Here is a 115,343-nt window from a genome sequence, read left to right as displayed (position 1 = left end):
AGCGCGCGGGCGGCATCAACCATCTGCCGGAAACCGAGTTCGACGCATTCGCCGCGCGTTTCGAGGCGGCGTTCCGGCTCGATTGACGAAGCGATCGGCGACGCGCGCCGTGCAGCCGTTGCGCGGCGCGCGTCGTGGCCAAGGTCAGCCGAATCAGCCGGTCGCACCCGCGAGCACGGCCGGCACGTGCCGCGCATCGCGGTGCACATGCACCCGACATCGAGCGTAGGCCGGCGGACGCGGCGAAGAATCGTCGGAATGGACCAAGGCGTTTCACCGGGCGCGCGACGCGGTGCGATGGCCGTGGCCGTCATCGGCACGTTGGCACGTCGAGCGTCGACACCGTGTGGCGCAGCCGCGACAATACGCATCCTGTTCCGCTTTCCGCATCGAGGTGCCCGTGCCCGCCAAGTCGTCCGTTGCTCCCGCGATCGTCTGGTTTCGCGACGATCTGCGCGTGACCGACCAGCCCGCGCTGACGCGCGCGGTCGAGTCAGGCCGGCCGCTCGTGTGCGTGTTCGTCGACGATACGGGTGCCGGTTCGGGGCGCCCGCCGGGCGGCGCAGCGCGCTGGTGGCTGCACGGGTCGCTGGCCGGGCTCGACGCCGCGCTCGCGCGTCACGGCGGGCGCTTGCTGCTGTTGCGCGGTGACGCGCAGCGCGAGATCGAGCGCGTCGTACGCGACACGGGCGCGGCGGCTGTGTACTGGAACCGCCGCTACGCGCAGCCGCAGCGCGACGCCGACGCGGCGCTGAAGGCGTCGCTCAAGGCGCGCGGCGTCAAGGTCGAGAGCAGCAACGGCAGCCTGCTGAACGAGCCATGGGAGGTGCTGACGGGCAGCGGTGCGCCATACCAGGTGTTCACCGCGTACTGGCGCGCCGCGCGCCGCGACCGCACGGTCGCCGCGCCACTGCCGGAACCGGAACGGATCGTGTTTCAACCGTGGCCGGAAACCGTGCGTGACCGTGCGCTGGCGCTCGACACGCTCGCGTTGCGTTCGCCCGTGCCGGACTGGGCCGGCGGCCTGCGCGACGCGTGGCCCGCACCCGACGAAGTCGGTGCGCACGAACGGCTCGACGCGTTCCTGTCGGCGTCGCTTGCCGGTTATGCGGATGCGCGCGATCGTCCCGACCGGCCCGCGACGAGCCGGCTGTCGCCGTTCCTGCGCTTCGGCAACGTATCGCCGCGACAGGTGTGGCACGCGGTGCAGGGCGCCGCGAATGCAGGCGGCGCGGCGTACGTTGCGGGCGCCGACAAGTTCCTGAGCGAGCTCGGCTGGCGCGAATTCAGCTACGCGCTGCTGTATCACTTCCCGGCGCTCGCGACCGACAACTTCCGCGCGCAGTTCGATGCGATGCCGTGGCGTGACGATGCCGCGGCGCTGCGCGCATGGCAGCGCGGCCGGACCGGCTATCCGCTCGTCGATGCGGGCCTGCGCGAGCTGTGGACCACCGGCTGGATGCACAACCGTGTGCGGATGGTCGTCGCGTCGTTCCTCGTCAAGCATCTGCTGATCGACTGGCGCGCGGGCGAAGCGTGGTTCTGGGACACGCTGGTCGACGCCGATCCCGCGAACAACGCGGCGAGCTGGCAGTGGGTGGCCGGCTGCGGCGCCGACGCCGCGCCGTATTTCCGCATCTTCAATCCGGTCGCGCAGGGCGAGAAGTTCGACCCGGACGGCGCATACGTGCGGCGCTGGGTGCCCGAACTCGCGAGCCTCGACACCGCGTCGATCCACGCGCCGTGGGAAGCGTCGCCGCTGCAGCTCGACGCGGCCGGTGTGCGGCTCGGCGTCGACTATCCGGCACCGCTCGTCGATCACGCCGCCGCGCGCGCTCGAGGCGCTGGCCGCATTGCCGAAACGTCGCTGACCGTCTGCCCGCGCGGCACGGTTCGCCGCGTCAGTTGCAGAACGCGACGTGTTCGAGCAGCGCGTACGCGACGCCCGAATCGAAGTAGGCCGCGCCGCACCACACGACGAACGCGAGCGTGCCGGCCGCCAGCGCCGCGCGGATCATCCCCATGCCGCGTTGCCCGATGCCGGGCGCGCGACGCGCGCGTCGTCGATCGGCAGGTGCAGGAGCGCCGCGAGCACGCCGAGCGCGATCGAACCGATCCATAGCGGCAGGTACGAATGCGTCGCGTCGTACACGATCGCACCGAGCCAGACGCCGAAGAAGCTGCCGAGCTGGTGCCCGAAGAACACGAGGCCGAACAGCGTCGCGATGTAGCGCACGCCGAACACCTGCGAGATCACGCCGTTCGTCAGCGGCACCGTGCCGAGCCACGTGAACCCCATCACGGCCGCGAACACATAGACGCTCGCGGGCGACAGCGGCACGGCGACGAACGCGGTCATCGCGAGCGCGCGCACGAGGTACAGCACCGACAGCACGTACTTGCGCCGCAGCAGCCCGCCGAGATGCCCGCACGCATAGGTGCCGGCCACGTTGGTCAGCGCGATCAGCGCGAGCGCGACGCTTGCGTGGCGCGCCGGCAGCCCGTGGTCGAGCAGGTAAGCGGGCAGGTGCGTCGCGATGAACGCGAGCTGGAAGCCGCACGCGAAGAAGCCCGCGTTCAGCAGCCAGAAGCCGCGATGCGCGAACGCCTCGCGCACCGCTTCGCCGATCGACTGGTCGGGGCCGGCGGCGGCGCCGGACGCTTGCGCGGGCCGGTCGCGCAGCAGCACGGCGAGCGGTGCTAGCAGCGCCGCGACGAGCGCCAGCGCGACGAACGCGTGCCGCCAGCCGATGCCGCCGATCAGTTCCTGCGCGACGGGCACCATGCAGAACTGGCCGAGCCCGCCGATCGCGCCGGCGACGCCGAGCGCCCAGCCGCGCCGGTCGGGCGGAAACAGGCGGCTCAGCGCGCCGTAGATCGATGCGAATGCCGAGCCCGACAGTGCGATGCCGATGACGAGCCCGGCGCCGACCGTGAACATGCCGGTCGACGCCGCGTGCGCCATCGTGACGAGCCCGGCCGCATACAGCAGCATCCCGGCGACGATCACGCGCACCGAGCCGAAGCGGTCGGCGATCATCCCCGTGAACGGCTGCGCGACGCCCCAGATCAGGTTCTGCAGCGCCAGTGCGAGCCCGAACGCTTCGCGCGACCAGCCATGGTCGAGCGATACGGGCGCGAGGAACAGGCCCTGCACATGGCGGATGCCGAGCGCGGCGCCCATGATCAGGCCGCCCGCCAGCACGGGCAGCCAGCGGCGTCGGACTTCCTGCTCGATCGGGGTCATGCGTGTCTCCGGATGCAGGCGCGCGGCGAAACGGCCGCGCTCGATTCGATTAGACGATCGGGCCCGGCGTCGCTCAAGCGATCATTCGGTCAGGTTGGCATGCGTGCGGGGAATGTGACGGGGGCGGCCGGGTGGGCGGCAGCGGCCGGCCGTGCGTGGTCGGGGTAGCCGAAAAGCCTGCGCCGGCTTACGTCGACGCCATGTCGTGCGCGCGCATCGCGGTATCGCATTCGGCCGCTTCGGCGAGCATCCAGTCGCGCACGTCGGCGACTTCGCGGCGCGGTGCCGGATCGTGCTGGAACAGCCAGTAGCCGTACGCATCCGACAGCGCCTGCGTGTGCGGCCCGAGCACCGCGAGCCGCCCGTCCGCAAGCATCGGCGAGACCAGCGCGAGCCGGCCGAGCGCGACGCCCTGGCCCGCGATCGCGGCCTGGATCACCTGGTCGTACTGGTTGAAGCGCAGCACGCCTTTGGGGCGCGCGTCGCCGAGCCCGGCCGCGTGCAGGTGCGTGCGCCACTGCAATTGCGGTTGCGGCGGCCCGTCGAATTCGAGCAGCACGTGGTCGGCGATCGCGGCCGCGCTCGTGACCGGCCGCGCGGCGAGTGCGGGATGCGCGACCGGCACGACGATCTCGTCGAACAGGCGCAGCGCGCCGGCCGGCGCGCGATCGCGCGGGCAATAGCGGATGCCGAGGTCGATGCCCTCGGCGCGCAAATCGAGTACCTTGTCGTTCGCGGCGACGCGCAGGTCGATCTCCGGCAGGCGCGCCTGCAGCCGCCCGAGCCGCGGCAGCAGCCACAGCGCGGTGACGCCGATGCTCGCGGTGATCGTGACGGGCTGGCGTTCGCGTGCGGCGGCGAGCGACGCGACGGTGTCCTGCAGGCTGTGCAGCGCCGCATCCGCGACGCGGAACAGCCGTTCGCCTTCCGGCGTGAACGCGATCTTCCGGTAGCCGCGCTGCAGCAACGCGACGCCGAGATGCGCTTCGAGCGCATGCACCTGGCGGCTGACCGCCGACTGCGTGACGCACAGGTCCTGCGCGGCGAGCGTGATGCTCATGCGGCGGCCGACGGCGACGAAACCGCGGACCAGGTCGAGCGACGGGAGACGGACGAGAGGCGTTGACATGCGCGTGACTCATGCGAACGGAGCAGGAAGATTGGTTGAGAACGCGGCACGCGTCAAGTTCAATGGACGCTGACCGATGGGCGCGGGCGGTGGCTCGGAGCGTGAAGCACGGGGCCGGAGCGGGCGCTGAAGCGCTGACTCTGGCCGACCGCAAAGCATGGGGCTCGAGTAAGCGCCAAAGCGCTAACTGCGATCGACAGGAGGCAGGATGACGATTTCGAGCGAAGGGGACGGAGCGGCACCGGGCAGTCGCGCGGCGGGCGCGTTGCCACCCGAGCCCGTGACGCTGCGTGCGGCCGACGGCTTTGAATTGCGCGGCCATGTGTGGCGCCATCGCGGCGGCGGTGCGGCGCGGCCCGTGACGGTCGTCAATTGCGCGACGTCGGTGCGCTGCGACTATTACTTCCGTTTCGCGGCCTGGTTGTTCGCGCAGGGGCGCGACGTGCTCGTCTACGACTATCGCGGCATCGGCGGGTCGCGCCCGGCGCGGCTCGCGAAGCTGCGCGCGAACTGGCTCGACTGGGGGCAGCTCGATTGCGAGGCCGCGCTGCAACACGCACGCGACGCGTTTCCGGGCCAGCCGATCGACGTCGTCGCGCACAGCATCGGCGGCTGCGTGCTCGGGCTTGCGGCGTCGAACGTGCACGTGCGGCATGCGGTGACCGTCGGCGCGCAGTATGCGTACTGGCGCGATTACCTGCCGGCCGAACGGCGGCGCATGTGGTGGAAGTGGCATGTCGCGATGCCCGCGCTCGCGGCCGTGTTCGGCTACGTGCCCGCGAAGCGGCTCGGCTGGATGGAGGACACGCCGCGCGGCATCGCGCTGTCGTGGGCGCGTTCGCGGCCGCGTTTCGAGGACGGCTACGTCGGCGGCCTGTTCGAGGAAGGTGCCGTGAGCCGTGCGGCGCTGCCCGCGCGCTTCGCGGGGCTGTCGGCACCGATGCTCGCGATCGGCGTCGACGACGACGCGTTCGGCACGATCGGCGCGATCGAGCGGCTGGTCGGTTACTACACGGGCAGCGATGTCACGCACCTGCGGATTGCGCCGGCCGACATCGGCGTCGACGCGATCGGCCATTTCGCGTTTTTCCACAGCCGCTTCACCGACACGCTGTGGCCCGTCGCGCTGCACTGGCTGCAACACGGCGTGCTGCCGGCCGATGCGCCGGGCAGCGTGCACGCGCTGCATCCGGCGTCGCGGGCGCGGGTGACGGGTAGCGGCGTGCCGGGCGTTGCCGCGAACGGGTGAAGCGGGGCGGCCGCGCACGTTGCCGCGCGCGGCCTTCGAATGTCGTTCATGAAGCATCCGTCGTTCGATGCGGGCGCGGCAATCCGCGCACACGCCGGTTCGTGCGCCGGCGCGATCGATTAACATCTGACGTTTCATTCCACAGCACAGGCTGCCGCGTGCCGATGTCCATTCCGTCCGATTCCGCTTCCCCGGTCGACACACCCCGTGCGTGGCGCATGCATGCGCTCGACGTGCCGACCGCCGCGTCCCGCGCCGGCGTGCGGATCGCGCGCATCGATTTCGACTGGCGCGTGCCGCTGGCGTCGCCCGCGTATGCGGTGCTCAGCGATGACGAACGTGCACGGGCCGCACGCTTCGTGCGGCACGAGGATGCGGTGCGCAGCGCCGCGACGCGCGCCGCGCTGCGCGACATGCTCGGCGCGGCCCTCGGTGTCGCGCCGCACGCGGTCGCGATCGTCGTCGACGAAGCGGGGCGGCCGTCGCCGGACCCCGCGCATGGCGCGACGCTCGATTTCAACGTGTCGCACGCGGGCGATCATGCGCTGCTCGCGTGGGTGCCCGCGGGCCGTGTCGGCGTCGACATCGAATCCTGCAGCCGCACGACCGACTGGCGCGCGCTGACGAGCGAAGTCTGCGCGCCGGCCGAGGCCGCGTATCTCGACGGCCTGCCGCCCGACGTGCGCGCACGCGAATTCATGCGAGTCTGGTCCGCGAAGGAGGCGCTGCTCAAGGCGCTCGGCACCGGCATCGGCGGCGGGCTGCGCGCGTTCGCGGTCGTGCCGCCGCGCGATGCGGCGACACCGGCGACGACGGTCGTCGAGCCGGCCGCGCCCGCCGCCGGCGTCGCGGCGTTCGACGCGGCGTGGGTCGACGCGGCGCCCGGCTACGCGGCATGCGTCGCGTGGACGCGCGCGTGAACCGGCGTCAACGAGCGGCGTTCATTCGAGCTGCGTGTCGTTCGGCGCCGCGTAGCGCGCCCTGATCACGTCGCTCATCGGGAAGTCGAACGACAGCCCCTTCGGCGGCACCGGCTTCATGAACCACTTGTCGTACAGCGCGTCGATCTCGCCGCGTTTCATCAGTTGCACGAGCACGCCGTCGACGAGCGCCTTGAACTGCGGATCGTCCTTGCGCAGCATGAACCCGTAGGCCTCCGACGACTGCGGCGTGCCGACGATCTGCCAGTCGGCCGGCTTCGCGGCGAGCTGGCGCACGCCCGCGAGCAGCACGTCGTCCATCATGTACGCGGCCGCGCGACCCGATTCGAGCGTGAGACGTCCTTCGCCGTAGTCCTTCGCGCTGATGATCTGCATGTTCATCTTCTTTTCCTCGTTCATCTTGCGCAGCAGGCGTTCGGACGTCGTGCCCTGGTTCGTCACGACCGTCTTGCCGGCGAGGTCGGGGAAGTCGCGGATGCCCGAGCTCGTGCGCGTGAGCAGGCGCGTCGTCGCGACGAAGAAGGTGGTCGAGAACGCGACCTGCGCGTGGCGCGCGGCCAGGTTCGTGGTCACGCCGCATTCGAGGTCGACGGTGCCGTTCTGCACGAGCGGGATGCGGTTCTGCGACGTGACCGGGATGAAGCGCACCTGCAGGTCGGGCTTGCCGGTGCGCGCCTTCACCGCGGCGATCACGCGGTCGCACAGGTCCTGCGAGAAGCCGATTACCTTGCCGCCCGTGTCGACATAGGAGAACGGCACCGACGTTTCGCGATGGCCGATCGAGATCAGGTTGCTCTGCCGGATCTTCTCGAGCGTGCCCGACAGCGGTTCGGCGGCGAGCGACGCGCCGCACGCGAGCGTGCACGCGGCGACGAGCAGGCTGCGGCCGTACAGGGCGGCGAACCGCGGCGGGATGTTCATGACGGGTCTCCTTGGCGAGTGATGATCCGTATGTTGCCAAAGAAAAAATAATCGCAACATATGTTAATGGCCGGATCCCGCCGGCCGGTCCGGCGGGCCGCGCCGGACATCAGGGAAACTCCCAAGCCGAAATCGATGAAAAACGGGTTGTCTAGACAAGTTTGGCTGGCTACACTTCAATCCATTCCGAACTTGTCTAGACAGGATTGCTCACATGATTACGTTGACCCCCGGCCACCTGACCCTTCCGCAACTGCGCCGGATCGCACGCGAATCCGTGCAACTGGCGCTCGACCCGGCCAGCTTCGCGAAGATCGACGCCGGCGCGAAGGCCGTCGCCGACATCGCCGCGAAAGGCGAGCCGGCCTATGGCATCAACACGGGCTTCGGCCGCCTGGCCAGCACGCACATCCCGCACGACCAGCTCGAACTGCTGCAGAAGAACCTCGTGCTGTCGCACGCGGTCGGCGTCGGCGAGCCGATGGCGCGTTCGTCGGTGCGCCTGCTGATGGCGCTGAAGCTGTCGAGCCTCGGCCGCGGCCACTCGGGCATCCGCCGCGAAGTGATGGACGCGCTGATCAAGCTGTTCAACGCGGACGTGCTGCCGCTGATCCCGGTGAAGGGCTCGGTCGGTGCATCGGGCGACCTCGCGCCGCTCGCGCACATGTCGGCCGTGCTGCTCGGCGTCGGCGAAGTGTTCATCCGCGGCGAGCGTGCCAGCGCGCTCGACGGTCTGCGCGTCGCGGGCCTCGCGCCGCTGACGCTGCAGGCGAAGGAAGGCCTCGCGCTGCTGAACGGCACGCAGGCCTCGACGGCGCTGGCGCTCGACAACATGTTCTCGATCGAAGACCTGTATCGCACCGCGCTCGTCGCGGGCGCGCTGTCGGTCGACGCGGCAGCCGGCTCGGTGAAGCCGTTCGACGCGCGCATCCACGAACTGCGCGGCCATCAAGGCCAGATCGACGCAGCCGCGTCCTACCGCGACCTGCTCGAAGGCTCGCCGATCAACCAGTCGCACCGCGACTGCGACAAGGTGCAGGATCCGTACAGCCTGCGCTGCCAGCCGCAGGTGATGGGCGCGTGCCTGGACCAGATGCGCCATGCGGCCGACGTGCTGCTGATCGAAGCGAACGCCGTGTCGGACAACCCGCTGATCTTCCCGGACACCGGCGAAGTGCTGTCGGGCGGCAACTTCCACGCCGAGCCCGTCGCGTTCGCGGCCGACAACCTCGCGCTCGCCGCGGCGGAAATCGGTGCGCTGGCCGAACGCCGCATCGCGCTGCTGATCGACGCGACGCTGTCGGGCCTGCCCCCGTTCCTCGTGAGGGACGGCGGCGTGAACTCGGGCTTCATGATCGCGCACGTGACGGCTGCCGCGCTGGCGTCGGAAAACAAGACGCTCGCACACCCGGCGTCGGTCGACTCGCTGCCGACCTCGGCGAACCAGGAAGACCACGTGTCGATGGCGACGTTCGCCGCGCGCAAGCTCGCCGACATCGCGGACAACACGAAGCACATCCTCGCGATCGAACTGCTGGCCGCCGCCCAGGGCGTCGACCTGCGCGCGCCGTATCACACGAGCCCGAAGCTGGCGCCGGCGATGGAAACGATCCGCGCGCACGTCGCGCACTACGAGCTCGACCACTACTTCGCGCCGGACATCGCGGCGATCGCGAAGCTGGTCGGCGAGCGCGCGTTCGCGAAGATCAGCCCGTTCTCGTTCGCATCGGAACAGTAAGCCGATGAGCGCGCCGGTCTACCAGGAGATCAAGGATTTCATCCTGGGCCGCATCCACGCCGGCGAGTGGGAGGAGGGCGACCAGGTGCCGTCCGAGAACGAGCTGGCACGCGAGTTCAAGGTTGCGCGCATGACCGTCAACCGCGCGCTGCGCGAGTTGACGGCCGAGCAGGTGCTCACGCGCATGAAGGGCGCGGGCACCTACGTCGCGCGGCCGAAGTACGAGTCGACGCTGGTGGCGATCCGCAGCATCTCGGAGGAGGTCGGCGCGCGCGGGCATGCGTATCGCGCCAGCGTGCTCGGCCTCGAGACGATCCGCGCCGACGACGCGCTCGCCGACGAGATGCAGGTGGCCGTGCGCACGAAGCTGTTTCATTCGCAGGTGCTGCACTTCGAGAACGACGAGCCGGTGCAGCTCGAAGAACGATGGGTGAATCCGGCGGTCGCGCCGGATTACGCCGAGCAGGATTTCACGAACACGACGCCGAACCTGTACCTGATGCGCGCGGCTCCGCTGCAGCGCGTCGAGTATCGGATCGAAGCGGCGGCCCCGGCGCCGGAGCGGCGCGAGCAGCTGCGGATGGACGACGTCGAGCCGTGTCTGGTTTTACATCGGCGCACCTGGTCGCAGGGCGTCGTCGCCTCGGTGGCGAATCTGTGGCATCCCGGCAGCCGTTATCGCTTCACCGGGCATTTCTGATTCCTATTTGATATTCATTTTCCTTCGGGAGCAGTCGTCATGAACCATCCGAAACACATCGATCCCCGTCTCGATCCGACGCGCACGATCCGCGCGCCGCGCGGCAGCGAGAAGACCTGCAAGACCTGGCTGGCCGAGGCGGCGTACCGGATGATCCAGAACAACCTGGATCCGGAAGTCGCCGAGCACCCGCATGCGCTCGTCGTGTACGGCGGCATCGGCCGTGCGGCGCGCAACTGGGAATGCTACGACCAGATCCTCGCGTCGCTGAAGGATCTCGAGGAGAACGAGACGCTGCTGATTCAATCGGGCAAGCCGGTCGGCGTGTTCCGCACGCACAAGGATGCGCCCCGCGTGCTGCTCGCGAACTCGAACCTCGTGCCGCACTGGGCGACGTGGGATCACTTCCACGAGCTCGACCGCAAGGGCCTGATGATGTACGGCCAGATGACGGCCGGCAGCTGGATCTACATCGGCAGCCAGGGCATCGTGCAGGGCACCTATGAAACGTTCTTCTCGGTCGCGAACCAGCACTTCAACGGCGATCCGTCGGGCCGCTGGATCCTGACGGGCGGCCTGGGCGGGATGGGCGGCGCGCAGCCGCTCGCCGCGACGATGGCCGGCTTCTCGATGATCGCGGTCGAATGCGACGAGACGCGCATCGACTTCCGCCTGAAGACCCGCTATGTCGACAAGAAGGCGACGACGCTCGACGAGGCGCTCGGCATGATCGACGAAGCGAAGCGCACGGGCAAGCCCGTGTCGATCGGCCTGCTCGGCAACGCGGCCGACGTGTTCGCGGAACTCGTCGAGCGCGGCATCACGCCGGACTGCGTGACCGACCAGACGAGCGCGCACGATCCGATCAACGGCTACCTGCCGCAGGGCTGGACCGTCGCGCAATGGCGCGAGGCGCAGAAGGTCGATCCGCAGAGCATCGTGAAGGTCGCGAAGCAGTCGATGGCCGTTCAGGTGCGCGCGATGCTGGCGCTGCAGGACCGCGGCGCGGCGACGCTCGACTACGGCAACAACATCCGCCAGATGGCGCTGGAAATGGGCGTCGAGAACGCGTTCGACTTCCCGGGCTTCGTGCCGGCGTACATCCGCCCGCTGTTCTGCGAAGGCAAGGGCCCGTTCCGCTGGGTCGCGCTGTCGGGCGATCCGGAAGACATCTACAAGACCGACCAGAAGGTGAAGGAGCTGATCCCCGACGATCCGCACCTGCACAACTGGCTCGACATGGCACGCGAGCGCATCGCGTTCCAGGGCCTGCCGGCACGGATCTGCTGGGTCGGCGTGAAGGATCGCTATCGCCTCGGCCAGGCGTTCAACGAGATGGTGAAGAACGGCGAACTGAAGGCGCCGATCGTGATCGGCCGCGACCACCTCGACACGGGTTCGGTCGCAAGCCCGAACCGCGAGACGGAATCGATGAAGGACGGTTCGGACGCGGTCAGCGACTGGCCGCTGCTGAACGCACTGCTGAACACGGCAGGCGGCGCATCGTGGGTGTCGCTGCACCATGGCGGCGGTGTCGGCATGGGCTTCTCGCAGCACTCGGGCGTCGTGATCGTCGCCGACGGTACGGCTGAAGCGCACGAGCGTCTCGGTCGCGTGCTGCTGAACGATCCGGCGACGGGCGTGATGCGCCATGCGGACGCCGGCTACGAACTCGCGCAGCAGACGGCCCGCGAAGCCGGCCTGAAGCTGCCGATGCTCGGCCGCTGAGCATGACGGCGCTCGACCAGGCGCCGGCAGACGCGACGCTGGCCGCCGCGATGATTCGCGCCGCGGATCTCGTCGCGTCGCCGTGGAAGAACGGCGGCGGCGTGACGCGCGAGATCGGCGCATTCCCGCCCGGCGCCGCGCTCGACACGTTCGCTTGGCGCGTGAGCGTCGCGGATGTCGGCGCGGCCGGGCCGTTCTCGCGTTTCGACGGGATCGACCGCACGCTGGTGCTGCTGTCCGGCGCGGGCATGACGCTCGCCGAAGCGGGCGGTGCACGCCACGTGCTCGATACGCCGCTGGCGCGCGCGGATTTCGCGGGCGAGACGGCGATCGATGCGACGCTGCACGACGGCGCGACGCGCGACTTCAACCTGATGACGCGCCGTTCGGCCGCGCGCGGCGCGCTCGACGTATGGCGCGCAGGCGCGCACCGCATCGAGCGTGCCGATACGGTGCTGCTGTTTTGCGCGGCCGGTGCGGTCGGCGTCGAAATCGACGGCACGCGCCACGCACTGGAAGAAATGGACACGCTGCGGCTCGACGGGCCGCGGCGTGCGTTTGACGTCGTCGTGAGCGGGGGCGGCGCGCTGCTTGCCGTCTCGCTCGCCGTCGGCGAACGAGGCTGAACGCATGAAACCGACTGTCTGGCATCACCTGAGGCTGTGTCCGCACGGCCATCCCGACGAGACGATCGACGACGCGGCGATCGCCGTCGACGAAACCGGCACGATCGTCTGGCTCGGCGCGTTGTCCGCGCTGCCGCACGGTCATGCGCACTGGCAGCGCGAGAATCTGCACGGCGCGTGGGTGACGCCGGGCCTCGTCGACTGCCATACGCACCTCGTATACGGCGGCACGCGCGCCGACGAATTCGCGCAGCGCCTCGCGGGCGTCAGCTACGAGGAAATCGCGCGGCAGGGCGGCGGGATCGTGTCGACGGTGCGCGCGACGCGCGCGGCCGACGAGACGACGCTGTTCGTGCAGGCCGCCGCGCGCCTGCAGCCGCTGCTCGCCGAAGGCGTGACCGCGATCGAGATCAAGTCGGGCTACGGGCTCGACCTCGCGACCGAACGCAAGATGCTGCGCGTCGCGCGCCAGCTCGGCGAGCGCTTCCCGGTCAGCGTCTACACGACCTTCCTCGGCGCGCATGCGCTGCCGCCCGAATACGCGGGCCGTGCGGATGCGTACATCGACGAAGTGTGCGAACGGATGCTGCCGGCGCTGGCCGACGAGGGGCTCGTCGACGCGGTGGACGTGTTCTGCGAACGCATCGGCTTTTCGCTCGCGCAGACCGAGCGCGTGTTCGAGGCCGCGACGCGGCGCGGGCTGCCGGTGAAGCTGCATGCCGAGCAACTGTCGAACGCGGGCGGCACGGCACTCGCCGCGCGCTACCGCGCGTTGTCCGCCGACCACCTCGAATTTCTCGACGAAGCCGGCATCGAGGCGATGAAGGCGGCCGGTACAGTCGCCGTGCTGCTGCCCGGCGCGTACTACTTCATCCGCGAAACGCAAATGCCGCCGATCGAGCTGCTGCGCAAGCACGGCGTGCCGATCGCGCTCGCCACTGATCACAACCCCGGCACGTCGCCGCTCGAATCGCTGCTGCTGACGTTGAACATGGGCTGCACGCTGTTCCGCATGACGGTGCCCGAGGTGCTGCAGGGCGTCACGCGCCATGCGGCCGCAGCGCTCGGCCGCGCGGACCGGCACGGCGCGCTCGAGGTCGGCCGTCAGGCCGACTTCGCCGCATGGTCGGTCGGCTCGCTGTCGGAGCTCGCCTACTGGATCGGCCGGCCGCTGTGCGAGCAGGTCGTGCGCGGCGGCGCGACCGCGTTTCGCCGGATGGACGGATAGATTTGCATGGGACCGGACCAAGCGCTGAAGCGTATTTCGGTCTGGTCGACTGCAACGGGGCACGCGCCAGCGCCGATGCGCCGGCACCTGCCAACCGTGGAATGGGATCGGATCGAACGCTGGAGCGTCGATTCCGGTCAATGAGGACTCGCAATGACCGACACCATGTTGTTCGCGGACCATGCCTACCTGCCCGATGGCTGGCGCCGCAACGTGCTGCTGCGCTGGGATGCAGCCGGCACGCTGACTGAAGTGACGCCCGACACCGATGCACCAGCAGGCGTCGCGCGCGCGGCCGGGCCGGTGCTGCCCGGCATGCCGAACCTGCATTCGCACGCGTTCCAGCGCGCGATGGCAGGGCTCACCGAATACCGCGCGAATCCGGCCGACAGCTTCTGGAGCTGGCGCGACCTGATGTACCGTTTCGCGCTGAAGATCACGCCCGACGCGCTCGCGGCGGTCGCGCGCTGGCTGTACGTCGAGATGCTCAAGTGCGGCTACACGTCGGTGTGCGAATTCCACTACGTGCATCACGCCCAGGACGGTTCGCGCTATCCGCAGATCGCGGAACTCGGCACGCGCGTGGTCGACGCCGCGCGCTCGGCCGGCATCGGCATCACGATGCTGCCCGTGTCGTACCAGTTCGCGGGCTTCGGCAACAAGCCGCCGCGCGACGACCAGCGCCGCTTCATCAACACGCCCGAAGGCCTGCTCGAACTGCTCGACGCCATGCGTCGCGCCGCGCCCGAGCACGGCGGGCTGCGCTACGGCGTCGCGCCGCACTCGCTGCGCGCGGTGTCCGAGAACGGGCTGCGCGCGCTGCTCGACGGGCTGCCCGACGACGCACCGGTGCATATCCATATCGCCGAGCAGACGGCCGAAGTCGACGACTGCGTTCGTACATACGGGGCGCGCCCCGTGCAATGGCTGCTCGATCGCTTCGACGTCGGTGCGCGCTGGTGCCTCGTGCATGCGACGCACATCGACGCGGCCGAAACCGCAGCGCTCGCGAAGCGTCGTGCGGTCGCCGGCCTGTGCCTGACGACCGAAGCAAACCTCGGCGACGGTGTGTTCCCGGCCGTCGACTATCTCGCGCAGGGCGGCGTGATCGGCGTCGGCTCGGACAGCCACGCATCGGTCGACTGGCGTGCAGAACTGCGCCTGCTCGAATATGGGCAGCGGCTCGTGCACCGCGCGCGTAACGTGCTGGCGAGCGACACGCAGGCGCATGTCGCCGATCGCCTGTTCGATGCATCGCTCGCGGGTGGCGCGCAGGCCAGCGGGCGGCGCGTCGGTGCGCTGCGCGAAGGCTGCCGCGCCGACTGGCTCGTGCTCGATCCCGATCATCCGGCGATCGCCGAACACGGCAGCGCGTCCTGGCTGTCGGGCGTCGTGTTTGCCGAGCACGGCGAGACGCCCGTGCTCGACGTCTACACGGGCGGCGAGCGCGTCGTGAGCGGCCGCCGCCATCGCGACGAAGCCGTCGCGTATGCCGACTACCGCGCCGCGCTGGCGCAACTGCTGCGCTGACGCGCGGCAACCGGCGCGCGCCGTACGCGTGCGCCGGCAGACTCTAACGGTGATGCGACATGACTGAACAACCGGCTGTAATTACGCTGAAGCAGGGCACGCTGCCGCTGCTGATCTCGATTCCGCACGCAGGCACGCACATCCCCGACGACATCGCCGCGACGATGACGCCCGATGCGCGCTTCGTCGACGATTGCGACTGGCATCTCGAGCGGCTGTACGGGTTCGCGGCGGGCCTCGGCGCATCGATCCTCGTGCCGTCGCATGCACGCTACGTCGTCGACCTGAACCGTCCGCCGGACAACGAGAACCTGTACCCGGGGCAGGACACGACGGGGCTCGTGCCGGTCGATACGTTCGACAAGGCGCCGCTGTATCCGGCGAACGCGCTGCCCGGCAACGACGAGATCATGCGTCGCCGCGACCGCTACTGGCGTCCGTATCACGACGCGCTGCAGGGCGAGGTCGCGCGCCTGAAGCGCGAGCACGGCCGCGTGCTCGTGTGGGAGGCGCATTCGATCCGCTCGCACGTGCCGCGCTTCTTCGAAGGCCGCCTGCCGGACTTCAACTTCGGCACGTCGGGCGGCGCGAGCGCAGCGCCGGGCCTCGCGGAGGCACTGGCCGAGCGCGTGCTCGCACATGGCGGTTATACGGCCGTCGCGAACGGGCGCTTCAAGGGCGGCTACATCACGCGTCACTACGGCGTGCCCGACACCGGTGTCGAAGCCGTGCAGCTCGAGCTGTCGCAGATCACCTACATGGAAGAGACGCGCCCCTACGCGTACGACGAAGCGCGTGCAGCGCGGATCGTGCCGCTGCTGCAGACGCTCGTCGAAACCGCGCTCGCGTATCGCTGAGCACGGGCCGCCCGCTTGCGGCGGCGCGGCGGAGCAGCGGGCGGCAGCCCGCCGGCGCGCAGTATGTGCGCCGACGCAATGCACAACACGGCATCGATCCCGGCGATCGATGCCGTTTTTTTGTCTGATCGATATCGTCATCGGGACCTGAAAATTTGACGCAATTTTTAGGTGATATAAGCTGAATGTCAGGAAGTCGTCTCGCGCGCGCACCGGCGGCGGAGCCATCGATCATGGCCGCACCGCGCCGGAATCCGTTGCGAGACACCTTGCCGACGTGTCGCCGCGCGGCATTGCCGCATGCGCTTCATCGCGACACGTGTCCTGCATCCGTCAGTCAGTCGAGTACGATCGTGAAAGCCGCCAGCCCTTCGATACGCCGGACCCGAAGTCCGTCGGCGGGCGCGCCGCCTCAGGCCGGGCCGATCCGGCATGCTGATCGCGGCACGCGTGCCGCCCCTTTACGCGAGCCTCGTTTCTTCGCTGTTTCCCATCGCGTGCTGCGCCGCTACAACCTCGTGACCGCGCACGTGTTCAGCGCGGTGCAGTGCGACGGCAGCGCATCGTTGTTGCCCTAGCGTCCTTTTCCGCTTTCGTCCCGGGCTGCATCGCCTGTTGCCGCATCGTCCGCGCGGCGGGATCTCGCATGCCCATGCGTCGCGTCGTGGTGCGCGCGTGCGGCGCAACCGCGGACCCTTGTCGTCCCGCGCGCGAACGAGTTGCGCGCGATCACCGGAGAAGCGCCCATGCGTGCTCGCCCGATCGTAGCCGTCACCGCCGACCGCATCCTGCGCGGTGCGCACCCGAATCACACGGCGGGCGAGAAGTACCTTGCCGCGCTCGTCGACGGCGCAGGCGCGCTTGCGTTCGTGCTGCCCGCGCTCGGCGCGCGCCAGCCGGCCGATGCGATTGTCGCGGCGGTCGACGGGCTGCTGTTTACCGGTAGCTATTCGAACGTCGAGCCGCATCATTACGGCGGCACTGCGAGCGCGCCCGACACGCTGCACGATCCCGCGCGCGATGCGACTGCGTTGCCGCTGATCCGTGCGGCGATCGACGCGGGCGTGCCGGTGCTCGCGATCTGCCGCGGCATGCAGGAGCTGAACGTCGCGTACGGCGGCACGCTGCATCAGCGGCTGCACGCGACGACCGGCTTCGACGACCATCGCGAGCGGGCGGCCGATCCGCTCGAACGGCAGTACGGCCCCGCGCACGTCGTGCAGCTCGCGCCGGGCGGCCTGCTGCAGCGGGTCGCGCGCGGCGCGCACGAGGCGACGGTCAATTCGCTGCACGACCAGGGCATCGCGCGTCTCGGCGCGGGGCTCGTCGTCGAAGCGAGCGCACCCGACGGACTGGTCGAGGCCGTCAGCGTGCGCGGCGCGCGCGCGTTCGCGCTCGGCGTGCAGTGGCATCCCGAATGGCGCTTCGCGGAACAGCCGCTGTCGCGCGACATCTTCGCGGCATTCGGCGCGGCGTGCCGCGCGCGCATGACGCATCGCATTCATGCGGCCGGCGGCGCGACGCCGTCGCCGGCCGCATCCGACGTCGACTGAAAGAGGCCGATCATGCAACCCGAACTGAGCGAATTCCTGCGACAACACCGCATCACCGAGGTCGAGGCGATCATTCCCGACATGGCCGGCATCGCGCGCGGCAAGATCATCCCGCGCAACAAATTCGAATCCGGCGAATCGATGCGGCTGCCGCAGGCCGTGATGGTGCAGACCGTCACCGGCGACTATCCGGAGGACGGCTCGCTGACCGGCGTGACCGACCCCGACATGGTGTGCGTGCCCGATCCGTCGACGATCTGCCTGATTCCGTGGGCTGTCGATCCGACCGCGCAGGTGATCCACGACTGCGTGCATTTCGACGGCTCGCCGGTCGAGATCTCGCCGCGCTACGTGCTGCGCCGCGTGCTCGACCTGTACAACGCGAAGGGCTGGAAGCCCGTGGTCGCACCGGAACTCGAGTTCTATCTCGTCGACATGAACGCCGATCCCGACCTGCCGCTGCGTCCGCCCGTCGGCCGCACGGGGCGTGCGGAGACCGGCCGTCAGTCGTATTCGATCGAGGCCGTCAACGAGTTCGATCCGCTGTTCGAGGACATCTACGAGTACTGCGAGATGCAGGGCCTCGACATCGAGACGCTGATCCACGAAGTCGGCGCTGCGCAGATGGAGATCAACTTCGTGCACGGCGACGCGCTGCCGCTGGCCGACCAGGTGTTCCTGTTCAAGCGCACGGTGCGCGAGGCCGCGCTGCGGCACAACATGTACGCGACGTTCATGGCCAAGCCGATGGAGGGCGAGCCGGGGTCCGCGATGCACATCCACCAGAGCCTGGCGGACGCGCGCACGGGGCGCAACCTGTTCGCCGACCAGGACGGTGCCGTGTCGCCGCTGTTCCACAGCTATCTCGCGGGTCTGCAGAAATACACGCCGGCGCTGATGCCGATCTTCGCGCCGTACATCAACTCGTATCGTCGGTTGTCGCGCTTCATGGCCGCGCCGATCAACGTGCAGTGGGGTTACGACAACCGCACGGTCGGCTTCCGCATCCCGCAGTCGAGCCCGGTGGCGCGACGCATCGAGAACCGGATTCCGGGCGTCGACTGCAACCCGTACCTTGCGTTCGCGGCGACGCTCGCCGCCGGTTATCTCGGCATGACGCAGCAGCTCGCGCCGACCGAGCCGATCGCATCGGACGGCTACGACCTGCCGTACCAGCTGCCGCGCAATCTCGAGGAGGGCATCTCGTTGATGGCCGCGTGCGAGCCGCTCGCCGGCATCCTCGGCGACAAGTTCGTTAAGGCCTACCTGGCGTTGAAGGAAACCGAATACGAAGCGTTCTTCCGCGTGATCAGCTCGTGGGAGCGCCGGCATCTGCTGCTGCACGTATGAGCGTGCGGCACTGCTTTACGGAGGAAACATGACCGACCGAAACGAAGCCGTTTCACCGCGACCGGCCGCATGCACGACCGCCGAATACCGCGCGCTCGACGCCGCGCACCACATCCACCCGTTCTCGGACATGGGCGCGCTGAACCGTGCGGGCAGCCGCGTGATCGTGAAGGCCGACGGCGTCTACCTGTGGGACTCGGACGGCAACAAGATCATCGACGGGATGGCCGGCCTCTGGTGCGTGAACGTCGGCTACGGCCGCAAGGAACTCGCCGATGCCGCGTATCGCCAGCTGCAGGAACTGCCGTTCTACAACACCTTCTTCAAGACGACGCACCCGCCGGTGATCGAGCTTTCCGCGATGCTCGCGGAAGTGACGCCCGCCGGCTTCAACCACTTCTTCTATTGCAACAGCGGCTCGGAAGGCAACGACACCGTGCTGCGCCTCGTGCACCAGTACTGGCGCGTGCAGGGCAAGCCGCAGAAGAAATACGTGATCTCGCGCAAGAACGGCTACCACGGTTCGACGATCGCGGGCGGCACGCTCGGCGGGATGGGCTACATGCACGAGCAGATGCCGTCGAAGGTCGAGCACATCGTGCATATCGATCAGCCGTATTTCTTCGGCGAAGCGCAGCCGGGCGAGACGCCCGAAGCGTTCGGCCTCGCGCGCGCGCAGCAGCTCGAAGCGAAGATTCTCGAACTCGGCGCGGAGAACGTCGCGGCGTTCATCGGCGAGCCGTTCCAGGGCGCGGGCGGCGTGATCTTCCCGCCGTCGACGTACTGGCCGGAAATCCAGCGGATCTGCCGCAAGTACGACATCCTGCTGGTCGCCGACGAAGTGATCGGCGGCTTCGGCCGCACCGGCGAATGGTTCGCACACCAGCACTTCGGCTTCGAGCCGGACCTGATCACGATGGCGAAGGGCCTCACGTCGGGTTATGTGCCGATGGGCGCGGTCGGGATCCACGAGCGGGTTGCACGCCCGATCATCGACAACGGCGAATTCAATCACGGCCTCACGTACTCGGGCCACCCGGTCGCCGCGGCCGTCGCGGTCGCGAACCTGAAGCTGCTGCGCGACGAAGGGATCGTCGAACGCGTGAAGAGCGACATCGGTCCGTATTTCCAGCGCCGGCTGCGCGACGCGCTGGGCGACCATCCGATCGTCGGGGAGATTGCGGGAACGGGGCTGGTAGCGGGCGTTCAGCTTGCGCGCGATCGCGGCCGGCGTGAGCGATTCGGCGCGGACGTCGATATCGGCACGATCTGCCGCGACTTCTGCTTCAACGGCAACCTGATCATGCGCGCGACGGGCGACCGGATGCTGCTGTCGCCGCCGCTTGTGATCCGCGAGGCGGAGGTCGACGAGATCGTCGACAAGGCGCGGCGTGCGTTCGATGCGACGGCGGAGCGGGTGGGGTAGTCGCGCGACGATTGATGCGACGCGCGTGCGGCCGCAATCATGCGGCAGCGCGGTGCGTCGTTATCGTCGGGGATTCGATGAATGCCGGCGGACTGGACAGGCGTGAGGTTCTGGCGACGTTGCCCGGCGTTCCCGGGTCGGCCCTTGAGGTCGGCCCGATCGCTGGAAAGCGAGCAGCGCGTCGCCTGGACGTGAAGTAACGGCGGACCGGGATTACGCGTGCGTGAATCGCCGCCGCTCGAAATCCATGACGAGCGCTACCGAAGAGGCGATATCCATCGTTCCCGTTTCAACGATGAGATCGGGAGCGGTTGGTACTTCGTATGGATCCGAGACGCCGGTAAATTGCGTCGTCTGGCCGGTGATCGCTTTTGCGTAAAGCTTCTTCGGATCACGTGCGGAACAGGTCGCGATATCGGTTTTCAAGTAGACCTCGACGAACCGGTCTTCACCGACAATTTGCCGTGCCCGCTGCCGGTCGGCTTCGTAAGGCGAGATCAGGGCGACGATTACGGTAAAGCCCTGGGTATTGAGCAATTTCGCGATTTCGGCGGTGCGACGACAGTTTTCGGTGCGATCTTCCCGCGTGAAGCCGAGATCGGGAGAAACGCCCGCCCGCAATTCGTCTCCGTCGAGTATGCAGGTCGGAATATTGCGCGCGCGCAACTTCCCGGCAATTTCGCGCGAGAGGGTTGACTTGCCGGCGCCGCTCAGTCCGGTAAGCCACAGGGTGTAGTCGTTCTTCTCTGATGACATGGGTGTGCAATCTCTATCGCCAGTTCACCATCGCAAGTCGTGATTCCGTGCCTGAATGCGATGCCGATTCGGCCGGCTGTTATACGGCGCAACGATTCTATGCATCCGTATTTCGGCAGATGTTACATATAAATTACCAAAAATTACGCTGGCAATTTTCGTTTTTTCGTGCCGAAAGCAGGGTGATGGGTTGAATGAAATATCTGAGCATTGTGCGGATGCCGGAAGGTGGATGGCGCCGGTCCTGCGGTGCTTGTTTGGCGAATTGCTCCGCATCAGTTGTCAGGCAACATTTGCGCAAGGTTGTTCTTAAGGAGGATTTCGATTGGCGGTATCTCGCTATTGTCGGGAAATCGCACGGCTTCAACGAGTTTGCCGGGCCGGCATTGATATCCTGCAGGTCACATGAAGGCGCCGGCAACTGCAGCGAGCCTGCTGGTCGAGTTCGAAGTAACGGATTCGTGTCGGCGGTATGCCGCCTGTCGAGATGGGCGGGCAGCGTATGCCGGGCGCCAAAACGAAAAGGGCCTGCGTCGTGAGACGCAGGCCCTTGAATTCTTTGGTGGGCGGTACTGGGATCGAACCAGTGACCCCTGCCGTGTGAAGGCAGTGCTCTACCGCTGAGCTAACCGCCCAAAGAAGCTGAAATTATGTCAGAGCTTTTGGGGTTCGTAAAGCCCTTTCTGCAAATTTTTTTCAGACTCGCGCAACGATCCGTCAGCCGGCCGTCGACGGCTCGACGAGATCGAGGATCGAACCGTCGCGCTTGAGCGTCGCGAGCACGATGCTCGAGTTGATCGACATCACGCCTGCCGCGCGGTGCAGCCGGTTGATCACGAAGTCCGAATAGTGATCGAGGTCGCGCGCGCGAACCGTCAGCACGTAGTTCGATCCGCCCGTGACGATCTGTGCCGCGATGACTTCCGGCCACTGCTGGATCGCCTCAACGAACCGGTCGTGCCACTCGGGCACGTCCGGCCGCATCGATACATGCACGAGTGCCTCGAACGCGACGCCGACCTTCTTCGGCTCGATCGCGCAGCGATACCCCGAAATGGCGCCGCGCTCCTCGAGTAGCTTCACGCGCCGCAGGCATGCCGACGGCGACAGCGCGACCGCGTTCGCGAGGTCCTGATTGCTGATGCGTCCGTCACGTTCGAGGTGTCGGAGGATCCGCATGTCGGTTCGATCCAGAGCCATTTCGCAGAATCCGGTGAATTTGGAGATAGGAATCGCAGACTCTACTGCAATCGAGCCGCTTCGTCATCGAAAAATGAAGCTCATTCTATTTCGTCCTCGATAACATGCGCCCCATGTCTCGATCGCACGGCCTGACGCAACGCGATGCCGCCGGTCGTGCCGCCGCCTTCAACCTTTACCGTGATTCCGCCATGTACGAACACATTCCCGCCTATCCGGGCGATCCGATCCTGTCGCTGTTCCAGGCGTTCCAGCAGGATGCGCATCCGCACAAGGTCAACCTGAGCATCGGCCTCTACTACGACGACGCGGGCCGGATTCCGGTGCTCGACAGCACGCGCATCGCGGCCGGGCGCGTGCGCGAAGCCGGTGCGCCGCATACGTATCTGCCGATGGAAGGGCTCGCCGCCTACCGGCAGGGCGTGCAGCGTCTCGTGTTTGGCGACGATTGCGCGGCGCTCGCGGAAGGGCGCATCGCGACGCTGCAGACGCTCGGCGGATCGGGTGCGATCCGGCTCGGTGCGGAATTCGTGACGCGCTATTTCCCCGACAGCGCGATCTGGATCAGCGACCCGACGTGGGACAACCACCGCGTGATCTTCTCGGCGGCCGGCCTCGACGTGCACACGTATCCGTATTACGACGAAGCGCGCAACGACATCCGCGTCGACGCGATGCTCGCGACGCTCGACGCGTTGCCCGCGCGCAGCGTCGTGCTGCTGCAGCCGTGCTGTCACAACCCGACGGGACTCGACCTCGATCGCGATGCATGGCGCGCGGTGATCGACGTGCTCGCGCGGCGCGGGCTGATTCCGTTCCTCGACATGGCGTACCAGGGTTTCGGCGACGGTCTCGCCGACGACGCTTGGGCCGTGCGCGCGATCGTCGATGCGGGGCTGCCCGCGATCGTCGGCAACTCGTTCTCGAAGAACTTCTCGCTGTACGGCGAGCGCGTCGGCGGGTTGTCGATCGTCTGCGCGAACGCGGGCGAGGCCGCGACGGTGCTGAGCCAGTTGCAGGCGGGCGTGCGCCGCACCTATTCGAGCCCGCCGTTGTTCGGTGCGCAGCTCGTGTCGACGGTGCTGAACGACGACGCGCTGCGCGCGTGCTGGGAAGACGAAGTCGCGCAGGTGCGCACGCGCATCAAGCGGATGCGCGGCGAACTGAAGGCGCGGCTCGATACGCGCCTGCCGGCACGCGCGTTCGACGCGCTCGTCACGCAGCGCGGCATGTTCAGCTACACGGGCATCGGCGCGGCCGACGTCGACCGGCTGCGGGCATCGCACGGCGTCTATCTGCTGCGCTCGGGCCGCATGTGCATCGCGGGCCTGAACGACGCGAACGTCGACCATGTCGCGAACGCGATCGCCGACGTGCTTGGTGGCGCGTCGCGCCGGGCCGCTTGAGCTTCCCGATCCCGATCCGAAGGAGGACACGATGGCTGAAACGATTCCGGTCGACTTGCCGCAGCTTGCGCAACCGTTCTCGTGGGCAACCCGCGCGGGCGGGCTGATGTTTACCGGTCACGGGCCGGTCGATGCGTCCGGCACGATCGTCGGCGATACGATGGCCGAGCAGGCGCGCATCACGCTCGCGAATCTCGCGAAGGCCGTCGCGGCGGCCGGCGCGACGATGGACGATGTCGCGCAGGTGCTCGTCTACCTGTCCGACGTGAAGGCGATGCCCGAATTCGACGCCGAATACCGGCGTCACTTCCGCGAACCGTATCCGAACCGTACGTGTGTCGGCGTGCAGGGTTTCGCGCATCCGGCGATGCGCGTCGAGCTCGTCGCGTACGTCGCGCTGCCCGCGGCGCGTACCTAGCAGGAACACCGCGTTGCGCGGTGGGCAGTTACCACAATCATCGAGAAACGAGAACAGGACTGGAGGAGAACATGAAGAGGATTTATCAATTCGCACTGCCAATGATGGCGGGCACGCTCGCCGCGAGCGGCGCGATGGCGCAGAGCAGCGTGACGCTGTACGGCATCGTCGACCAGAGCATCCGCTACACGACGCATGCCGACGCGTCGAACGACGCGAGCGTGCAGATGACCAACGGGGCGATCACGAACAGCCGCTGGGGGCTGAAGGGCAGCGAAGCGCTCGGCGGCGGGCTGCAGGCGATCTTCCGGCTCGAGAGCGGCTTCGAGCCGCAGAACGGGCAGCTCGACGGCGCGCTGTTCGGCCGCTATGCGTATGTCGGCCTCGCGAGCGACTGGGGTACCGTGAAGCTCGGCCGCCAGGCGACCGAGGCGTTCAACCTGTTCGGCGACCTCGATCCGCTGACGGTCGGCAACTACATGGCCAACATGTGGCCGTACTTCCTCACGCAAGGTCGCGCGAGCAACGTCGTCAGCTACGACGGCACGTTCGGCGGGCTGAACGTCGGCGCGAGCTACGGCATCGGCGGCGTCGCGGGCAGCCTGGGCGCGAATGCATACTGGGGCACGCACGTGTCGTACACGCAGGGAGGATTGATGGTCGGCGCGACGTACCAGCAGGTGCGCGACCTGAAGAGCCGCGCGCAGCAGGCGTGGGGTGCGGGCGCGCGCTACGCGTTCGGCGCGGCGACGCTGTATGCCGGTTATCTCGGCGGCATCGACCGTTCGGGCGTGCTCGACGAGGCGCTGCTGAACGCGCCGGGCCGTCAGGTGAGCTACGGGTCATTCGCGGACAACCCGCGCCGCGACGCGATCTTTTACACGGGCGCGAGCGTCAAGGTCGCGCCGGCCGTGTCGGTGACGGGCGTCGCGTATTACGACGACATCCGCAACGTCAACGGCATCGCCGGCAACGGCGGCAAGCGCTATACGGGCGTGATCGAGGCCGAGTACGCGCTGTCGAAGGCGACGCAGGTTTATGCGACGGTCGACTACAACCGCGTCACGGGCGGCGCGTTCACCGAGATGCCGGGTCGCGGCAACCAGACGGGCATCGCGGCCGGTGTGCGCCACATGTTCTGAGCGCGCGGCGCGCGGCGGCCGGCTGGACCGGCGCCGTGCCGCGCGCCATCGGCGCTTCGACCAGACAATCGCTTTCGAACGAGGTCATTCAATGCAACCTGAAGGGCAATTCCAGCACATCGCGGCGCGCGAGCAAGGCCTGCGCCGTACGCTTTCCGCACGGCAGATGGCGATGATCGCGATCGGCGGCGCGATCGGCACCGGTCTTTTTCTCGGCAGTGGCTTCGCGATCGGCTTCGCGGGCCCGAGCGTGCTCGTCAGCTACGCGATCGGCGCGTTCATCTCGCTGCTGCTGATGGGCTGTCTCGCCGAGATGACGGTCGCGCACCCGACATCCGGTTCGTTCGGCGCGTACGCCGAACATTACGTGAGCCCGTGGGCCGGGTTCCTCGTGCGCTACGCGTACTGGGCGTGCATCGTGCTCGCGGTCGGCACCGAAGTCACCGCGATCGCGCTGTACATGAAGTACTGGTTCCCCGGTGTGCCGGGATGGCTGTGGATCGTCGGTTTCTCGGCGCTGCTGGTGTTCGTCAACGCGCGCAGCGTCGACGTGTTCGGCGCGGTCGAATACGGCTTCTCGGTCGTGAAGATCGCGGCGATCACCGGCTTCATCGTGCTCGGCGCGTATGTCGTGTTCGGCAATCCGGGGCTGGTCGGCGACGGCGCGGCACGCGCGGGCTTCCACCATTACACGGATCACGGCGGCTTCTTCCCGAAGGGCCTGTGGGGGATGTGGGTTGCGGTGATCGTGTCGATCTTCAGCTACCTGAGCATCGAGATGATCGCGGTCGCGGCCGGCGAAGCGGAGGATCCCGAGCACGCGGTCACGCGAGCGTTCCGTTCGACGATCGTGCGGCTCGTGCTGTTCTATCTCGTCACGCTCGCGTTGATGCTCGCGATCGTTCCGTGGACGGCGGCGGGGCGTGACGAAAGCCCGTTCGTGAAGGTGATGGAGGCGATCCACCTGCCGGGCGCGGCCGGGCTGATCAACTTCGTCGTGCTGGTTGCCGCGCTGTCCGCGATGAACAGCCAGCTCTACATCACGACGCGGATGATGTTCAGCCTGTCGCGCGCGGGGCATGCGCCGAAGGCGCTCGGCGAAGTGAACGCGCGCGGCGTGCCGTTCGGCGCACTGATGCTGTCGACGCTCGGCATCGCGCTCGCGGCGGTGCTGAGCGTGCTGTATCCGGACGCGTCGTTCACGATCATGATGGCGGTGTCGATGTTCGGCGCGCTGTTCACGTGGATGATGATCTTCGTCACGCATTACTGCTTCCGGCGGCGCCGCGCGGCGCTCGGCCTGCCTGCGGCCGCATTCCGGATGCGCGGCTTTCCGCTGCTGACGTTGCTCGGCGCGGGGCTGATGCTCGCGGTGATGGTGACGACCTACTTCACGGCCGAATTCCACATGACGCTGATCTTCGGCATTCCGTTCCTGATCGCGCTGTCGGTCGTGTACGCGGTTTGGTATCGGCGTGCGCAGCCGGTGCTGCAGCCTGAAGCGAAGTAGCGAAGCAGTGAAGTAGCGGAGCCGTGCTCCCGCTCAACCCGCGAGTGCGGGCAGCGCGTCGATCGATGCGCGCACGTAGTCGGCGAAGCGCAGCGCCACCGGTTCGGCGGTGCCGCTGCGCTTCAGCGCGAGCGTGCGCGATTCGAGCGACGCGTCCTTCAGCGGCCGGAACGCGAGCCGGTCGCTTTTGACCTGCTGCAGCACGCGCGGCACCAGCGCGATGCCCATCCCGAACTCGATCATCGACAGGATCGTCTGCCACAGCCGCGCCTCGTGGCGGATCAGCGGGCTGAATCCGGCGTTCACGCACTGCGCGATGATCAGGTCGTGATAGTGCGGCGCCGCTTCGCGCGGAAACAGGATGAACGGTTCCGTCGCGAGCGCGGCGAGCGCGACCTGCCTGCGGCGCGCGAGCGGATGCGCGGCCGGCAGGCAGCATACGAACGGCTCCGCATAGACGGGCGCCGATTCGACCTCGGGCGGGAAGTGACCCCAGTGCGCATAACCGAGATCGATCTGGCCGCGCTGGATCGCCTGCACCTGCGCGTGCGTGTTCATCTCGCTCAGCACGACCTCGACGCCCGGGTAGTCGGCCTCGAAGCGCCGCACCGCATCGGGCAGCCCGCGATACAGCATCGAATGGACGAAGCCGATCCGCAGCCGGCCCGCGAGGCCCGACGCGGAGCGCACCGTCAGGCGCTCGGCCTCGGCCGCCTGCAGCAGCAGCCGGCGCGCTTCGCCGAGCAGCACCTCGCCCGCGTTGGTCAGCGCGACGGTCTTGTTGGTGCGCGAGAAGAGCTGCACGCCGAGCGCGTCCTCGAACTTGCGGATGTCGAAACTCAGCGCCGGCTGCGAGATGTACAGGCGCTTCGCCGCGCGCCCGAAATGCAGTTCCTCGGCGACCGCCACGAAGTAGCGCAACTGCCTCAGTTCCATGGTGTCTCCTCCCGGCGTCGGCATCGATAAGCGATATCTATCGTACTGGATAAATCCTGTATTGGACGCTTATCGATCGCGCGCCTACGCTCTGCGGAAGCCTTTGCACAGGACCGGCCGGGCGCCGCAGCGCCAGCCACGGCCGATGCGCCGGCAACCCAGGAGACGCACGCATGAACGACACCGCCCGCACGCCGGATACCGGCGCATCCAACATCCCCGACAGCCGGGGCATCGATTTCTTCGCCGCCGATCCCGATCTCGGCGCGTTGCTGAAGCTGCATCTCGGCGACGCGCACTATGCCGAACTCGAACCGCAGCTCCGTGCGCTCGGCGCGCGCGTGTCGGGCGAACTCGACGAATGGGCGTCGCGCGCGGACAAGCACCCGCCCGTGCTCGAGCACCGCAACCGGCGCGGCGAGGCCGTGCAGCGGATCGACAAGGATCCCGCGTATGTCGCGCTCGAACGCGTCGCGTATTCGGAGCTCGGGCTCGCGTCGCTGAGCCACCGGTCCGAATCCGTGCCGCCGCTCGTCAAGTACGCGCTGACGTTCCTGTTCGTGCAGGCGGAATTCGGGCTGTGCTGCCCGGTCAGCATGACCGATTCGCTGACGCGCACGCTGCGCCGCTTCGGCGATCCGGCGCTCGTCGCGCGTTACCTGCCGATGCTCGCGTCGCGCGACTTCGACACGCTGTACCAGGGCGCGATGTTCATGACCGAGCAGGCGGCCGGCTCCGACGTCGGCCGCATCGCGACGCGCGCGGCGCGCGAGACCGACGCGCACGGCGAGACCGTCTGGCGCCTGACGGGCGACAAGTGGTTCTGCTCGAACGCGGATGCCGATCTCGCGATGGTGCTCGCGCGGCCCGACGGCGCACCGGACGGCATCAAGGGTCTCGCGCTGTTCCTGCTGCCGAAGACGCTGCCGGACGGCACGCGCAACCGTTACCGGATCGTGCGCTTGAAGGACAAGCTCGGCAGCCGGTCGATGGCGAGCGGCGAGATCGCGCTCGAAGGCGCGCAGGCCTCCCTGATCGGCGAGATCGGCCGCGGTTTCCACCAGATGGCCGACATGATCAACATGTCGCGATTGTCGAACGGCGTGCGCGCGGCCGGGCTGATGCGGCGCGCGCTGAACGAGGCGCTGCACGTTGCCGCGCATCGCGAAGCGTTCGGTCGCAAGCTGATCGAGATGCCGCTGATGCAGCGCCAGTTGATGAAGATGCTGCTGCCGGCCGAGGCCGCGCGCGCAATGTTCATGCAGATCGCGCTGCTGCTGCCGCAGGCCGATGCGGGCGACGAGCAGGCCGCGCGCTGCGTGCGGATCCTGACGCCGCTGATCAAGTTCCGTGCGTGCCGCGATGCGCGCCGCGTGGCGGGCGATGCGATGGAAGTGCGCGGCGGCACCGGCTACATCGAGGAATGGAGCGACGCGCGGATCGTGCGCGATGCGCACCTCGGCTCGATCTGGGAGGGCACGAGCAACATCGTCGCGCTCGACGTCGCGCGGGCCGCGCAGCGCGAGCACGCGCTCGACGCGCTGCGCGCGTTCCTCGGCGACCGGCTCGGCGCGGCGCCGCTGCCGGACGCGAGCCGCGAGGCGCTGCGGCGCGTTCTCGCGCGCGCATGCGATGCGCTCGCGCGGGTCGCGGCCGAAGGCGACGATTCGCGCGTGCGGCAGGCCGCATCCGCGCTGTACTACACGAGCGCGGCCGTGCTGATGGCCTGCGAGGGCGTGCGGCTCGCGCCGGATTTCCGGCGCCTCGCGCTCGCGCACCTGGTCGTGCGCCACAAGTTGCTGCCGGTCGATCCGTTCGCGCCGGCGTCGCGCGACGACGAATCGGCCGCATTCGACGCGCTGCTGCGCGGCACGCCGATCGCGCTCGACACGGCGCTCGACCTGCTGCCGGAGGTCGAGCGATGAGCGCGACGCGAGGCGCGCTGGACGGCCTGAAGGTCGTCGACCTGAGCCGCGTGCTCGGCGGCCCGTACTGCACGCAGGCGCTGGCCGACCACGGTGCGACGGTGGTCAAGATCGAGCCGCCGGACGGCGACGAAACACGCGGCTGGGGGCCGCCGTTCCTCGGCGACACCGCGTGGTACTTCATGGGCGTCAACCGGAACAAGGAAGGGCTCGCGCTCGACCTGTCGCGCGACGAAGGGCGCGCGATCCTGTGGCGCCTGCTCGAAGATGCCGACGTGCTCGTCGAGAACTTCAAGCCCGGCACGCTCGCGCGCTGGGGGATGGACTATGCGCGCGACCTGCAGCCGCGCTTTCCGCGCCTGATCCATTGCGCGGTGACCGGCTTCGGCGCGGACGGTCCGCTCGGCGGGTTGCCCGGCTACGACGCGGTGATCCAGGCGATGGCGGGGCTGATGAGCGTCAACGGCGAGCGCGACGGCGACGCGACGCGCATCGGCTTGCCGATCGTCGACATGGTCACGGGGCTCAACGCGCTCGCGGGCATCCTGCTGGCGCTTGCGGAGCGCGAGAAGAGCGGGCGCGGGCAGTCGATCGACATCGCGCTGTACGACTGCGGCGTGTCGCTGCTGCATCCGCACCTGCCGAACTTCTTCGGCTCGGGGCGCGTGCCGGCGCGCAGCGGCAACGCGCATCCGAACATCGCGCCGTACGACAGCTATCGCACGGCGACCGTGCCGATCTTTCTCGCGGTCGGCAACGACCGGCAGTTCGCGCGGCTCGTCGCGCATCTCGGCGCGCCGGCACTCGCGGGCGATCCGCGCTTCGTCGACAACCGCAGCCGCTGCGCGCACCGGCCCGAGCTGAAGGCCGAACTGGAAGCCCGGCTCGCCGCGCACGCGTGCGAGCCGCTCGCGCGCGACCTGATGGCGGCCGGCGTGCCGTGCGGGCCGGTGCGAACGGTGGCCGACGTCGCGCACGATCCGCATGCGCTGCATCGGAACCTGTTCGTCGAGATCGGCGCGTATCGCGGCACCGCGTCGCCGGTGAAGCTGTCGCGCACGCCGGCCACCTATCGAACGCCGCCGCCCGCGCTCGGCCGCGACACGCGCGCGGTGCTCGATCGGCTCGGCGTCGATCGCACGCTTCAGCAGCAACTGCTCGAGGCCGGCGTGCTGAAAGCGGCACCCGGCCAGGCACGCGACTAGGCGCCCCCGACCGACACAACGCCGCCGGCCGGCGGCGCAATGCCGGCCACCCGGGAAAGGCGCGCGACAGTCGCGCCCCCGAACCCAAACCTGGAGACATCGATGAGCCGTCCGCAATCCCCGCCCGCCGTTCGGCCGCAGCCGCGGCCCGGCCGCGCCGCCTTCGCGGCGTTCGTCGGCACCACGATCGAGTGGTACGACTTCTACATCTACGGCACGGCCGCGGCGCTCGTGTTCGGCAAGGTGTTCTTTTCGAGCACGATGGACCCCGGCGTCGCGACGCTCCTCGCGTTCGTCACGTTCTGGGCCGGCTTCGCCGCGCGGCCGCTCGGCGGGATCGTGTTCGGGCATCTCGGCGATCGCGTCGGCCGCAAGACCGCGCTCGTGATCACGCTGGTGATGATGGGCCTCGCGACGACCGGCATCGGCCTGCTGCCCGGCTATGCGCAGGTCGGCGTATGGGCACCGGCCGGCCTCGTCGTGCTGCGCGTGCTGCAGGGCATCGCGGTCGGCGGCGAGTGGGGCGGCGCGGTGCTGATCGCGAGCGAGAACGCGCCGAAGCACCGCAGCATCCTGTACGCGGCGTTCGCGCAGCAGGGCTCGCCCACCGGCAACCTGCTCGCGACGGCCGCGTTCTTCGCGCTGAGCGCGCTGCCGACGCCGTCCTTCCTGATGTGGGGCTGGCGCATTCCGTTCCTGCTGTCGGCGGTGCTCGTGATCATCGGCATGGTGATCCGGCTGAAGCTCGAGGAATCGGCCGACATGCAGCGCGTGCTCGCGCGCAAGCGCACGGTGAAGCTGCCGCTGCGCGACGTCGTGCGCGATCACTGGGTGGTCGTGCTGCTCGCTGCCGGCACGCTGCCGGTGATCAACGTCACGTATTTCCGCAGCACGTTCGCGCTGTCGTGGGCGACCAAGGAGCTCGGCTACGCGCAGGGCACGTTCCTCGGCATCCTGTCGATCTCGCTCGTCGTGCAGTTCCTGATGCAGCCGGTCGGCGCGTGGTTCGTGTCGAAGATCGACATGCGTCGTGCGATGTGCTGGATCCTGATTCCGGAAATCGTGCTGATGCCCGTGATGTTCCATGCGCTCGCGACACGCTCGTACTGGGTGGCGGTCGCGGGCATGTGCATCTCGACGATTCCGTCCGCGATGTTCTACGGCGCGGTCGGCGGCGTGCTCGCGCGCGTATTTCCGGCGAACATCCGCTACACGGGCCTGTCGCTCGCGTATCAACTGAGCGCGCTCGTCGTCGGCGGCGGCACGCCCGTGCTCGCGCAGGCGATTCTCAACGCGACGGGCAGCATCGTCGGCGTCGCGGTCGCGTCGGGTCTTTACGCGCTCGTGTCGCTCGCCTGCATGCTGGCGCTGCTGAACCGCACCGGGCATCGCGCGGACGAACTGTCGACCGCCGAGCGCAGCGATGCGGCCGAATGGGGTACCGAAGGCGGAAGCGCCGAAAGCGCGAGCGGCGAGCCGCAGCAGCCGGGCGACGGCGGCGCGCTGAAACCGGCCGGTTGAGTCGCACCGATCGCGGAACCCCAAAAGGAAAACGGCACCGTGCGATACACGGTGCCGTCTTTTTTTCGGATCACGCGGCCGGCAGGCTGCCGATTCCGCGCATCACGCCGTCAGCCTTCCGTCGGCGGCACGTAGCCGGACGCCTGGTCCGCGCCGTCGCCGAAGAAGTACTTCTCGGTCTGCTTCATCAGGTACTGGCGTGCCCGCGGGTCGGCCATGTTCAGGCGGTTTTCGTTGATCAGCATCGTCTGCTGCTTGAGCCAGCCCTGCCAGGCTTCCTTCGAGACGCTTTCATAGATGCGCTTGCCGAGTTCGCCCGGCAGCGGCGGGAAATCGAGACCTTCGGCTTCCTTGCCGAGCTTCGCGCATTGAATCATACGGGCCATCGTGTACTTCTCCTGTAATCGGACTGGGGGAGGGCGGGCGTCTTGCGCCGCTCAGAGCTGTTTCATCAGCACGAGCGACTTGCGCTGCCAGTTATAGAGTTTGCGGCGGTCTTCCGGCAGGTCGTCGACGCTGACCTTGACGAAGCCGCGCTTGAGAAACCAGTGCTCGGTGCGCGTCGTGAGCACGAAGATGTGCGTGAGGCCGCGCGCGCGTGCGCGCTGCTCGATGCGCTTGAGCAGGCGTTCGCCGTCGCCCGAGCCCTGCGCTTCCGGCGCGACCGTCAGGCACGCCATCTCGCCGATCTTCTCCTGCTGATACGGATACAGCGCCGCGCAGCCGAACAGCACGCCATCGTGCTCGATCACCGAGAAGTGGTCGATGTCGCGTTCGATCTGGTGGCGGCCGCGCCGCACCAGCGTGCCGTCCGTCTCGAGCGGCTCGATCAGCGACAGGATGCCGCCGACGTCGTCCGGCGTCGCTTCGCGCAGGCTTTCGAGGTTCTCGTACGAGATCATCGTGCCGACGCCGTCGTGCAGGAACAGTTCGAGCAGCATGCTGCCGTCGAGCGATTGCGGAATCAGGTGCGCACGCGTCACGCCGCCGCGGCACGCGCGGATCGAGTGCTTCAGGAAGAACGCGTCGTCGCCCTGGATGTTGCCGGAATCGAGCAGCTCCGCCGCCGCGTCGAGCGACATTTCGCGGATCAGCCCGCCTTCGTCGTCGACGATGCCGGGGCCGTCGGTCAGGAACACGATCTTGTCGGCGCGCAGCGCGATCGCGGCGGCCGACGCGACGTCTTCCATCGACAGGTTGAACGCCTCGCCGGTCGGCGAGAAACCAAGCGGCGACAGCAGCACGAGCTTGCGGCTCGCGAGCGAATGGCGGATCGATTCGGCGTCGATCTTGCGCACGATGCCCGTATGCGCGAAATCGACCCCGTCGAGAATCCCCACCGGCCGCGCGGTCACGAAGTTGCCCGACACGACGCTGATGTGCGCATGCGCCATCGGCGAGTTCGGCAGACCCTGGCTGATCGCGGCCTCGATGTCGAGACGCACTTCGCCGGCCGCTTCCTTCGCGGATTCGAGCGCGCGCGCATCGGTGATGCGCAGGCCGTGCGAAAACTCGGATTCGACACCGTGCAGGCTCAACTGCTCCTCGACCTGCGGGCGCGAGCCGTGCACGAGCACGATCTGGATGCCCATCGCCTGCAGCAGCGCGATGTCGGACACGAGCGCGTTCAGCAGCCCCTGCTGCACCACCTCGCCGCCGAACCCCACGACGAACGTGCTGTTGCGGAACTTGTGGATATAGGGCGCGACGGAGCGCATCCAGTCGACGAACTGCGCGTGGCTGGCGGCCGAATCGTCGGCGGCCGGCGGCGTCGCGGCGCCGGTCTGGGCGGGAGGGAGGTCGGTTTGGGAATTCATGGGCGGGATTATAATGCGCCCCCATGTCGAATGTACCTAAAAGTCCCGCGCCGACGCGGGCCAAAGCGCCGTCGGCCCGGCACCCGGATGGTGCGGCCGATGCGCGCGAGCAGCAGGGCCGGCCGCCGCGCCAGCAGCAGGAAAAGCAGGCAGGCCAACCGTCGCGCGGGCCGCGCGGCGACGAACGCCGCGGCGATGCGCGCCAGCCGGCCGCGGCGGCGGATGCGCCCCGCGCAGCGGATGCACGTCCCCCGCGCCGCGAGCGTCCGCCGCGCGCTGCCGTCGCGCCCAATTCCGTCCCGCCGATCACCTACCCCGAAAGCCTGCCCGTGTCGGGCAAGCGCGACGAAATCGCACGCGCGATCGCCGGTCATCAGGTCGTCATCGTCTGCGGCGAAACCGGCTCGGGCAAGACCACGCAGTTGCCGAAGATCTGTCTCGATCTCGGCCGCGGCCTCGGCGCCGGCGGCACGGGCCTGATCGGCCATACGCAGCCGCGTCGCCTCGCTGCATCGTCGACCGGCCGCCGGATCGCCGAGGAACTCGGCACGCCGTTCGGCGAGGTGGTCGGCTACAAGGTGCGCTTTACCGACAACCTCGCGCCGGGCGCATCCGTGAAGCTGATGACGGACGGCATCCTGCTCGCGGAGACGCAGACCGACCCGCTGCTGAAGGCGTACGACACGCTGATCATCGACGAGGCGCACGAGCGCAGCCTGAACATCGACTTCCTGCTCGGCTACCTGAAGGAAATCCTGCCGAGGCGGCCGGACCTGAAGCTGATCGTCACGTCCGCGACGATCGACGCCGATCGCTTCGCGCGCCATTTCGGCACCGACGAGCGCCCGGCGCCCGTGATCGAGGTGAGCGGGCGGCTGTATCCGGTCGAGATGCGCTACCGCCCGGTGGCCGAGGATCGCCCGGCCGTGAAGAATGCCGAAGGCACGGCCGGCCGCGACCGCGTGAAGACCGCGCGCGAGGCCGAGCGCGACCTGATGGACGCGATCGTCGACGCGGTCGACGAGCTGTGTCGCGAGGGCCCCGGCGACGTGCTGGTGTTCCTGCCCGGCGAGCGCGAGATCCGCGAGGCGGCCGAGGCGCTGCGCAAGCACCATCCGCCGCACACCGAGATCCTGCCGCTGTTCGCGCGGCTCTCGGCGGCCGACCAGGACAAGGTGTTCAAGGCGTCGAACGCGCGCCGCATCGTGCTCGCGACCAACGTCGCCGAAACGTCGCTGACGGTGCCGGGCATCCGCTACGTCGTCGACACCGGTCTTGCACGCGTAAAGCGCTATTCGTACCGGAACAAGGTCGAGCAGCTGCAGGTCGAGTCGATCTCGCAGGCCGCCGCGAACCAGCGCGCGGGCCGCTGCGGCCGCGTGGCCGACGGCGTCTGCATCCGCTTGTACGAGGAAAGCGACTACCAGGCGCGTGCGCGCTTCACCGATCCGGAAATCCTGCGCTCGTCGCTCGCGTCGGTGATCCTGCGGATGAAATCGCTGCACCTGACGGCGATCGAATCGTTCCCGTTTCTCGAGCCGCCGCCCGGCCGCGCGATCGCGGACGGCTACCAGTTGCTCAACGAGCTCGGCGCGGTCGACGGCGACAACGCGCTGACGCCGCTCGGCCGCGAACTCGCGCGGCTGCCGCTCGACCCGCGCGTCGGCCGGATGATTCTCGCCGCGCGCGACCAGCAATCGCTGCGCGAGGTGCTGATCATCGCGAGCGCGCTGTCCGTGCAGGACCCGCGCGATCGGCCGATCGAAGCGCAGGAGCAGGCCGACCAGGCGCACCGCCGGTTCGCCGACGAGCGTTCCGAATTCCTGCAGTGGCTGAAGATCTGGGCGTGGTTCGAAGAGGCCGTCGCGCACAAGAAGTCGAACCGCCAGCTCGTCGACGCGTGTCGGCAGAACTTCCTGTCGCACCTGCGGCTGCGCGAGTGGCGCGACGTCCATTCGCAGTTGCTGACCGTCGTGCGCGAGCACGGCTGGCGGCTCAACGAAGTCGAGGCGACCTACGAACAGGTCCATCTGGCCCTGTTGACGGGCCTGCTCGGCAACCTGGGCCTGAAAGCCGACGACGATCCGCATTACCTCGGCGCGCGCGGGATCAAGTTCTACCTGTGGCCGGGCTCCGTGCTCGCGAAGAAGGCCGGCCGCTGGGTGATGGCGGCCGAGCTCGTCGAGACGAGCCGGCTGTACGCGCGCTGCCTCGCGAAGATCGAGCCCGAATGGGTCGAGAAGATCGGCGCGCACCTGCTGAAGAAATCGCTGTCGGAGCCGCACTGGGAAAAGCGCCCGGCGCAGGTCAGCGCGTACGAGCGCGCGACGCTGTACGGGCTGCCGATCTACCACCGCCGGCGCGTCGCGTTCGGCAGGCAGAATCCGGCGCGCGCGCGCGAGCTGTTCATCCGCGGCGCGCTGGTCGAAGGCGAGTTCGACACGAAGCTCGCGTTCTTCGCGCACAACCGCAAGCTGCTCGCCGACATCGAGCAGCTCGAGCACAAGTCGCGCCGGCAGGACGTGCTGGTCGACGACGAGCTGATCTACGCGTTCTACGACCAGGCGATTCCGGAAGGGATCCACACGGGCGTCGCGTTCGAGCGCTGGTATCGCGACGAGGTGAAGCGGGGCGGCCAGCCCGAGGACAAGCTGCGGCTGCTGTACCTGTCGCGCGACGACCTGATGCGCCACGAGGCGGCCGGCGTGACGACCGAGCTGTTCCCGAAGCGCGCGACGATGGCCGGCGTCGAGATGGCGCTCACGTACCACTTCGAGCCCGGCACGCCGCGCGACGGCGTGACGCTCGCGGTGCCGCTGTACGCGCTGAACCAGGTCGACGCGCGCCGCTGCGAGTGGCTCGTGCCGGGGATGCTGAAGGAAAAGGTGCAGTTGCTGCTGAAGTCGCTGCCGCAGAAGCTGCGCCGCCACTGCGTGCCGCTGCCCGAGTACGCGGCCGGTTTCGTCGAGCGGATGGGCCGCGAGCGCTTCGGCACGGGCGGGCTCGTCGAGGCGCTGATCGCCGACGTGCGCGGCGAGACGCAGGTCGCGATGAAGACGGCCGACTTCAAGCTCGAGACGCTGCCCGCGCACCTGTTCATGAACTTCAAGGTGATCGACGAGCACGGCCGCCAGCTCGCGATGGGGCGCAATCTCGCGCAGCTTCGCCAGGAGCTCGGTGCGCAGGCGCAGCAGCAGTTCCAGAAGATCGCCGCGGCGTCGACGATCTCGACCGGCGGCGAGGCCGATGCCGGTCCGGCAGCCGGCCAGGCCGCGGCGCCTGCCGCCGCGGCCGGTGCCGCCGGCTGCGGCGCGAAGGCCGGCAAGGGCGCGGCGCCGCAGACGGCGGCTACGGCGGAAGCCGGCGCGACGGCGCTGTACGAGAACCTGACGACGTGGAATTTCGGCAAGCTCCCCGAGCTGCTGGAGATCCGCCGGCGCGGCCAGACGCTGTACGGCTACCCGGCGCTGGTCGATCGCGGCACGCATTGCGACGTCGAGGTGTTCGATTCGCCGGAGGAGGCCGCGCGCATCCACCGGGCCGGCTTGCGGCGGCTGTTCGCGCTGCAGCTGAAGGAGCCGATCAAGTTCCTGGAGAAGAACCTGCCGGGCCTGCGCGAGATGGCGATGCAGTACATGTCGCTCGGCACGCAGGACGAGTTGCGCGACCAGCTGATCGACACGGCGCTCGACCGCGCGTGCCTGCAGGATCCGCTGCCCGATGACGACGCGAGCTTCCACGCGCGGCGCGACGAAGGCCGCAGCCGCCTGAACCTGCTCGCGCAGGAAATCGCGCGGCTCGTCGGGCAGATCCTCGCCGAATATGCGGGGCTCGTGAAGAAACTCGCGCAGGCGAAGCCGTTCGCGCAGGCCCACGCGGATCTGCAGCAGCAGCTCGCCGCGCTGGTCGGCAAGCGCTTCGTGATCGACACGCCTTACGTGCAGCTTGCGCACTTCCCGCGCTACCTGAAGGGCATCGCGCTGCGGATCGACAAGCTGAAGGCCGATCCGGCGCGCGACGCGAAGCAGTCAGCCGACCTGCTGCCGCTCGCCCAGCAGTACCAGCGCGCGGTGTCGCAGCGCGGCGGCGTCGCCGATCCACGGCTCGCGGAATTCCGCTGGCTGCTCGAGGAACTGCGAATTTCGCTGTTCGCACAGGAACTGCGCACGCCGATGCCGGTCTCTGTCAAGCGTCTGCACAAGGTCTGGGAGTCGATGCAGCGCTAGCGCAACATCGGTTTTCCGGGCCCGCATCGGCGGCCGGCCCCGGCCGCCCGTACGGAGCATGCCGCGCCGGCCTGTCCGGCCGCCGCGGTATGCGTCGAAGTGGCGCAACGCCGATTTCCGTCAACCGGCGAGGCCGGTTGAGCGTTTTACAATGACGGTTGTTCCACGACGTGAGTCTTCATGCCCACTTTCCTTTCCCTCGGCCGCACGCTCGCGCTGGCCGCCGCCGTACTGGCGCCCGCCGCACACGCGAATAACGTGATCGTCCTCAATTCGGCCGAAGCGACGCTTTCCCTGATCGATCAGCAGACCCGCGAGGTCGTCGGCACGATGCCGACCGGCAAGGAACCGCACCACCTGATGGCGGCGCCCGACAATTCGTCGCTGATCGTCGCGAATTCGATCTCGAACAGCCTGATGTTCCTCGATCCGAAGACGGGTAAGCTGCAGCGCACCGTCGAAGGGATCGACGATCCTTACCAGCTCGGCTTCTCGCCCGACCGCAAGTGGTTCGCGGCGGCAGGTCTGCGGCTCGACCGCGTCGACATCTACGGCTACGACGGCCAGAACCTGCACCTCGCGAAGCGCGTGCCGCTCGCGGTGATGCCGAGCCACCTCGCGTTCACGAAGGACAGCAAGACGCTGCTCGTGTCGCTGCAGGTGTCCGGCGAGATCGCGGCGATCGACCTGCCGACCCAGACGGTCAAATGGAAGATGAAGGTCGGCAACGTGCCGGCCGGCCTGTGGCTCACGCCGGACGACAAATTCCTGCTCGTCGGGATGACCGGTGCGGATTACGTCGCGGTGGTCGACTGGCGCAACCAGAAGGTCGTCAAGCAGATCTACACCGGCAAGGGCGCGCACAACTTCCGCTCGCTCGCCGACGGCACGCACGTCGCGGTGACGAACCGGGTCGCGAACACGATCAGCATCATCGACGAGAACACGCTCACCAACGTCGGCGACATCACCGGCCTGCTGCCGGGCCCCGACGACATGGAGCTGTCCGCCGACAAGAAGACGCTGTGGGTGACGTTCCGCTTCGCGAAGAAGGTCGGGATCATCGACCTGGCGTCGCGCAAGCTGGTGCAGACGATCGCCGTCGGCCGCTCGCCGCACGGCATCTACTTCTACGACCGCGCGCCGTGGAAGGCGGCGAACGGCGCGTAACGGGCGGGGGCGAACGATGCTGCACCTGATCGATGCGTTCGTGTCGGACATCCAGACCTGGCTGTACGTCGACGTCGTGCAGCCGCTCCTCTTCAAGTTCAACCTGATGGACTATGACGAGGACACCTACGACGCGCTGTACTGGGTGATCATCGGCGCGCTGCAGATGGTGCTGATGTTCGCGCTGCTGCGCCCGCTCGAGGCGCTGCTGCCGGTCGAACGCTGGAAGAACCGCCGCGCCGTGCGGGTCGACGTGATCTACACGGCGATCTCGAAGCTCGGCATCTACACGCTGTTCTTCTTCTTCGCGCTGCAGCCCGTATTCGACAGCTTCCAGGCATGGCTGCGCCTGCACGGCGTCGCGAACATCAACCTCGACTATCTGTGGCCGGGCGTGACCTCGCAGCCGATCGTCGCATTCGCGATCTATCTCGTCGTGCTCGACTTCGCCGGCTACTGGTATCACCGCTGGCAGCACAAGTTCGGCATCTGGTGGGAGCTGCACGCCGTGCACCACAGCCAGCGGCAGATGTCGCTGTGGTGCGACGACCGCAACCACCTGCTCGACGACGTGATCCAGTCGTGCTTTTTCGCGGCGATCGCGCTCGTGATCGGCGTGACGCCGTCGCAGTTCGTCGTGCTGACCGCGTTCACGAACTTCATGCAGAGCATCCAGCATACGAATGCGCGGCTGTCGTTCGGCCGGCTCGGCGAGCGCCTGCTCGTGAGCCCGATCTTCCATCGGCGCCACCACGCGGTCGGCTACGGCCACGAAGGCACCAAGTACGGCTGCAACTTCGGCGTGCTGTTCCCGTGGTGGGACATGATGTTCGGCACCGCCTCGTGGAACCGCACGGTCGAGCCGACCGGCATCCGCGAGCAGGTCGACGGCGTGTCCTACGGCGAAGGCTTCTGGGCGCAGCACGGCCTCGCGTTCGTGCGGATCTTCCGGCGCCTGTTCCCCGCGAAGCGCGGCGCGGCGTCGGCCTGATCCGGCCACACTCCCGTTGAGCGGCTCTCCCACGCGGCCCGCATGCGCTTTGGCGCATGCGGGCCGCGTGGTTTATCCTTTCCCCGTTTTTCTCCGTCGATACAGGCTCGCATGAACGATTTGCTGCGTTCCTTCGTCCGGGCATTGGCGAGCGCATTGCACCCGCGCATGCTCTGGCTCACCCTGATGCCGTTTCTCGTCTCCGCCGTCCTTTGGGGCGTCTTGTTGTGGTTCTCGTGGCAGACGCTGCTGGACCTCGCGCGCGGCGCGCTCGACGGCTTCGTGCTGACGGCCGCGCTGTATCGCGCGTTCGACATGATCGGCATGTCGCAGCTGCATGCGGTCGTCGCGCCGTTCGTGGTCGTGTCGCTCGCGATTCCGCTGATCGTGCTGACCGTGCTGCTGCTGATCGCGACGATTTCGATGCCGGTCGTGATCAAGCACCTGTCGAACCGGCAATTCGCGGCGCTCGAGCCGAAGCGGGGCGGCACCTTCTTCGGCAGCGTGTTCAATTCGCTGTGGGCGGCGCTGGCCGGCGTCGTCGTGCTCGTCGTCACGATTCCGCTGTGGCTGATCCCGCCGTTCTTCGCGCTGCTGCCGCCGGTGATCTGGGGTTGGCTCACCTACCGCGTGATGACCTACGATGCGCTCGCGCTGCACGCGAGCCGCGACGAGCGCCGCGCGCTCGTGCGGCAGCATCGCTGGCCGCTGATCGGCATCGGCGTCGCGACCGGGCTGCTCGGCACCGTGCCGACCTTCGTGTGGGTATCGTCGGTCTGGATGATGGTGCTGTTCCCGTTCGTCGCGGCGGCCATGATCTGGGTTTACGCTTTCATCCTCGTCTTCTCGGCGCTGTGGTTCGGGCACTATTGCCTGCGCGCGCTGGAGGACCTGCGCGCGAGCGCGCGCGCCACCGCAATCGACATGGGGCAGGCATGAGCATCGGCATCATCATCATCGGCGACGAAATCCTTTCGGGCCGACGGCAGGACAAGCATCTGGCGAAGGTCATCGAGCTGCTCGGCGCGCGCGGCCTCGCGCTCGACTGGGCCGAATATGTCGGCGACGATCCGGCGCGCATCACGGCGACGCTCGCACGCGCGATCGCGTCGGGCGACATCGTGTTCTCGACGGGCGGCATCGGCGCGACGCCGGACGACCACACGCGCCAGTGCGCGGCCGCCGCGCTCGGCGTGCCGCTCGAACTGCATCCGGAAGCGAAGGTGCTGATCTCGGAGCGGATCCGGGAAACGCATGGCGATCCGGCCAAACCGGTCGACTTCGACTCGCCGGAGAACCAGCACCGCTTCAACATGGGCGTGTTTCCGGTGGGCGCGACGATCATCCCGAACGGCTATAACCGGATTCCCGGCTTCTCGGTCGGCGATCTGCATTTCGTGCCGGGCTTCCCGGTGATGGCCTGGCCGATGATCGAATGGGTGCTCGATACGAAATACGCGCACCTGCATCACGCGACGCCGCACGCGGAGCGCTCGCTGTACGTGTTCGAGCTGCCGGAATCGACGCTCACGCCGCTGATGGAGCGCATCGAGCGCGACTTCCCGGGCGTGCGCGTGTTCAGCCTGCCGAGCGTCGGCGATGCGGAGCGCGGCGGCATCTACGCGCGCCGTCACATCGACCTCGGCGTGAAAGGGGAGCCGGAAGCGGTCGCGGCCGCGTTCGTGAAGCTGCGCGAAGGCGTGCACCTGCTCGGCGGCGACGTCGTCGAGCCCGACACGTCGCGCGCCTGATCGGGAGCGCGCGTACAAAAGGCGACGGGCCGCGCAACGCGGCCCGTCATCGGCATGTCATCGCCCGGCTCGACGATGAGGCTGTCGCAACCGGTCGGGCACGCGCGCCGTCAGGCGCCGATCCACGGCAGTTTGCGGAAGCACCAGCCGTCGACCGTCTTGCGGTGGCCTTCGGCGTCCTTGGCACCCTCGAAGCCTTCGAGCAGGTCGAACGCCTTCGTGAAGCCGGCCTGCGACGACGCGACCGCGGCGAGCTTCGAGCGCGCGGCGCTGCGGCACAGGAACAGCACGGGCGTATCGGGCGCGATGGCCGCCTTCAGTTCGTTGACGAACTCGGCGTTCGGCACGCCGCCCGGGTAGCGCGTCCATTCGAGGTGCAGATACTGGCCGTCGCCGACGAGCGGACGGCCGATCCAGTCGAGCTCGGCACGGGTGCGCACGTCGACGAGGCGCGCCGACGGGTCGAGCTGCAGCAGTTCGAATGCCTCGACCGGCAGCAGCGCGCCGGCGTAGTTGAGCGCGCCTTGTGCGCGGCGTTCGTCGGCCTTCGCGTAAAGCTGGTCGAGCGTACTCATGGTGGGAGTCTCCTGATCGGTCAAACGAACATTCTAGCGCGGCGACGCAGCCCGGACGGCCGTATGCGGTAAGGTGGACGCACCGCACACGCGTTCACCAAAAAAGTGCAGAATGGCGCGCATGCACCAGAATGATTCGGCGGGAGCGGCGCATCGCGGCGATTGCACCATCCGGGTGCTTCCGGTTGATGGCCGGTGCGGCGCCAGGCCCCGGAATCGCGCAGCGCAGCCCCGTCGCGGCGAGCGCCGGCGCGATTGGTGCCAGTCTTGCGCATGGATGGCACGGAAGCTGCTTTATAGAATTCGGTCGAATCGGGGCGCGCTGCGCCAAAGCAAGACCCCGATCAGCTCGATAAACGAGGCGGTTCCCAGTCCGCCGGAATTGTTCAATCAGGAGAAGAGGTTATGAGTAAAACCGTCGCCGACGTCATGCAGCTCGTGAAGGACGAGGACGTCAAGTTTGTCGATTTCCGCTTCACGGATACGCGCGGCAAGGAACAGCACGTGTCGGTGCCGGTTTCGGCGTTTGACGAAGACAAGTTCGAAAGCGGTCATGCATTCGACGGTTCGTCGATCGCGGGCTGGAAGGGCATCGAGGCGTCGGACATGCTGCTCATGCCGGACCCGAGCGCCGCATTCGTCGACCCGTTCTATGAAGAGTCGACCCTCGTGCTGACCTGCGACGTGGTCGAGCCGGCCGACGGCAAGGGCTACGAGCGCGATCCGCGTTCGCTCGCGAAGCGCGGCGAAGCGTACCTGAAGAGCACGGGCATCGGCGACACGGCCTACTTCGGTCCGGAACCGGAATTCTTCATTTTCGACTCGGTCCAGTGGAACACGGACATGTCGGGCTGCTTCGTGAAGATCAACTCGGAAGAAGCGCCGTGGTCGTCGGGCAAGGAATTCGAAGGCGGCAACACGGGCCACCGTCCGGGCACGAAGGGCGGCTACTTCCCGGTCGCCCCGGTCGACACGTTCCAGGACATGCGTTCGGAAATGTGCCTGCTGCTCGAACAGCTCGGCATCCCGGTCGAAGTGCACCACCACGAAGTGGCGGGCCAGGGCCAGAACGAAATCGGCACGAAGTTCTCGACGCTCGTGCAGCGTGCTGACTGGACGCAATGGTCGAAGTACATCATCCATAACGTCGCGCACTCGTACGGCAAGACGGCGACGTTCATGCCGAAGCCGGTCGTCGGCGACAACGGTTCGGGCATGCACGTTCACCAGTCGATCTGGAAGGACGGCCAGAACCTGTTCGCGGGCAACGGCTACGCCGGCCTGTCGGAACTGGCGCTGTTCTACATCGGCGGCATCATCAAGCACGCCCGTGCGCTGAACGCGATCACGAACCCGACGACGAACTCGTACAAGCGTCTGGTCCCGCACTTCGAGGCACCGGTCAAGCTGGCCTACTCGGCACGCAACCGTTCGGCATCGATCCGCATTCCGCACGTGTCGAACCCGAAGGGCCGCCGCATCGAAACGCGCTTCCCGGATCCGATGGCGAACCCGTACCTGTGCTTCACGGCGCTGATGATGGCCGGCCTCGACGGGATCCAGAACAAGATCCATCCGGGCGAAGCAGCGGACAAGAACCTGTACGACCTGCCGCCGGAAGAGGATGCAAAGATCCCGACCGTCTGCGCGGGCCTCGACCAGGCACTCGAAGCGCTCGACAAGGACCGCGAGTTCCTGACGCGCGGCGGCGTGTTCACGGACGGCATGATCGATGCGTACCTCGCGCTGAAGGAGCAGGAGCTGGCGAAGTTCCGCATGACGACGCACCCGATCGAGTTCGAGATGTACTACTCGCTGTAATCGGCGATGGCGCTTCGATTCGGCGCCGTTTTGCCGGTTCGTTCCCGTCGCGCAGCCTGCGGCGGGAACGGCGGAGTCTGAAAGGGGCGGCGTCCAGCCGTCCCTTTTTTGTTCCGACGACTTTCATTTTCTGGCCCGTTGAGGCGCGACAAGCACGCAGATGGTTCTGAAGAATCTGATCAAGGCGAAGACGGGGCAGCCCGAGCGGCTGACGGACGACGAGCGGCTTGCGCGTTCGGGCCTGCTTGCGGGGCTGGAAGCGCTGCCGACGGTCGTGATCGTGCTCGACCGCAAGACGCTGCGGATTGCGTTCGCGAACCCGTCGGCGGAGGCGATGCTCGACATCTCGCGCAGGCAGCTCGCGCAGCGGCCGTGGGGCGAGATTTTTCCGAACGCGAACGAGCTCGCGTCGACGATCACCGCGATCGGCGAGGAGCGCTTTCACGCGACGCACCTCGACACTGTGCTCGACCGGCCCGGCCGCGAACCGCTGCACGTGCACGCGATCGTCGGCTTCCTCGAGACCGCGCCCGATTTCGTGCTCGTCGAGCTGTTCGAGAACGAGCGGCAGTCGCGCACCGATCGCGAGGAGCGCATTCACGACCTGACCGCGGTCAACAAGCAGTTGATCCGCAACCTCGCGCACGAGATCAAGAACCCGCTCGGCGGAATTCGCGGCGCAGCCCAGCTGCTCGAGTTCGAGCTCGGCGAGCGCGAGCGCGGCGAGCTGCGCGAATACACGCAGGTGATCATCAAGGAGTCCGACCGCCTGCAGACGCTCGTCGACCGGTTGCTGGAGCCGCACCGGCATCCGCACATCGTCGGCGACGTGAACATTCATGAAGTGTGCGAACGCGTGCGCGCGGTGATGCTCGCGGAATTCCCGCGCGGGCTCACGATCGAGCGCGACTACGACGTGAGCGTGCCGGATCTGCGCGGCGACAAGGAGCAACTGATCCAGGCGCTGCTCAACATCGTGCGCAACGCCGCGCAGGCGCTGCGCGAACGGATCGCGCAGGGCGACGCGAAGATCGAGCTGCGCACCCGCATCGCGCGCAAGATCACGATCGCCAAGCGCCTGTACAAGCTGGCACTGGACTTGCACGTGATCGACAACGGGCCCGGCATTCCGGAAGAGATCCGCGACCGGATCTTCTACCCGCTCGTGTCCGGGCGCGACGACGGCAGCGGCCTCGGCCTCACGCTCGCGCAGACGTTCGTGCAGCAGCACGACGGGATGATCGAGGTCGAGAGCCGGCCCGGACGTACCGAATTTCAGATTCTGCTGCCGCTCGACCATTGAGCGGCGACAGCACGATTCACCGGATTCACCCATACCTGACCGACCTATGAAGCCGATCTGGATAGTAGACGACGACCAATCTATCCGCTGGGTGCTTGAAAAGGCACTCGCCCGGGACAGCTTCGCGACGAAGAGCTTCGCGAACGTGCGCGACGCGCTGGCCGCGCTCGACCACGAGACGCCGCAAGTGCTCGTGTCCGACATCCGGATGCCGGGCGGCTCGGGCCTCGAGCTGCTGCAGGCGATGCACGAGCGGCTGCCGGGCCTGCCCGTCATCATCATGACGGCGTTCTCCGATCTCGACAGTGCCGTCGCGGCGTTCCAGGGCGGCGCGTTCGAATATCTCGCGAAGCCGTTCGACGTCGACAAGGCGGTCGAGTTGATTCGCCGCGCGGTCGAGGAAAGCCTGCGCGGCGGCGCGCCGCAGGACGAGCGCGTCGCCGAGGCGCCCGAGATGCTCGGCCAGGCGCCCGCGATGCAGGACATGTTCCGCGCGATCGGCCGCCTGTCGCATTCGGCCGCGACCGTGCTGATCACCGGCGAGTCGGGCACCGGCAAGGAGCTCGTCGCGCGTGCGCTGCACCGTCACAGCCCGCGCGCGAACGGGCCGTTCATCGCGCTGAACACCGCGGCGATTCCGAAGGACCTGCTCGAATCCGAACTGTTCGGCCATGAGCGCGGCGCGTTCACCGGCGCGCAGACGACGCGGCAGGGCCGCTTCGAGCAGGCCGAGAACGGCACGCTGTTCCTCGACGAAATCGGCGACATGCCGTTCGACCTGCAGACGCGCCTGCTGCGCGTGCTGTCGGACGGGCAGTTCTATCGGGTCGGCGGGCACAACCCGCTGCGCGCGAACGTGCGCGTGATCGCCGCGACGCACCAGAATCTCGAATCGCGCGTGCGGCAGGGGCTGTTCCGCGAGGATCTTTACCACCGGCTCAACGTGATCCGGCTGCGCCTGCCGCCGCTGCGCGAACGCAGCGAGGACATTGCACTGCTCACGCGCCACTTCCTGCAGAAGAGCGCGCGCGATCTCGGCGTCGAGCCGAAGCGCGTGTCCGACGATGCGCTCGTGTACCTGACGTCGCTGGCGTTTCCCGGCAACGTGCGGCAGCTCGAGAACCTCGCGAACTGGCTCACCGTGATGGCGCCCGCGCAGACGGTCGAGATCAAGGACCTGCCGCCCGACCTCGTGCCGGCCGGTGCTCCGGTCGTCGCGACGGGCGACGGCGCGGATGCGCGCGGCAGCGGCGGCGATGCCGCGCTCGCGCAACCGATGATCGGTGCGGCGCCGGTAGTGTCCGCGCCTGTCGCGGCCGCGCCGAGCGGCGGCGCGCCGGCCGGCTATCCGGTGTGGGAGCATGGCCTGCGCACCGAAGTCGCGCGGCTGTTGCGCGAGAACTCGGCCGACGTGATGGACGAGCTCGCGCGCCGCTTCGAGGCGGCCGTGATCCGCGAGGCGCTCGACTTCACGCGCGGCCGCAAGGTCGAGGCCGCGGAGCGGCTCGGCATCGGCCGCAACACGATCACGCGCAAGATCCAGGAACTGCACCTGGAGCCCTGAGCACGATTCGCGGCATGCGCGGGCGTCGCGCATGCCGCGATCGGACATAATCGCGGTTTGTACGCAGTTTCCCAATCCGCCGATCCGCAATGTCCGATTCCTTCCGCTGGCCCGCCGGGGCCGACCCGTTCCGTTTCCTCGAAGCGCTCGACAGCAAGCGCGCCCGCACGTGGGTCGACGAGCAGAATGCGCGCACGCGCGCCGCGCTGCGCGACGACGACGCGTTTCGCGCGCTCACGGCGCGTCTCGCGAAAGCGTATCTGCCGCGCGAACGCCCGGTGATTCCGACCCGCTGGCGCGACTGGGCCTACGACCTGTGGCAGGACGATCTCCATCCGAAGGGGCTGTGGCGCCGCACGCGCTGGGACGACTGGCGCGCCGGCCGGCCGGCGTGGGAAACGCTGCTCGACGTCGACGCGCTCGGTGCCGAGGAGGGCGAGTCGTGGGTGTTCGAGCAGGACGCGATCCTGTATCCGGACGGCGATCGCGCGCTGCTGTCGCTGTCGCCCGGCGGCGCCGACGCGGTCGTCGTGCGCGAATTCGATCTCGTCGAGCGCCGTTTCGTCGACGGCGGTTTCACGATCGACGAGCCGGGGCATCACACGATCGGCTGGATCGACCGCGATACCGTCTACGTGAGCTGGGATCGCGGCGAAGCGCATGCGACCGCGGCCGGTTATCCGTATGAAGCGCGGCGCTGGGTGCGCGGCACGCCGCTTTCCGACGCGCCCGTCGTATTCCGCGGCGAACCCGACGATATCAGTGCGGGCGCGGGGTTCGATCCGATCGACAACCGTCACGTCGCATGGCGCAGCGTCGATTTCTTCGACGCGCATGCGTACCGGCTGACGGAAGCGGGCGAGTGGGCGCGCTACGACGTGCCGACGCATGTCGAGGTCGGGTTCTGGGAAGGCTGGCTCGTGCTGGAGCCGCGCCTCGACTGGGATTGCGGCGGCGTGCGCCATGCGGGCGGCTCGCTGCTCGCGATCCGCGAGCAGGCGTTCCTGGCCGGGTCGCGCGAGCTCACGACGCTGTTCGCGCCGCAACCGTCGACGTCCGCCTGCACGTGGACGCACACACGCACGATGTTGATCGCGAGCTGGCTCGACGACGTGCACAACCGCACGATGCTGTGGCAGCCGCGGCAGGCCGACGACGGCACGTGGACATGGGACGCGCGGCCGTTCGACTGGCCGGGCGACGCGCAGATCGACGTCGAGCCCGTCGAGTCGACGCTGAACGACGAGGTCTACGTGGACGTCGACACCTATCTCGATCCGCCCGAATGCTGGCTGGCCGATCTTGCCGATCGTGCGGCCGATGCGCCGTCGCGCCGCGTGCTGCTCGACCGGCCGCCGGTGCAGTTCGATGCGGCCGGGCTCGTCGTGCGTCGTGCAAGCGCGCGCTCGCGCGACGGCACGATGGTGCCGTACACGCTGATCGGGCCGCGCGATGCGCTGGACGCACTCGATGCACCCGGCGGCGCCGCGCGCGTCGCGCGGCCGTGCCTGCTGTCGGGTTATGGCGGCTTCGCGATCCCGAACCTGCCGGGCTATAGCGATGCGTTCGGCATCGGGTGGCTCGAGCGCGGCGGCGTTTTGGCGTTCGCGCACATCCGCGGCGGCGGCGAGTTCGGGCCGCGCTGGCACGTCGACGCGCAGCGCGAACACCGGCAGCGTTCGTTCGACGACTTCATCGCGGTGGCCGAGGATCTGGCTGCCACCGGCGTGACGACCGCCGCGCAGCTCGGGATCGAGGGCGGCAGCAACGGCGGGCTGTTGGTCGCCGCGTGCATGGCGCAGCGGCCGGAGCTGTTCGGCGCGGTGCTGTGCCGCGTGCCTCTGCTCGACATGCGCCGCTATCCGAAGCTGCACGCGGGCGCCGCGTGGCTCGACGAATACGGCGACCCGGACGATCCGCGCGAGGGCGCGGCGCTGGCCGCGTATTCGCCGTATCACCGCGTGCGCGAAGGTGTCGCGTATCCGCCGCTGCTGTTGACGACGTCGACGCGCGACGATCGCGTGCATCCCGCGCATGCGCGCAAGATGGCCGCGCGCATGCATGCGCTCGGTCACGAACGGGTGTGGTACTGGGAGAACACCGACGGCGGCCACGGCAGCGCCGACGATCTGGAACGCGCCGAATCCGACGCGGCCGAATTCGGGTTCCTGTGGGCCCATCTCGGGCCGGCGCCCGCGCAGCGCTGAACGCGCGCGGGCTACTGCGCGATCAGCCGACGACCGCGACGACGGGCGTGTGGTCGGACGGCTGTTCCCACGTGCGCGGCGTGCGGTCGACCTCGCAGGACGTGCAGGTTGCGGCGAGCGCCGGCGACAGCAGGATGTGATCGATGCGCAGCCCTGCGTTGCGGCGGAACGCCATCATCCGGTAGTCCCACCACGTGAAGGTCTTCTCGGGCTGTTCGAAGCGGCGGAACGCATCGACGAAGCCGAGCTCGATCAGCTTCGCGAAGTGCGCGCGTTCCTGCGGCGACACGAGGTTCTGGCCTTCCCATTTCGCGGGATCGTGCACGTCGCGGTCTTCCGGCGCGATGTTGTAGTCGCCGAGCAGCGCGAGCTTCGGGTGGCGCTGCAGTTCGGTGCTCAGCCATGCGTGCAGCGCGTCGAGCCACTGCATCTTGTAGACGAACTTGTCGGAGTCGGGGGCTTGGCCGTTCGGAAAATAGGCGGACACGATGCGCACGCCGTCGATCGTCGCGGCGACCACGCGCTGCTGCGGATCGTCGAAGCCGGGGATGTTGCGCACGATGTCCGATTCGTCGACGGACAGCGTGTCGCGCGCGAGGATCGCGACGCCGTTGTAGGTCCTCTGGCCCGTGAACCAGCTGCGGTAGCCGATCGCTTCGAGATCGGCGCGCGGAAATTTCTCGTCCGGCAGCTTCAGTTCCTGCAGGCACAGCACGTCGGTGCCGCTTTGCGCGAGCCAGTCGAGCACGTGCTGCTTGCGGACGTTGAGCGAGTTGACGTTCCAGGTGGCGATTTTCATGAACGGGAATGGGCCTGCGGGGTGAATGCGAAGGCCGCCATCTTACCGCGAGCACGCGGCGCGAACGCGCGCGATGCGCGACGCGGCGAAGGTGTCGCGCATCGCTGGATCGGGGAGGGGAGAAGAAATTGTGACAAAAGTGTTGACGTAAGTACTCCCTCACCCTATAATTTATTTCTCTGACGCGGGGTGGAGCAGTCTGGCAGCTCGTCGGGCTCATAACCCGAAGGTCGTAGGTTCAAATCCTACCCCCGCAACCAAGCACACCAGACGATGTGCAGCGCAAGTGACCGATGCGCGCTTCGTCGACAGGAACCCGGCCTCGTGCCGGGTTTTTTGTTTTCCGCGCGCGCGTCGTTGCGTGTCGCTATCGTGCAGCCCACTCCACGGCCGCCTTCGCATGCAGCGCGGTCGTGTCGAATACCGGCAGCGGCGAGTCGCCCGCGCCGATCAGCAGCGTGATTTCCGTACAGCCGAGGATCACGGCCTGCGCACCGCGCTTCGCCAGTCCTTCGATGAGCGTCACGTACGTCGCACGCGATTCGGGCGAGATGATGCCGTGACACAGCTCGTCGTAGATGATCCGGTGCACGTCGTCGCGCCCGCGTTCGTCCGGCACGAGCACGTCCATCCCGAACTTCCCGCGCAGCCGTTCCGTATAGAACGGCAACTCCATCGTGTAGCGCGTGCCGAGCAGCGCGACGCGCTCGACGCCCGCGTCGCGCAGCGCGGCGCCTGTCGGATCGGCGATGTGCAGGAACGGCAGCGTCACCGCGGCTTCGATCGCGTCGTGCACGCGGTGCATCGTATTGGTCGTCAGCACGACGAGATCGGCGCCGGCCGCTTCGAGCTGCCGCGCGGCGTCGGCCATCCGTTCGCCGAGCGCGGCCCAGTCGTGCGTGCGCTGCAGCGCTTCGATCTCCGCGAAATCGACCGTCACCAGCACGCTCTTCGCGTTGTGGTGTCCGCCATGCAGCGCCTTCGAGTGCCGATTGATCATCCGGTAGTACTCGGCCGACGATTCCCAGCTCATTCCGCCGATCAGTCCGATCGTCTTCATCCGTCACCTTTGCGTTTCGTGTGTCGCGGCAGACGAGTATAGGCGCCGCTCCCCGCGCACGGCCGGTACGATCCGCGCAAAGCCGGCCGGTACGGCGCAGCCGGGCGCGGTTGCACGCGACAGTTGAAACCGGCACTGTGTTTTTGTACAGTATCGGCACCGTGAACCCGACCACCATTCCGCCTGCCGATCCGCACGCACCGCCGCCGGGCGACGCGTTGCCGCGCATGCGCAAGATCATTCACTGCGATTGCGACTGCTTCTACGCGTCGGTCGAGATGCGTGACGACCCGTCGCTGCGCAACCGGCCGCTCGCGGTCGGCGGCCGGCCCGACCAGCGCGGCGTGATCGCGACCTGCAACTACGAGGCGCGGCGCTACGGCGTGCATTCGGCGATGTCGTCGGCGCTGGCGATGCGCAAGTGCCCGGACCTGCTGATCCTGCCGTCAGCGATGGACAAGTACCGCGCGGCGTCGCGGCAGATCATGGCGATCTATCGCGACTACACGCCGGACGTCGAGCCGCTGTCGCTCGACGAGGCGTACCTCGACGTCAGCGGGTCCGAGCGGTGCCAGGGCAGCGCGACGCTGATCGCGCGGGAGATCCGCCAGCGCGTGCACGACACTGTCGGCGTGACCGTGTCGGCCGGCGTCGCGCCGAACAAGTTCATCGCGAAGATCGCGTCCGACTGGAACAAGCCCGACGGCCTGTTCGTCGTGCGGCCGCACGAGATCGACGCGTTCGTTGCGGCGCTGCCGGTGCGCAAGCTGCACGGCGTCGGCAAGGTGACGGCCACGCGGCTCGATCGGCTCGGCATCCAGACCTGCGCGCAATTGCGCGACTGGCCGCTGATCGACCTGCACCGCGAATTCGGCGCGTTCGGGCGGCGGCTGTACGAACTGTCGCGCGGGATCGACGAGCGGCCCGTGCAGGCCGACCAGGAGCGCAAATCGGTCAGCGTCGAGACGACTTACGTGACCGACCTGACGACGCTCGAGCAATGCGCGGAGGAAATCCGCCGCCTGGTCGTGCAGCTCGACGCGCGAATCGCGCGCGCGGGCGCCGCGAGGTCGATCCGCAAGCTGTACGTGAAGATCCGCTTCGCCGATTTCCGGCGCACGACGGTCGAGTGCGTGGCCGACGCGACGAATGCGGATACGGCCGTCACGCTGCTCGCGAAGGGGCTGCAGCGGCGCGCGCAGGCCGTGCGGCTGCTCGGCGTCGGCGTGCGCATCGACGAGGATACGGCCGAGCGTCACGGGCAGTTCTCGCTGTTCGACGACGAATCGCCCGCACCATGAAAAAAGGCACCGCCGAAGCGGTGCCTTTCGATGCAGCCCGAAGGGCCGGGCGGCGCGGCGCGCTCAGTGCGCGGGCGCGGTCATCCCGTTGTGGCGCAGCAACGCATCGATTTCCGGCTCGCGGCCGCGGAACGCCTTGAACGAATCCATCGCCGGACGGCTGCCGCCGACCTCGAGGATTTCGCGGCGATAGCGCGTGCCGGTCGCCGCGTCGAGCACGCTGCCGCTCGCGGCGGCCGCTTCCTCGAACGCCGCGTACGCGTCGGCCGACAGCACCTCGGCCCACTTGTAGCTGTAGTAGCCGGCCGCATAACCGCCCGCGAAGATATGGCTGAACGTGTTCGGCCAGCGCGAGAACGCCGCCTGCGGGATCACGTGATAGCGCTCGTTGATCTCGCGCGCGAACGCGGTCACGCCGGTCGAGCCAGCCGGGTCGAAGTCGACGTGCAGCAGCATGTCGAACATCGAGAACACGATCTGGCGCAGCGTGCCGAGCCCGCTCTGGAAATTCTTCGCGGCGATCATCTTGTCGAACAGTTCGCGCGGCAGCGTGGCGCCCGTGTCGACGTGCGACGACATCGACGACAGCACGTCCCATTCCCAGCAGAAGTTCTCCATGAACTGCGACGGCAGCTCGACCGCATCCCATTCGACGCCGTTGATGCCCGACACGCCGAGCTCGTCGACGCGCGTGAGCATGTGATGCAGCCCGTGGCCGAACTCATGGAACAGCGTGATGACTTCGTCGTGCGTGAAGCACGCGGGCTTGCCGCCGACCGGCGCCGAGAAGTTGCAGGTCAGGTATGCGACCGGCGTCTGCACGGTGCTGCCGCGCTTCGCACGCGAACGCGCGTCGTCCATCCATGCGCCGCCGCGCTTGCCTTCGCGCGCGTACAGGTCGAGATAGAACTGCGCGACGAGCGAGCCGTCGCGATTCTCGACGCGGAAGAAGCGCACGTCCTTGTGCCACACCGGCGCGTCGTCCGGCTTGATCCGCACGCCGAACAGCGTCTCGGTGACAGTGAACAGGCCCTTCAGCACGGCCGGCTCGGGGAAGTACTGCTTGACCTCGTTTTCCGAGAACGCGTAGCGCTGCTCGCGCAGCTTTTCGGCCGCGTACGCGACGTCCCACGGCGCGAGTTCGGCGAGGCCGAGTTCCTTCGCGGCGAACGCGCGCAGTTCGTCCCAGTCCTTGTCCGCGTGCGGGCGCGCGCGCGTCGCGAGATCCTCGAGGAATGCGATCACCTGCTGCGGCGATTCGGCCATCTTCGGCGCGAGCGACACTTCGGCGAAGTTACGGTAGCCGAGCATCTGCGCCTCTTCGCGGCGCAGCTTCAGCTCGTCGGCGACGATCGCCGTGTTGTCCCATTCGGCGTTGCCGCCGCCGTACTGCGGCCCGAGTTCCGACGCGCGCGTCGCATAGGCGCGGTAGAGCGTCTCGCGCAGCGCGCGGTTGTCCGCGTACTGCAGCACCGGGAAGTACGACGGGAAGTGCAGCGTGAATTTCCAGCCGTCCTTGCCGTCCTTCTGCGCGGCTTCTCGGGCGGCCTCGATCGCGTCGCCGGGCAGGCCGGCCAGTTCGGCGTCGTCGTGCGCGAAGTACGCGTACGCGTTGGTCGCGTCGAGCACGTGGTCGGAGAACGCCTTCGACAGCGCGGCCTGCTGTTCCTGCAGTTCCGCGAAGCGCGGCTTCTGGTCCTCGGGCAGCTCGGCGCCCGACAGACGGAAATCGCGCAGTGCATTGTCGAGGATCTTCTTGCGCTCGGCGGACAGCGTCGCGTATTCGGCACTCGCGGCGATCGCCTTGTATTTCTCGTACAGCGCGAGATTCTGGCCGACGCTCGACCAGAACTCGGTCACGCGCGGCAGGTTCTCGCCGTACGCGGCCCGCAGCTCGGGCGTGTCGGCGACCGCGTTCAGGTGACCGACGACGCCCCATGCGCGGCCGAGCGGCTCCGTCGCCTGCTCGACCGTCTCGACGACGGCGGCCCAGGTCGCCGGCGTCGCGGGCGCGCTCGCGGCCTCGACCGCGCGGCTGGCTGCGTCGAGCAGCGTATCGAGCGCGGGCGTCACGTGTTCCGGACGGATTTCGCCGAAGCGGGGCAGGTCGGAGAAGTCGAGGAGCGGATTGGTATTGGCGCTGGCGGACATAAGACTCCCTGTCTGTTGCCGGATGAACCGGGATGAAAAGGGTAACGGCGCGATGGCGCCCGATACCGACATTATTGGGGCGCATCGTGCGCTTTCCAATCGTTAGTTTCTAACGGCGCGATTGACGCAGGGTCGGATGCGGGGCGGAAAGCCGTCGGGCAACATGCGGCCGGCGTGGTGCAGGCGGCGCGGTGCGGCTGGCGAGACGCCGGCGCACGGAACCGCGCGCCGGCTGAACGGGCAGGGGGTCAGGCGGCCGCGGCGGCAGCGCGCTCGGCGGCTTCGATCGTGTTGATCAACAGCATCGTAATGGTCATCGGGCCGACGCCGCCCGGCACCGGCGTGATGTGGCCGGCGACTTCCTTCACGCCCGCGAAGTCGACGTCGCCGCACAGCTTGCCTGCGTCGTCGCGGTTCATGCCGACGTCGATCACCGTCGCGCCGGGCTTCACCATGTCGGCCGTCAGGATGTTGCGCTTGCCGACCGCGGCGACCACGATGTCGGCCTGCCGCGTGTGCGCGGCGAGGTCGCGCGTCTTGCTGTGGCAGATCGTCACGGTCGCGCCGGCTTCGAGCAGCAGCATCGCCATCGGCTTGCCGACGATGTTCGAGCGGCCGATCACGACCGCGTTCGCGCCCTGCAGCGCGATGTCGTGCGCCTCGAACATCTTCATCACGCCGTACGGCGTGCACGGGCGGAACAGCGGCTTGCCGGTCATCAGCGCGCCGGCGTTCGCAACGTGAAAGCCGTCGACGTCCTTCTCCGGCGCGATTGCCTCGATCACCTTGTGGCTGTCGATGTGCGCGGGCAGCGGCAGCTGGACGAGGATGCCGTGGATCTTCGGGTCGCGGTTCAGCTCGTCGATGCGCGCGAGCAGGTCGGCTTCCGACAGCGTTGCCGGGTACGCGTCCTTCAGCGAGAAGAAACCGTTGTCCTCGCACGCCTTGATCTTGTTGCGCACATAGACTTCGCTCGCCGGGTTCTCGCCGACGAGGATCACCGCGAGGCCGGGCTGGTGGCCGCGTGCGGTCAGGGCGGCGGCGCGTTCGGCGGCCTGCGCGCGCAAGGTCTTCGAAAGGGCGTTGCCGTCGATGAGGAGGGCTGTCATGGTGGTGGGTCCTGCCGGGAAGTTGGAATGCGTGCGTACGGCACCGAAGCGCCGCAGCAAAACACGCAATTATACCGTTCGCCTGCTGCCGTCCGACAGCGAATCAGTCGGAAGCGTCATGGCCGCGGCACTCGCGCGCCGGGAGGAAAGGCCGCCGCCGCGCGAGTGGGCCGCATCGCGCGGGGCGGCTGCGGGCCGGGCGGGCAGTGCCGCCGCGGCCGGGCGAACGCTCAGGCCTGTTTCTTCGACAGCGCGAGGCGCAGCAGGTCGGCCACCGTGTTGACGTTGAGCTTTTCCATGATGTTCGCGCGGTGCGCTTCGACCGTCTTGATGCTGATGCCGAGGTCGTCGGCGATCTGCTTGTTCAGGCGGCCCGCGATGATCCGTTCGAGCACCTGCTGCTCGCGCGCGGTCAGCTTCGACAGGCGTTCGCTCGCGGCACGCTGTTCCTGGACGCTCTTGCTTTCGCTTCGGGCCTTGTCGAGCATCCGCTCGACGAGCTTGCGCAGCTCGGCTTCGTCGAACGGTTTCTCGATAAAGTCCATCGCACCCTTTTTCATCGTCGAGACGGCCATCGGCACGTCGCCGTGACCGGTGACGAAGATGATCGGCAGCGCGGCGTTGTCGGCGATCAGGCGTTCCTGCAGTTCGAGGCCGCTCATGCCCGACATCCGCACGTCGAGGATCAGGCATGCGATCTGGCCGGCCTGCTGCGCAGGCTGGTATGCATCGAGGAATTGTTCGGCGCTCGAGAAGCATTGCACGCGATAGCCGTTCGCCTCCAGCAGCCAGCGCAGCGAGTCCCGTACGGCCTCGTCGTCGTCGACGACAAAGACGGTTTCCTGAGTGGTGGTGACTGGGCTATTCATAGTTCTCCCGTAACGGTATGTGATGCCGATGCCTCGCGCCCCCCTCGGCCGAGATCAGCGGGTTCCCCAATGGGCAGGCTGCAGTGGAACGTCGCGCCGGAAATGCGGCCATCCGGCTCGACGTTGTTGACCACCCACAGACGCCCCCGATGCGATTCGATGATCGAACGGCAGATGTTCAGCCCCATGCCCATGCCATCGGACTTGGTGCTGTAAAACGGTTCGAACAGGCGTTCGGCGGTCGCTTCGTCGACGCCCGGACCCTGGTCGATCACGCGGATGTCGACGAAACCCGCATCGATGTCGGCGACGACGCGGATCACGCCGTCCGCCGACGCCGGCTTCACGTCGGCCATCGCCTCGGCCGCGTTCTTCATCAGGTTCATCAGCACCTGTTCGATCAGCACGGGGTCGACATAAATAATAGGCATTCTTGCGAGGATTTCCGTGACGATCCGGATCCTGCGCTTCCTGGCCTCGATTTCGGCGAGCCCGACCGCGTCGGCGACGATGTCCGCGACGCGCGCCGGCTGGCGCTTCGGCTCGCTGCGCTTCACGAATTCGCGGATCCGCTTGACGATCATCCCCGCCCGCAGCGCCTGCTGCGCGGTCTTTTCCAGCGCGGGCTGCAGCGTCTCGGGCGTGCCGCGGCCGCTCTTGACGAGCGCGAGCGTGCCCGAGCAGTAGTTGTTGATCGCGGCGAGCGGCTGGTTCAATTCGTGAGCAATCGACGACGCCATTTCACCCATCGTCATCAATCGGCTCGTGAACTGCAGCTTCTCCTCCTGCTGGTGCGCGAGTTCCTGCGCCTTCTTGCGGGTCGTGATGTCGGTCGCGATCTGCATCTGCGCGAGGTGGCCGTCCACCCACTGGATGTACTGGCGGCGCACCTCGAACCATTTCTGGATGCTCTCGACGTACACCTCCTGCGCATCCGCGGTGCTGCTCGTCAGCGCGGCGGCCGGCAGGCCCGCGAACGCGTCGACCATGTCGATCGAGTCGGACGATGCCTGCGCACGGTCGAAGCCGCCGCCCGACAGCTCGAGATGGCCGTCCGGGCGGATGCCGAACAGGTGGCGGTAGTAGCGGTTCGCGAACAGCAGCTCGGCCTCGTCGGCGGCCAGCACCGACACCGCGGCGTCGAGGCTTTCGAGCACCGTCGTGAAGCGCTCGTGCGCGGCTGCGAGTTCCTCGCGCGCGCGCTTCGGTTCGGTGATGTCGGTCATCGACGACATCCAGCCCGTCTGGCGGCCCGAACTGTCGATCAGCGGCGATACGTACAGGCGCGCATGGAACAGCGTGCCGTTCTTGCGCCGCACGCGCAGCTCGAAGCCCGAGCTCGGCGCCTTGCCGCGCAGCGTCATGTCGAGCTGGCGCTGCATTTCCGGGTAAGCGTCGCGCGGCCAGTACGGGAACGGCGCGACCTTGCCGACGAGGTCGGTTTCGTCCCAGCCCGTCATCCGGCAGAACGCGGGGTTCACGTGCGTGATGCGGCCGTGCATGTCGAGCACGCGCATGCCGATCAGCACCGAGTTCTCCATTGCGCGGCGGAAGAACGCCTCCGCGTACAGCGCCTGCTGCGCCTCGAAGCGCTGGCGCGTGTGCTTCCACAGGCTCCAGAGGCTCCACAGCACGAAGCACGACAGCCCCGCGACGAGCCACACGAGCGTGTTGTTGGTCAGGTTCGTGAGCTGCGGGAACGCGTACACGCGCACGGTCAGCCCCTGGCCGGGCGGATCGAGCGGCAGGTCGTAGTGCGAGTCGCGCGGCAGGCGCGGGCGCGTCGACGTGGACGACAGCTCGCGGTTGTTCGCGTCGGTGATCGAGATCTTGTACTTCGACGACAGCTCCTGCGGGATGTCGTGCTTCAGGATGCCTTCGACCGAGAACACCGCGGCGATCGAGCCGAGAAATTCGCGGTCGCCGCGCATCACGGGCGTCTGCAGCGTGATGAAGCCGTTGCCGAAGTCGTCGTAGATCAGCGGCGAATAGGCCTGGCGGCGCGTGCTGCGCGCTTCGTCATAGGCGCCGCGCACGGCGTCCTGCATCTGCGCATCGCCGGGCTTCGCGAGCCGCTGGCCGAGCAGCGGCGGATGCACGGTCGGCCAGCGCTGCACGCCGGGTGCCGTGTACCAGTTCAGGTAGAGGATTTCCGGATGCGTCTGCATCACGTCCGCGACGGCCATCTGGAACGCGTTCTGGTCGAGGCGGCCCGACGCGAGATCGCGCGACAGCGCCTGGAGCTGTTCCTGCGCGCCCGTCATAGACAGGCGGATCTGCTGCTGCGCCCACGCGACGTTACGGAAGAGGGTGTCTTCCTGCTGCTGCTGTTCGCGGCGATTGAGGCTCCACAGGATGAGGCTCATCACCACGAGGAACACGAGGATCGACAGCAGCGGCGTCAGCAAATAGGAATTGGACCACCACGGTCCGTGGTGCCAACGGGACGGCTGCGACTCCGCCGGCGGGCCCGACGGTCGCGCCGAGCGTGCGAAAAGCCGATCGGTCAACATGGCAGGATTGTAGCGCAGCGCAATACATGGAAAACCCATACCGGATATGTTGAACGGAAACGGATTTATGCCGCCGGGACGGGCCGCAGAGCCCCGACGCATGGGTGCGGCGCAGCAATATTCCGTATTGTGAGAAAAGATCTCACGATTCGAAAATTTTGTTGCGCAGGCCCGCGCACGCTCATTACAATCCGCTGGAGCTTGCCCGCAGCCGGTCGCGTCGCGTCGTCTGCACGAGAGCGATCCTCACATTCCAGGACCCAGGAGACGAGAATGTCCGCTGTACCGAACGAAGTGATGAAATATGTCGCCGCCGAACATGACGACGACCCGCAAGAAACCGTCGAGTGGCTGGAGTCGCTCGATGGCGTGATCTCCTCCGTGGGCACCGGCCGCGCGCACTACCTGATCGAAAAGCAGATCGAGTTCGCCCGCATGCACGGCGAGCACCTGCCGTTTTCCGCGAATACCCCGTACATCAACACGATTCCGGTCGAAGCCCAGGCGAAGATTCCGGGCGACCAGGACATCGAGCACCGCATCCGTTCGTACACGCGCTGGAACGCGCTGGCAATGGTGCTGCGCGCCGGCAAGGACACGAACGTCGGCGGCCACATCGCATCGTTCGCGTCGGCCGCGACGCTCTATGACGTCGGCTACAACCACTTCTGGCACGCAGCGTCCGACCAGCACGGCGGCGATCTCGTGTTCGTGCAGGGCCACTCGTCGCCGGGCGTGTATTCGCGCGCGTTCCTGCTCGGCCGCCTGAAGGAAGAGCAGCTCGACAACTTCCGCCAGGAAGTCGATGGCAACGGCATTTCGTCGTACCCGCACCCGTGGCTGATGCCGGACTTCTGGCAGTTCCCGACCGTGTCGATGGGTCTCGGCCCGATCATGGCGATCTACCAGGCGCGCTTCATGAAGTACCTGCAGGCGCGCGGCATCGCGACGACGGAAGGCCGCAAGGTGTGGGCGTTCCTCGGCGACGGCGAGACGGACGAACCGGAATCGCTCGGCGCGATCGGGATGGCGAGCCGCGAGAAGCTCGACAACCTCGTGTTCGTGATCAACTGCAACCTGCAGCGTCTCGACGGCCCGGTGCGCGGCAACGGCAAGATCATCCAGGAACTCGAATCGGAATTCCGCGGCGCCGGCTGGAACGTGATCAAGGTCATCTGGGGCAGCCGCTGGGATGCGCTGTTCGCGCGCGACAAGACGGGCGCGCTGATGCGCCGCATGATGGAAGTCGTCGACGGCGAATACCAGACGTACAAGTCGGAATCGGGCGCGTTCGTCCGCGAGCACTTCTTCAACTCGCCTGAGTTGAAGGCACTGGTCGCCGACTGGTCGGACGACGACATCTGGGCGCTGAACCGCGGCGGCCACGATCCGCACAAGATCTATGCGGCGTTCCATGAAGCCAGCAACACGAAGGGCGCGCCGACCGTCATCCTCGCGAAGACCATCAAGGGCTACGGGATGGGCGAGTCGGGCCAGGCGATGAACATCACTCACCAGCAGAAGAAACTGCCGGTCGAGCAACTGAAGAAGTTCCGCGACCAGTTCCGCCTGCCGATCACCGACGAGCAGATCGCCGACGTGCCGTACCTGAAGTTCGAGGAAGGTTCGAAGGAACTCGAATACATGCGCAAGCAGCGCATGGACCTCGGCGGCTACCTGCCGCACCGCCGCGAGAAGGCGACGTCGCTCCCGGTGCCGGCGCTCGACGCGTTCGAGCCGCTGCTGAAGGGCACGGGCGAAGGCCGCGAGATCTCGACGACGATGGCGTTCGTGCGGATCCTGAACATCCTGCTGAAGGACAAGGCGCTCGGCAAGCGCGTCGTGCCGATCGTCCCGGACGAATCGCGTACGTTCGGCATGGAAGGCCTGTTCCGCCAGATCGGCATCTGGAACCAGCAGGGCCAGAAGTACGTGCCGGAAGATTCCGACCAGCTGATGTTCTACAAGGAATCGGAAACCGGCCAGATCCTGCAGGAAGGCATCAACGAAGCGGGCGGCATGTGCGACTGGATCGCGGCGGCGACGTCGTACTCGACGCACGGCGAGATCATGGTGCCGTTCTACATCTTCTACTCGATGTTCGGCTTCCAGCGGATCGGCGACCTCGCATGGGCCGCGGGCGACATGCGCTCGCGCGGCTTCCTGCTGGGCGGTACCGCGGGCCGCACGACGCTGAACGGCGAAGGCCTGCAGCACGAAGACGGCCACTCGCTCCTGTGGGCGGCATCGGTGCCGAACTGCGTGAGCTACGACCCGACCTTCGGCTACGAACTAGCCGTGATCATCCAGGACGGCCTGCGCCGCATGGTGCAGGACCAGGAAGACGTGTACTACTACATCACGGTGATGAACGAGAACTACGAGCACCCGGCGATTCCGCAGGGCGAGCACGTGGCGGCCGACATCATCAAGGGCATGTACGCGTTCAGGAAGGCCGACGCCGACAAGAAGGCGCCGCGCGTCCAGCTGCTCGGCGCGGGCACGATCTTCAACGAAGTGATCGCCGCCGCCGACCTGCTGAAGAACGACTGGGGCGTCGCCGCCGACCTGTGGAGCGTGCCGAGCTTCACCGAGCTTGCGCGCGAAGGCCACCAGGTCGAGCGCTGGAACCTGCTCCATCCGACCGAGGAGCGTCGCCTGTCGCACGTGCAGAAGTGCCTGAAGGACACGCAGGGCCCGGTCATCGCATCGACCGACTACGTCCGCGCGCTGGTCGACCAGATTCGCGGCCAGATCGATCGCCGTTTCGTCGTACTGGGCACGGACGGCTTCGGCCGCTCGGATACCCGCGAGAAGCTGCGTCACTTCTTCGAGGTCGACCGTCACTGGGTCACCGTCGCCGCGCTCAACGCGCTGGCCGACGAAGGCACGATCGAGCGCAAGGTGGTCGCGGACGCGATCGCCAAGTACAACCTCGATCCGTCCAAGCCCAACCCGATGACCGTTTAACGCACACGCCGTGTGATGTCGCGCGTCGCTTCCGCGAGGAGCGCGCGCGGCCATGGAGACAGATACAGATGAGTCAAGCGATCGAAGTGAAGGTGCCGGATATCGGCGATTACAAGGACGTGCCCGTCATCGAAGTGCTCGTGAAGGCGGGCGACACGGTCGAGCCCGAGCAGTCGCTCGTCACGCTCGAGTCCGACAAGGCGACGATGGACGTCCCGAGCCCCGCGGCGGGCACGGTCAAGGAAGTGAAGGTGAAGGTGGGTGACTCGGTGTCGGAAGGCACGCTGATCATCCTGCTCGAAGGCGGCGCGGCCGCACAGCCGAACGGCGCGGCTGCGCCGGCCGCAGCTCCGGCGGCAGCGCCGGCACCGGCCGCAGCAGCACCGGCTGCCGCACCGGCAGCGGCCGGCGGCACGCTCGAAGTGAAGGTGCCCGACATCGGCGACTACAAGGACGTCCCGGTGATCGAGATCGGCGTGAAGGTCGGCGACACGGTCGAGAAGGAGCAGTCGCTCGTCACGCTCGAATCGGACAAGGCGACGATGGACGTGCCGAGCCCGGCTGCCGGCGTCGTGAAGGACATCAAGGTGAAGGTCGGCGATTCGGTGTCGGAAGGCACGCTGATCGTGCTGCTCGAAGCCGCAGGCGCACCGGCCGCCGCTCCGCAGGCGAGCGCACCGGTTGCGGCCGCTGCTGCATCGGCTCCGGCGCCCGCCGCCGCACCCGCGAAGGCTGCGCCGGCACCGGCACCGGCTGCGGCCGCAGCGCCGTCGGGCGAATACCGCGCCAGCCATGCTTCGCCGTCGGTGCGCAAGTTCGCGCGCGAACTTGGCGTCGAAGTCGCACGCGTGCAAGGTTCGGGGCCGAAGGGCCGCATCACGAAGGACGACGTCACGGGCTTCGTAAAGGGCGTGATGACGGGCCAGCGCGCAGCACCGGGCGCGGCAGCGGCCGCGCCGGCAGGCGGCGGCGAGCTGAACCTGCTGCCCTGGCCGAAGGTCGACTTCTCGAAGTTCGGCCCGTTCGAGGCGAAGCCGCTGTCGCGCATCAAGAAGATCTCGGGCGCGAACCTGCATCGCAACTGGGTGATGATCCCGCACGTCACGAACAACGACGAAGCGGACATCACCGATCTCGAGGCGCTGCGCGTCCAGCTGAACAAGGAACACGAGAAGGCGGGCGTGAAGTTCACGATGCTCGCGTTCGTGATCAAGGCGGTCGTCGCCGCGCTGAAGAAATTCCCGACCTTCAACGCGAGCCTCGACGGCGACAACCTCGTGTTCAAGCAGTACTTCCACGTCGGTTTCGCCGCCGATACGCCGAACGGCCTCGTCGTGCCGGTGATCCGCGATGCGGACAAGAAGGGTCTCGTCGACATCGCGAAGGAAATGAGCGACCTGTCGAAGGCCGCGCGCGAAGGCAAGCTGAAGCCGGACCAGATGCAGGGCGGCTGCTTCTCGATCTCGTCGCTCGGCGGGATCGGCGGGACGAACTTCACGCCGATCATCAACGCGCCGGAAGTGGCGATCCTCGGGTTGTCGCGCGGGCAGATGAAGCCGGTGTGGGACGGCAAGCAGTTCGTGCCGCGTCTCATGCTGCCGCTGTCGCTGTCGTATGACCATCGCGTGATCGATGGCGCGGAAGCCGCGCGGTTCAATGCGTATCTCGGCGCGTTGCTCGGCGATTTCCGGCGCATCGTTCTTTGATGAGCGGGGAGTTTGCTCGCGGGGGCGTGGGTTTCTTGTCGGTTATCCACGCTTCGTCGTTGAACTGGCTTTCCTGACGGTCTGCTAGCGTCGCCCCTGCGCGGGGCGGCGGTCACTTTTCTTTGTCTTCCAAAGAAAAGTAACCAAAAGAAAGGCGCGTCCTTGGGCGGACGGCAAAGGTGGTTCTGCTCAGCGTCGCGGTCTTTCTTTTGCCAGGCCGTAGTTCTCCCGCGGGTTTCTCCCCCCTCTGTCTGCAGCTAATCAAGAAGGGGACAGTAATGAGTCTCATCGAAGTCAAGGTTCCGGATATCGGCGATTTCAGCGGCGTCGATGTCATCGAAGTCAACGTCAAGCCGGGCGACGTGATCGAAAAAGAGCAGACGCTCATCACGCTCGAATCGGACAAAGCCTCCATGGAAGTGCCCAGCGACGTCGCCGGCACCGTCAAGGAAGTCAAGGTCAAGGCCGGCGAGAAAGTCTCGCAAGGCACGGTCATCGCCATCGTCGAAGCATCGGCAGGCGCCGCCGCACCCGCGAAAGCACCCGAACCGGCCAAGCCCGCAGCGGCTGCTCCGGCACCCGCCGCAGCCGCCCCGGCGCCCGCGCCGCAAGCCGGCAGCTACGCCGGCGCAGTCGACATCGAATGCGACATGCTCGTGCTCGGCGCCGGCCCCGGCGGCTACTCGGCCGCGTTCCGCGCAGCCGATCTCGGCATGAAGACGGTGCTCGTCGAACGCTACCCGACGCTCGGCGGCGTGTGCCTGAACGTGGGCTGCATCCCGTCGAAGGCGCTGCTGCACACGGCGCTCGTCATCGACGAAGCCGAGGCGCTCGCGTCGCACGGCATCACGTTCGGCAAGCCGCAGGTCGATCTCGACAAGCTGCGCGACTTCAAGGGCGGCGTCGTCAAGAAGCTGACGACGGGCCTCTCAGGCATGGCGAAGGCGCGCAAGGTCGAAGTCGTCACGGGCGTCGGCGCGTTCGTCGATCCGTATCACATGGAAGTGCAGGGCGAAAACGGCAAGAAGGTCGTCAAGTTCAAGCAGGCGATCATTGCCGCGGGCTCGCAGGCCGTGAAGCTGCCGTTCATGCCGGAAGACCCGCGGGTCGTCGATTCGACGGGCGCGCTCGAACTGCGCCAGTTGCCGAAGCGCATGCTCGTGATCGGCGGCGGCATCATCGGCCTCGAAATGGCGACGGTGTACGCAACGCTCGGTGCCGAAATCGACGTCGTCGAAATGATGGACGGCCTGATGATGGGCGCGGACCGCGATCTCGTGAAGGTCTGGGAAAAGTACAACGCGAAGCGCTTCGGCAACGTGATGCTGAAGACCAAGACGGTCGGCGCGGAAGCGAAGGAAGACGGCATCTACGTGAAGTTCGAGGGCGAGAAGGCGCCGGCGGAAGCGCAGCGCTACGACCTCGTGCTCGTCGCGGTGGGCCGCAGCCCGAACGGCAAGAAGATCGGCGCCGACAAGGCCGGTGTCGCCGTCACGGATCGCGGCTTCATCGACGTCGACAAGCAGATGCGCACGAATGTCCCGCACATCTTCGCGATCGGCGACGTCGTCGGCCAGCCGATGCTCGCGCACAAGGCCGTGCATGAAGGCCACGTCGCAGCGGAAGCCGCGCACGGCGAGAAGGCGTACTTCGACGCACTGCAGATCCCGTCGGTGGCGTACACCGATCCGGAAGTGGCGTGGGCCGGCAAGACGGAAGACCAGTGCAAGGCCGAAGGCATCAAGTACGGCAAGGCGGTGTTCCCGTGGGCCGCTTCGGGCCGTGCGATCGCGAACGGCCGCGACGAAGGTTTCACGAAACTGATCTTCGACGAGGAAACCCATCGCGTGATCGGCGGCGGCATCGTCGGGCTGAACGCGGGCGACCTGATCAGCGAAGTGTGCCTCGCCGTCGAGATGGGCGCGGACGCGGAAGACATCGGCAAGACGATCCATCCGCATCCGACGCTCGGCGAATCGGTCGGCATGGCCGCCGAGCTGTACGAAGGCGTCTGTACGGACCTGCCGCCGCAACGCAAGAAGTAACGCGACCGGCACGGCCGGTCATGCACCGGCCATGAAAAACGCCGCCGCCCGGGCAAGCCGGGCGGCGGCGTTTTTTTTTGCTCGCGGCTGGCGCGGCGCTCGAACGGCTGCTCGAGCGTAGCGAACGGCGGCCGGTTCGCGCCGTTTCCGGCGCCGGAAACGAAAAAAGCCGCGCTGGGCGCGGCTCTTTCAGGAGCAGCGGACGCTTACGCGGCCGGCTTGCTCGAACGACGCGCAGCGGCGGCGGTGGCAGCCTTCGTTGCGACGGCAGCAGCAGCGTTGAAGTTCGTTTCAGCGATCTCGACGGCTTGCTTCGTTGCCTTCTGAACCGTTTCGTACGTGGTGTTCGCAGCGTTCAGTGCCGACTTCAGCGCGGCGACAGCCGTTTCCGAACCGGCCGGGGCGTTCTTCGCGACGTTGTCGACGAGTGCCTGGACCTTCTTGTTCTGCTCTTCGAATTGCGCTTCGGCAACCTTCGTGAACTCGGCTTGCGTCGACGATGCGATTTCGTACAGGTGACGGCCGTACGACAGCACTTTTTCCGCGACCGGCTGCGACAGGCTCGCTTGCAGCGCGATCAGTTCCTGAGCGTCCTTCACCGACAGCAGACGCTGTGCGTTTTCCTGGCTCTCGACCAGCGTCGACTTCACGACCTGCAGGTTCAGTTCGATCAGCTTTTCGACGCCTTCGAACGCCTTGGTCGTCAGACCGAACAGGCTTTCGAGGTTGGCTTTCTGTGCGGCGGCGATTTGCTCGGGGGTCAGCAAGGACATGTCAAGCTCCTGAAAAGCGATCGCGTCGATCGCAGGGTAAGGGGGCACTACGATGGGGAACCTCGGATGCGCGTGCTTTGTGCAACGCAGCAATGAAACGTATTTTAGGGCAGAGAAAACGGATGTCAAGTATTTTTTGTGCGTTGCACAATCGTGACAAATTATCGATAAAACAACGAGTTATCATGGCCGTTCGGAATCGGTTTCACGCTCGATCCCAAATGGTGCGCACGAGCACGGGGCAGGCGCGGCGCACCACGAGCATGCACAGGTAAACCTGACAGGCTCGTGGAACGTTATCCTTCCGTTCCTGTCGAAAACGCGCCGTTTCGATGCGCATGCGTGACATGCCGTGACGATGTGCCTTCGCCATGCTCAAGAGGCGCTGCAGGCCCGCCGAGCGCCGGATACGTAGTTTCCCCGCTTTAAATTGTCCCGAAAGTGACGTTATCTCAATTAACCGTGTGTAATCGGGAGACGGGCGCTGTCGGGCAGTGCTTCCCATGATTTTTTTCGATGGGGGCGGGAGGGTCGATTGGTCTGAGGTTGGCCGACCCTTACATTCCGGTTTAACGACGATCGGTAAGTGCCTAATATTGCTCTTTTTTTAAGCTTTAACTACACTTGCGGAAACCTCCGCCCGCTTTGTCCAGACCCCAATGAAAGCCGAATCGTTTTCACCGCGCAGATTGTTGCAGAGCATGACGCTCGGCGCGGCTGTGTCGGTCGCCGTCGCCTTGCTGGCGACCGCCGCGTCCGTCGCGCCCGCTGACGCCTTTGCCGCCACTGCGAAGACCCAACAAGCCGCCAAGAAAAAGGCCGCCGCTCCTGCTTCGTCCGCGAAGAAGAAGTCGGTCAAGGCAGCATCCAGCCAATCCGCCAAGGTCGCCGCGGCCGATGCGCCGCGCGCGAAAGCGTCGCGCAAGCGCATGACGCTCGCGGCGGGCGTGCACGGCGGCCACCGCGGCGCAATGCGCCAGGTCGCGTTCCAGCCGCGTCGTCCGACCGTCGGCCAGGCGTTCGGCCTGCACGACACGCCGGACGCGCTTGCGCTGCGCTCGAGCGTCGCGTACGTCGTCGACCAGAATTCCGGCGAGCCGCTGTTCGACAAGAATTCGCACGCCGTCGTGCCGATCGCGTCGATCTCGAAGCTGATGACGGCGATGGTCGTGCTCGACTCGAAGTCGCCGATGACCGACCAGATCGAAGTCACCGACGAAGACCGCGACTACGAGAAGGGCACGGGCTCGCGCCTGTCGGTCGGCTCGGTGCTGTCGCGCGAGGACATGCTGCATATCGCGCTGATGGCGTCGGAAAACCGTGCGGCCGCTGCGCTGTCGCGTTATTACCCGGGCGGCCGTCCGGCGTTCATCGCCGCGATGAACGCGAAGGCGAAGGCGCTCGGCATGGCCGATACGCATTTCGAGAATTCGACCGGCCTGTCGAGCTCGAACGTGTCGAGCGCGCGCGATCTGGTGAAGATGGTCAATGCCGCGTACCAGTACCCGATGATCCGCCAGTTCTCGACCGATCGCAGCTACGAGGTGTACACGGGCAAGCGCAATCTCGCCTACAACAGCACGAACGCGCTGATCCGCGGTAACGGCTCGTGGGACATTGGCCTGCAGAAAACGGGCTTCATCAACGAAGCGGGCGAGTGCCTCGTGATGCAGGCGACGATCCACGGCCGGCCGATGGTGATGGTGCTGCTCGATTCGTTCGGCAAGTATTCGCGCTTCGCCGACGCGGCACGCCTGCGCAACTGGCTCGATGCCGGCGGCGGCGAGCGCCTGACGGCAGCCAACACGCCGAACGGCGGCACCTGACCGTCTGCGGCGGTCCGCCGTCGCGCCGATTGGCTGCAAGAAAAAACCCCGCAATCGCGGGGTTTTTTCGTTCGGGAGAACCGGGGCCGGTGAAGGTGGCTTATGCCTGCCGCTGCAGCCCGTCCGCATCCTTCGTGGGCGCCGGCCGGTAGCCGAGCGATTCCGAGATGGTGAGCGCCGTGCGGCTCAACTGGCCGAGCCACGCGTCCTGAAGGCGATCGGCCGGCGCCGACAGCGACAGGCCCGCGACGAGCTTGCCCGAATCGTCGTAGATGCCGGCCGCGATACAGCGCACGCCGAGTTCCAGCTCCTCGTTGTCGCGTGCGCACGATTGCTGGCGGACGATCGTCAGCTCGCGCTCGAGCTTCGCGATGTCGGTGATGCTGTTCTGCGTATGGCCGGACAGCCCCGTGCGCGTCGCATAGGCGCGCACGCGCGACGTTTCGTCGGCCGCGAGGAACAGCTTGCCGACCGACGTGAGGTGCAGCGGCGCGCGGCCGCCGATCGCGCGGACGACCTGCATCCCCGAACGCTCCGAATATGCGCGCTCGATATAGACGATCTCGTCGCCCTGGCGCACCGACAGGTTCACGGTCTGCCCTGTGAGACGGTGCAGCTCGCGCATCGGCATCAGCGCCGCGTCGCGCACCGACAGGCGCGCCTTCACGAGGTTGCCGAGCTCGAGCAGCCGCATGCCGAGGCGGTACGTGCCGGGATCGGAGCGGTCGACGAGACGGCAGGTCACCATGTCGTTGAGGATGCGGTGTGCGGTCGACGGATGCAGCTCCGTCCGCTGCGCAAGCTCCTTCAGGCTGACGGGGTCGCTGTGCGCGGCGAGCGCGTCCAGCAGCCGCATCATGCGTTCGATCACCTGGATCGACGTTTTTGAATCCGGGGTGGGTTGGCTCATGTCGGGGAGGAATCGGTTGACGCGTCAGGCGGTATTGCGCCGATTGTATCTCGTATTGTGAAAAAAGCGAACGCCGTTCGAGGAAGTCCTCGCTTCGCGCCGCGCGGGCTTGCGCGCAAGCCCGCGTTGGTCTTGCCGGCCAAACGGCGGATAATGAGAGCCGTTTTCTCGAAGGAGCACGTATGCGAGTCGGTTTGTTCGTGACCTGCCTGGTCGATCTGATGCGCCCCGAAATCGGTTTCTCGGCGCTCAAGCTGATTCGCGACGCCGGCTACGAGGTGATCGTGCCGCCCGCGCAGACTTGCTGCGGCCAGCCGGCCTACAACTCCGGCGAGCGCGCGCTGGCGCGCGATCTCGCGGAAAAGACGCTGCGCGAGTTCGAGCAGTTCGATTACGTGGTCGCGCCGTCGGGTTCGTGCGGCGGGATGATCCGCACGCACTACGGCGACCTGTTCCGCGACGACCCCGAACTGATGGGGCGCTACGCGCGGTTTCAGCAGAAAGTCTACGAACTGACCGATTTCCTCGCGAACGTCGCCAAGGTCTCGCTCGAGCCCGGTGAATTCACCGGGCCCGTTACCTATCACGACTCGTGCTCGGGCCTGCGCGAACTCGGCGTGAAGGCGCAGCCGCGCGCGCTGCTCGCGCAGCGCGGCATCGCGGTCACCGAGATGAAGGATTGCGAGCACTGCTGCGGCTTCGGCGGCACGTTCTCGGTCAAGTACGGCGATATTTCGGCGGCCATCGCGGACGAGAAATGCGCGAACGTGCGTGCGTCGGGCGCGGGCGTCGTCGTGCTCGGCGATCTCGGCTGCATGCTGAACATCGAAGGGCGGTTGCGCCGCACCGGCGACCGCGACACGCGCGTGCTGCACGTCGCGCAGGTGCTGGCGGGCGACGTCTGACGCCCGGTTCCGCTCACTTTTCCCCCGATACCGCGATGCAAGTCCAATCGATGCATTTCAAGGCGCGCGCCGGCCAGAAGCTGGCCGACCAGCGCCTGCAGCAGAACCTGAAGAAGCTGTCGACGAAGTTCGTGTCCGCGCGCGCCGACGCGATGACCGCGATCGACTTCCCGGCCACGCGCGCCGCGCTCAAGGCGCGCCGCAACCGCGCGCTGGAGAACCTCGACGTGTGGCTCGACGCATTCGAGCGCGAGGCGACGCGGCGCGGCACGACGGTACTGTTCGCCGAAACGACCGCGGATGCCGCGCGGCTCGTGGCCGACATCGCGCGCCGGCACGACGTGAAGAAGGTCATCAAGACCAAGTCGATGGTGTCCGAGGAGATGCGTCTGAACGCGGTGCTCGCGGAGATGGGCGTGCAGTCGGTCGAGACGGATCTCGGCGAATACATCCTGCAGATCAACGACAACGAGCCGCCGAGCCACATCATTGCGCCCGTCGTGCACAAGGACAAGGAAGAGATCGCCGACCTGTTCGCGCGCACGCACCACCGCGAGCGGCTCACCGAGATTCCGGACATGACGCGCGAGGCGCGCGAGGTGCTGCGCCCGCATTTCATGTCGGCCGACATGGGCGTGACGGGCGGCAACTTCGTGATAGCCGAGACGGGTTCGGTCGCGATCGTGACGAACGAAGGGAACGAGGGGATGTGCACGGTGATGCCGCGCGTGCATGTCGCGGTGACGGGCATCGAGAAGGTGCTGCCGACGCTCGAGGATCTGGCGACCGCGATGCGCCTGTTGCCGCGCTCCGCGACGGGACAGAAGACGTCGAACTATTTTTCGCTGCTGACCGGGCCGCGTGGGCCGGGCGACGAGGACGGCCCCGAGCACAACTACGTGGTGCTCGTCGACGGCGGCCGCACGGGCCTGATCGGCGGCGAGTTCCAGGAGATGCTGCGCTGCATCCGCTGCGGCGCGTGCATGAACCACTGTCCGGTTTACCAGAAGGTCGGCGGCCATGCGTACGGCTGGGTCTACCCGGGGCCGATGGGGGCGGTGCTGACGCCGAGCTATGTCGGGCTCGAGCGCACGCTCGACCTGCCGCAGGCCGCGACGCTGTGCGGCGAATGCGACAGCGTGTGTCCGGTCGGGATTCCGTTGTCGCACCTGTTGCGCACGCTGCGCGAGAAGCAGGTCGAGCGGCACCTGCGGCCGTGGCGCGAGCGGGCCGCGCTTGCCGCATGGGGCTTCGTCGCGCGGCGGCCGACGCTGTACGCGCTGACGACCAAGCTCGCGGTGCGCGTCCTCGAGCGGCTGGGCGGTAACGGCGGCACGCTGCGGCGCCTGCCGATGATGGGCGGCTGGATGGACACGCGCGACATGCCGACGCCGACCGGGCGCACGTTCCGTGAACTGTACGCGGCATCGCAAAGCCACCTCGGCTGAGCACTGTTCATCCGGCGACAACAGTGCGTTCGCTATTTACATATTTATCTCGATAGATGCGGTCTATAGAATCCTGTCTGTAGTCCCCGGAATCGGGTTTCGGGGAACGAGGTCAAGGAGGTCCGCATCATGAAAAAGACAATATCGATGTACTGGCCGCTGGCAATCGTCGTCCCGCTGGCCGCGGCTGCCTATCTGCATGCGATGGCCGATGCGCCGGCGCGCGGCCCGCTCGCGGTTCACCAGGCGTCTGCCGAACTGGCGCGCGCGGTGTCGTTCGGGCTGGTCGACGACGCGGCGAAGCCGCTGCCGGCGGCATCCGGCGACGTCGTGCTCGCCGCGCCGAAGGCGCTGTAATGCTGGGCGCCGTCGCTTTGCGCGGCGGCGCGACTTCGGGCGCCTTTGTATAATGGCGCGTTCTTGTTCCACGCGGTCCGCCGCGAATTTTCGATAGTGCGATGACCCGCGTTGCGATCTGTTTCGTCTGTCTCGGCAACATCTGCCGTTCGCCCACCGCGGAGGGTGTGATGCGCCATCAGGTCGACGCTGCCGCACTGGCGGATCGGATCGCGATCGATTCGGCCGGCACCGGCGACTGGCATGTGGGCGAGCCGCCCGATACGCGTGCGCAGGCTGCCGCGCGCAGCCGCGGCTACGACCTGTCGGCGCTGCGCGCGCGGCAGGTGAGTGCGGCGGACTTCGAGCGTTTCGACCTGCTGCTCGCGATGGACGAAGCGAATCTCGCGGAACTGCACCGCCGCTGCCCGCCGCAGCATCGCGGCAAGGTGCGCCTGCTGATGGAATTCGCGCCGGGCGCGACTGAAACTGAAGTGTCGGATCCTTATTTCGGCGGCGCGCAGGGCTTCGAGCAGGTGCTCGATCAGGTCGAACGCGCGTGCGCGGGCCTGCTGGAGACGCTTCGAGCCCGCACGGAGCGCTGATCGCGCGGTATTCAGCGATCTGCGAATACCCTTTCGAAGGCATGGATACTTGACTAAAATCGTCAAATATTTATACTTGACCAAAATCGTCAAGATTGCAGTCCCCTAGACACCATGAGACTCACCACCAAAGGCCGTTTCGCCGTCACGGCGATGATTGACTTGGCACTGCGCCAGGAGCAGGGCCCGGTGACGCTTGCAGGCATCAGCCAGCGCCAGCGGATTTCGCTCTCGTATCTCGAACAGCTGTTCGGCAAGCTGCGCAGGCATGAAATCGTCGAATCCGTGCGCGGCCCGGGCGGCGGCTACAACCTCGCGCGTCGCGCGCAGGATGTCACCGTTGCCGACATCATCATCGCGGTCGATGAACCGCTCGACGCCACGCAGTGCGGCGGCAAGGGCACGTGCGACGGCTCGAAGCAGCCCGACGGCCATTGCATGACGCACGAGCTGTGGTCGACCCTGAACCAGAAGATGGTCGAATACCTCGATTCGGTGTCGCTGCAGGATCTCGTCGATCAGCAGCGCGCACGCGAGGGCGCACCCGCGGTGCTGCGCGACCGGCGCACGCCGGAGCCCGTCGCCGCGCCGGCCGAGCCCGTGCGTACGATGCCGCTCGGCCCCAATTCGGTGTTCAACATCGCGAGTTCGTGAGCGCGAAGGCGCCCGCCATACCCCATAACGCACATAGTCCCTGCACAGAATACCCGGAGCGACAGATGACCCAAGAGACTCTCCACCTGCCCATCTATATGGATTACAGCGCGACGACGCCCGTCGATCCGCGCGTGGTCGACAAGATGGTGCCGTACCTGCGCGAGCAGTTCGGCAACCCGGCGTCGCGCAGCCACGCTTACGGCTGGGACGCGGAGCGTGCAGTCGAGGAAGCGCGCGAGCAGGTGGCGGCACTCGTGAACGCGGATCCGCGCGAGATCATCTGGACGTCCGGCGCGACGGAATCGGACAACCTCGCGATCAAGGGTGCCGCGAATTTCTACAAGGGCAAGGGCAAGCACATCGTCACGGTGAAGACCGAGCACAAGGCCGTGCTCGATACGTGCCGCGAGCTCGAGCGCGACGGTTTCGAAGTCACCTACCTCGACGTGAAGGATGACGGCCTGATCGACCTCGACGTGTTCAAGGCCGCGCTGCGCCCCGACACGATCCTCGTGTCGGTGATGCACGTGAACAACGAGATCGGCGTGATCCAGGACATCGAGACGATCGGTGAAATCTGCCGCGAGAAGGGCATCGTGTTCCACGTCGACGCTGCACAGTCGACCGGCAAGGTCGGGATCGACCTCGCGAAGCTGAAGGTCGACCTGATGTCGTTCTCGGCGCACAAGACCTACGGCCCGAAGGGCATCGGCGCGCTGTACGTGCGCCGCAAGCCGCGCGTGCGCATCGAGGCGCAGATGCACGGCGGCGGCCACGAGCGCGGGATGCGTTCGGGCACGCTGGCGACGCACCAGATCGTCGGCATGGGCGAAGCGTTCCGCATCGCGCGCGAAGAAATGGCGACCGAGAACGAGCGCGTCCGCATGCTGCGCGACAAGCTGCTGCGCGGCCTGTCGCAAATCGAGGAAACGTACGTGAACGGCGACATGGAGCACCGTGTCCCGCACAACCTCAACATCAGTTTCAACTTCGTCGAAGGCGAGTCGCTGATCATGGCGATCAAGGACGTCGCGGTGTCGTCGGGCTCCGCATGTACGTCGGCGTCGCTGGAGCCGTCGTACGTGCTGCGTGCGCTCGGCCGCAACGACGAGCTCGCGCACAGCTCGATCCGCTTCACGGTCGGCCGCTTCACGACGGAGCAGGAAGTCGACTTCGTGATCAACCTGCTGAACAGCAAGATCGCGAAGCTGCGCGAACTGTCCCCGCTCTGGGAAATGCACCAGGAAGGCATCGATCTGTCGACGATCGAATGGGCCGCACACTGAACACCGCATTGAATGCACCCGCGGGCGGATTGGCGCACGCAGCGTAACGAGTCAAGGAGTCTGAGTCATGTCTTACAGCAACAAGGTTCTGGATCACTACGAAAACCCGCGCAACGTCGGTTCGTTCGCGAAGGACGACGACACGGTCGGTACGGGCATGGTCGGCGCGCCGGCCTGCGGCGACGTGATGAAGCTGCAGATCCGCGTCGGCGCGGACGGCGTGATCGAAGATGCGAAGTTCAAGACCTACGGTTGCGGCTCGGCGATCGCGTCGAGCTCGCTTGTGACCGAATGGGTGAAGGGCAAGACGCTCGACGAGGCGCTGTCGATCAAGAATACGCAGATCGCCGAAGAGCTCGCGCTGCCGCCGGTGAAGATTCACTGCTCGATCCTCGCGGAAGACGCGATCAAGGCAGCCGTGGCCGACTACAAGAAGCGCCACGACACGAAGGAAGGCGATCAGGCAGCGGCCTGAGCGGCATCGAGCGGGTTGGGTTCAGAAGGAACGCGGCGGGCCCCGGTGGCGTGCCGCGGCAAGGACATCATGGCAATTACACTGACCGAAAAAGCAGCACAGCACGTGCAGAAATACCTCGTCCGTCGCGGCAAGGGTGTTGGCCTGCGGCTTGGCGTTCGCACGACCGGGTGCTCGGGGCTCGCGTACAAGCTCGAGTATGTCGACGAGCTGGCTCCCGAGGATCAGGTGTTCGAGAGCCATGGCGTGAAGGTCGTCGTCGATCCGAAGAGCCTCGCGTACATCGACGGCACCGAGCTCGACTTTGCCCGCGAAGGCCTGAACGAAGGGTTCAAGTTCAACAACCCGAACGTGAAGGACGAGTGCGGCTGCGGCGAATCGTTCCGCGTGTGACGCGGATCTCCGCGCGATGCGGGCAAGAGGCGGCACGGGCCGCCTTTTTAATGTGCGGCGTTTGCCGCGCGACGAACCGGAATTGAACGCGACGATGGTCTCGCTGAAAGACAGCCACTTCGACCTGTTTCACCTGCCGGCGCAATTCGCGCTCGACGAGGCGGCGCTCGATGCCGCCTACCGGACGGTGCAGACGCAGGTGCATCCGGACCGCTTTGCGGCGGCCGGCGACGCGCAGAAGCGCATCGCGATGCAATGGGCAACCCGCGCGAACGAGGCGTACCGCACGCTGCGCGATCCGCTGAAACGCGCGTCCTATCTGCTGTCGCTGCGCGGCGTCGACATCGGCGCTGAAAACAACACCGCGATGGAGCCTGCGTTCCTGATGCAGCAGATGGAGTGGCGCGAGGGCATCGAGGATGCCGCGGCCGCCCGCAACGTTGCCGCACTCGACACGCTGCTCGCCGAGTTGCGCGACGAGAAGCGCGTGCGCGTCGAGCGCCTCGGCACGCTGCTCGACAGCGGCGCCGATCAGGCGGCCGCCGAGGCCGTGCGCCAGTTGATGTTCATCGAACGCGTCGCGTCGGAAGTGGGCGCACAGATCGAGCGCCTCGAAACTTAACCGCGTGCCTTGCGGCACGCGCAGCAAACGGGCCGAGCGCCCGAACGAACCAAGATGGCTTTACTGCAAATTTCCGAACCGGGCATGGCGCCGGCGCCGCACCAGCGGCGACTCGCCGTCGGGATCGATCTCGGCACGACGAACTCGCTCGTCGCGGCCGTGCGCAACAGCGTGGCCGAAGTACTGCCGGACGAAGCGGGCCGCGTGCTGCTGCCTTCGGTGGTCCGTTACCTCGAGAAGGGCGGCCGCCGCATCGGCCACGAAGCGAAAGAGCAGGCTGCGACCGATCCGCGCAACACGATCGTGTCGGTCAAGCGCTTCATGGGTCGCGGCAAGGCCGAGGTCGAAGGCGCGGCGAACGCGCCGTACGAATTCGTCGACGCGCCGGGCATGGTGCAGATCCGTACCGTCGACGGCGTGAAGAGCCCGGTCGAAGTGTCGGCGGAGATTCTCGCGACGCTGCGCTATCGCGCCGAAGATTCGCTCGGCGACGATCTGGTCGGCGCGGTGATCACGGTGCCCGCGTATTTCGACGAAGCGCAGCGCCAGGCGACCAAGGATGCCGCGCGTCTCGCGGGCCTCAACGTGCTGCGCCTGCTGAACGAACCGACTGCTGCGGCGATTGCCTACGGCCTCGACAACGCGGCTGAAGGCCTCTATGCGGTGTACGACCTCGGCGGCGGAACGTTCGACCTGTCGATCCTGAAGCTGACGAAGGGCGTGTTCGAAGTGCTGGCCGCGGGCGGCGATTCCGCACTCGGCGGCGACGACTTCGATCACGCGCTGTTCGGTCAGGTGCTCGCGCAGGCCGGCATCGACGCAAAGACGCTCGCTCCCGAGGACGTGCGCCTGCTGCTCGACCGTGTGCGCGTGCTGAAGGAGGCGCTGTCGTCCGCGCCGGAGGCATCGCTCGACGTGACGCTGTCGGGCGGCGCGCACATCGTGCAGACGATCTCGCACGACACGTTCGCATCGCTCGTCGAGCCGCTCGTGCAGCGCACGCTCACACCGACCCGCAAGGCGCTGCGCGACGCGCAGGTGACGCCGGCCGACATCAAGGGCGTCGTGCTCGTCGGCGGCGCGACGCGCATGCCGGTAATCCGTGACGCGGTCGCGAAGTATTTCGGCCAGCCGCCGCTCGTGAACCTCGATCCGGACCAGGTCGTCGCGCTCGGTGCTGCGATCCAGGCCGACCTGCTCGCGGGCAATCGCGGCACCGGCGACGACTGGCTGCTGCTCGACGTGATTCCGCTGTCGCTCGGCGTCGAGACGATGGGCGGCCTCGTCGAGAAGATCATTCCGCGCAACTCGACGATTCCGATCGCACGCGCACAGGAATTCACGACTTTCAAGGACGGCCAGACCGCGATGGCGATCCACGTCGTGCAGGGCGAGCGCGAGCTCGTCGCCGACTGCCGGTCGCTCGCGCGCTTCGAGCTGCGCGGCATTCCGCCGATGACGGCCGGCGCCGCGCGGATTCGCGTGACCTATCAGGTCGACGCGGACGGCCTGCTGTCGGTGTTCGCACGCGAACAGCTGTCGGGCGTCGAGGCATCGGTGGTCGTGAAGCCGTCGTACGGCCTCGCCGACGACGACATCGCGAAGATGCTCGAGGACAGCTTCAAGACCGCCGAAATCGACATGCGCGCACGCGCGCTGCGCGAAGCGCAGGTCGAGGCCGAGCGGATGCTCGAGGCGACGCAGGCCGCGCTGGCGACCGACGGCGAACTGCTCGATGCGGACGAGCGCACGCAGATCGACGCGCTTGCCGCGGCGCTGCGCGCGGTTGCGCAAGGCGACGATACGAATGCGATCGAAGCGGCGACCAAGACGCTGGCCGACGGCACCGACGAATTCGCGGCGCGCCGGATGGACAAGAGCATCAAGCGCGCACTGTCGGGCCGCCGGCTCGACGAGATCTGAATTCACGAACTGCGCATCGGCCGGCGACGGCCCGCGCGATAATGAACCGTGCGGCGCCTGTCGCCGCACCCTGACTGACGGAACGGACATGCCTCAACTGGTGGTGCTGCCTCACGTCGAACTGTGCCCGGACGGCGCAGTGATCGACGCGACGCCCGGCAAGAGTATCTGCGACAACCTGCTCGACCACGGAATCGAGATCGAGCATGCATGCGAGAAGTCGTGCGCGTGTACGACGTGCCATGTGGTGATCCGCGAGGGCTTCAACGATCTGGCGCCGTCCGAGGAGGACGAGGACGACCTGCTGGACAAGGCGTGGGGCCTCGAGCCGACGTCGCGCCTGTCGTGCCAGGCGATCGTGACGGAAGATTCGGACCTGGTGGTCGAGATTCCGAAGTACTCGATCAACCACGCGAAGGAAAATCACTGACAACCCGGAGGCAGGCGATGAAATGGACCGATTCGCGCGAAATAGCCATTGCGCTGGCGGACAAGCACCCGGACATCGACCCGCAGCGGATCAACTTCGTCGACCTGCGCCAGTGGGTGCTTGAGCTCGACGGCTTCGACGACGATCCGAAGCATTCCGGCGAGAAGATCCTCGAAGCGATCCAGGCGCACTGGATCGACGAATCGGATTTCGACGACGAAGACTGAGCACGGCGTGCGCCGCAATGACGCACAAGGCCCGCAATGAAAAAACGGCTCGTGAGCAAGCGCTCGCGAGCCGTTTTCGTTTTCAGGTCGCTTGCCCGCGCACGACACGCGGGCAGCGGCCGCTTACGCGCCGACCAGCGTGCCGTTCTCGATCCGCACGCGCTGACCCTGGCCGAACGGCGGCGGGTTGTGGTACGTGAACGTGCGCGTCGCGCCGCTTTCCATCTGCACTTGCACCTGATAGTCGGTTTCCGCGCGTACCTGCTTCTCGACCTGGTTGCCGGCGAGACCGCCGCCCAGCGCACCGATGATCGTCATCGCGGTGCGGCCGTTACCGTTGCCGAACTGGTTGCCGAGCAGGCCGCCGGCCGCTGCACCGCCAACGGCGCCGATCCCCGAGCTCTGGCCCGGCGTGCGCGTCTGCGTGATCGCGACGACCGTGCCGCAGCTCTGGCAGTAGGCAGCCTGGGCGGGCGCGGACGGCTGCTGCTGCGCGTATTGCGGCGGCTGCGGTGCCTGCGTATGACGGCGGTGCGTCGTCGCCGGGCGCGCGGGCTTCGGTTCGGCCTGAGCGATCGCCTTCTGCTGCGCGGCGGCTTGTTCGGCCGCCTGCTGCCGGGCTTGCGCGGCCAGCGCGGCGCTGGCGGCCGCAGCCGTATCGACGGCCGGCTGCGACGCGATCAGCGCGGCCTGGGTCTGGCCGTTCTGTTCGTTGCTGCTGCTGGCCTTCGGGAATACGCCCGTAATCGCTGCCGTTGCCGCAAGGCTGGCGACGATAACGGCGCCGGCTGCAGTGGCGATCAGCGGATGGAGGCGTTGCTTTTGCGGCGTGGTCTGATTCTGGTTGTCCATTTTTTTCTCCGATGTCGATCCGGATCGGTACGTTGTCGCCAGGCCGGATCCCACGCTTCGGGTTCAAGCAGACTCGGCGTTCCGGCGCCTTGTTCTGGTCCCGTGCTCATGCGTGGTGACGCAAAAGGAGTGTCGTCGACCGGCGACGGGCGCGCCGTATCAAGGTGTAACGAATTGCAGCGGGGCGTGGGCGATCGTTACCGGGAAAACCCGGGGCAGGCCGTCGCGACGAGGGAATAAAACGGGGGAGGATCGAAGGCCGGCGGACGCCGGCTGGCGGGATTTACGCGTCGTTACAAAGCTGATGCGTGCGCGCCGCAGGGCGCGGCGCACACGCGGGCGCGGCCGTCAGTCTTCGCGGCGCAGATGGGGGAACAGCAGCACGTCGCGGATCGTCGGGCTGTCGGTCAGCAGCATCACGAGGCGGTCGATGCCGATCCCGCAGCCGCCGGTCGGAGGCATCCCGTATTCGAGCGCGCGGATGTAGTCGGCGTCGAAGAACATCGCTTCCTCGTCGCCCGCATCCTTCTGCTCGACCTGCTTCTTGAAGCGCGCGGCCTGGTCTTCAGGGTCGTTCAGCTCCGAGAAGCCGTTCGCGATCTCGCGGCCGGTCATGAACAGCTCGAAACGCTCGGTGATGCCCGGCACCGTATCCGATGCGCGTGCGAGCGGCGACACCTCGACCGGGTAGTCGATGATGAACGTCGGTTCCCAGAGCTGCGCTTCGGCCGTTTCCTCGAACAGCGCGAGCTGCAGTGCGCCGATGCCCGCGTTCAGGAACGCCGGCTGCTTGACGTCGACGCCGAAGCGCTTCAGTTCGGTGCGCAGGTACGCGTCGTCCGACAGCTGGCCGTCGGTGTACTGCGGCGCGTACTTCTGGATCGCCTGCGTGATCGTCAGGCGATGGAACGGCTTCGCGAGGTCGAGCTCGCGGCCCTGGTACTGGATCGTCGCGGTGCCGAGCGCGTCGATCGCCGCCTGGCGGATCAGCTGCTCGGTGAAGTCCATCAGCCAGCGGTAGTCGGTGTACGCGGCGTAGAACTCCATCATCGTGAATTCCGGGTTGTGACGCGGCGACACGCCTTCATTCCGGAAATTGCGGTTGATTTCGAACACGCGCTCGAAGCCGCCGACGATCAGGCGCTTCAGGTACAGCTCCGGCGCGATGCGCAGGAACATCTGCATGTCGAGCGCATTGTGATGCGTGACGAACGGCTTCGCGGCCGCGCCGCCCGGGATCGGGTGCAGCATCGGCGTCTCGACTTCCATGAAGTCGGCCGAATCCATGAACTTGCGGATCGACGCGATCGTCCTGGTGCGTGCGCGGAACGTGTCGCGCGTTTCCGGCGTGACGATCAGGTCGACATAGCGCTGGCGGTAGCGCATTTCCTGGTCGGAGAGGCCGTGGAACTTGTCCGGCAGCGGACGCAGCGCCTTCGACAGCAGGCGCAGCTCCTTGCACTGGACCGACAGCTCGCCCTTGTTGGTGCGGAACAGCACGCCGCGCGCGGCGACGATGTCGCCGAGGTCCCACTTCTTGAACGCGTCGTAGGTTTCCGCGCCGACGTCGTTCGGCGTCACGAAGAACTGGATCTGGCCCGACCCGTCCTGCACCGTCGCGAAGCTCGCCTTGCCCATCACGCGCTTGAGCATCATGCGGCCGGCGACCGATACCTCGACCGGGTTCGCTTCGAGCGCGGCCTTGTCCGAGTCGGCGAATTTCACCTGCAGATCGGCCGCGTGGTGCGTCGGCCGGAAATCGTTCGGGTAGGCGACGCCTTGCTCGCGCAAGGCGCGCAGCTTCTCGCGGCGCTCGGAGATGATCTGGTTTTCGTCCGCTGCGACGGCGGGCTGCGTTTGGGTCGGTTCGGTCATGATGGTCGGAATTCGGAGTGGGTGCGGCAACGCAAACGGGCAGGGCAAGGGCGGCGCGACCTGGCCAGGCCGCGCCGCGACGCTTACACGCCCTGTTTGAGGCTCGCGCTGATGAAGTCGTCGAGATCGCCGTCGAGCACCGCGCGGGTGTTGCTCATTTCGACGTTCGTGCGCAAATCCTTCACGCGGCTCTGGTCGAGCACGTACGAGCGGATCTGGTGGCCCCAGCCCACGTCGGTCTTGCTCGATTCGAGCTTGTCCTGCTCGGCCTGGCGCTTGCGCATCTCGACTTCGTACAGGCGCGACTTCAGCATCGCCATCGCTTCCGCGCGGTTGCGGTGCTGCGAGCGGTCGTTCTGGCACTGCACGACGATGCCGGTCGGCATGTGCGTGATCCGCACGGCCGAGTCGGTCTTGTTGATGTGCTGGCCGCCGGCGCCCGAGGCGCGGTACGTGTCGATGCGCAGGTCGGCCGGGTTGATCTCGACTTCGATCGAGTCGTCGATTTCCGGATACACGAACACCGACGAGAACGACGTGTGGCGGCCGCCCGACGAATCGAACGGCGACTTGCGCACGAGACGGTGGATGCCCGTTTCGGTACGCAGGAAGCCGTATGCGTATTCGCCCGAGACCTTGACCGTCGCGTTCTTGATGCCGGCGACGTCGCCGTCGGACTCTTCGAGCACTTCGGCCTTGAAGCCCTTGCGTTCGCAGTAGCGCAGGTACTGGCGCAGCAGCATCGACGCCCAGTCGCACGCCTCGGTGCCGCCGGCGCCGGCCTGGATGTCGATGAAGCAGTTGTTCGGGTCGGCCGGGTTCGAGAACATCCGGCGGAACTCGATGTCGCCAACGCGTGCCTCGAGCTTCGCGGCGTCGTCTTCCGATGCGACGAGCGTGTCCTCGTCGCCTTCCTCGCGGGCCAGCTCGAACAGGTCGAGCGCGTCGCGCAGGTCGCTATCGAGCGCCGTCAGCGTCGTGACGACGCCTTCGAGCAGCTTCTTCTCGCGGCCGAGTGCCTGGGCGTTCTTCGAATCGTTCCAGACGTTCGGATCTTCGAGTTCCTTGTTGACTTCGATCAGACGCGCAGCTTTGGCGTCGTAGTCAAAGATACCCCCGGAGCTCGCCCGCGCGGTTGCGCAGGTCGAGCAGGGAGCTTTCGATCGCGTTGAGACGTTCCGCTTCCATGATCGTTCGCTTTTCTTGCTTCGTAAAAAAGCGGAATTATAGCCGATCGGCAGGGTTGCCCGGTGACGCGAACGGTGCTCGCACGCGTGCCGCGGCCCCGTCCGGTGCGGCGTGCATGCATCGGCGGGCATCGCGGGCCGGGCGGCCCGCGCTCAGCCGGCCGCGTGTTCGACGATCAACTGGACGCGCGTGACGCCGTTCCACGTGTCGGCGACGAGGCGATACGCGATCAGCGCGCTCGCCGGCAGCGGCTCGGTGTGGTTGAACCAGATCGCGTTGAAGCGCTGGCGGCCGCGTGCAAGCTGCAGCTTCAGGTGTTTTTCCTTCACGAGCGATTGCGACACGACGTCGAATTCGCCCGAGAAAAGCGGGGCCGGAAAACCTTGCCCCCAGACGGCTTCGTCGAGCAGCCCGACGAACTGCGGTGTGAAGTAAGCGTCCTCGAGTTCGCCGTCGGTCTCGATCACGCGGGCGAGCGCGTCGTCGGACAGCCATTCGCGTGCGACGGCCTCGAACGCGGCCGCGAAGCGCGGCACGTTCTCGGTATCGAGCGTGAGGCCGGCCGCCATTGCATGGCCGCCGAACGCGACGATCAGGTCCGGTTCGCGTTTCGACACGAGGTCGAGCGCGTCGCGCAGGTGGAAGCCGGCGATCGACCGGCCCGATCCCTTGACCCGCTTGCCTTCGTCGTCCGCGTGCGCGAACGTGAACGACGGGCGGTGGAATTTTTCCTTGAGCCGCCCGGCGACGATGCCGATCACGCCCTGGTGCCATTCGGGGTTGAACAGCGTGATCGTGCACGCGTCGGCCGGGTCGACGTCGGCGAGATCGGCGAGCGCCTGCTGCTGCATGCCGGCCTCGATCTCGCGGCGCTCGCGGTTCATCACGTCGAGCTGCTGCGCCAGATCCCACGCGCGGCCGATGTCGTCGGTGATCAGGCATTCGATGCCGAGCGACATGTCGGACAGCCGCCCCGCGGCGTTGAGCCGCGGACCGAGGCCGAAGCCGAGGTCGAAGCCCGACGCGGTGCGTGCTTCGCGCGCGGCGGCGCGGAACAGCGCGGCGATGCCCGGCTGCATGCGGCCGTTGCGGATGCGCTGCAGCCCCTGCGCGACGAGCACGCGGTTGTTGCCGTCGAGCCGCACGACGTCGGCGACGGTGCCGAGCGCGACGAGGTCGAGCAGGCCGTCGAGACGCGGCTCGGCTTCCTTGCTCGCGAATGCACCGCGGCGGCGCAGCTCGGCGCGCAGCGCGAGCAGCACGTAGAACATCACGCCGACGCCGGCGATGTGCTTGCTCGGGAACGCGCAGCCGGGCTGGTTCGGGTTGACGATCGCGCGGGCGGCGGGCAGCGCGTCGCCGGGCAGGTGGTGGTCGGTGACGAGCACGTCGATGCCGCGCGCGTTCGCGGCTTCGACGCCCGCGACGCTCGCGATCCCGTTGTCGACGGTGATCAGCAGGTCGGGCTTGCGCGCGGCCGCGAGCTCGACGATCTCGGGCGTGAGGCCGTAGCCGTATTCGAAGCGGTTCGGCACCAGGTAGTCGATCTGCGCGCCGAACATCCGCAGGCCGCGCACCGCGACCGCGCAGGCGGTCGCGCCGTCGCAGTCGTAGTCGGCGACGACGAGCAGGCGTCGTTTGTCGGCGATCGCGTCGGCGAGCAGCGACGCCGCGTCGGCGCAGCCCTTCAGTTCGGTAGGCGGGACGAGGCGCGCGAGCGCGGTCTCGATGTCGGTCGGGGACTGCACGCCGCGCGACGCGTACAGGCGCGCGAGGACGGGATGCAGGCCGTGGCGCGCGAGCACTTCGGCGTCGGCGGGCGCGACGGGGCGGGTAACGATCCGGGTCATTCGGGGTCTGCTTGTTATTCGAACAGGGAGGCGAGCGCACGGCGGCGCCAGAACTTGCGCAGGTCGCCGCGCGTCGCGTGCAGCGTCACGGAGCTCGTATCGCCGCACAGCGTGAATTCGACGCTGGCGAGCGCGCCGTTTTGCAGCGCGGCGAGCACCGGCGCGAACCAGTCGCGCTCGAGCGCGGCGAGCCCGTCGTGCCAGCGCGCCCAGTCCTGTTCGATGAATGGGGTGGTCAACGCGGGGAGTTCGACGAGCGTCGCGCCGTCGCCGGCGGGCAGCGCGCCGAACGAGGCGGGTGGGGGGCCGGCTTCGGCTTGCGCGGCGCGCGCGAGGCCGAGCGCGGCGGGCGATGCGGACAGCACGCGCGCGAACGGCTTGCCGACCGGCTTCAGCGTGCCCTGCGCATGGAACCAGATCGAGTTGACGGCCGGCAGGCCGCGCGCCTCGCGGGCTTCGTTGACCGGGTGCTGGAACCACGCCATCTGCACTTCGTTCTGCAGTTTCATCCACATCCGCGAGCGTTCGCCCGTGTGTGCCTCGTGCGGCAGCCAGATCTCGATGTTGCGGCCGCTTGCGCGCAGCGGCGCGGCGCCGGCGAGCCGTGCGAGCTGTTCGCTCGACAGGTACCAGCGCGCGGGGTTCGGCGCTTCGAGCCGTACGCCGAGCTCCTCGATCAGCGGCCGCGCGACCGCGAGCAGCGCGGCCGCGTCGCCGTCGTCGAGCGCGAGCGCCGCCGGATCGACGAGCACCAGGTGATCGTGCGCGATTTCGACGTGCACGGGCTCGACGCATGCCCATGCTTGCGCGCCGGGTTCGCCGCCGTCCGCCAGCAACATGTAGGGCGCGAGCGGCGCCTCGTCCGCGGCGTTGCCCTGGGTCGCGCCGAACTGGCGGGCCAGCCAGCGCTCGTGCGGCAGCGTGCGCTGGAAGTCCTCGCCGGCCACGCGCTCGACGAGGCTCGCACGGGCGAGCAACTTTTCGAGCGCGGGGCTGTCCAGCGTGTGCAGGGACGAGGCCGCATCGGCCGCCGACGGCAGCGCGAACGGAACGAGAAAATGGAGGCGTCGGTCGTGCATGATGGTGCGCATTGTATGGCAAACTGCGCGCGTGATCGGGCCGGCAGACGGCCCGTTCGCGTCCGGCGGCCGTTTTTCGACCGCGCCCGGGCCGGTGGCCGCCGCCGGGCGGCGGTCCGGCCGCGGGGCGCCTTCCCGCCGTAACCAGTAGAAAGGATTCGCTTGAAACTTCCGTACGAATGGCAGATCGGCTGGCGTTATACGCGCGCCGGCAAACGCACGACCGGCAACGGCTTCATTTCCTTCATCGCCCTCGTGTCGATGCTCGGGATCGCGCTTGGCGTCGCGGCGCTGATCGTCGTGCTGTCGGTGATGAACGGCTTCCAGAAGGAGGTGCGCGACCGCATGCTGTCGGTGCTCGCGCACGTCGAGGTGTTCTCGCCGACGGGCTCGATGCCCGACTGGCAACTGACCGCGCAGGAAGCGCGCCGCAATCCGTCGGTGGTCGGCGCGGCGCCGTACGTCGACGCGCAGGCGCTGCTCACGCGCCAGGACGCGGTGAGCGGCGTGATGCTGCGCGGCGTCGAGCCGACGCTCGAGCCGCAGGTATCCGACATCGGCAAGGACATGAAGGCCGGGCAGCTCGGTGCGCTCGTGCCGGGCCAGTTCGGCATCGTGCTCGGCGACGCGCTCGCCGGCAACCTCGGCGTGACGGTCGGCGACAAGGTCACGCTGGTCGCGCCCGAAGGCTCGATCACGCCGGCCGGCATGATGCCGCGCCTGAAGCAGTTCACGGTCGTCGGCGTGTTCGAGTCGGGCCACTACGAATACGACAGCACGCTCGCGATGATCAACATCCGCGATGCCGAGGCATTGTTCCGGATGGCTGCGCCGACCGGCGTGCGGCTGCGGCTGACGGACATGCAGAAGGCGCCGCAGGTTGCGGTCGAGCTGTCGCATACGCTGTCGGGCAGCCTGTACATCCGCGACTGGACACAGCAGAACAAGACGTGGTTCTCGGCCGTGCAGATCGAGAAACGGATGATGTTCATCATCCTGACGCTGATCATTGCGGTGGCCGCGTTCAACCTCGTGTCGTCGCTCGTGATGACCGTGACCAACAAGCAGGCCGACATCGCGATCCTGCGCACGCTCGGCGCGCAGCCGGGGTCGATCATGAAGATCTTCGTCGTGCAGGGCGTGACGATCGGCTTCGTCGGCACGGCGTCGGGCGTCGCGCTCGGCTGCCTGATCGCGTGGAGCATCCCTTGGCTGATCCCGATGATCGAGCACCTGTTCGGTGTGCAGTTCCTGCCGCCGTCCGTGTACTTCATCAGCGAGCTGCCGTCCGAACTCGTCGCGAGCGACGTGATCCGGATCGGCCTGATCGCGTTCGCGCTGTCGGCCGTCGCGACGCTCTATCCGAGCTGGCGCGGCGCGAAGGTGAAGCCGGCGGAGGCGCTCCGCTATGAATGACCGCGCAACCGCATTCGCGGATTCAGAACAACACAACAGACAGGATTCGGCAGGTATGCAGGAATACGTGCTTCAGGCGCGCGGGATCACGAAGGCGTTCGTGCAGGGCGGCTTCAACGTGCAGGTGCTCAACAATACCGAGCTGACGGTGCGGCGCGGCGAGAAGCTCGCGGTCGTCGGCGCGTCGGGTTCCGGCAAGAGCACGCTGCTGCATGTGCTGGGCGGGCTCGACGAACCGAGCGCAGGCGAAGTGTCGCTGCTCGGCAAGCCGTTTACGCAACTCGCCGAGCGCGAGCGCAACGAATTGCGCAACCGCGCGCTCGGCTTCGTCTACCAGTTCCATCACCTGCTGCCCGAGTTCACCGCGCTCGACAACGTCGCGATGCCGCTGCGCATCCGCCGGATGACGACCGAGGACGCGCGCGCGCAGGCCCAGGCGATGCTCGAACGCGTCGGTCTCGGCCCGCGTGCGAAGCACCGGCCGGGCGAACTGTCGGGCGGTGAGCGGCAGCGTGTCGCGATCGCGCGCGCGCTGGTCACGAAGCCCGCGTGCGTGCTCGCCGACGAGCCGACCGGCAACCTCGACGGCACGACGGCAGACACGGTGTTCAACCTGATGCTCGAACTGTCCGAGACGCTCGAAACGAGCTTCGTGATCGTCACGCACGATCCCGATCTCGCCGCGCGCTGCGACCGCATCATGCGGCTGCGCGACGGCGTGCTGCACGAGGAGCCGGCGCTGCCGGTGTAAGCGAACGCCCCTGGCCGGGCCGCCGGGTTCGTCCCGGCGCGGCGCGAGGGGTACAGGAATGCCGTCATGTGGATCGATACGCACTGCCATCTCGATGCCGCCGAGTTCGACGCCGACCGTGACGCGGTCGCGCAGGCGGCACGCGCGGCCGGCGTGTCGCGCATCGTGATCCCGAGCATCGGGCGCGACAACTTCACGACGGTGCGCGAACTTGCGCAGCGCACGCCGGGTGCCGTCTATGCGCTTGGCATCCATCCGATGTATACGCCGCACGCGCGCGACGAGGATCTCGACCGGCTGCGCATGGAGATCGAAGCGAGCCTCGACGATCCGCGCTTCGTCGCGATCGGCGAGATCGGCCTCGACTATTTCGTGCCGGGACTCGACGAAGACCGGCAGCAGTTCTTCTACCAGGGGCAGCTGAAGCTGGCGCGCGAATTCGACCTGCCCGTGCTGTGCCACGTGCGCAAGTCGCAGGACCGCGTGCTCGCGGGGCTGCGCCGCTTCGGCGTGCGGCGCGGTATCGCGCATGCATTCAACGGCAGTTTTCAGCAGGCCGAAGCGTATCTCGCGCAGGGGCTGCATCTCGGCTTCGGCGGCAACGTGACATTCACGCGCGCGTTGCAGATCCGCCGGCTCGCCACGGAATTGCCGCTCGACGCGATCGTCGTCGAGACGGATGCGCCCGACATCGCGCCCGAATGGGCGTACAGATCCCGCAACACGCCCGACCAGGTGCCGCGCATCGGCGACGTGCTCGCCGAACTGCGCGGTCTCGACGCCAGTTCACTCGGCCTATCCACTTCGGCTAACGCGCTCGCCGCGCTGCCGCGACTCGCGCTTTCGTCCGCATAATCGTTGCCGGAAAGCGCCGCATTCGCAATGGCGGCGCCAGGTCGACGAGGAGGCGCGATGCGCGTGTGGTGGATCGCGTTCGCGCTCGGCGTCGTCGTGCTGCAGCGGCAGGCGGCGTTGCCGGGCGCGATCGCATGGGCGGCCGGTGCGGCCGTGTTTGCCGGTTGCGCGGCGCTGGGAGCGTGGTGCATGCGCCGCCGGCGCACGCGCACGATCGTCGTGCTCGGATGGATGCCGTGCGCATTCGCGGCCTGCGCGGCGGGGTTCGGTTACGCGGCGGCACGGGCCGAGTGGCGGCTGCACGACAGCTTGCCCGTCGACTGGGAAGGGCGCGACATCGTCGTCACCGGCGTGGTCCGGGGGCTGCCCGTCGTCGACGAGACGGGCGCGCGGCTGCTGCTCGCGGTCGAGTCGAACGATGCGGGGCTGGCCCGTTTTCCGCCATTGGTCCGGCTGTCGTGGCGCGCGTATGGCGCGTCCGCGACACGCGATCCGCTTCCCGAGCTGCGTGCCGCGCAGCGCTGGCGCTTCGTCGCGCGCCTGAAGCGCCCGCACGCCGAGGCCAATGCCGGCGTGCGCGACAGCGAGGCGGCGTGGCTCGCCGCAGGCATTCGCGCGATCGGTTACGTCAGCGCGCCGCGGCGGTCGGTATTGCTCGATGCGCACGCGTCGGGTTGGCGTGCATCGATCGATCGGCTGCGCGATGCGCTGCGGGCACGCATCGGCGCGACGCTCGGTGTCGACGCCGGCCATCGCGGCATCGTCGCCGCGCTCGCGATCGGCGACCAGTCCGGCATCGGCGACGACGACTGGCGCGTGCTGCGCAACACGGGTACGAGCCATCTGGTCGCGATCTCCGGCCTGCACGTCGGGCTTGTCGGCGCGATCGCGGGCGGGCTCGTGTCGATGGTCTGGCGCCGCCTGCGCTGGCGTGCGCGGGCCGCGACGCTCGTGTTGCCGGCTCCGTATGCGGCATCTCTTGCCGCGCTGGCGACCGCGGCCGGCTATGCGGCGCTCGCCGGTTTCAACGTGCCGGCGCAGCGTGCGTGGTGGATGATCGCGGCCGGCGGCATCGCGTATCTGGCCGGGCGCAGCGTGCCGACGTCGGCGGTGCTGTGCGCGGCGCTCGGCAGCGTGCTGCTCGCCGATCCGTGGGCCGTGCTGTCTGCCGGGTTCTGGCTGTCGTTCGGGGCGGTCGCCGTTATTCTGCTGACCGTTGCGGGTTGGCGCGCGGCGCGTGAGGTCGACGAGCAAGGCGAGGAGGGCAGTGACACGGCCGGCCTGTCGAGCCGGTTGCGCGCGTGGGGTACGCGCGCCGTGCGCCGTATCGCCGAGGCCACGCGCGTGCAGTATGCGGTGACGATCGGTCTCGCACCGCTGACGGCGGCGTGGTTCGCGCAGATTTCGCTGTCGGGCCCATTCGGTAATGCGTTCGCGATTCCCTGGGTGAGCACGGTCGTGACGCCGATCGTGCTGGCCGGCATCGCGTTGCCCGCGCCGCTCGATGCGTATGCGTTCCGGCTTGCGCATGCGGTGCTCGAACCGATGATGACGCTGCTCGGGCACCTCGCCGACTGGCCGGCCGGCGTGTTCTGGCTGCGCATGCCCGACTGGCCCGTGCTGGCGCTTGCGTGCGTGGGTGTCGCATGGGCGCTGATGCCGCGCGGCTGGCCGTTGCGCTGGGCGGCGCCGCTCACGTGGCTGCCGCTCGTCGCGCCGGCACCCGATGCGCCGCCGCCGGGCGGCTTCCGGCTGACCGTGCTCGACGTCGGGCAGGGCGCGTCGGTGCTGGTGGAGACTGCGCGCCGAACCTTGCTGTTCGATGCCGGGCCGGGCGCGGAGTCGACGCATGCCGGTGCGCGGATCGTCGCGCCGGCGTTGCGCTCGCGCGGCATCGCGGTGATCGATTCGCTCGTGCTCAGTCACGCGGACGCCGATCACGCGGGCGGCGCGCCGGCCGTCTATGCGGCAGCCGACGTGCGCCAGCTGCTGGCCGGCATTCCGTCGAAGAACCGGCTATGGCGCGACGCGACGGCCGCCGGCGTCGCCGACCGGCTGCCGTGCGCGGCCGGGCAGCGCTGGACCTGGGACGGCGTCGTCTTCACGATGCTCTGGCCATCGGGCGGCCCGGACACGGGCGCGTCGAACGGGCAATCGTGCGTGCTGCGGATCGACGCGGGCAGCACGTCCGCGCTGCTGACGGGCGACATCGAAGCACGCGCCGAACGCCAGCTCGTGGACGCCGCGCGCGACGCGCTGGCCGCTCAGATCCTGGTCGTTCCGCACCACGGCAGCCGCACGTCGTCGGTCGAGCCTTTCCTCGACTCGGTCGGGCCGCGCGTCGCGGTATTTCCTGTAGGCTATCGCAATCGGTTCGGACATCCGCACCGGACCGTCCTCGCGCGCTACGAGGCACGCGGGATTCCGCTGCCGCGCACCGATCGCGACGGCGCCGTACGGTTCGACGTCGCGCCGGCCGACGGTGGGTTTGCATTCGAGCGCTATCGCGATGTACGGCGACGGTACTGGATGGACCGTTGAGCGGGGCGACGGCCGGTTCATAAAGAATGCATAGGCTCGCGCAAAGTGCGGAAGCACGGGCCCGGCAGAACGCGAAGCACGGGACGGGAGTAAGTGCTGAAGTACATACTCCCGTCGACAAAGGAGACATCGGCGTTTGAAGGACATCCTCCACTTCTCGCATGCGAACGGCTTTCCGGCGTCGACGTACCGGACGATCTTCGCCGAGCTGGCCGACGACTACGAGCTGCGCTACATCGAGCGGATCGGCCACGACCGCCGCTACCCGGTGACGCGCGACTGGCCGCATCTCGTCGAGCAACTGCTCGACGACATCGGCAGCCGCTACGAGCGTCCGGTCTGGCTCGTCGGCCATTCGCTCGGCGGCTACCTGTCGCTGATGGCCGCGCTGAAGAAGCCGCAATGGGTGCGCGGCGTCGTGATGATCGATTCGCCGATCATCGCGGGCTGGCGTGCGGGCGCGTTGCGCGCGAGCCAGTGGGCGGGGCTCGACGAGCGGCTGTCGCCGGCCGCCGCGACCCGCAACCGGCGCACGCACTGGGTGAGCCGCGACGAAGTCTGGCGGCATTTCCGCGAGAAGCCCGCGTTCGCGCGCTGGGACGAACGGATGCTGGCCGACTACATCGACTACGGCATTCCGCAGGCCGGTGCCGACGGCGAGCGTGCGCTCGCGTTCGACCGGCAGGTCGAATACCTGATCTATCGGACGCTGCCGCACACGCTCGGCCCGCGGCTCGCGCACGGCGCGCCGGTGCCGATCGGTTTTCTCGCCGGCACGCGTTCGCGCGAGGTGCGGCAGGTCGGGCTCGACGCGACGCGCCGGGCGGCGCGCGGCCGCGTCGAATGGCTCGAGGGCAGCCACCTGTTCCCGATGGAGCGGCCGCTCGAGACCGCCCGTGCATTGCAGCGGATGCTGAATTCGCTGAAGGCGGAAGAGGGCGGTGTGTCGCAGGGCGGCGCCCCGCTCGCGAAGCGCGCCTGACGCTCCGTCCGGCGGTCCGGCATGCGCCGCGGCGGGTGCGGCCGCGCCGACCGGCCGGCCGGTGCGCCCCCGGCGCACGGTTGGCGCGGGTCCGCCCGAAAGGGCGCGATCATCGCGTCAGTTGCTGAGAAAAGGGCGGGCTTTACGGTATAATCCGTTTTTCCCGCGAGCATCCAGCGATGACCAAATATGTTTTCGTCACCGGCGGCGTAGTTTCTTCCCTTGGCAAGGGTATTGCCGCCGCTTCCCTCGCCGCGATCCTCGAATCGCGCGGTCTGAAAGTCACCCTCCTCAAACTCGATCCCTACATCAACGTCGACCCCGGCACGATGAGCCCGTTCCAGCACGGCGAAGTGTTTGTGACGGAAGACGGAGCGGAGACGGACCTCGACCTCGGCCACTATGAGCGCTTCATCAGCACGAAGATGCGCAAGGCCAACAACTTCACGACCGGCCAGATCTACGAATCGGTGATCCGCAAGGAACGCCGCGGCGACTATCTCGGCAAGACCGTGCAGGTCATTCCGCACATCACGAACGAAATCCAGGCGTTCATCGAGCGCGGGGCGGCATCGGCCACCTGCGGCGAGCCGGATGTCGCGATCGTCGAGATCGGCGGCACGGTCGGCGACATCGAGTCGCTGCCGTTCCTTGAAGCCGCGCGCCAGATGAGCCTGCGCCTCGGCCGCAACAGCGCGTGCTTCGTGCACCTGACGCTGGTGCCGTACGTCGCGACGGCCGGCGAGCTGAAGACGAAGCCGACCCAGCACAGCGTGCAGAAGCTGCGCGAGATCGGCATCCTGCCGCACGTGCTGCTGTGCCGCGCGGATCGCCGCATCCCCGACGACGAATCGAAGAAGATCTCGATGTTCTCGAACGTGCCGGAAGACGCCGTGATCTCGGTGTGGGACGCCGACAGCATCTACAAGATTCCGCAGATGCTGCACGACCAGGGCCTCGACAAGATCATCTGCGACGAGCTGAAGCTGACGCCGCACGATGCCGACCTGAGCATGTGGTCGGAGCTCGTCGAGAAGCTGGAGAACCCGAAGCACGAAGTGACGATCGGCATGGTCGGCAAGTACGTCGACCTGACCGAATCGTACAAGTCGCTGATCGAGGCGCTGCGTCACGCGTCGCTGCACACGTCGACCAAGGTCAACATCGAGTACATCGACTCGGAAGAGATCGAGACGAACGGCGTCGACAGCCTGAAGCACCTCGACGCGGTGCTGGTCCCGGGCGGTTTCGGCCGTCGCGGCACCGAAGGCAAGATCGCGGCGATCCGCTATGCGCGCGAGGCGAAGGTGCCTTATCTCGGCATCTGCCTCGGCATGCAGCTCGCGGTGATCGAGTTCGCGCGCGACGTCGTCGGCCTGAAGCAGGCGAACAGCACGGAATTCGATCCGGACACGCCGGAACGCGTGGTCGCGCTGATCACCGAGTGGTACGACCGCGACGGCAAGGTCGAGACGCGCACCGAGGAATCCGATCTCGGCGGCACGATGCGCCTCGGCTCGCAGCGCTGCCCGATCAAGCCCGGCACGATGGCGGAAGAAATCTACGGCAAGGACGTGAACGAGCGTCATCGCCACCGTTATGAAGTCAATAACCGCTTCGTGCCCCAGCTCGAAAGCGGCGGCCTTATCATCAGCGCGCGTACCCCGAGCGAGGATCTGCCGGAAATGATGGAGCTGCCGCGCTCGATGCACCCGTGGTTCGTCGGCGTCCAGTTCCACCCGGAATTCACGTCCACGCCGCGTGACGGTCATCCTCTCTTCAAGTCGTTCGTCGAAGCCGCGCTCGCCAACAAGCAAGCGCGCGGAGTGAAAGCATGAAGCTGTGCGATTTCGAGGTTGGTCTCGACAAGCCTTTCTTCCTGATCGCGGGTACCTGCGTCGTCGAATCGGAGCAAATGACGATCGACACGGCGGGCCGCCTGAAGGATATCTGCGCGAAGCTGAACGTTCCGTTCATCTACAAGTCGTCCTACGACAAGGCGAACCGCAGCTCGGGCAAGTCGTTTCGCGGCCTCGGAATGGACGAGGGCCTGCGGATCCTGTCCGAGGTGAAGCGTCAGCTCGGCCTGCCGGTGTTGACCGACGTGCATTCGATCGACGAGATCGAGCAGGTCGCGTCGGTCGTCGACGTGCTGCAGACGCCCGCGTTCCTGTGCCGCCAGACCGATTTCATCCACGCATGCGCGCGCTCGGGCAAGCCGGTCAACATCAAGAAGGGCCAGTTCCTCGCGCCGCACGACATGAAGAACGTGATCGACAAGGCGCGCGACGCGGCACGTGAAGCGGGGCTGTCGGAAGATCGCTTCATGGCGTGCGAACGCGGCGTCTCGTTCGGCTACAACAATCTCGTGTCGGACATGCGTTCGCTCGCGATCATGCGCGAAACGAACGCGCCCGTCGTATTCGACGCGACCCACTCGGTGCAACTGCCGGGCGGGCAGGGCACGAGCTCGGGCGGCCAGCGCGAATTCGTGCCGGTGCTCGCGCGTGCCGCGGTCGCGACGGGCGTCGCGGGCCTCTTCATGGAAACGCACCCGAATCCGGCCGAGGCGAAGTCGGACGGCCCGAACGCGGTGCCGCTGAACCGGATGGGCGCGCTGCTGGAGACGCTCGTCACGCTCGACCAGGCGGTGAAGCGCAACCCGTTCCTGGAAAACGATTTCAATTAAAGATCGAATGAACCTTGCGACGGCTTCGCGCGTCAGTAGCGAAAGCGGTGCCGGCACGCACGCCGTCGCAGTTTGAAGAATCCATCGTCATTCTCAGAGGAAACCCATGAGTGCAATCGTAGATATCATCGGCCGCGAGATTCTGGATTCGCGCGGCAACCCCACCGTCGAATGCGACGTGCTGCTCGAATCGGGCACGATGGGCCGCGCGGCGGTGCCGTCGGGCGCGTCCACGGGCTCGCGTGAAGCGATCGAACTGCGCGACGGCGAAGCCGGCCGCTACAACGGCAAGGGCGTGCTGAAGGCAGTCGAGCACATCAACACCGAAATCTCCGAAGCCATCATGGGCCTCGACGCGTCGGAACAGGCGTTCCTCGACAAGACGCTGCTCGAGCTGGACGGCACCGACAACAAGTCGCGCCTCGGCGCGAACGCGATGCTGGCCGTGTCGATGGCCGTCGCGAAGGCTGCCGCCGAAGAGGCAGGCCTGCCGCTGTACCGCTATTTCGGCGGTTCGGGCGCGATGCAGCTGCCGGTGCCGATGATGAACATCGTCAACGGCGGCGCGCACGCGAACAACAGCCTCGACATCCAGGAATTCATGATCGTCCCGGTCAGCCAGCCGACGTTCCGTGAAGCCCTGCGTTGCGGCGCGGAAGTGTTCCACGCGCTGAAGAAGATCCTGAGCGACCGCGGCATGAGCACGGCAGTCGGCGACGAAGGCGGCTTCGCGCCGAACTTCGGCAGCAACGACGAGTGCCTGTCGACGATCCTGCAGGCGATCGAGAAGGCCGGCTACCGCGCGGGCGAGGACGTGCTGCTTGCGCTCGACTGCGCGGCATCCGAGTTCTACCACGACGGCAAGTACCAGCTCGCGGGCGAAGGCCTGCAACTGTCGTCGGCCGAATTCACCGACTACCTCGCGACGCTCGCCGACAAGTTCCCGATCGTGTCGATCGAGGACGGCATGCACGAAAGCGACTGGGAAGGCTGGAAGCTGCTGACCGACCGCCTCGGCAAGAAGGTGCAGCTCGTCGGCGACGACCTGTTCGTCACGAACACGCGCATCCTGAAGGAAGGCATCGAGAAGGGCATCGCGAACTCGATCCTCATCAAGATCAACCAGATTGGTACGCTGACCGAAACGTTCGCGGCGATCGAAATGGCGAAGCGCGCGGGCTACACGGCCGTGATCTCGCACCGCTCGGGCGAAACGGAAGATTCGACGATCGCGGACATCGCGGTCGGCCTGAACGCCGGTCAGATCAAGACGGGTTCGCTGTCGCGCAGCGACCGCATCTCGAAGTACAACCAGCTGCTGCGCATCGAGGAAGATCTCGGCGACATCGCGAGCTACCCGGGTAAATCGGCTTTCTATAACCTGCGCTAACGCGCTAATATCGGGTTCGTCATATCGACGCCGCTCTGTGCACGTGCGCGGAGCGGCGCTTCTTATATCTGCGTCTCTTACATGCGGCTTGTCACTGTCGTCCTGATTGCCTTGCTGGCGCTCATTCAGTACCCCCTATGGTGGGGACACGGCGGCTGGCTGCGGGTGCATGAATTGCGTCAGCAGCTCGGCGACCAGCTCCAGAAGAATGCGGACGAGAAGCTGCGCAACGAGCGGACCGCAGGCGAAGTGCAGGATCTGCAGGGCGGCACCGCGGCCATCGAGGAGCGCGCGCGCTACGAGATGGGCATGGTGAAGGACGGCGAAGTATTCGTGCAGTTCGTGTCGCCGAATGCACCGGCGGTGCCGCTGAACAACACGCCTTCGAACACGTCGACGCGCGGTGCCGTGTCGGCGGCGCCGGTGCGTGTCGTGCCGAATCCGCAGTCGATCGCGAAGCCGTCGCGGCATCATGGCGGCGACAAGGGCAAGGCCGCGCATCACTGAGCGCGGCAGCACGAACCCATTGAAAAAGCGCGGGAAATGCCGCGCTTTTTTATTTCCTGCCGGTGTTCAATCGGCCGGGCGATCGCTTACCACCACCAGCCCGGGTAGCCGTAGCCGATGCCCGTTCCCCAGCGATTTCCCCATCCGCCGTAATACCCGCCATAGATGGTCACGGGCGGCGGCGAGTAATAGGCCCACGCGCGCGCGGCTGCCTCGGCCGCCATCGCGCTGTTCTGTTCGCGCAGCACCTGCCGGTCGATCTCGTCGTAGCGCTTGCGTTCGGCGCTCGATAGCGCGGGCGGCTGGCCGCCCGACGCGCCCGGTTCGGGCAGGCGGCTCAGGATCGTGGAGGACGGCGGCGGCATCGCGCAGCCGGCAAGCGCGAGCGTGCCGGCGGCAACGCTCGTCAGGACGATGGTGCGAAACGGGCGGTTCATGTGTTTCTCCTGCAGCGCGCCGACGGCGGGAAGCGGCTTGCGCCGAAGGTAGAGCCTTCGGCGTCGTGCGTGCGGCGCTTGGGCGTCATTATGCGCCCGTGCCCGGACGGCGGGCATCGGGCGCGCCGCTCAGTGACGCTGGCCGGTCGCCGGCGCGATGCCGGTCTCGACGCCGGGCGCCGCGAACAACTGCGCGACGTCGACGGGATCGAATTCGTAGCGCTGGTTGCAGAACTCGCAGTGGATCTCGACGTGGCCGCGCTCGACGATCACGCTGTCGACTTCGTCGCGGCCGAGCATGCGCAGCATCGCGCCGACCTTCTCGCGCGAGCACGAGCACTGGAAGCGCGTGCCCGCCGGTTCGAAGTGCTGCACGTTCTCCTGCCAGAACAGCCGGCGGAACACGACTTCCGGTTCGACCTCGAGCAGCTCCTTCGCGGACAGCGTGCCGCCGAGCGTGCAGACGCGCTCCCACGTGTCGATATCGGTTTCTGCGTTGCGCGGCACGATGCCGCCGTCGCCCGGCAGCTTCTGCAGCAGCATGCCGACCGCGCGGTCGCGATCGGCCGCGAGCCACAGCCGCGTGTCGAGCTGCTCGGAGTGGTGCATGTAATGCTCGAGCACCTGCGACACCGATTCGAGCGGGCCGTCGACGCCGTTCAGCGGCACGATGCCCTGGTACGGCTGCTGGCCCGGCAGCTTGTCGGCCGGGTCGAGCGTGATCACGCAGCGGCCGTGGCCGCTCGCGTTGACGAGCGACGCGAAACTCGTGTCGTCTCCGATCGTTTGCGCCGCGTCGCCGGAGAACTTCGCGGTGGCCCGCATCGACAGATCCGAGCCGCACTGGACGACCAGCATCTGGACCGGCCCGTCGCCGAAGATCTGCATGATCAGGGTGCCGTGAAATTTCAGGTTCGCGGACAGCAGCGCGCACGCGGCCATCATCTCGCCGAGCACCGTGCGCACGGGGGCAGGGTAGTCGCGGCGGGCGAGCACTTCCTGCCACGTATTGCGCAGCGAAACGATCTCGCCGCGCACGGGCGCCGCATTGAACATGAATTTCTGTAACTGGTCGCTCACTCTTCTTCCTTGAAATCCGCGCGAATCACCCGATCCGCACGAGTTGCTCCTTGAAATGCGCACGCCGCTCGACGTATGTCTTCGCGTTCGCGCGCAGCCGCGCGATGTCTTCCGCCGACAGCTCGCGCACGACTTTCGCCGGTGCGCCGAGAATCAGCGAATTGTCCGGGAACGTCTTGCCTTCCGTCACGACCGCGCCGGCACCAACCAGACAGTTGCGGCCGATGACCGCTCCATTCAAGACCACCGCCTGAATACCGATCAGCGAACCTTCGCCGATCGTGCAGCCGTGCAGCATCGCCTGGTGCCCGATCGTCACGTTTTCGGCAATCGTCAGCGGGAAACCGGGGTCCGTGTGCAGCACTGCGCCTTCCTGGACGTTGCTGCCGGCGCCGACGGCAATCGTCTCGTTGTCGCCGCGAATCGTCGCGCCGAACCAGACGCTCGCGTTTTCCTCGAGCACGACCTTGCCGATGATGGCCGCCGTATCGGCGACGAATACGCTTTCGTGGATCGTCGGGGCCGTATCGCCCAGCTTGTAGATCGTCACGGAGTCTCCTTGTCTCTTCGGTGATGGGCGCCGGTAGAATGGCGCGTCCGGTTTGCCCGGCGCATGGCGCCGCGGAACGATCGCATATTGTAAACCGTCGCGTGCGTGCGCTCCCGCGATACGCATGCAGGGTGTCCCCGTTTATGAGCATGGAGTCTTCTTCTTTCGGTCATGCGCCGGCCTGCGTGCGCCACGCCGCGCTCGACGCGCTGCGCGCATCCGAACCCGCGGCCAAGGCCGCGCAGGTGCGTTCGCTGTACGACGCGCTGCTGGCCGGGCAGGCCGCGATCGCGCCGTCGCTCGAACTGCGCGAACCGGCCGGCCTGCCCGGGCGCCCGGTGCGTCCGGCGCTGGTCGAGCCGCGCCAGCTCGGGCGGCGCAGCATGCGTTCGCCCGAAGGGCGCGCGGTGCTGCTGCACGCGCTCGCCCATATCGAATTCAATGCGATCAATCTGGCGCTCGACGCGGTCTGGCGGTTCGCGGGCCTGCCGGATGCGTTTTATGCGGACTGGCTGAAGGTCGCGGCCGAGGAGGCCTATCACTTCACGCTGCTGTCTGACCGGCTGGCAGCATTCGGGCATGCGTACGGCGATTTTCCCGCGCACAACGGGCTGTGGGAGATGTGCGAGCGGACCAAGGGCGATGTGCTGGCGCGCATGGCGCTCGTGCCGCGCACGCTCGAGGCCCGCGGGCTCGATGCTTCGCCGCCGATCCGTGCGCGGCTCGTACAGGCGGGCGACGATGCATCGGCCGCGATCCTCGATGTGATCCTGCGCGACGAGGTCGGTCATGTCGCGATCGGCAACCGCTGGTTCCGGTATCTGTGCGACGAAACCGGCCGCGATCCGGTGCCGGCCTATCGCCAGCTCGCCGAGCAATACCATGCGCCGCGGCTGCGCGGCCCGTTCAACTTCGATGCGCGTCGCGATGCCGGATTCGAGCAGGCCGAACTCGACGAACTGGCCGCGCAGGACGCAGCGGCCGGAAACGCCGCGCGTTAGCCGGATCGCGTCCGGCTGCGTGTTGTCTGCCGGGCCGGCCCGCGCGCCCTGCTGGTGGCGGTTCCTCGGCGAAGCCTTGAACGACTCGGCCGCTAGAGCTTGACCTCGAATGCCGGTCGCCTGAACGCAGGCGCCGCCGCTATAATCGAACGATCATTCTTTTTTCTGGCGGCTGCAATGAGTGCGTCGAGTTCTGTTTCCGATTTCGTCACGGTGCGCGGCGTGAAGCTGCATGTGCGGCGCTGGGGCCGGCCCGATGCGCCGACGCTGTTCATGCTGCACGGCTGGATGGACGTTGCGGCGTCGTTCCAGTTCGTCGTCGATGCGCTCGCGGGCGACTGGCAGGTGATCGCGCCCGATGCGCGCGGCTTCGGGCTGTCCGACTGGCCGGTCGCGCGGCAGGGCGGCGGCCACTACTGGTTCCACGAATACCTGGGCGACCTCGATGCGCTCGTCGATCACTATGCGCCGACCGGCGAAGTCAATCTGGTCGGGCACAGCATGGGCGCGAACGTCGTGTGCCTGTATGCGGGCGCGCGGCCGGAACGCGTGCGGCGCGTGGTCGACCTCGAGGGTTTCGGGCTCGCGCCCGCGCGGGCCGAGCAGGCGCCGCGCCGGCTGCGCGGCTGGCTGGACGAACTGCGTGAGCCGCCCGCGCTGCGCCCTTACGCGTCCCTCGACGACGTGGCGGCGCGCCTGACCAGGACCAATCCGCGGCTCGACCCGCGCCGCGCCGCCTTCCTCGCCGCGCACTGGTCGAAGCGCGGCGACGACGGCCTCTATCACCTGCTGGCCGACCCCGCGCACAAGATGCCGGGGCCGCTGCTGTACCGGCTCGACGAGGTGATGGCCACCTGGGCGCAGGTGCGCGCGAAGGTGCTGCACGTCGAGGCCGTCAATTCGCCGACGCTCGCGCACCTCGCCGGCGACATCCCGCTGCCGGAATTCAAGGCGCGTTTCAACGCGTTCCCCGACTGGCGCGAGAAGCTCGTCGAGGATGCCGGCCACATGGTGCATCACGACCAGCCGGAGCAGATCGCGGCGTTGATCGAGGCGTTCTGCGCGTAGGTCTGCGACGGCGGCGGCGGGGCAGGCTGGCGGTGCAATTGCCGCATTGCAGTAGAATGAAGCCTTACCTGCCATGCCGACAATGAACGCTGATCTCCACTGCCATTCGAATGTTTCCGACGGGTTGCTGTCGCCTGCCGACGTCGCGCGCCGCGCCCATGCCGGCGGCGTGACCCTGTGGGCGCTGACCGACCACGACGAGATCGGCGGCCAGGCTGAGGCGCGCAGCGAGGCGGAAGCGCTCGGCATGCGTTACCTGAGCGGCGTCGAGATTTCGGTCACGTGGGCATCGCGCACCGTGCATATCGTCGGCTTGAACATCGATCCCGCGAACCCGACGCTCGTCGACGGCCTGTACCGCACGCGTCACGGCCGCGCGGCACGCGCGCGGGCGATCGGCGCGCAACTCGCGACGCTCGGCATCCCCGACGCGTACGAAGGCGCGCTGAAGTACGTATCGAATCCCGACCTGATCTCGCGCACGCACTTCGCGCGGTTTCTCGTCGAGCACGGCCACGCCGAATCGACGTCCGACGTGTTCGACCGCCTGCTCGGCGACGGCAAGCCCGGGTTCGTCCCGCATCGCTGGGCCGCGCTGTCCGATGCGGTCGGGTGGATCCGCGCGGCGGGCGGCGAAGCCGTGGTCGCGCATCCGGGCCGTTACCGCTATACGCCCGTCGAATTCGACGCGTTCTTCGGCGAGTTCATCGAGCTGGGCGGCCGCGCGATCGAGGTCATCACGGGCAGCCACACGCCCGACCAGTACCGCGAATATGCGGACGTTGCCCGCCGCTTCGGTTTCGAAGTGTCGCGAGGCTCGGATTTCCATGCGCCGGGCGAAGGCCGCGTCGAGCTCGGCGGCTTGCCGCCGCTGCCGTCCGACCTGACACCGGTCTGGGAGCGCTGGCTCTGACGCCGGGCGGCTGCCCGCCGCCCGCGTCGTGGCCGACGCGCGCCTCCGACTTCTCCCTCTTTACCTGCTTCCATGTCCCAGTTCTTCAGGATTCATCCGGATAATCCGCAGCCGCGCCTGATCAAGCAAGCCGTCGAGATCGTCAGCAAGGGCGGCGTGATCGCGATGCCGACCGATTCGAGCTATGCGCTCGCGTGCCATCTCGACGACAAGGATGCGGTCGAGCGGGTGCGCCGGATTCGCGGCCTCGACGAGAAACGGCACCTGTCGCTGCTCGTGCGCGACCTGTCGGAGCTCGCCAACTTCGCGATGGTCGACAACCGCCAGTACCGGCAGATCAAGTCGGTGACGCCGGGCCCGTACGTATTCATCCTGCAGGCGACGAAGGAAGTGCCGCGCCGGCTGTCGCATCCGTCGCGCAAGACGATCGGGCTGCGTGTGCCCGATCACGCGATCACGCTCGCGCTGCTGGAATCGCTCGGCCAGCCGCTGCTCGGCACGACGCTGATCCTGCCGCCGGACGACGAGCCGCTCAACGATCCCGACGACATCCGTGTGCGGCTCGAGAAACAGGTCGATCTCGTGATCGACGGCGGCGCGTGCCCGCGCGAGCCGTCGACGGTGATCGACCTGACCGGCGACGCGCCGGAACTCGTGCGCGCGGGGCGCGGCGCGCTCGAACCGTTCGGACTCTCGGCCGCGTAAGCGCGCGACGTTCCAATTTTTGCGCGAGGGCGCTTGTTACAATAACGCGATATGGATGCTTCCCTGATACAGACCATCGCCGTCTACGCGCTGCCCGTGATCTTCGCGATCACGTTGCACGAGGCCGCGCACGGCTACGCCGCCCGCCTGCTCGGCGACAACACCGCCTACGTGATGGGGCGCGTGTCGTTCAATCCGATGCGCCACATCGATCCGATCGGCACGATCGCGATCCCGCTCGCGATGTATTTCCTGACGGGCGGCGCGTTCCTGTTCGGCTATGCGAAGCCGGTGCCGGTTTCGTTCGGCAACCTGCGCGATCCGCGCTGGGGCAGCCTGTGGGTAGCGCTCGCGGGCCCGGCCTGCAACTTCGTGCAGGCGCTGATCTGGGGCCTGCTGACCCTCGTGCTGCCGGCGCTCGGCATCGACGAGCCGTTCTTCACGCGGATGGCGTTTGCCGGCGTCAGCGCGAACCTCGTGCTCGGCGTGCTGAACCTGTTTCCGCTGCCGCCGCTCGACGGCGGTCGCATCCTGGCGGCGCTGCTGCCGCCGAAGCAATCGATCGCGCTGTCGCGCATCGAGCCGTACGGTTTCATCATCGTCCTCGTGCTGGTCGCGACGGGCGTGCTGACGAACTTCTGGCTGCGCCCGCTCGTCAATGTCGGCTACGCCGTGCTGAGCGCCATCCTGTCCCCATTCGCCTCGCTTTTCTAACGACAATCATGTTCCCAGAACGTATTTTCTCCGGCATGCGACCCACCGGGTCGCTGCACCTCGGTCATTACCACGGCGTGCTGAAAAACTGGGTGAAACTGCAGTCCGAGTACCCGTGCTTCTTCTGCGTCGTCGACTGGCATGCGCTGACGACGCACTATGAGACTCCCGAGGTCATCGAGAAGAACGTCTGGGACGTGCTGATCGACTGGCTCGCGTCCGGCATCGATCCGGCGCAGGCGACGCTGTTCATCCAGAGCAAGGTGCCCGAGCACGCGGAGCTCGCACTGCTGCTCGGCATGAGCACGCCGCTCGGCTGGCTCGAACGCGTGCCGACCTACAAGGAGCAGATGGAGAAGCTGAAGGACAAGGACCTGTCGACCTACGGCTTCCTCGGCTATCCGGTGCTGATGGCGGCCGACATCCTGCTGTATCGCGGCTCGCTTGTGCCGGTCGGCGAGGATCAGGTGCCGCACGTCGAGATGACGCGCGAGATCGCGCGCCGCTTCAACTACCTGTACGGCCGTGAGCCCGGTTTCGAGGAGAAGGCGCTCGAGGCCGCGAAGAAGCTCGGCGGCAAGCGCGCGAAGCTCTATCACGAGCTGCGCAACGCGTATCAGCAGGAAGGCGACGACGAGGCGCTCGAACAGGCGCGTGCGATGCTGCAGGAATCGCAGAGCCTGTCGATGAGCGACCGCGAGCGCCTGTTCGGCTATCTCGAAGGCGCGCGCAAGATCATCCTCGTCGAGCCGCAGGCGCTCCTGACCGAAGCGTCCCGGATGCCGGGCCTCGACGGGCAGAAGATGTCCAAGTCGTACGGCAACACGATCGGCCTGCGTGAAGACGCCGACACGATCACGAAGAAGGTCCGCACGATGCCGACCGATCCGGCGCGCGTGCGCCGCACCGATCCGGGCGATCCCGACAAGTGCCCGGTGTGGCAGCTGCACCAGGTCTACACGGACGAAGCGACGCACGAATGGGTGCAGAAGGGCTGCCGCTCGGCGGGCATCGGCTGCCTCGACTGCAAGCAGCCGGTCGTCGAAGGCATCCTGCGCGAGCAGCAGCCGATGCTCGAGCGCGCGCAGAAGTACATGGACGATCCGTCGCTGCTGCGCGCGATCGTCGCGGACGGTTGCGACAAGGCGCGCAAGTACGCGACGGAAACGATGCGCGACGTGCGCGACGCGATGGGCCTGTCGTACAACTAATCCGGTCCGCGCGCATGAACGAATCCGTCATCGCCGCCGCGGGCGGCCACGTCGCACAGGTCGAGCCGTCGCGCTGGGTCGCCCGGTGGTCGCCGCTCGTTCCGACGGGCGGCGCGGTGCTCGACGTCGCCGCGGGCGGCGGCCGCCATGCGCGCTGGTTCGCGTCGCACGGGCATCCGGTCGTCGCGCTCGACCGCGACCCGGTCGCGCTGGCCGCGTTGCGCACGATCGCGGGCGTCGATGCGCGCGACGCCGATCTCGAAGGCGCGCCGTGGCCGTTGCCGGCCGGTGAGCGGTTTTCCGCCGTGATCGTTACCCATTATCTGCACCGTCCGCTCTGGCCCCATCTGCTCGATGCAGTTGCGCCGGGCGGCGTGCTCATCTACGAAACTTTCGCGCAAGGAAACGAAACGGTCGGCAAACCGTCCAACCCCGCGTTCCTGCTCGCCCCGGGCGAGCTGCTGGACGCCGTGCACGGCCGCCTGCGGGTGATCGCGTACGAGGACGGTTTCGTCGCCGCGCCGCGCGAGGCGTTCGTCCAGCGTCTCTGCGCAGTGCGCGAGGGCGCGACCCCGAAGGCGGGGGCGGGAATTCCACGTTACGAACTGCCCGGCTAATCCGCTACAATCTCAACGTTTACCGGTACACAATCAATCGCGTTTCATGGCTAACGGCACCCAAGACGGCATTCAAATCCGCGGCAGCATCCCCGCGATCGTCACCCCGATGCTCGAAGACGGCAGTCTCGACCTGCCGGCGTTTCGCAAACTGATCGACTGGCACATCGCGGAAGGCACCGATGCGCTCGTCGTCGTCGGTACGAGCGGCGAGTCGGCAACGCTCAACGTCGAAGAGCACATCCTGATGATCCGCACGGCGGTCGAGCATGCGGCGAAACGCATCCCGATCATCGCGGGCGCGGGCGGCAACTCGACCGCCGAGGCGATCGAGCTGACGAAGCACGCGAAATCGGTCGGTGCGGACGCGACGCTGCAGGTCGTGCCGTACTACAACAAGCCGACGCAGGAAGGCATGTACCGTCACTTCAGGACGATCGCCGAAGCGGTCGACCTGCCGGTGATCCTGTACAACGTGCCGGGCCGCACGGTCGCCGATATGGCGAACGAGACGATGCTGCGTCTCGCGCAGGTGCCGGGCATCATCGGCGTGAAGGAAGCGACCGGCAACATCGATCGCGCCGCGCACCTGATCAAGGCCGCGCCGAAGCATTTCGCGATCTACAGCGGCGACGATCCGACCGCGATCGCGCTGATGCTGCTCGGCGGCCACGGCAACATCTCGGTGACGGCGAACGTCGCGCCGCGCGCGATGAGCGAGCTGTGCCGCGCGGCGCTGGCCGGCGACGTGCAGACGGCCCGCGAACTGCACATGAAGCTGCTGTCGCTGCACAAGAACCTGTTCATCGAGGCGAACCCGATTCCGGTGAAGTGGGCACTGCAGGCGATGGGCAAGATGCAGGGCGGCATCCGACTGCCGCTCACGGCGCTCGACGAGCGCTACCACGATGCCGTGCGTTCGGCCCTCGTCGAGGCCGGCGTTCTCGCCTGATGCCGAGGCGGCCGCGTCCTGCGGCCGCCGGCTCGACCCCTGATCAACCCGCACCGGCCGGCTCCGTCCGGCGCCGCTCCTGACGAGCGTTCAAGCAAGACGAAGGATTTCATGAAACGTTTCGCCTTTTCCTCTCGCGCCATCCAGATGTCGATGGTGGCGCTGGCGCTGGGCGCGCTCGCTGGCTGTGATACGCTGAACGACTATCTGGCTCCCGACCGGGTCAACTACAAGAACACCGGTTCGGCGCCGCCGCTCGCGGTGCCGAGCGACCTGAAGCCGGTGCCGACGACCCAGCAGTTCGTCGCGCCGCCGACCAACGCGGGGCTCGGCACGTTGCCGCCGCGGGCCACGACGCAGGCCGGCAACGCGACCGACGGCATCCCGAGCGCGCAGGATCCGCTTGGCATGCACATCGAGCGCGACGGCGATCGCCGCTGGCTCGTCGTCGATGGCCGGACGCCCGAGCAGCTGTGGCCGATCCTGAAGGATTTCTGGCAGGAGAACGGCTTCTCGCTGAAGACCGACGCGCCGTCGACGGGCATCATGGCCACCGACTGGGCCGAGAACCGCGCGAACATTCCCGACGACTGGTTCCGCCGCACGATCGGCAAGGTCATCGATTTCGCGTACTCGTCCGGCACGCGCGACCGTTTCCGTACGCTCGTGAACCGCACGTCGGACGGCAATACCGACATCTCGATCACGCACAGCGCGATGGAAGAAATGATGGTCGGCCCGCAGGGCGGCACGTCGTCGCGCTGGGAAGAGCGTCCGCGCAACCCGGTGCTCGAAGCCGTGTTCCTGTCGAAGCTGATGCAGAAGTTCGGCCTGACCGACGCGCAGGCCAAGCAACTGCTGACCGATGCGCGTCCCGCGACGGCGCCGGCGCAGGTCAGCGACACGAGCAGCGGCGCAGCGACGCTGCAGCTGGCCGAGTCGTTCGACCGGGCGTGGCTGCGCGTGGGCCTCGCGCTCGACCGTACCAACTTCACGGTCGACAATCGCGACCGCGAGAAGGGCGTGTACACCGTGCGCTATGCGAATTCGATGGAAGAGCTCAAGCGCGACGGCCTGTTCGGCAAGCTGTTCTACGGCGGTCCGGCGGCGGCGAAGCCGGGCAGGGAATTCCTGGTCAACGTGCGTGCGCAAGGCAGCGGCGGCACGCAGGTCGCGGTGGTCGGCGCAAACGGCCAGATCGACAACTCGTCGGACGCGCAGCGGATCATTTCGCTGCTGCACGCGCAGCTGAACTGAGCGCGTGCGATTCGCCAGCCTCGGAAGCGGCAGCGAAGGCAACGCGCTGGTCGTCGAGGCCACGAGCGGCACGACGACCACCCGCGTGCTGCTCGACTGCGGCTTTTCTGCCAAGGAGGTCGAGCGCCGGCTCGGCCGACTGAATCTCGGCATCGATGATCTCGATGCGATCCTCATCACCCATGAACACAGCGACCACGTCGGCAGCGCGCTGACGCTCGCCCGGCGCGCGTCGCTGCCGCTCTACATGAGCTGGGGCACCGCGCGCGCGGTAGGCGCGGACGAAGCCGATGTCGATCTCCACGTGCTGTGGGGCGACGAGACGGCCGCGATACGCGATCTGGCCGTCATGCCCTATACGGTTCCTCACGATGCGCGCGAACCGCTCCAGTTCGTCTTTATGGACGGCTGCAGTCGGCTCGGCGTACTGACGGACGTCGGGATGGCCACGCCGCACATCACAGCCGTCCTGAGCGGCTGTGACGCGCTGGTGCTCGAATCCAACCATGACCCTGCGATGCTGGCCGCGAGCCGCTATCCGCAGTCGCTGAAGGCGCGGATCGGCGGCAACCACGGCCACCTGAGCAACGACGCGGCGGCGGACATCCTCGCGTCGCTCGAGCGCAGCCGCCTCAAGCACCTGGTCGCTGCGCACCTGAGCCAGCAGAACAACCTGCCGGAACTGGCGCGCCAGGCGTTTGCCGGCGTGCTGGGGACGAGCGGGGAGGAGGTGGTCGTGGCCACGCAGGACGCGGGATTCGACTGGCTGATGCTCGGATGAGTGGGGCGCGGCCGCTGCGGCGGCCCGGTGCGGCGGCCGGGCGATCGCCCCGGAATCCGCAGACGTAAAAAAACCGGCCCTCGGGCCGGTTTTTTTTTCAGCTGACGCTGAGGCTTACTGGCTTGCGCCCGAAGCCGGAGCAGCCGTCGCTGCCGAAGCAGCCGACGCCACTGCAGCAGCAGCGTCGCTCGCAGCAGCCGTTGCCGACGAAGCAGCAGCCGAAGCGTCGCTCGCAGCACCAGCAACTGCCGAAGCAGCCGTCGAAGCAGCAGCAGCTGCGTCGCTTGCAGCCGACGAAGCAGCTTGATCAGCGCTCTTGTTGCAAGCAGCCAGTGCAACAGCAGCCAACAGGGAAGCTACGAGGAGGGATTTCTTCATGATCACGTCCTTTTATGGTTAAAGGTAAGCAACAGCGCGAAACAATACCGGTAATGTGCTCCAACACCGACCTGGGCCGCTGGTGGAGACGCACTTCTAGAGCGTGAATCTTCCCTACGGCTTGGGCGGAAATTATATGCACTTTCCTATCGACCGTCGACAAATGCGGGGTCAATACGTTGTCTTTCCCATACAGAATTTGATCTGTATGGGCATACGGGGCGACTCACACTAATTCCGGCTTCCGACCCGTATCCAGCCCGCACGATACCACTCGTGCAACAAGGCTGTCATCGAGGGAACCCGAGATAGTGTTACAAACCGTTTCGCCTCCATCTGGCGTTGATTGGCCAGTTCGGGCAGCCATTCGCCGGCTTGCTCGAGCGGTCCTTCCTCGCCATTAATGAAGTACGATCGCGCGTTATACATCAATGCGGCCCTTCTGTCGAGACACACGCCGCGGCGTGACGCTTGCGCGACGAACGCGGCCTCGGTCAGCGGGCGCGCGGGCGGGTCGAATACGACGTTCGGTTTGGGCTCGCTCAGGTAGCAGCCGAGGAATTCGGCGACGTCGCGCTTGCGCCAGCGGATTGCGTCGACGATCTCGGCGACGCGTTCGACCATCGCCGGAGGCAGTTGCGCGGGCATGTCGACGGCCGGCTGCTTCGGATCGCGGTAGAGGTCGTCGCCGTTCCCGTCGCGCAGGCCGCCGCGCTCAGCGAGATAGTACAGGAACTGGGCGCCCAGTTCGCCCGCGGACGGGGCCCGGAAGCCGATCGAGCAGGTCATGCATTCGCCTTCTGCGACGCCGTCGTGCGCGATGTGCGGCGGCAGGTACAGCATGTCGCCGGGCTCCAGTACCCATTCGTCGCTCGGCTCGAAGTTTTCGAGGATCTTCAGCGGTACGTCCGGCTGCAGCGACAGGTCTTTCTGCGCACCGACGCGCCAGCGGCGCCGGCCTTCGACCTGCAGCAGGAATACGTCATACGAATCGAAGTGCGGGCCGACGCCGCCGCCGTCGGTTGCATACGAGATCATCAGGTCGTCCAGCCGCGCGTCCGGGATGAAGCGGAAGCGGTCGAGCAACGCGCGTGCCGCGTCGACATGCAGGTCGAGCCCCTGCACGAGCAGGGTCCAGGACTTGCGCGTGACCGCCGGCAGCGAGCCGGGCTCGAACGGGCCGTGCGCCAGTTGCCACTTGTTACGAAAATGGGTGATCAGTCGCGACTCCGCGTCATAGTCGGATGCGAGCTCGAACAGCGCATCGCGCGTGACCGGCGACGCAACGCCGGGGATCGCCTGGCGGATCAGGAGCGGCTTCTTTTGCCAGTAGCCGCGCATGAATTGCGCCGGCGTGAGACCGCCGAGCAGCGGTGTGGGAAGATCGGAAGGCGGCGCGCCGAGCGGGGCGGCAGCGGCATCCCGCGGTTCGGCTTGAGACCGGTTGCGCATCGTATAATGAGACTTGTATTTGGGAGAATTGGATGAAAATCGCAAAAAACACCGTCGTGTCGGTCACTTACAAGCTGTCGGATGCACAGGGCAATCTGATCGAGGAAAGCGACGAGCCGATGGTCTATCTGCACGGCGGCTATGATGGCACGTTCCCCAAGATCGAGGAACAGCTCGACGGGCACGAGCCGGGTTACCAGGCGCAGATTCAGCTCGAGCCGCAGGACGCGTTCGGCGACTACGATCCCGAACTCGTGAAGATCGAGCCGCGCGATCGTTTCCCCGAGCCGCTCGAAGTGGGCATGCAGTTCGAAGGCACGCCGGAAGACGGCGACGAGGACGTCGATTCGCTGATCTATACGGTCACCGACGTCGCCGAAGACAAGGTCGTGCTCGACGGCAATCACCCGCTGGCAGGCATGGCGCTGCGTTTCGCACTCACGGTGAAGGACGTTCGCGAGGCAACCGAAGACGAAATCGAGCATGAGCACGCGCATGGCGCGGAAGGGCTCGAGATCGTTGACGAGGACGAAGACGAAGACGGCGAAGCGCCGTCAGGGCGTACCCTGCACTGAGCTCGCAGGCAGGCCGGGCGCCGGCCCCGATGCAGGGGGCGGTGCCGGCCACGACGCGCCGCCGGGTGCGACGCCGTCACCCTGCAGCGGCGGCGCGACCGCCGACGAGTCGGGCAGCACCGGCAACGCGGGGATTTCCGGCATCTGCGGCAGCGGAACATCGTCGTGCGGCACGGGCGGCAGCGCGGGCGGCACAGGCAGGTTCTTCGGTACCTCCTGCAGGCTCACGCTGAAGATCGTCTGCCGTGCCGGCGACACGCTCACCTTTACCCACTGATTCGCCGGATAGCGCGGTCCGATCGCGACGCGCGTCACGTTTCCCACCAGGTCGCCGTCGTCGGTCCGCAGCGGTCGATCGATCAGAAAGCCGTTCGCGAGCGGTTCGCCGCTCGCGTGCATCACCAGTATCGGGCCGCGGAACGTCGCCGCCGCCTTCACCAGCGTTCGTTTCAACTCGCGGAAGCCGTCGCGCACGCGCGGCCGGTTGAAACGCAGCCACGCGAACCGCTCCGAGCGTTCATAGCGTTCGAATTGCGGATCGCCTTCGAAAATCACCACCATCGCACGCGCTTCGCGCCGCTTCGCGTATTCGGCTGCGTGATCGATCCAGAATCCGTTCGCGATGACACGGTCCTCGAATTCGCCGTTGCGGCCGCCGGCCGTCAGGAAGTGGTTGTTCGGCGCCGGCGCGTTGAGTGCGACATAGACGATGTCGTCGCGCATCCAGCGTGCGTTTTCGCGATACGGCCGGAACCGGGCGATCTCGCTTTCCCGCGTGATCTGCAGCGCGCCCGGGTCGGGCAGCGCCGAATCGGCGAGCAGCGTCTGCCGCAGGAAGTCGAGCCGTTCGACCGGATCGTAGTTGCCGCCGGCCACGGTGTTGCACGTTACCCAGTCGTCGTGGCCGGGGATGAATACGAGCGGCACGCGTGCGGCGTCCAGGATCGCGCCGCGCTGCGAATACAGCGCATCGCGGCACGCTTCCTTCGAGCCCTTGAGATCGCCCGCATAGACGACGAAAGCGAGGTTGCGCTCGCGCGCGATCGAATCGAGCAGCCGCTGGGTTGCCGGTTCGTCAGCCGGTACGTTGATGACGCCCGACACGACCGCGAACGAGTAGGGCGCGGTTGCACGCTTCGGCGGCGCTGCCAGTGCGCCTGCCTGCGCGAGCGCCAGCACCGCCGCGGCGAGCGTGGCGGCGGCGCGGGCCGGCAGGCGCCGCGGGATGCGCTTACGCGTGCCCGTCGGCATCGTGCGACCGGACCAGCGTGCGCAGTTCGTACAGCAGGTCGAGCGCCTCGCGCGGCTTGAGATCGTCAGGGTCGATGTCGCGCAGCTTCTCGAGCGCCGGATGCGGCGTGTCGGGCAGCGCCGGCGCGTCCGCGCATTCGAAATCGTCGGCGACCACCGGCTGCGCGCTGAACAGGTCGAGTTGCGGCGTGTGTTGTACCGCCGACTGCTGTTCGAGATAGGCGAGGTGCTTGCGCGCGGCGCGGATCACGGGCGCCGGGACGCCCGCGAGCTGCGCGACCTGCAGGCCGTAACTCTGGTTCGCCGGGCCTTCGTTGACGGCGTGCAGGAACACGATGCCATGGCCGTGCTCGACGGCCGACAGGTGCACGTTGGCTGCTTGCGGGAATTCGGCCGGCAGTTGCGTCAGCTCGAAGTAGTGCGTCGCGAACAGCGTGTAGCAGGCGTTGTGCGCAAGCAGGTGGCGCGCGATGGCCCACGCGAGTGCGAGGCCGTCGAACGTCGACGTGCCGCGGCCGATCTCGTCCATCAGCACGAGGCTTTGCGGGGTCGCGTCGTTGAGGATCGCCGCGGCTTCGGTCATCTCGACCATGAACGTCGAACGGCCGCCCGCGAGATCGTCGGCCGCGCCGATGCGCGTGAAGATCCGGTCGATCGGACCGAAGCATGCGGACTTCGCCGGCACGTAGCTGCCGACGTAAGCCATCAGCGCGATCAGTGCGGTCTGCCGCATGAACGTCGACTTACCGCCCATGTTCGGACCGGTGATCAGCAGCAGCTTGCGTTCCGTGCCGAACCGGCAGTCGTTCGCGATGAACTGCTCGACCTGTGCTTCGACGACCGGGTGGCGGCCCTGTTCGATTTCGATGCCGATCTCGTCGGTGAAGGTCGGCGCGACCCAGTCGAGCGCGCGTGCGCGTTCTGCGAATGCGGCGAGCAGGTCGAGCTCGGCGAGTGCCGACGCGACGCGCTGGCACTCGGGGATGAACGGCAGCAGCGCCTGCAGCACCGCGTCGTACAGCGCGCGCTCGCGCGCCAGCGCGCGTTCCTGCGCGGACAGTGCCTTGTCCTCGAAGGTCTTCAGTTCGGGCGTGATGTAGCGCTCGGCGTTCTTCAGCGTCTGGCGGCGGCGGTAGTCGTCGGGCACCTTGTCGGTCTGGCCGCGCGTGACCTCGATGTAGAAGCCGTGCACCTTGTTGTATTCGACGCGCAGGTTCGCGATGCCGGTGCGCGTGCGTTCGCGCGCTTCGAGATCGATCAGGAACTGCCCGCAGTTCTCCGAGATGTCGCGCAGCTCGTCGAGCTCGGCGTCGTAGCCGCGCGCGATCACGCCGCCGTCGCGCACCATGGCGGCCGGCTCGGGCGCAATCGCGCTCGTCAGCAGGTCGAGGCATTCGGCGGGCGGCGCGAGCGCCGCGTCGACACGGATGAGCGCGTCCGCATTCGCGACGATCGCGCTGATGCGCTCGCGCAGCGCCGGCAGCGCGGCGAACGTATCACGCAGGCTCGACAGGTCGCGCGGGCGCGCGGACAGCAGCGCGAGGCGCCCGGTGATCCGTTCGACGTCCGCGATCTGGCGCAGCGCGCTGCGCAGCGCATCGAGGCTTGCATTCGCCGGTGCCTCGAGCAGCGCGCCGATCGCCTGCTGGCGCGACTGCGCGGCGACCGACGCGCGCGGCGGGTGATGCAGCCAGTGACGCAGCAGCCGGCTGCCCATTGTCGTGCAGCAGGTGTCGAGCAGCGAATACAGCGTCGGCGACTCGGTGCCGCGCAGCGTCTCGGTCAACTCGAGATTGCGGCGCGTGGCCGGATCGAGCCCGATGTATTCGGTTTCGTTCTCGACCTTCAGGCTGCGCACGTGCCGCAGTTGCTGGCCTTGTGTGGCCGCTGCATAGAGCAGCAGTGCGCCGGCCGCGCCGCAGGCGCTCGTCAGCGAATGCGCACCGAAACCGTCGAGGCTCGCGACATCGAGTTGGTCGCACAGGCGCTGCGTGCCCGACGCGATGTCGAAGTGCCACGCCGGCACGCGCTTGGTTGCGCCCGTGCCTGCCGGCACGGCGTCGGTTGCGCCGTCCGCCGTCAGGATTTCGGCCGGCCGGATGCGCTCGAGCGCGGCGCCGAGCTGCTCGGGTTCGATTTCGGCGAGCCGCAGCGCACCGCTTGCGAGGTTCAGCCACGCGAGGCCGATGTTGACCGCGACGCCGCGCTTGTTGTGGCCCGTACACATCGCGAGCAGGTAGACGTCGTTCTTGTCGGACAGCAGTGCGGCATCGGTCAGCGTGCCGGGCGTGACGACGCGCACGACCTTGCGCTCGACGGGGCCCTTCGACGTGGCCGGATCGCCGATCTGCTCGCAGATCGCGACCGATTCGCCCATCTTCACGAGCTTCGCAAGATACTGCTCGACCGCGTGATGCGGCACGCCGGCCATCTTGATCGGCGTGCCGGCCGACGCGCCGCGCTGCGTGAGGGTCAGGTCGAGCAGGCGCGCGGCCTTTTCGGCATCTTCGAAAAACAGCTCGTAGAAGTCGCCCATCCGGTAGAACACGAGCGTGTCGGGATGGTCGGCCTTGATGCGCAGGTACTGCTGCATCATCGGGGTGTGGCCTGCAAAGGCTTCGGGCGACAACGTGGTCATAGGTCAGGCATCAGGTTTGTTGCTTTGGTCGCCCGAGTTTACCAGCGGCCCCGACGTGCAAGTGCGAAGTTCGCCGTTCGGCCAGGTGCCGGAGACCGCGACCGGCTGCTGCCGGCGCTGTCCGACGAATCGACCCCGCACTCGGGCGGGCCCGCGAAAGTCGGCGTCATCCGGCTCACGGCGCTTCGCGCGCCGATCCTGTCCGGCACCTCAGGACGCGTGTGCCGACGTCAGACTGAGTGCCACCGCTTGCGCGACTTCGATGCCGTCGATGGCGGCCGAATAGATGCCGCCCGCATATCCCGCGCCTTCGCCGGCCGGATACAGGCCTTCGACGTTCATGCTTTGGTAATCGTCCTTGCGTCGAATCCGGATCGGTGACGAAGTGCGCGTCTCCACACCGGTGAGCACGGCGTCGTGCATCGCGAAGCCCGCGATCTTCTTGTCGATCTGGGGCAACGCTTCGCGGATCGCTTCGATCACGTAGTCCGGGAGCGCGGTGCTGAGATCGGTCGGACGCACGCCGGGCTTGTACGACGGCTCCACGGAGCCAAGCGACGTCGACGGCCGGCCTGCGATGAAATCCCCGACCAGTTGGCCCGGCGCGTGGTAATCGCCGCCGCCGAGTTCGAATGCGCGCTCTTCCCATTTGCGCTGGAACGCGATGCCCGCCAGCGGACCGCCGGGATAGTCTTCCGGCGTGATGCCGACGACGATGCCCGCATTCGCGTTGCGCTCGGCCCGGGAATACTGGCTCATGCCATTGGTGACCACACGGCCCG

The 115,343-nt window shown here is 67.4% G+C and carries 97 protein-coding genes, 2 tRNA genes and 1 pseudogene (2 of these 100 only partly in view); 68 read left to right on the top strand and 32 right to left on the bottom strand.

Features of this window, described 5'->3' with window-relative positions; all coding sequences use genetic code 11:
- On the top strand, window positions 1-86 hold the end of the coding sequence (locus BT264_RS13780; RefSeq protein ID WP_072437245.1) for an acetyltransferase. It extends 895 nt beyond the left edge of the window; 86 of the gene's 981 nt are visible here — the last part of the coding sequence; the start codon falls outside the window, past its left edge; the stop codon is at window positions 84-86.
- 206 nt (window positions 87-292) lie between these two features.
- Window positions 293-1,783, top strand: a pseudogene (locus BT264_RS13775) (deoxyribodipyrimidine photo-lyase); the annotation flags it as partial.
- A 231-nt stretch (window positions 1,784-2,014) separates the two neighbouring features.
- Here BT264_RS13775 and BT264_RS13770 read toward each other — a convergent pair.
- Both BT264_RS13770 and BT264_RS13765 read right to left on the bottom strand, forming a co-directional pair.
- Window positions 2,015-3,247 (bottom strand): MFS transporter, encoded by a 1,233-nt coding sequence (locus tag BT264_RS13770; protein WP_072436954.1) that lies wholly within the window; start codon window positions 3,245-3,247, stop codon window positions 2,015-2,017.
- A 187-nt stretch (window positions 3,248-3,434) separates the two neighbouring features.
- Complete coding sequence (locus BT264_RS13765; protein ID WP_072436955.1) at window positions 3,435-4,376, bottom strand: LysR substrate-binding domain-containing protein; 942 nt, start codon at window positions 4,374-4,376, stop codon at window positions 3,435-3,437.
- Window positions 4,377-4,584: 208 nt separating this feature from the next.
- On the opposite strand from BT264_RS13765, the gene BT264_RS13760 reads away from it, so the two are divergent.
- The gene (locus tag BT264_RS13760) at window positions 4,585-5,625 is read left to right on the top strand and encodes an alpha/beta hydrolase family protein (protein ID WP_072436956.1); all 1,041 of its coding nucleotides are present in this window, start codon (window positions 4,585-4,587) and stop codon (window positions 5,623-5,625) included.
- 164 nt (window positions 5,626-5,789) lie between these two features.
- Window positions 5,790-6,545 (top strand): 4'-phosphopantetheinyl transferase family protein, encoded by a 756-nt coding sequence (locus tag BT264_RS13755; protein WP_072436957.1) that lies wholly within the window; start codon window positions 5,790-5,792, stop codon window positions 6,543-6,545.
- Between the two features lie 21 nt (window positions 6,546-6,566).
- On the opposite strand, the gene BT264_RS13750 is transcribed toward BT264_RS13755, so the two are convergent.
- Window positions 6,567-7,487 carry a glutamate/aspartate ABC transporter substrate-binding protein gene (locus BT264_RS13750; RefSeq protein WP_072436958.1) on the bottom strand — a complete coding sequence of 307 codons (921 nt, stop codon included), beginning with the start codon at window positions 7,485-7,487 and terminating at the stop codon, window positions 6,567-6,569.
- Window positions 7,488-7,701: 214 nt separating this feature from the next.
- On the opposite strand from BT264_RS13750, the gene hutH reads away from it, so the two are divergent.
- From hutH to BT264_RS13695, 10 genes are all read left to right on the top strand, one after another.
- Window positions 7,702-9,225 (top strand): histidine ammonia-lyase, encoded by a 1,524-nt coding sequence (gene hutH / locus BT264_RS13745; RefSeq protein WP_072436959.1) that lies wholly within the window; start codon window positions 7,702-7,704, stop codon window positions 9,223-9,225.
- 4 nt (window positions 9,226-9,229) lie between these two features.
- Complete coding sequence (hutC, locus tag BT264_RS13740; protein ID WP_072436960.1) at window positions 9,230-9,925, top strand: histidine utilization repressor; 696 nt, start codon at window positions 9,230-9,232, stop codon at window positions 9,923-9,925.
- A 39-nt stretch (window positions 9,926-9,964) separates the two neighbouring features.
- On the top strand, window positions 9,965-11,653 hold the full coding sequence (hutU, locus tag BT264_RS13735) for a urocanate hydratase (RefSeq protein ID WP_034183520.1): 1,689 nt from the start codon (window positions 9,965-9,967) through the stop codon (window positions 11,651-11,653).
- Window positions 11,654-11,655: 2 nt separating this feature from the next.
- Complete coding sequence (locus BT264_RS13730; protein ID WP_072436961.1) at window positions 11,656-12,279, top strand: HutD/Ves family protein; 624 nt, start codon at window positions 11,656-11,658, stop codon at window positions 12,277-12,279.
- A 4-nt stretch (window positions 12,280-12,283) separates the two neighbouring features.
- Window positions 12,284-13,507 (top strand): imidazolonepropionase, encoded by a 1,224-nt coding sequence (hutI, locus tag BT264_RS13725; RefSeq protein ID WP_072436962.1) that lies wholly within the window; start codon window positions 12,284-12,286, stop codon window positions 13,505-13,507.
- Window positions 13,508-13,660: 153 nt separating this feature from the next.
- Complete coding sequence (locus tag BT264_RS13720) at window positions 13,661-15,037, top strand: formimidoylglutamate deiminase (protein WP_072436963.1); 1,377 nt, start codon at window positions 13,661-13,663, stop codon at window positions 15,035-15,037.
- Between the two features lie 59 nt (window positions 15,038-15,096).
- The gene (gene hutG / locus BT264_RS13715; RefSeq protein WP_072436964.1) at window positions 15,097-15,894 is read left to right on the top strand and encodes an N-formylglutamate deformylase; all 798 of its coding nucleotides are present in this window, start codon (window positions 15,097-15,099) and stop codon (window positions 15,892-15,894) included.
- Between the two features lie 746 nt (window positions 15,895-16,640).
- On the top strand, window positions 16,641-17,447 hold the full coding sequence (locus BT264_RS13705; protein ID WP_072436966.1) for a gamma-glutamyl-gamma-aminobutyrate hydrolase family protein: 807 nt from the start codon (window positions 16,641-16,643) through the stop codon (window positions 17,445-17,447).
- A gap of 12 nt (window positions 17,448-17,459) precedes the next feature.
- Entirely contained in the window at window positions 17,460-18,797 is a 1,338-nt protein-coding gene (locus tag BT264_RS13700; protein WP_072436967.1) for a glutamine synthetase family protein, read from the top strand.
- 28 nt (window positions 18,798-18,825) lie between these two features.
- Window positions 18,826-20,223 carry an aspartate aminotransferase family protein gene (locus BT264_RS13695; protein WP_072436968.1) on the top strand — a complete coding sequence of 466 codons (1,398 nt, stop codon included), beginning with the start codon at window positions 18,826-18,828 and terminating at the stop codon, window positions 20,221-20,223.
- A gap of 213 nt (window positions 20,224-20,436) precedes the next feature.
- Here the strand turns inward: BT264_RS13695 and cysC are convergent, their stop codons facing one another.
- The 3 genes from cysC to BT264_RS13680 all read right to left on the bottom strand — a co-directional run bounded on the left by cysC (window position 20,437) and on the right by BT264_RS13680 (window position 22,179).
- Window positions 20,437-20,979: an adenylyl-sulfate kinase gene (cysC, locus tag BT264_RS13690; RefSeq protein ID WP_072436969.1), complete on the bottom strand. Its 543-nt coding sequence runs from the start codon at window positions 20,977-20,979 to the stop codon at window positions 20,437-20,439.
- Window positions 20,980-21,539: 560 nt separating this feature from the next.
- A tRNA-Val gene (locus BT264_RS13685) sits at window positions 21,540-21,614 on the bottom strand.
- Between the two features lie 82 nt (window positions 21,615-21,696).
- Window positions 21,697-22,179: an Lrp/AsnC family transcriptional regulator gene (locus BT264_RS13680; protein WP_072436970.1), complete on the bottom strand. Its 483-nt coding sequence runs from the start codon at window positions 22,177-22,179 to the stop codon at window positions 21,697-21,699.
- A gap of 191 nt (window positions 22,180-22,370) precedes the next feature.
- On the opposite strand from BT264_RS13680, the gene BT264_RS13675 reads away from it, so the two are divergent.
- The 4 genes from BT264_RS13675 to BT264_RS13660 all read left to right on the top strand — a co-directional run bounded on the left by BT264_RS13675 (window position 22,371) and on the right by BT264_RS13660 (window position 26,655).
- Window positions 22,371-23,585, top strand: coding sequence for an amino acid aminotransferase (locus BT264_RS13675; RefSeq protein WP_072436971.1), 1,215 nt, complete (start codon window positions 22,371-22,373; stop codon window positions 23,583-23,585).
- A 31-nt stretch (window positions 23,586-23,616) separates the two neighbouring features.
- Window positions 23,617-24,003 carry a RidA family protein gene (locus tag BT264_RS13670; RefSeq protein ID WP_072437246.1) on the top strand — a complete coding sequence of 129 codons (387 nt, stop codon included), beginning with the start codon at window positions 23,617-23,619 and terminating at the stop codon, window positions 24,001-24,003.
- Window positions 24,004-24,074: 71 nt separating this feature from the next.
- Window positions 24,075-25,145, top strand: a complete 1,071-nt coding sequence (locus BT264_RS13665; protein WP_072436972.1) for a porin — start codon at window positions 24,075-24,077, stop codon at window positions 25,143-25,145.
- A 91-nt stretch (window positions 25,146-25,236) separates the two neighbouring features.
- A complete protein-coding gene (locus BT264_RS13660; RefSeq protein WP_072436973.1) occupies window positions 25,237-26,655 on the top strand; it encodes an amino acid permease in 1,419 nt (472 codons plus the stop codon).
- Window positions 26,656-26,688: 33 nt separating this feature from the next.
- Here BT264_RS13660 and BT264_RS13655 read toward each other — a convergent pair whose 3' ends face one another.
- Complete coding sequence (locus BT264_RS13655) at window positions 26,689-27,591, bottom strand: LysR family transcriptional regulator (protein ID WP_072436974.1); 903 nt, start codon at window positions 27,589-27,591, stop codon at window positions 26,689-26,691.
- Window positions 27,592-27,764: 173 nt separating this feature from the next.
- Here BT264_RS13655 and BT264_RS13650 point away from each other — a divergent pair, with 173 nt between their 5' ends.
- From BT264_RS13650 to BT264_RS13640, 3 genes are all read left to right on the top strand, one after another.
- Window positions 27,765-29,516 carry an acyl-CoA dehydrogenase family protein gene (locus BT264_RS13650; protein WP_072436975.1) on the top strand — a complete coding sequence of 584 codons (1,752 nt, stop codon included), beginning with the start codon at window positions 27,765-27,767 and terminating at the stop codon, window positions 29,514-29,516.
- Entirely contained in the window at window positions 29,513-30,721 is a 1,209-nt protein-coding gene (locus BT264_RS13645; RefSeq protein WP_072436976.1) for a CaiB/BaiF CoA transferase family protein, read from the top strand. The genes BT264_RS13650 and BT264_RS13645 overlap by 4 nt, the downstream gene beginning before the upstream one ends.
- A gap of 102 nt (window positions 30,722-30,823) precedes the next feature.
- Window positions 30,824-32,242 (top strand): MFS transporter, encoded by a 1,419-nt coding sequence (locus tag BT264_RS13640; RefSeq protein WP_072436977.1) that lies wholly within the window; start codon window positions 30,824-30,826, stop codon window positions 32,240-32,242.
- 110 nt (window positions 32,243-32,352) lie between these two features.
- Here the strand turns inward: BT264_RS13640 and BT264_RS13635 are convergent, their stop codons facing one another.
- Window positions 32,353-32,628, bottom strand: coding sequence for an oxidative damage protection protein (locus BT264_RS13635; RefSeq protein WP_006478357.1), 276 nt, complete (start codon window positions 32,626-32,628; stop codon window positions 32,353-32,355).
- Window positions 32,629-32,679: 51 nt separating this feature from the next.
- Entirely contained in the window at window positions 32,680-34,059 is a 1,380-nt protein-coding gene (gene argA / locus BT264_RS13630) for an amino-acid N-acetyltransferase (protein ID WP_072436978.1), read from the bottom strand.
- A 23-nt stretch (window positions 34,060-34,082) separates the two neighbouring features.
- On the opposite strand from argA, the gene hrpA reads away from it, so the two are divergent.
- The 5 genes from hrpA (at window position 34,083) to BT264_RS13605 (ending at window position 42,197) form a co-directional block, all read left to right on the top strand.
- Window positions 34,083-38,285 carry an ATP-dependent RNA helicase HrpA gene (gene hrpA, locus BT264_RS13625; RefSeq protein ID WP_072436979.1) on the top strand — a complete coding sequence of 1,401 codons (4,203 nt, stop codon included), beginning with the start codon at window positions 34,083-34,085 and terminating at the stop codon, window positions 38,283-38,285.
- Between the two features lie 180 nt (window positions 38,286-38,465).
- Window positions 38,466-39,455, top strand: coding sequence for a YVTN family beta-propeller repeat protein (locus tag BT264_RS13620; protein WP_072436980.1), 990 nt, complete (start codon window positions 38,466-38,468; stop codon window positions 39,453-39,455).
- Window positions 39,456-39,471: 16 nt separating this feature from the next.
- A complete protein-coding gene (locus BT264_RS13615; RefSeq protein WP_072436981.1) occupies window positions 39,472-40,446 on the top strand; it encodes a sterol desaturase family protein in 975 nt (324 codons plus the stop codon).
- A 111-nt stretch (window positions 40,447-40,557) separates the two neighbouring features.
- Window positions 40,558-41,385 (top strand): EI24 domain-containing protein, encoded by an 828-nt coding sequence (locus tag BT264_RS13610; RefSeq protein WP_072436982.1) that lies wholly within the window; start codon window positions 40,558-40,560, stop codon window positions 41,383-41,385.
- Window positions 41,382-42,197 (top strand): competence/damage-inducible protein A, encoded by an 816-nt coding sequence (locus BT264_RS13605; protein ID WP_072436983.1) that lies wholly within the window; start codon window positions 41,382-41,384, stop codon window positions 42,195-42,197. Before BT264_RS13610 ends, BT264_RS13605 begins: the two co-directional genes overlap by 4 nt.
- 110 nt (window positions 42,198-42,307) lie before the next feature.
- Here the strand turns inward: BT264_RS13605 and BT264_RS13600 are convergent, their stop codons facing one another.
- Window positions 42,308-42,772: a rhodanese-like domain-containing protein gene (locus tag BT264_RS13600; protein WP_034183537.1), complete on the bottom strand. Its 465-nt coding sequence runs from the start codon at window positions 42,770-42,772 to the stop codon at window positions 42,308-42,310.
- A 405-nt stretch (window positions 42,773-43,177) separates the two neighbouring features.
- On the opposite strand from BT264_RS13600, the gene glnA reads away from it, so the two are divergent.
- The 4 genes from glnA (at window position 43,178) to BT264_RS13580 (ending at window position 49,667) form a co-directional block, all read left to right on the top strand.
- On the top strand, window positions 43,178-44,593 hold the full coding sequence (gene glnA, locus BT264_RS13595) for a type I glutamate--ammonia ligase (protein ID WP_034183538.1): 1,416 nt from the start codon (window positions 43,178-43,180) through the stop codon (window positions 44,591-44,593).
- 160 nt (window positions 44,594-44,753) lie between these two features.
- The gene (glnL, locus tag BT264_RS13590; protein WP_034183539.1) at window positions 44,754-45,896 is read left to right on the top strand and encodes a nitrogen regulation protein NR(II); all 1,143 of its coding nucleotides are present in this window, start codon (window positions 44,754-44,756) and stop codon (window positions 45,894-45,896) included.
- Between the two features lie 46 nt (window positions 45,897-45,942).
- Window positions 45,943-47,460, top strand: a complete 1,518-nt coding sequence (gene ntrC, locus BT264_RS13585; RefSeq protein WP_072436984.1) for a nitrogen regulation protein NR(I) — start codon at window positions 45,943-45,945, stop codon at window positions 47,458-47,460.
- 89 nt (window positions 47,461-47,549) lie between these two features.
- Complete coding sequence (locus tag BT264_RS13580) at window positions 47,550-49,667, top strand: prolyl oligopeptidase family serine peptidase (protein WP_072436985.1); 2,118 nt, start codon at window positions 47,550-47,552, stop codon at window positions 49,665-49,667.
- A gap of 22 nt (window positions 49,668-49,689) precedes the next feature.
- Here the strand turns inward: BT264_RS13580 and xth are convergent, their stop codons facing one another.
- A complete protein-coding gene (gene xth / locus BT264_RS13575; RefSeq protein ID WP_072436986.1) occupies window positions 49,690-50,466 on the bottom strand; it encodes an exodeoxyribonuclease III in 777 nt (258 codons plus the stop codon).
- Window positions 50,467-50,649: 183 nt separating this feature from the next.
- Between xth and BT264_RS13570 the strand changes: the two genes are divergently transcribed.
- A tRNA-Met gene (locus BT264_RS13570) sits at window positions 50,650-50,726 on the top strand.
- A 107-nt stretch (window positions 50,727-50,833) separates the two neighbouring features.
- Here BT264_RS13570 and BT264_RS13565 read toward each other — a convergent pair.
- A complete protein-coding gene (locus BT264_RS13565) occupies window positions 50,834-51,526 on the bottom strand; it encodes an aspartate/glutamate racemase family protein (RefSeq protein WP_072436987.1) in 693 nt (230 codons plus the stop codon).
- Between the two features lie 137 nt (window positions 51,527-51,663).
- On the opposite strand from BT264_RS13565, the gene dinB reads away from it, so the two are divergent.
- Window positions 51,664-52,827 carry a DNA polymerase IV gene (gene dinB / locus BT264_RS13560; RefSeq protein ID WP_072436988.1) on the top strand — a complete coding sequence of 388 codons (1,164 nt, stop codon included), beginning with the start codon at window positions 51,664-51,666 and terminating at the stop codon, window positions 52,825-52,827.
- Between the two features lie 63 nt (window positions 52,828-52,890).
- Here dinB and BT264_RS13555 read toward each other — a convergent pair whose 3' ends face one another.
- The 4 genes from BT264_RS13555 to fixL all read right to left on the bottom strand — a co-directional run bounded on the left by BT264_RS13555 (window position 52,891) and on the right by fixL (window position 59,469).
- Window positions 52,891-54,978, bottom strand: coding sequence for a M3 family metallopeptidase (locus BT264_RS13555; RefSeq protein WP_072436989.1), 2,088 nt, complete (start codon window positions 54,976-54,978; stop codon window positions 52,891-52,893).
- A gap of 248 nt (window positions 54,979-55,226) precedes the next feature.
- A complete protein-coding gene (gene folD, locus BT264_RS13550) occupies window positions 55,227-56,087 on the bottom strand; it encodes a bifunctional methylenetetrahydrofolate dehydrogenase/methenyltetrahydrofolate cyclohydrolase FolD (protein WP_072436990.1) in 861 nt (286 codons plus the stop codon).
- Window positions 56,088-56,317: 230 nt separating this feature from the next.
- The gene (fixJ, locus tag BT264_RS13545) at window positions 56,318-56,956 is read right to left on the bottom strand and encodes an oxygen response regulator transcription factor FixJ (RefSeq protein ID WP_006493245.1); all 639 of its coding nucleotides are present in this window, start codon (window positions 56,954-56,956) and stop codon (window positions 56,318-56,320) included.
- The gene (gene fixL, locus BT264_RS13540) at window positions 56,953-59,469 is read right to left on the bottom strand and encodes an oxygen sensor histidine kinase FixL (protein WP_072436991.1); all 2,517 of its coding nucleotides are present in this window, start codon (window positions 59,467-59,469) and stop codon (window positions 56,953-56,955) included. Before fixL ends, fixJ begins: the two co-directional genes overlap by 4 nt.
- Before the next feature lie 273 nt (window positions 59,470-59,742).
- On the opposite strand from fixL, the gene aceE reads away from it, so the two are divergent.
- From aceE to lpdA, 3 genes are all read left to right on the top strand, one after another.
- Window positions 59,743-62,439 (top strand): pyruvate dehydrogenase (acetyl-transferring), homodimeric type, encoded by a 2,697-nt coding sequence (aceE, locus tag BT264_RS13535; protein ID WP_072436992.1) that lies wholly within the window; start codon window positions 59,743-59,745, stop codon window positions 62,437-62,439.
- Window positions 62,440-62,507: 68 nt separating this feature from the next.
- On the top strand, window positions 62,508-64,145 hold the full coding sequence (gene aceF / locus BT264_RS13530; RefSeq protein WP_072436993.1) for a dihydrolipoyllysine-residue acetyltransferase: 1,638 nt from the start codon (window positions 62,508-62,510) through the stop codon (window positions 64,143-64,145).
- A gap of 278 nt (window positions 64,146-64,423) precedes the next feature.
- Window positions 64,424-66,190 (top strand): dihydrolipoyl dehydrogenase, encoded by a 1,767-nt coding sequence (lpdA, locus tag BT264_RS13525; protein WP_072436994.1) that lies wholly within the window; start codon window positions 64,424-64,426, stop codon window positions 66,188-66,190.
- Window positions 66,191-66,396: 206 nt separating this feature from the next.
- Here lpdA and BT264_RS13520 read toward each other — a convergent pair whose 3' ends face one another.
- A complete protein-coding gene (locus tag BT264_RS13520; protein ID WP_034183551.1) occupies window positions 66,397-66,963 on the bottom strand; it encodes a phasin family protein in 567 nt (188 codons plus the stop codon).
- A gap of 659 nt (window positions 66,964-67,622) precedes the next feature.
- Here BT264_RS13520 and pbpG point away from each other — a divergent pair.
- A complete protein-coding gene (gene pbpG / locus BT264_RS13515; RefSeq protein ID WP_072436995.1) occupies window positions 67,623-68,789 on the top strand; it encodes a D-alanyl-D-alanine endopeptidase in 1,167 nt (388 codons plus the stop codon).
- A gap of 100 nt (window positions 68,790-68,889) precedes the next feature.
- On the opposite strand, the gene BT264_RS13510 is transcribed toward pbpG, so the two are convergent.
- Window positions 68,890-69,699 (bottom strand): IclR family transcriptional regulator, encoded by an 810-nt coding sequence (locus BT264_RS13510; RefSeq protein ID WP_027786965.1) that lies wholly within the window; start codon window positions 69,697-69,699, stop codon window positions 68,890-68,892.
- Window positions 69,700-69,881: 182 nt separating this feature from the next.
- On the opposite strand from BT264_RS13510, the gene BT264_RS13500 reads away from it, so the two are divergent.
- From BT264_RS13500 to iscX, 12 genes are all read left to right on the top strand, one after another.
- On the top strand, window positions 69,882-70,604 hold the full coding sequence (locus tag BT264_RS13500; protein WP_072436996.1) for a (Fe-S)-binding protein: 723 nt from the start codon (window positions 69,882-69,884) through the stop codon (window positions 70,602-70,604).
- Window positions 70,605-70,639: 35 nt separating this feature from the next.
- A complete protein-coding gene (locus BT264_RS13495) occupies window positions 70,640-72,052 on the top strand; it encodes a lactate utilization protein B (RefSeq protein ID WP_072436997.1) in 1,413 nt (470 codons plus the stop codon).
- A 129-nt stretch (window positions 72,053-72,181) separates the two neighbouring features.
- Window positions 72,182-72,409, top strand: coding sequence for a hypothetical protein (locus tag BT264_RS13490; RefSeq protein WP_034183556.1), 228 nt, complete (start codon window positions 72,182-72,184; stop codon window positions 72,407-72,409).
- 101 nt (window positions 72,410-72,510) lie between these two features.
- The gene (locus tag BT264_RS13485; protein ID WP_072436998.1) at window positions 72,511-72,993 is read left to right on the top strand and encodes a low molecular weight protein-tyrosine-phosphatase; all 483 of its coding nucleotides are present in this window, start codon (window positions 72,511-72,513) and stop codon (window positions 72,991-72,993) included.
- 114 nt (window positions 72,994-73,107) lie between these two features.
- On the top strand, window positions 73,108-73,647 hold the full coding sequence (gene iscR / locus BT264_RS13480; RefSeq protein WP_009691731.1) for a Fe-S cluster assembly transcriptional regulator IscR: 540 nt from the start codon (window positions 73,108-73,110) through the stop codon (window positions 73,645-73,647).
- A 65-nt stretch (window positions 73,648-73,712) separates the two neighbouring features.
- On the top strand, window positions 73,713-74,936 hold the full coding sequence (locus BT264_RS13475; RefSeq protein ID WP_072436999.1) for an IscS subfamily cysteine desulfurase: 1,224 nt from the start codon (window positions 73,713-73,715) through the stop codon (window positions 74,934-74,936).
- A 67-nt stretch (window positions 74,937-75,003) separates the two neighbouring features.
- On the top strand, window positions 75,004-75,411 hold the full coding sequence (iscU, locus tag BT264_RS13470) for a Fe-S cluster assembly scaffold IscU (RefSeq protein ID WP_006481982.1): 408 nt from the start codon (window positions 75,004-75,006) through the stop codon (window positions 75,409-75,411).
- Between the two features lie 69 nt (window positions 75,412-75,480).
- Window positions 75,481-75,804, top strand: coding sequence for an iron-sulfur cluster assembly protein IscA (gene iscA, locus BT264_RS13465; RefSeq protein WP_011885413.1), 324 nt, complete (start codon window positions 75,481-75,483; stop codon window positions 75,802-75,804).
- Window positions 75,805-75,898: 94 nt separating this feature from the next.
- Complete coding sequence (hscB, locus tag BT264_RS13460) at window positions 75,899-76,426, top strand: Fe-S protein assembly co-chaperone HscB (protein ID WP_072437249.1); 528 nt, start codon at window positions 75,899-75,901, stop codon at window positions 76,424-76,426.
- A gap of 54 nt (window positions 76,427-76,480) precedes the next feature.
- Window positions 76,481-78,349, top strand: a complete 1,869-nt coding sequence (hscA, locus tag BT264_RS13455) for a Fe-S protein assembly chaperone HscA (RefSeq protein ID WP_072437248.1) — start codon at window positions 76,481-76,483, stop codon at window positions 78,347-78,349.
- Between the two features lie 88 nt (window positions 78,350-78,437).
- On the top strand, window positions 78,438-78,779 hold the full coding sequence (gene fdx, locus BT264_RS13450; protein ID WP_034188939.1) for an ISC system 2Fe-2S type ferredoxin: 342 nt from the start codon (window positions 78,438-78,440) through the stop codon (window positions 78,777-78,779).
- Window positions 78,780-78,796: 17 nt separating this feature from the next.
- Window positions 78,797-79,006 carry a Fe-S cluster assembly protein IscX gene (gene iscX, locus BT264_RS13445; RefSeq protein ID WP_021157676.1) on the top strand — a complete coding sequence of 70 codons (210 nt, stop codon included), beginning with the start codon at window positions 78,797-78,799 and terminating at the stop codon, window positions 79,004-79,006.
- A 123-nt stretch (window positions 79,007-79,129) separates the two neighbouring features.
- Here iscX and BT264_RS13440 read toward each other — a convergent pair whose 3' ends face one another.
- The 5 genes from BT264_RS13440 to BT264_RS13420 form a co-directional block, all read right to left on the bottom strand.
- On the bottom strand, window positions 79,130-79,858 hold the full coding sequence (locus BT264_RS13440) for a glycine zipper 2TM domain-containing protein (protein ID WP_072437000.1): 729 nt from the start codon (window positions 79,856-79,858) through the stop codon (window positions 79,130-79,132).
- A 348-nt stretch (window positions 79,859-80,206) separates the two neighbouring features.
- Window positions 80,207-81,733, bottom strand: coding sequence for a lysine--tRNA ligase (lysS, locus tag BT264_RS13435; protein WP_072437001.1), 1,527 nt, complete (start codon window positions 81,731-81,733; stop codon window positions 80,207-80,209).
- Window positions 81,734-81,816: 83 nt separating this feature from the next.
- Window positions 81,817-82,921 (bottom strand): peptide chain release factor 2 gene (prfB, locus tag BT264_RS13430; RefSeq protein ID WP_110281339.1). Its coding sequence is split into 2 segments (ribosomal slippage): window positions 81,817-82,839 and window positions 82,841-82,921, totalling 1,104 coding nucleotides; the frame shifts between segments, so codons are not numbered across the junction.
- Window positions 82,922-83,073: 152 nt separating this feature from the next.
- Window positions 83,074-84,771 (bottom strand): single-stranded-DNA-specific exonuclease RecJ, encoded by a 1,698-nt coding sequence (recJ, locus tag BT264_RS13425; protein ID WP_047898487.1) that lies wholly within the window; start codon window positions 84,769-84,771, stop codon window positions 83,074-83,076.
- Window positions 84,772-84,785: 14 nt separating this feature from the next.
- The gene (locus BT264_RS13420; RefSeq protein ID WP_110281342.1) at window positions 84,786-85,850 is read right to left on the bottom strand and encodes a regulator; all 1,065 of its coding nucleotides are present in this window, start codon (window positions 85,848-85,850) and stop codon (window positions 84,786-84,788) included.
- Window positions 85,851-86,012: 162 nt separating this feature from the next.
- Here BT264_RS13420 and BT264_RS13415 point away from each other — a divergent pair, with 162 nt between their 5' ends.
- The 9 genes from BT264_RS13415 to ftsB all read left to right on the top strand — a co-directional run bounded on the left by BT264_RS13415 (window position 86,013) and on the right by ftsB (window position 96,981).
- Window positions 86,013-87,266, top strand: a complete 1,254-nt coding sequence (locus BT264_RS13415) for a lipoprotein-releasing ABC transporter permease subunit (RefSeq protein WP_034183566.1) — start codon at window positions 86,013-86,015, stop codon at window positions 87,264-87,266.
- The gene (lolD, locus tag BT264_RS13410) at window positions 87,259-88,017 is read left to right on the top strand and encodes a lipoprotein-releasing ABC transporter ATP-binding protein LolD (protein ID WP_371287048.1); all 759 of its coding nucleotides are present in this window, start codon (window positions 87,259-87,261) and stop codon (window positions 88,015-88,017) included. Before BT264_RS13415 ends, lolD begins: the two co-directional genes overlap by 8 nt.
- A gap of 66 nt (window positions 88,018-88,083) precedes the next feature.
- The gene (locus BT264_RS13405) at window positions 88,084-88,872 is read left to right on the top strand and encodes a TatD family hydrolase (RefSeq protein ID WP_072437003.1); all 789 of its coding nucleotides are present in this window, start codon (window positions 88,084-88,086) and stop codon (window positions 88,870-88,872) included.
- A gap of 57 nt (window positions 88,873-88,929) precedes the next feature.
- Entirely contained in the window at window positions 88,930-91,413 is a 2,484-nt protein-coding gene (locus BT264_RS13400) for a DNA internalization-related competence protein ComEC/Rec2 (protein WP_072437004.1), read from the top strand.
- 136 nt (window positions 91,414-91,549) lie between these two features.
- Window positions 91,550-92,395 (top strand): alpha/beta fold hydrolase, encoded by an 846-nt coding sequence (locus tag BT264_RS13395; RefSeq protein WP_072437005.1) that lies wholly within the window; start codon window positions 91,550-91,552, stop codon window positions 92,393-92,395.
- 179 nt (window positions 92,396-92,574) lie between these two features.
- Window positions 92,575-94,233 (top strand): CTP synthase, encoded by a 1,659-nt coding sequence (locus tag BT264_RS13390; protein ID WP_034183570.1) that lies wholly within the window; start codon window positions 92,575-92,577, stop codon window positions 94,231-94,233.
- Window positions 94,230-95,084 carry a 3-deoxy-8-phosphooctulonate synthase gene (kdsA, locus tag BT264_RS13385; protein WP_072437006.1) on the top strand — a complete coding sequence of 285 codons (855 nt, stop codon included), beginning with the start codon at window positions 94,230-94,232 and terminating at the stop codon, window positions 95,082-95,084. Before BT264_RS13390 ends, kdsA begins: the two co-directional genes overlap by 4 nt.
- Window positions 95,085-95,190: 106 nt before the next feature.
- On the top strand, window positions 95,191-96,474 hold the full coding sequence (eno, locus tag BT264_RS13380) for a phosphopyruvate hydratase (protein ID WP_011352544.1): 1,284 nt from the start codon (window positions 95,191-95,193) through the stop codon (window positions 96,472-96,474).
- A gap of 81 nt (window positions 96,475-96,555) precedes the next feature.
- Window positions 96,556-96,981 carry a cell division protein FtsB gene (gene ftsB / locus BT264_RS13375; RefSeq protein ID WP_034183572.1) on the top strand — a complete coding sequence of 142 codons (426 nt, stop codon included), beginning with the start codon at window positions 96,556-96,558 and terminating at the stop codon, window positions 96,979-96,981.
- A gap of 86 nt (window positions 96,982-97,067) precedes the next feature.
- Here the strand turns inward: ftsB and BT264_RS13370 are convergent, their stop codons facing one another.
- From BT264_RS13370 to BT264_RS13360, 3 genes are all read right to left on the bottom strand, one after another.
- Entirely contained in the window at window positions 97,068-97,418 is a 351-nt protein-coding gene (locus BT264_RS13370) for a hypothetical protein (protein WP_072437007.1), read from the bottom strand.
- A gap of 129 nt (window positions 97,419-97,547) precedes the next feature.
- Window positions 97,548-98,498: an Hsp33 family molecular chaperone HslO gene (gene hslO, locus BT264_RS13365; protein WP_034183574.1), complete on the bottom strand. Its 951-nt coding sequence runs from the start codon at window positions 98,496-98,498 to the stop codon at window positions 97,548-97,550.
- 25 nt (window positions 98,499-98,523) lie between these two features.
- A complete protein-coding gene (locus BT264_RS13360; protein ID WP_034183575.1) occupies window positions 98,524-99,048 on the bottom strand; it encodes a gamma carbonic anhydrase family protein in 525 nt (174 codons plus the stop codon).
- A gap of 143 nt (window positions 99,049-99,191) precedes the next feature.
- On the opposite strand from BT264_RS13360, the gene BT264_RS13355 reads away from it, so the two are divergent.
- From BT264_RS13355 to BT264_RS13310, 10 genes are all read left to right on the top strand, one after another.
- Window positions 99,192-100,049, top strand: a complete 858-nt coding sequence (locus BT264_RS13355; protein WP_072437008.1) for a ferritin-like domain-containing protein — start codon at window positions 99,192-99,194, stop codon at window positions 100,047-100,049.
- Window positions 100,050-100,226: 177 nt separating this feature from the next.
- Complete coding sequence (locus BT264_RS13350) at window positions 100,227-101,117, top strand: alpha/beta fold hydrolase (RefSeq protein WP_072437009.1); 891 nt, start codon at window positions 100,227-100,229, stop codon at window positions 101,115-101,117.
- 82 nt (window positions 101,118-101,199) lie between these two features.
- Window positions 101,200-102,030, top strand: coding sequence for a 3',5'-nucleoside bisphosphate phosphatase (locus BT264_RS13345; protein ID WP_072437250.1), 831 nt, complete (start codon window positions 101,200-101,202; stop codon window positions 102,028-102,030).
- 72 nt (window positions 102,031-102,102) lie between these two features.
- Window positions 102,103-102,735, top strand: a complete 633-nt coding sequence (locus tag BT264_RS13340; RefSeq protein ID WP_072437010.1) for an L-threonylcarbamoyladenylate synthase — start codon at window positions 102,103-102,105, stop codon at window positions 102,733-102,735.
- Window positions 102,736-102,786: 51 nt separating this feature from the next.
- Window positions 102,787-103,449 (top strand): site-2 protease family protein, encoded by a 663-nt coding sequence (locus BT264_RS13335; protein ID WP_072437011.1) that lies wholly within the window; start codon window positions 102,787-102,789, stop codon window positions 103,447-103,449.
- Between the two features lie 8 nt (window positions 103,450-103,457).
- Entirely contained in the window at window positions 103,458-104,660 is a 1,203-nt protein-coding gene (locus BT264_RS13330) for a tryptophan--tRNA ligase (protein ID WP_012328807.1), read from the top strand.
- Window positions 104,661-104,674: 14 nt separating this feature from the next.
- A complete protein-coding gene (locus BT264_RS13325) occupies window positions 104,675-105,277 on the top strand; it encodes a class I SAM-dependent methyltransferase (protein WP_072437012.1) in 603 nt (200 codons plus the stop codon).
- Window positions 105,278-105,323: 46 nt separating this feature from the next.
- Complete coding sequence (gene dapA, locus BT264_RS13320; RefSeq protein WP_072437013.1) at window positions 105,324-106,229, top strand: 4-hydroxy-tetrahydrodipicolinate synthase; 906 nt, start codon at window positions 105,324-105,326, stop codon at window positions 106,227-106,229.
- 111 nt (window positions 106,230-106,340) lie between these two features.
- A complete protein-coding gene (gene bamC, locus BT264_RS13315; protein WP_072437014.1) occupies window positions 106,341-107,486 on the top strand; it encodes an outer membrane protein assembly factor BamC in 1,146 nt (381 codons plus the stop codon).
- Window positions 107,487-107,490: 4 nt separating this feature from the next.
- Window positions 107,491-108,267, top strand: coding sequence for an MBL fold metallo-hydrolase (locus tag BT264_RS13310; RefSeq protein ID WP_072437015.1), 777 nt, complete (start codon window positions 107,491-107,493; stop codon window positions 108,265-108,267).
- A gap of 114 nt (window positions 108,268-108,381) precedes the next feature.
- Here the strand turns inward: BT264_RS13310 and BT264_RS39590 are convergent, their stop codons facing one another.
- Genes BT264_RS39590 through BT264_RS13295 form a run of 3 tightly spaced genes read right to left on the bottom strand, consistent with a single transcriptional unit; the run spans window position 108,382 to window position 110,097 of the window.
- Window positions 108,382-108,645, bottom strand: a complete 264-nt coding sequence (locus tag BT264_RS39590; protein WP_041493100.1) for a hypothetical protein — start codon at window positions 108,643-108,645, stop codon at window positions 108,382-108,384.
- A complete protein-coding gene (locus BT264_RS40480) occupies window positions 108,575-108,820 on the bottom strand; it encodes a hypothetical protein (RefSeq protein WP_011657350.1) in 246 nt (81 codons plus the stop codon). The genes BT264_RS39590 and BT264_RS40480 overlap by 71 nt, the downstream gene beginning before the upstream one ends.
- 56 nt (window positions 108,821-108,876) lie before the next feature.
- Window positions 108,877-110,097, bottom strand: coding sequence for a cupin domain-containing protein (locus BT264_RS13295; protein ID WP_072437017.1), 1,221 nt, complete (start codon window positions 110,095-110,097; stop codon window positions 108,877-108,879).
- Window positions 110,098-110,129: 32 nt separating this feature from the next.
- On the opposite strand from BT264_RS13295, the gene BT264_RS13290 reads away from it, so the two are divergent.
- Window positions 110,130-110,672 (top strand): FKBP-type peptidyl-prolyl cis-trans isomerase, encoded by a 543-nt coding sequence (locus BT264_RS13290; protein WP_072437018.1) that lies wholly within the window; start codon window positions 110,130-110,132, stop codon window positions 110,670-110,672.
- On the opposite strand, the gene BT264_RS13285 is transcribed toward BT264_RS13290, so the two are convergent.
- The 3 genes from BT264_RS13285 to BT264_RS13275 form a co-directional block, all read right to left on the bottom strand.
- Window positions 110,652-111,923 carry a hypothetical protein gene (locus BT264_RS13285; RefSeq protein ID WP_072437019.1) on the bottom strand — a complete coding sequence of 424 codons (1,272 nt, stop codon included), beginning with the start codon at window positions 111,921-111,923 and terminating at the stop codon, window positions 110,652-110,654. The two genes, BT264_RS13290 and BT264_RS13285, sit on opposite strands and share 21 nt — an antisense overlap.
- The gene (gene mutS, locus BT264_RS13280) at window positions 111,904-114,561 is read right to left on the bottom strand and encodes a DNA mismatch repair protein MutS (protein ID WP_072437020.1); all 2,658 of its coding nucleotides are present in this window, start codon (window positions 114,559-114,561) and stop codon (window positions 111,904-111,906) included. The genes BT264_RS13285 and mutS overlap by 20 nt, the downstream gene beginning before the upstream one ends.
- A gap of 210 nt (window positions 114,562-114,771) precedes the next feature.
- On the bottom strand, window positions 114,772-115,343 hold the 3' end of the coding sequence (locus BT264_RS13275) for an NAD(P)/FAD-dependent oxidoreductase (RefSeq protein ID WP_072437021.1). 1,051 nt of this gene lie beyond the right edge of the window; 572 of the gene's 1,623 nt are visible here — the last part of the coding sequence; the start codon falls outside the window, past its right edge — the gene reads right to left on this strand; the stop codon is at window positions 114,772-114,774.

It is taken from the genome of Burkholderia sp. NFPP32 (assembly GCF_900119325.1).
GTDB classification, from domain to species: Bacteria; Pseudomonadota; Gammaproteobacteria; order Burkholderiales; family Burkholderiaceae; genus Burkholderia; species Burkholderia pyrrocinia_C.
This window is presented reverse-complemented; position numbering and strand designations above follow the sequence as displayed.

Coding starts and splice junctions, on each gene's coding strand:
- BT264_RS13565 (WP_072436987.1), bottom strand. CDS start 51,526: ATGAAGACGATCGGACTGATCGGCGGAATGAGCTGGGAATCGTCGGCC.
- BT264_RS13325 (WP_072437012.1), top strand. CDS start 104,675: ATGAACGAATCCGTCATCGCCGCCGCGGGCGGCCACGTCGCACAGGTC.
- BT264_RS13370 (WP_072437007.1), bottom strand. CDS start 97,418: ATGAACCGCCCGTTTCGCACCATCGTCCTGACGAGCGTTGCCGCCGGC.
- BT264_RS13555 (WP_072436989.1), bottom strand. CDS start 54,978: ATGTCCGCCAGCGCCAATACCAATCCGCTCCTCGACTTCTCCGACCTG.
- BT264_RS13340 (WP_072437010.1), top strand. CDS start 102,103: ATGTCCCAGTTCTTCAGGATTCATCCGGATAATCCGCAGCCGCGCCTG.
- BT264_RS13635 (WP_006478357.1), bottom strand. CDS start 32,628: ATGGCCCGTATGATTCAATGCGCGAAGCTCGGCAAGGAAGCCGAAGGT.
- BT264_RS13500 (WP_072436996.1), top strand. CDS start 69,882: ATGCGAGTCGGTTTGTTCGTGACCTGCCTGGTCGATCTGATGCGCCCC.
- bamC (WP_072437014.1), top strand. CDS start 106,341: ATGAAACGTTTCGCCTTTTCCTCTCGCGCCATCCAGATGTCGATGGTG.
- aceE (WP_072436992.1), top strand. CDS start 59,743: ATGTCCGCTGTACCGAACGAAGTGATGAAATATGTCGCCGCCGAACAT.
- BT264_RS13720 (WP_072436963.1), top strand. CDS start 13,661: ATGACCGACACCATGTTGTTCGCGGACCATGCCTACCTGCCCGATGGC.
- fixL (WP_072436991.1), bottom strand. CDS start 59,469: ATGTTGACCGATCGGCTTTTCGCACGCTCGGCGCGACCGTCGGGCCCG.
- BT264_RS13605 (WP_072436983.1), top strand. CDS start 41,382: ATGAGCATCGGCATCATCATCATCGGCGACGAAATCCTTTCGGGCCGA.
- BT264_RS13485 (WP_072436998.1), top strand. CDS start 72,511: ATGACCCGCGTTGCGATCTGTTTCGTCTGTCTCGGCAACATCTGCCGT.
- iscA (WP_011885413.1), top strand. CDS start 75,481: ATGGCAATTACACTGACCGAAAAAGCAGCACAGCACGTGCAGAAATAC.
- pbpG (WP_072436995.1), top strand. CDS start 67,623: ATGAAAGCCGAATCGTTTTCACCGCGCAGATTGTTGCAGAGCATGACG.
- BT264_RS13620 (WP_072436980.1), top strand. CDS start 38,466: ATGCCCACTTTCCTTTCCCTCGGCCGCACGCTCGCGCTGGCCGCCGCC.
- BT264_RS13390 (WP_034183570.1), top strand. CDS start 92,575: ATGACCAAATATGTTTTCGTCACCGGCGGCGTAGTTTCTTCCCTTGGC.
- lysS (WP_072437001.1), bottom strand. CDS start 81,733: ATGACCGAACCGACCCAAACGCAGCCCGCCGTCGCAGCGGACGAAAAC.
- hutC (WP_072436960.1), top strand. CDS start 9,230: ATGAGCGCGCCGGTCTACCAGGAGATCAAGGATTTCATCCTGGGCCGC.
- argA (WP_072436978.1), bottom strand. CDS start 34,059: ATGAATTCCCAAACCGACCTCCCTCCCGCCCAGACCGGCGCCGCGACG.
- ntrC (WP_072436984.1), top strand. CDS start 45,943: ATGAAGCCGATCTGGATAGTAGACGACGACCAATCTATCCGCTGGGTG.
- BT264_RS13665 (WP_072436972.1), top strand. CDS start 24,075: ATGAAGAGGATTTATCAATTCGCACTGCCAATGATGGCGGGCACGCTC.
- BT264_RS13600 (WP_034183537.1), bottom strand. CDS start 42,772: ATGAGTACGCTCGACCAGCTTTACGCGAAGGCCGACGAACGCCGCGCA.
- eno (WP_011352544.1), top strand. CDS start 95,191: ATGAGTGCAATCGTAGATATCATCGGCCGCGAGATTCTGGATTCGCGC.
- BT264_RS13400 (WP_072437004.1), top strand. CDS start 88,930: ATGCGCGTGTGGTGGATCGCGTTCGCGCTCGGCGTCGTCGTGCTGCAG.
- xth (WP_072436986.1), bottom strand. CDS start 50,466: ATGAAAATCGCCACCTGGAACGTCAACTCGCTCAACGTCCGCAAGCAG.
- BT264_RS13660 (WP_072436973.1), top strand. CDS start 25,237: ATGCAACCTGAAGGGCAATTCCAGCACATCGCGGCGCGCGAGCAAGGC.
- iscX (WP_021157676.1), top strand. CDS start 78,797: ATGAAATGGACCGATTCGCGCGAAATAGCCATTGCGCTGGCGGACAAG.
- fdx (WP_034188939.1), top strand. CDS start 78,438: ATGCCTCAACTGGTGGTGCTGCCTCACGTCGAACTGTGCCCGGACGGC.
- BT264_RS13670 (WP_072437246.1), top strand. CDS start 23,617: ATGGCTGAAACGATTCCGGTCGACTTGCCGCAGCTTGCGCAACCGTTC.
- lpdA (WP_072436994.1), top strand. CDS start 64,424: ATGAGTCTCATCGAAGTCAAGGTTCCGGATATCGGCGATTTCAGCGGC.
- BT264_RS13750 (WP_072436958.1), bottom strand. CDS start 7,487: ATGAACATCCCGCCGCGGTTCGCCGCCCTGTACGGCCGCAGCCTGCTC.
- iscR (WP_009691731.1), top strand. CDS start 73,108: ATGAGACTCACCACCAAAGGCCGTTTCGCCGTCACGGCGATGATTGAC.
- BT264_RS13475 (WP_072436999.1), top strand. CDS start 73,713: ATGACCCAAGAGACTCTCCACCTGCCCATCTATATGGATTACAGCGCG.
- BT264_RS13680 (WP_072436970.1), bottom strand. CDS start 22,179: ATGGCTCTGGATCGAACCGACATGCGGATCCTCCGACACCTCGAACGT.
- hscA (WP_072437248.1), top strand. CDS start 76,481: ATGGCTTTACTGCAAATTTCCGAACCGGGCATGGCGCCGGCGCCGCAC.
- BT264_RS13760 (WP_072436956.1), top strand. CDS start 4,585: ATGACGATTTCGAGCGAAGGGGACGGAGCGGCACCGGGCAGTCGCGCG.
- iscU (WP_006481982.1), top strand. CDS start 75,004: ATGTCTTACAGCAACAAGGTTCTGGATCACTACGAAAACCCGCGCAAC.
- fixJ (WP_006493245.1), bottom strand. CDS start 56,956: ATGAATAGCCCAGTCACCACCACTCAGGAAACCGTCTTTGTCGTCGAC.
- BT264_RS13730 (WP_072436961.1), top strand. CDS start 11,656: ATGACGGCGCTCGACCAGGCGCCGGCAGACGCGACGCTGGCCGCCGCG.
- BT264_RS13580 (WP_072436985.1), top strand. CDS start 47,550: ATGTCCGATTCCTTCCGCTGGCCCGCCGGGGCCGACCCGTTCCGTTTC.
- hutG (WP_072436964.1), top strand. CDS start 15,097: ATGACTGAACAACCGGCTGTAATTACGCTGAAGCAGGGCACGCTGCCG.
- recJ (WP_047898487.1), bottom strand. CDS start 84,771: ATGACCCGGATCGTTACCCGCCCCGTCGCGCCCGCCGACGCCGAAGTG.
- kdsA (WP_072437006.1), top strand. CDS start 94,230: ATGAAGCTGTGCGATTTCGAGGTTGGTCTCGACAAGCCTTTCTTCCTG.
- BT264_RS13330 (WP_012328807.1), top strand. CDS start 103,458: ATGTTCCCAGAACGTATTTTCTCCGGCATGCGACCCACCGGGTCGCTG.
- lolD (WP_371287048.1), top strand. CDS start 87,259: ATGAATGACCGCGCAACCGCATTCGCGGATTCAGAACAACACAACAGA.
- hutU (WP_034183520.1), top strand. CDS start 9,965: ATGAACCATCCGAAACACATCGATCCCCGTCTCGATCCGACGCGCACG.
- aceF (WP_072436993.1), top strand. CDS start 62,508: ATGAGTCAAGCGATCGAAGTGAAGGTGCCGGATATCGGCGATTACAAG.
- glnA (WP_034183538.1), top strand. CDS start 43,178: ATGAGTAAAACCGTCGCCGACGTCATGCAGCTCGTGAAGGACGAGGAC.
- glnL (WP_034183539.1), top strand. CDS start 44,754: ATGGTTCTGAAGAATCTGATCAAGGCGAAGACGGGGCAGCCCGAGCGG.
- hutI (WP_072436962.1), top strand. CDS start 12,284: ATGAAACCGACTGTCTGGCATCACCTGAGGCTGTGTCCGCACGGCCAT.
- BT264_RS13705 (WP_072436966.1), top strand. CDS start 16,641: ATGCGTGCTCGCCCGATCGTAGCCGTCACCGCCGACCGCATCCTGCGC.
- hrpA (WP_072436979.1), top strand. CDS start 34,083: ATGTCGAATGTACCTAAAAGTCCCGCGCCGACGCGGGCCAAAGCGCCG.
- BT264_RS13675 (WP_072436971.1), top strand. CDS start 22,371: ATGTACGAACACATTCCCGCCTATCCGGGCGATCCGATCCTGTCGCTG.
- folD (WP_072436990.1), bottom strand. CDS start 56,087: ATGACAGCCCTCCTCATCGACGGCAACGCCCTTTCGAAGACCTTGCGC.
- BT264_RS13695 (WP_072436968.1), top strand. CDS start 18,826: ATGACCGACCGAAACGAAGCCGTTTCACCGCGACCGGCCGCATGCACG.
- BT264_RS13640 (WP_072436977.1), top strand. CDS start 30,824: ATGAGCCGTCCGCAATCCCCGCCCGCCGTTCGGCCGCAGCCGCGGCCC.
- mutS (WP_072437020.1), bottom strand. CDS start 114,561: ATGACCACGTTGTCGCCCGAAGCCTTTGCAGGCCACACCCCGATGATG.
- cysC (WP_072436969.1), bottom strand. CDS start 20,979: ATGTCATCAGAGAAGAACGACTACACCCTGTGGCTTACCGGACTGAGC.
- ftsB (WP_034183572.1), top strand. CDS start 96,556: ATGCGGCTTGTCACTGTCGTCCTGATTGCCTTGCTGGCGCTCATTCAG.
- BT264_RS13350 (WP_072437009.1), top strand. CDS start 100,227: ATGAGTGCGTCGAGTTCTGTTTCCGATTTCGTCACGGTGCGCGGCGTG.
- BT264_RS39590 (WP_041493100.1), bottom strand. CDS start 108,645: ATGAAGAAATCCCTCCTCGTAGCTTCCCTGTTGGCTGCTGTTGCACTG.
- BT264_RS13520 (WP_034183551.1), bottom strand. CDS start 66,963: ATGTCCTTGCTGACCCCCGAGCAAATCGCCGCCGCACAGAAAGCCAAC.
- hscB (WP_072437249.1), top strand. CDS start 75,899: ATGGTCTCGCTGAAAGACAGCCACTTCGACCTGTTTCACCTGCCGGCG.
- BT264_RS13615 (WP_072436981.1), top strand. CDS start 39,472: ATGCTGCACCTGATCGATGCGTTCGTGTCGGACATCCAGACCTGGCTG.
- BT264_RS13420 (WP_110281342.1), bottom strand. CDS start 85,850: ATGCACGACCGACGCCTCCATTTTCTCGTTCCGTTCGCGCTGCCGTCG.
- BT264_RS13405 (WP_072437003.1), top strand. CDS start 88,084: ATGTGGATCGATACGCACTGCCATCTCGATGCCGCCGAGTTCGACGCC.
- BT264_RS13495 (WP_072436997.1), top strand. CDS start 70,640: ATGCAAGTCCAATCGATGCATTTCAAGGCGCGCGCCGGCCAGAAGCTG.
- BT264_RS13765 (WP_072436955.1), bottom strand. CDS start 4,376: ATGTCAACGCCTCTCGTCCGTCTCCCGTCGCTCGACCTGGTCCGCGGT.
- BT264_RS13755 (WP_072436957.1), top strand. CDS start 5,790: ATGTCCATTCCGTCCGATTCCGCTTCCCCGGTCGACACACCCCGTGCG.
- dapA (WP_072437013.1), top strand. CDS start 105,324: ATGGCTAACGGCACCCAAGACGGCATTCAAATCCGCGGCAGCATCCCC.
- BT264_RS13510 (WP_027786965.1), bottom strand. CDS start 69,699: ATGAGCCAACCCACCCCGGATTCAAAAACGTCGATCCAGGTGATCGAA.
- BT264_RS13650 (WP_072436975.1), top strand. CDS start 27,765: ATGAACGACACCGCCCGCACGCCGGATACCGGCGCATCCAACATCCCC.
- BT264_RS13655 (WP_072436974.1), bottom strand. CDS start 27,591: ATGGAACTGAGGCAGTTGCGCTACTTCGTGGCGGTCGCCGAGGAACTG.
- BT264_RS13345 (WP_072437250.1), top strand. CDS start 101,200: ATGAACGCTGATCTCCACTGCCATTCGAATGTTTCCGACGGGTTGCTG.
- BT264_RS13610 (WP_072436982.1), top strand. CDS start 40,558: ATGAACGATTTGCTGCGTTCCTTCGTCCGGGCATTGGCGAGCGCATTG.
- BT264_RS13440 (WP_072437000.1), bottom strand. CDS start 79,858: ATGGACAACCAGAATCAGACCACGCCGCAAAAGCAACGCCTCCATCCG.
- hutH (WP_072436959.1), top strand. CDS start 7,702: ATGATTACGTTGACCCCCGGCCACCTGACCCTTCCGCAACTGCGCCGG.
- BT264_RS13355 (WP_072437008.1), top strand. CDS start 99,192: ATGAGCATGGAGTCTTCTTCTTTCGGTCATGCGCCGGCCTGCGTGCGC.
- BT264_RS13770 (WP_072436954.1), bottom strand. CDS start 3,247: ATGACCCCGATCGAGCAGGAAGTCCGACGCCGCTGGCTGCCCGTGCTG.
- BT264_RS13335 (WP_072437011.1), top strand. CDS start 102,787: ATGGATGCTTCCCTGATACAGACCATCGCCGTCTACGCGCTGCCCGTG.
- BT264_RS13285 (WP_072437019.1), bottom strand. CDS start 111,923: ATGCCGACGGGCACGCGTAAGCGCATCCCGCGGCGCCTGCCGGCCCGC.
- BT264_RS13700 (WP_072436967.1), top strand. CDS start 17,460: ATGCAACCCGAACTGAGCGAATTCCTGCGACAACACCGCATCACCGAG.
- BT264_RS13645 (WP_072436976.1), top strand. CDS start 29,513: ATGAGCGCGACGCGAGGCGCGCTGGACGGCCTGAAGGTCGTCGACCTG.
- BT264_RS13290 (WP_072437018.1), top strand. CDS start 110,130: ATGAAAATCGCAAAAAACACCGTCGTGTCGGTCACTTACAAGCTGTCG.
- BT264_RS13295 (WP_072437017.1), bottom strand. CDS start 110,097: ATGCGCAACCGGTCTCAAGCCGAACCGCGGGATGCCGCTGCCGCCCCG.
- BT264_RS13490 (WP_034183556.1), top strand. CDS start 72,182: ATGAAAAAGACAATATCGATGTACTGGCCGCTGGCAATCGTCGTCCCG.